Source organism: Plantactinospora sp. GCM10030261, from assembly GCF_042666615.1.
In the GTDB taxonomy this organism is placed as follows: Bacteria; Actinomycetota; Actinomycetes; order Mycobacteriales; family Micromonosporaceae; genus KBS50.
This window is the reverse complement of record NZ_JBHTDD010000010.1, coordinates 1-113,995: the sequence shown is the minus strand read 5'-3', so window position 1 is coordinate 113,995 and position 113,995 is coordinate 1. Positions and strand designations below refer to the sequence as shown.

The window sequence follows — 113,995 nt, the reverse complement described above, 5'->3', positions numbered from 1 at the left end:
TCCATGATCTGGCGGCAGGTCAGGTCGGGACCGGCCAGACTCGTCGAGATGATCGCCCGCCTCCCCTCCCGCGACGCATCCGAACTCGACTGGCTGGCGTTCGAACAGCACGGTGTGCTCGCCACCCGTCAGGCATATCGCCTGCTGAACGAGGGCATCGTCCGCAGTCGTGTCCGCACCGGGCGCTGGCGCTCGATCTGCCGGGGCGTCCTCCTGACGGGAAACGGCCAACTCACCCGCGACCAGCAACTGTGGGTTGCGGTCCTGGTCGCCGGACCGGGAGCGGTGCTCGCGGGGGCGACGGCAGCCGCCGAAGGCGGCGTACGCGGCCTGCGCCGGGAGCCACTGCACGTCCTCGTGCCGTCCAGTCGACGCCCGGGACGGAGCCTCCTGCGCCGGCTCCCCCTCGATATGCCCGGTGTCGTGATTCATCGCACCCGGGTGCTGCCCGAGCAGCATCTCCAGGCCGCTCGGCCAACCCGCACGACCATGGCGCGTGCACTGATCGACGGCGCGGGTTGGGCGGGGACGCCGCGCGAGGCGCAGGCTCTGCTGGCTTCGGCGTGCCAGCAGGGCAAGGTTCGGCCCGGCGAGATCCGCGAGATGCTCGGCGTCCTTCCCCGCGCTCCCCGCCGCCCACTCATCCGGCGAACCGTGGACGACATCGCCGGCGGCGCCCAGGCGCTATCGGAGATCGACTTTATCCGGCTGTGTCGCCGACACCACCTGCCCCGGCCGAACCTCCAGAAACACCGGACCGACGCGGGCGGACGGACCCGCTGGCTGGACGCCTACTGGCACGAATGGCGACTGCAGGTGGAGATCGACGGAGCGCACCACATGGACGTACGCCAGTGGGCGGCCGACATGCTGCGGCAGAACGACGTGTGGACGGCGGGTGATCGGATCCTGCGCTTCCCGGCCTGGTTTGTCCGGGCGCACCCGGACCGGGTCGTCACGGCGGTGCGGAACGCCCTCCGCGCCGCGGGTTGGCGGCCAGAGTAAGCGGATCGTGGACAGTTTCCGTCGTATCTCGACGGAAACTGTCCACGATCCGCGAGAACCAACGCGCGCCTCAGCCGCCCTTGGCGATGATGCCGTCCGCCACCTGCTGCGCCTGGTCGATCGGGATGGCGAACCCGATCCCGATCGACCCGTTGCCGTCGATCGTGGCGATCGCGGTGTTCACGCCGACCACCTCGCCCCGGGCGTTGACCAGCGGTCCGCCGGAATTGCCGGGGTTGATCGACGCGTCGGTCTGCACCGCGTTGTGCCGGTTGGCGCCCAGCCGCACCGGCCGGTCGAGGGCGCTCACGATCCCGGCGGTGACCGTTCCGGCGAGACCGAGCGGGGAACCCACCGCGATCACCGGCTCACCGACCCGCGTGGCGCCCGGCTTGGCGAGCGCGAGCGGGTTGAGCTGCGCGTCCGGCGGCACCCTGAGCACGGCGATGTCGCTGCCCGGGTCTCGGCCGACCACCTTGGCCATCATCTGGCGGCCGTCCGGCGTCTCCACCGTCACCTCGGAGCCGCGGCCGCCGCCCCGGGCCACGATGTGATCATTGGTGACAATGTGTTGCAGGTTGTCGATGGCGAAACCCGAACCGGTCGCCGTCGCGCCACCGGGCCCGTCGACCATGACCGACACCACGCCGGGCACCACCTTGTCGGCTGCCGCGATGAGGTCCGGTGGCACCGCCGCGGCAGCCGACGCCGCCGGGGCGGGCGGCTGGTTGGTCTGCGTGGCCACGTACCCGCCGGCCAGTGCGCCGGACACCGTCGACAGCGCGATCACCGCGAGGGCGAAGACCAGGATCCGCCGCCACCGCCGACCCCGTCCGGGTCCGTCGCCGTGGACGCCGTGCCACTCGTCGCCGTACGGGTCAAGACTCGGCGATACGAACCGAGGGCCGCGGGGTTCGCCGAGGCCGGTCTGCACTGCCATCGCTCACTCCTTGCGGTCGGGCGCCGGCCGGTCCCGGGCGGCGCGAGAACCACCGTCACGGCAGGCGGGAGAACCACACCATCGAGCCCATCGCCGCCCCCAGCGCCAGCAACAGCCCCAATCCGATGAAGCGGGCCGAGATGTCCATCCGCTTCGTCTGGTAGCCGACGGACGTACCGATGTCCTCGTAGACCGCGCGGAGTTCCGCGCTCGACGCGGCCTCGTGATAACCGCCGCTGGTCTGCTCCGCGACGGCGTGCAGGGTTTCGCCGTCCACCGGTACCCGGATCGCCCGGCCACCCCGGTCGACCGAGCCGGTCGGCGTACCGAACGCGATGGTGTGCACCGGCACCTTGGCCGCCACCGCCTCCTCACCGGCCGCCTCGGGATCACGCCCCGAGGTGTTGGCGCCGTCCGAGAGCAGCACGATCCGGGCTGGCGGCGGATCCGCGTTGGCCTGCGGGTCGAGCTGCTTGATGGCGCCCAGCGACGTGTCGATCGCCTCGCCGATCGCCGTACCCTGCACGCCGGTGCTGCCTTCGGCCAGCCGTCGGATGCCGGCCCGCAGGGCCGCCCGATCGGTACCCGGTGGAACGATCACCGCCGCGCTACCGGCGAAGGCGACCAGGCCGACGTTGAACTCGTCGGGCAGCTTTCCCGCGAACTTGACCGCCGCGTCCTTCGCCGCGGTGAGCCGGTCCGGATCGACGTCGTCGGCAAGCATCGACGTGGAGACGTCCACCGCGATCATGACCGTCGCCCGCTCCCGGGGCACCTCGACGTCCGCGGCCGGCCGGGAGAAGCCGACCACCAGCAACGCCAGCATCGCCAGGAACAGCCCGGCAGGTACGTGCCGGCGCCACGCCGGTCGGTGCGGCGCCACCCGGTCGAGCAGGCGCAGATTGGTGAACCGCACGGCGTACCGGCTGCGCCGCCGCTGCATCCGCAGGTAGGCGAGCAGCAGCGCGGCCACCCCGAGCAGCAGCCAGAGCCGATGCGGCGACTCGATGGTCATCGGCCACCGCCCGGTGCCCGACACGCGCCGGCCAGCCGCCGCTGGACATGGACGTGCCGGACGATGTCGGCCACCCAGTCCCGGTCGGTACGCAGTTCCAGGCGATGGGCGCCGGCCCGACGGAGTGCGGCGCCGACCTGCTCGCGCTGTTCTGCGGCGGCCGCGGCGAAGCGTTCCCGCAGCAGCGGGTCACCGGTGGCGACCTCCCGCCGCCAGCCCGTCTCCGGGTCGGTGAACGTGATCAGGCCGACGTCCGGAAGTTCCAGTTCCCGCGGGTCGGTGATGTCGACGGCGAGCACCTGGTGCCGGGCAGCGAGCCGGCGCAGCGGTCGCTCCCAGGCCGGCGCGGTCCACGGGGTCTCCGGCAGCCCGTCGAGGAAGTCCGAGACGACCACGACCAGGCCGCGCCGGTGCGCGGCCCGGTGCAGCCCGTCGAGCGCCGTGGCCAGCGACGGCACCCCACCGGAGGTACGCCCCGAGGCCGGTGACGCCGCACCGACGATGCGCTCCGAGGCCGGCGGCACCCTGCCAGCGGTACGCGGCGTGGCCGGCGGACACCCGCCGGACGGTCTGGAGCCGAGCGGCCGGGTCGGCGTACCCGGTGGGCCGAAGCGCGGTGCGGCCAGCAGCGTCCGGAGCAGGCTGAGTAGGTGGGCCCGGCCGGCACCGGTCGGGAACCGCCGGACCTGGTCGGCGCCGAGCAGATGCGCGCCGAGCCGGTTGCCGACACCGACGGTGAGGAAGCCGACCGCCGCCACCGCGGCCACCGCCAGCTCTCGTTTCTCCAGGTCGGCGGTGCCGAAGTCCATGCTCGGGGAGGCGTCGACGAGAAGCCAGGTGGACAGTTCCCGATCAGCGTCCACCTCGCGGACGTGCGGCACCGCGGTCCGCGCCGTGACCGCCCAGTCCATCCGGCGGACCTCGTCCTCCCCGGGGCGGTACTCCCGGCTGCCGGCGACTTCACTGCCGGGTCCGGGCAGCAGGCCCAGGTGCTGGCCGTGCAGCAGGCCGTCGAGCCGCCGGGTGATGGTCAGCTCAAGCCGGCGCAGCCGATCCTCCGGCGTCAGGTCCCGCAGGGTCGGATCGGCGGTCGCGGTCATGCCGGCCACCCGCCGGCCCGGGTGCGGCCCATGACGGACCGCCTGCCTCCGTCCGCAACCGTGGGTACTGCCACGCCGGGCCCCCGCCGGGTCGCGGTGGTCACGCCGGTCCCGCGCCGGGTCGCGGTGGTCACGCCACCGCCAGATCGACGTGGTAGTCGTGGGCCGGCGCGACCCGAGGCGGGGGTACGGCGTCCACCAGTCGGTGGATCACCCATTCCGCGGCCACGCCGTCGGCGACCGCGTCGAAGGAGAGCACCAGCCGATGTGCCAGCACGTCCGGGGCGAGTTCCCGGATGTCCTCCGGCAGCACGTAGTCGCGTCCGCGCAACAGCGCCTGCGCCCGGGCGGCGGCGACCAGGCCCAGGGTGGCGCGCGGGCTCGCGCCGTACGCGAGCAACGGTGCCACGTCGGGCAGGCCGAACCGGGCCGGGTCCCGGGTGGCCAGCACCAATCGGACCACGTACTCGGCGAGGGCGTGGTGCACGAAGACCCGCCCGGCGCGCGCCTGCAAGGCCTGTAGCCGCGCCGGGTCGAGCACCGTCCGCGAGGTGGGTCGGTCGCTGCTCATCCGGTAGAGGATGGCCAGTTCGTCGGCGTCCGAGGGGTAGCCCACGGTGACCTTCATGAGGAACCGGTCCCGCTGCGCTTCCGGCAGTTGGTAGACGCCCTCGGATTCGATCGGGTTCTGGGTGGCCAACACCAGGAAGGGCGCCGGTACGGGGAAGCTGCGCCCGCCGATGGAAACCTGGCGTTCGGCCATCGCCTCCAGCAACGCGGACTGCACCTTCGCCGGTGCCCGGTTGATCTCGTCCGCCAACACCAGGTTGGCCATCACGGGGCCCAGTTCGATGTCGAAGGTTTCCTGGCTGGCCCGGTAGATCCGGGTGCCGACGATGTCCGAGGGCACCAGGTCGGGGGTGAACTGGATGCGGGAGAAGCTGCCCCCCACGGCCGTCGCCAGGCTCTGCGCGGCGAGTGTCTTGGCAACTCCCGGTACGCCTTCGAGCAGGCAGTGCCCGTCGGCAAGCAACGCGGTGAGCAGCCGCTCGACGAGCCGGTCCTGGCCCACGATGACCCGTTTGACCTCGAACAATGTCTGCTCGAGATCGGTGGCGACCGACACGTCGACCGAGGTGTCGACCGTACTGGGCGCCTGAGCCATGGTGTCCGACATGTCCGTCACGACGCAAGCTTCCCGCGTCCGACCCGACTAAACCCGAGAATCACTCATTCTGCCCGCTCCCCACCTTCACATGATCTTCGCCAATCTGTCGGTACCGCTTGCTAGCGTTCTCGCGCGCGACCGTCGAGCGGACGGTCGCGGGGACAGCCGGGCCGGGAGACGGATCGGGGGCCGGCCCGGCTCCCGCAGCACGCGACCACCACGGACCATCGGACCGGCAGCACGCAGCCAACACGGACCACCGGACCGGCAGCACGCGACCACCACGGACCACCGCCAGCACGACGCCACCTGGGCGGACAACAAAAGCGGTCCCTTCCCCGACCGGGAAGGGACCGCCGATGTGTGGTTCGGCCGAGCGTCAGGAGAGGACGGCCAGGTGGAAGGCGCGGTCGGCGGGCTGACCCGCGGAGTTGTACGTCGCGACGTACACACCGTTGGGCGTGTCGAGACGCGGTGCCACTGCGATCTCGCCGGGCGGCGGGATGTACTCGTCGTCGTTGAGCGCCACGGTACCGACGAACGCCGAGCCGGTCACGTCGTGGCTGAAGATGACCTCGTACTCGCCGGGCCCGAACCGCTGGGCCGAGACGGCCTCGAAGCCCCGGACCAGGCTGCCGTCCGGGTCCACCACCGCGAAGAACGACTGCGCGGTCGGCGGCATCCCCGCGGTGGTCTCGGGCACCAGGGCGTTCCTCGCCTTCGCCGCGGCCGCCTTGCTGACCGGCGGCTGGGCGCCACCCTTCACCTCGCTGACGGGGCCGCCACCGGCCCGACTGCCGGCGCCTGGCTGGGCTCTCGGACTGTCGTCTGGCGCCGCGACGGCGATGCCGCCACCGAGCACGGCGAACGCGACCGCGCCGAGCGCCAACGCGGTCGCCTTACGGCGGAAGATGTTGACCATGAGGATCTCTCTTTTCTTTGCCCTGAAAGGGACGGGAATTGCCCTGCTCAACGATCCTTCGGTCACGACGACGCGGTTTCCTCGAACCCCCTCTCCTGATCACTCGGTCACAATTCCGGCCCCGGAAGGATCGCCGTCGAAGGCACGGAAACCCTGATCAGACAAGGGGATCCGGCGCACGTCGCGGCACACGCCGATCCAGCCCGAGACCGGAATCCTGGCGGGCTTCAACTGTCCACACCGGCCATGTCGTAACCAGGACGGAACGTAACACCGGCGTAATGCGACGGTCAATGAATGACGCGCCGACGCCAAAAGCCGACCATTCGCATTCGCATTCGCGGTTTGCGAATGAGAGACGCATTCCCCTCAGGCCCGCACGGCCGTCGGCGACAGCCCATACACCAGCGCGTCGACAAGCGCGCGCCAGCTCGCCTCCACCACGTTGGGATGGACGCCGACCGTGGTCCAGTCCCGCCCGCCCGTGCCGGCCGTCTCCACGAGCACCCGGGTGACGGCGTCGGTTCCGTGGCTGCCCTCCAGAATGCGTACCTTGTAGTCGGCCAACTCGAAGTCACGCAGTCTCGGGTGGTGCCGGACCAGGGCGGCCCGCAACGCCTCGTCGAGGGCGTTCACCGGCCCGTTGCCCTCCGCGGTGGCGATCACGCGTTCGCCACGCACCCGTACCTTGACCGTCGCCTCGGACACCACCGCGCCGTCCTCCCGATGCTCAACCAGCACCTTGTACGACTCCAGGGTGAACGGCCGGGCCACGCTGTCGTCGGCCAGTTCGGTGCGGACCAGCAGCTCGAACGAGGCGTCCGCCGCCTCGAACGACCAGCCGCCCGCCTCCAGTTCCTTGACCCGGTTTGTCACCTGAGTCACGGTCTCCGGACGGCCGGCCAGGTCCAGCCCGAGTTCACGACTCTTGAGCTCGATGCTGGCCCGGCCGGCCATCTCGGTTACCAGGATCCGCATGTCATTCCCGACCACAGCCGGGTCCACATGGTTGTAGAGCACGGGATCCACTTTGATCGCGCTCGCGTGCAGCCCCGCCTTGTGGGCGAAGGCCGCGGCCCCGACGTACGCCTGGTGGGTGTCGGGGGCGATGTTGGCGATCTCGGCGATGGCGTGCGAGACGCGCACCATCTGTTCCAGACACCCCGCGGGTAACACGGGCATGCCCAGCTTGAGTTGCAGGTTGCCGACCACGGCGAAGATGTCGGCGTTGCCGGGGCGTTCGCCGTACCCGTTGGCCGTTCCCTGCACGTGTCGCACGCCGGCCTCCACCGCCGCCACGGTGTTGGCCACCGCACAACCAGTGTCGTCCTGGCAGTGGATGCCGAGCCGGTCGGGTCGCACGCCGAGCCGGTCGGTCAGATCTCCGATCGCGGCGGTGATCCGGGACGGCAGCATCCCGCCGTTGGTGTCGCAGAGCACCACGACCTCGGCGCCGGCCGCCAGCGCGGTCTCCACCACCGCCGCCGTGTACGCCGGATCGTGCTGGTAGCCGTCGAAGAAGTGTTCGCAGTCGAGGAAGACGCGCCGGCCCTGGCCGACGAGGTGGGCCACGGTGTCCCGGACCATCGCCAGGTTCTCCGCGCCGTGGGTACGCAACGCCCGCTCGACATGCCGGATGTCGGACTTGGCGACCAGGCAGACGGCCGGCGTATCGGCGTCGAGCAACGCGCGTACCTGCGCGTCGTCGGTGACCGGCCGGTCCGGCTTGCGGGTGGCGCCGAACGCGACGAGCAGCGCGTGCCGCAGGTTCAGGTCGGTGTGGGCGCGCCGGAAGAACTCGGTGTCCTTGGGCACCGCGCCCGGCCAGCCGCCCTCGATGAAGCCCACGCCGAAGTCGTCGAGCAGCCGGGCCACCGCCAGCTTGTCCACCACCGAGTAGCTGATCCCCTCGCGCTGCGCCCCGTCGCGCAACGTGGTGTCGTAGACCTGGAATTCCATCGACGTACCTTCCTCAGAGACGTGGCCCGGGAGATTGCCCAAACAAAAAGACCCCCCGCGGGTCGCGGGAGGTCTGCGCGCTCGGCGAGGGTGGCCGGCGCGCTAGCTGCTAATGACGGGTACGAACAGCGGCACGTTCCGGACTCTGCCATGCCGACCGCCTGCCGGGAAGCAGAATCCAGATAGCGGGATGACCTGGCGGGGGCGCTCCGCGGTCCAGCCGGCGCCATCCCCGGTCTGGGTGTAGGAATCCGGACCACGGGGTAGTTGTTTGCTAGATGACAACCGAACGGCTAGGGAGTGGTACAGCGATGGACAGGTACGACACGCAGCCGCAGACCACCGAGAGCGTGACCGACCCGGCCCTGAGCGGCTCGCCGGACACGTTCGACGCGTGGCGCTACCGGGACGAGTCCACGGTGGCCGGCGCCGATCTGGTCGGCTACCACGTCGAGGCCACCGACGGCGGCATCGGCAAGGTCGACAGCGCCAGCCAGGAGGTCGACGCCAGCTACCTGGTGGTCGACACCGGTCCGTGGATCTTCGGGAAGAAGGTCATGGTGCCGGCCGGCATGGTGGATCGGGTGAACCACGACGACCAGAAGGTCTACGTCGACCGGACCAAGGACCAGATCAAGGCCGCCCCGGAACTCGACGAGGGCGCCCACTCCGACCCGGCCTACCGGGACCGGCTGGGCGGCTACTACAGCGGCACCTACCACGAGCCGGGCGCCGGGCTGCCGCCGCGCTCCTGACCCTGCCGTTTCCGGCCCGGCCATGGCTCTTGGCCGGGCCGGCCGTCGCCCTGGAGCCGGGCCGGCCGTCGCTCTGAGCCGGGCCAGGCGTCGCAGGGCATCGGTACGGTGATCGGGTGACTATCGAGTCTGCTCCCACCACCGGGTCCTTCACCGAATGCTTCAACTTCCGCGATGTCGGCGGGCGCACCGGTCTGGACGGCCGCCTCGTGCGCACCGGTCGGCTCTACCGGTCCGATTCGCTGCACCGGTTGTCGGCGGACTGGGACGCGTTCCGCGCGCTCGGTATCCGCACGGTGATCGACCTGCGCCGGCCGACCGAGGTGACGCGGGACGGTCGCGTGCCGCACCATGACGGCCTGACCTACCGGCACATCCACCCCGAGCACCGGGAGTGGTCGGAAACGCCGTACGACGACCGGCACGACCTGGCCCGCTATCTGGCCGACCGGTATCTCGACCTGGCCGAGACCGGCACCGCCGGCATCGGCGCCGCCCTCGGCGTCATCGCCGACGCCGACAGCGCACCGGCGGTCGTGCACTGCTTCGCCGGCAAGGACCGGACCGGGGTGGTCTGTGCGCTCACCCTGTCGCTGCTCGGCGTCGACGAGGCCGAGATCGCCGCCGACTACGCCCTCAGCACCGTCGCGTCGCAGCGGTACACGGACTGGGCCCGCGCGGCCCAACCGGACGCCGTCGAACTGCCGCCGCCGTTCCTGGCGTCGCCGGCCGAGACGATGGCCATGTTCCTCGACGGCCTTCGACATCGGCACGGCAGCGTCGAAGGGTACGTCCGCGCGACGGGTCTGTCGGCGGGCCAGATCGACGACCTTCGCGGACACCTGCTCGACTGACGCCGTCGGCCGCCCCGCCCGCACACCTCGCGCCAGCGGTCGCGCGCCACGACCGGCACGCCAGCGCTCCTCGCGCCCGCGCCCGCGCCAGCGCACCTCGCGCCTCCGTCCGCGCGCCACGACCCGGCGCGCGGACGAGGACGCGTGCTCAGCGGACCCGGTGCACCCAGCCGTGCCGGTCGTCGATCCGACCCCGCTGGATGTCCTCCAGGGTCTGCCGCAACGACATGGTCACCGTCCCCGGCTCTCCGCCGTTCGTCGCGAACTCACCCTCCGGTGACCGGACCGTCCCGATCGGGGTGATCACGGCGGCGGTGCCGCAGGCGAAGGCCTCGGTGAGCCGCCCGCTGGCCGCGTCGCTGCGCCACTCGTCGAGGCTGACCAGCCGCTCGTGGACCGGGTGCCCCGCCTCCCGGGCCAGCGTGATGATCGATTCCCTGGTGATCCCGGGCAGGATCGTCCCGGTCAGCGGCGGGGTGACAAGCGTGCCGTCGTCGTAGACGAAGAAGACGTTCATGCCGCCCAACTCGTCGATGTACCGCCGTTCGACCGCGTCGAGGAAGATCACTTGGTCGCAGCCGTGCTCGATCGCCTCGGCCTGCGGGGCGAGCGAGGTCGCGTAGTTCCCGCCGCACTTGGCGGCACCGGTGCCGCCGGGAGCGGCCCGGGTGTAGTCCGGAGACACCCACAGCGACAGCGGTTTCACCCCACCCGTGAAGTACGCCCCGGCCGGCGAGGCGATGAGCAGGTAGAGGTACTCGCTTGCCGGCCGCACGCCGAGGAACGCCTCGCTGGCGAACATGAACGGACGCAGGTAGAGGCTGCCCTCGTCACCCTCGGGCACCCAGTCCCGATCGATTTCGATGATTCTGTGCAGCGAGTCCATGAACACCTCCGGCGGCAGCGGCGGCATCGCCATCCGCCTGGCCGAGGTGACGAACCGGGCCGCGTTGGCCTCCGGCCGGAACATCGTGATCGTGCCGTCGGCCGTCCGGAACGCCTTGAGCCCTTCGAAGATCTCCTGGGCGTAGTGGAACACGGCGCTCGCCGGATCCATCGGAATGGGCGCGTAGGGCTCGACCCGGGCGTCGTACCAGCCCTTGCCGTCGGCGTACCGGATCGTCACCATGTGATCCGTCATGACTCGGCCGAATCCGGGCGCGGCCAGCACGGCGGCGCGCTCGGCGGCGGATACCGGAGCCGAATTCGGACGGATCTCGAAGTCGAGCTTGTCACCACCGCTCATCGCGTTGACCTCCATGCAGAACTGGTTGGGGAGACACCCTGCCAGATTGACCGGCAACTGAAAACTACCCCGAACGTTCGTTCAGGGGGAGCCCGTGGTTCGACCGACGGCGACGGCGAGCCCGGCGCGTGGCGCGCCGGACCGGTCGACGACCGGGACACGCGGGCGTGTGCTGGAGCCGCGCGGCGCGCGGCGCGCTGGGATCGTCAGGCGACAGCGGCCGCGAGCCGCTCGCCTACCTCGGCGGTACGCACCGGCGCACCCGCCACCCGGTCGACGAGTTCCGCCGCGACCGCCGCCGATACGCGCGCCGCCGCCTCGGGGTGCCCGAGGTGATCGAGCAGCAGCCCCACCGACAGGATCGCCGCGACCGGATCGGCCACTCCCTGCCCGGCGATGTCCGGTGCGGACCCGTGCACGGGCTCGAACATCGACGGGTATCGCCGGTCCGGGTTGATGGAGCCACTCGCGGCCAGCCCGATCCCGCCGGTCACCGCGGCGGCGATGTCGGTGAGGATGTCGCCGAACAGGTTGTCCGTCACCATGACGTCGTACTGCTGCGGCCTGGTCACCAGATACATGGCCGCGGCGTCCACGTGCTGGTAGTCCGTGCGTACCGTCGGATGGTCGGCCGCCACCGCCGCGAAGGTCCGGGTCCAGAGCGAGCCCGCGTGGGTGAGCACGTTGGACTTGTGCACCAGGGTCACGGTGCGCCGCTCACGACGCTCGGCCCTGGCGAAGGCATCGCGGATCACCCGTTCGACGCCGTGCCGGGTGTTCAGGCTCTCCTCGGTGGCGATCTCGGCCGCGGTGTCCCGGTGCAACACTCCGCCAGCTCCGGCGTACAGACCCTCGGTGCCCTCCCGCACCACGAGCAGGTCGATGTCGCCGGCCTTGACGTCCGCCAGCGGGCCGGTGGTGCCGGGCCAGAGCCGGGACGGCCGCAGATTGACGTACTGGTCGAAGGCGAACCGCAGACGCAGCAGAAGACCACGTTCCAGCACGCCGGGCGGCACCGACGGGTCGCCGACGGCACCGAGCAGTATCGCGTCGTGCCCGGCCAACTCGGTCAGGACGCTGTCGGGCAACACCTCACCGGTCCGGGCGTACCGCGCGGCGCCGAGGTCGTACTCGGTGGCCTGCACGCCGGGTAGCACGGCGTCGAGAACGAGGCGAGCCTGCTCGACAACCTCGGGGCCGATGCCGTCCCCGGCCACCACCGCGATCCGCGCCACCGCCACGTCGAACTCCTCGCCTCCGCCGTCCAGGGAACCCTAGGCCAACGTCCCGATGAGCGGTACGCGCGTCCCACTGGATGAACAGTGACCCAACGTACAGGACTTTCACAGCGCCGATCCACCGAACGGTCACCTCCATCACCTAGCGTGATGCACCGGAGGGGGGCAACATGATGCTGCACCGAGCGGGCCGGATGGCGGGGCTGGAGCCGCCGGTCGTCCACGACCGGACGCCCGACCTGCACATCGGGACGGGCATCGTCAGCGGTCGGGCGGTTGACCTGGTCGGCACCGCCCCGCCCGACCGGATCGTCGCCCGGCACATCATCCACACCTCGACCGCCGAGTTCCTGCTGATCCTCAACGCCCCCGGCGGCCTGGGTCGGCGCGACATCAGCGAGGCGCTCGCCGACGCGGTCGCCGAGCTACGCGCTATCGACGTCACGTACAGCCCACTCCGCCCCGAGAGCCTGGTGTCCCGCCTCCGCCGGGGCGAGATCTCCGCCGAGGCATACCCGCCGTTGGCCGACATCGTCGCCCGATGCGCGGCGATGCGCGCGGCCACCGACGGCTGGTTCGACGCCTGGGCGATGCCGGGCGGGTTCGATCCCGGTGGCCTGCTGGTCGGCTGGGCCGTCGAGCGGGCCGCCACCCGGCTGCGCGCCGCCGGCATCGCCGACTACGCCGTGGTCAGCGGGGCCGACCTGGTGGTACGCGGCCAGGCTCCGCACGGCGGCCCGTGGCGGATCGCGATGCACCACCCGACCCGACCCCGACGGTCACCGCTGATGCTGGAGATGACGGCGGGCGCGGTCGGCACGTCCGGGGTGGCGGGCCGGCGCAACCACGTCTTCGACCCACACACCGGCGAGCCGGTCCACCACCTCGCCAGCGCCACCGTCGTGGGACCCGAACTCGCCGTCGCCGACGGATACGCCACCGCCCTGTTCGCGGCCGGGCCGGTGGGCTACGACTGGTTCCCGAGTTCCGACGGCTACCAGGCGCTGTTCGCCGGTCCGGGCTGAGCGACCGCGCGATAGGCCGTTCCGCTCCGCCGTGCCCGCCTCGGCGTGCCGACCTGCGATTCCACTGGGACCGAGGATCGACACCCGGTCGGCCCCCACGCCTCGGCAACGGTCGTGAGGGCCGACCATCGACGACTACGCGTGGCTCGCGCACGTCGGGGTGCCGGCCACCCGGCTGAGACGCCGTGCCTCGTCACCCGAAGACGAGCCCTGCGTCGGGAAGCTCACCGGGTAACCTCGTCGATACGCTATCGAATCGACGCAACTCGCCGCAAGCGCTCGCCCTCGGGCATCCCGTAGATATCCACAGTAGATGGCACGTGAACTCGCGCTCAGCGGTCCGCGGTCGGTGGCGGATGGCCGCTGTAGGTGCCGACGAAGCGGAACCGCAGCCCCGGCTCCCGATACTCCTCCATGGCGTGGGCGAGCCAGCCCGCCGTACGCGCGATGGCGAAGATGGCCTCACCGGCGTCGGCGGACATCCGGCAGGTGTGGGCGAGCGCGGCGAGTGCGAAGTCGACGGTGGGTAACTGCGGCGACCGGCGCCGGGCCGCTTCGAGCAGGCCGTCGATGGCCGCCCGAGCCCCGTCCACGGCCGGCACGGGGGTGATCAGATCCAGCAGGGCCGCCGCCCGGGGATCTCCGTCGGGATAGAACCGATGTGGTCGCCCCGCGAAGCCCGTCACGTGTCCCTGCCTTCGCAACGCCTCCGAGTAGACCCCGATCGGGTCGCCGGTGGTCATCGCGTCCGCCAGCAGCCGGTACGCGTACCCGGCCGCCAGCCCGTGCAACGGGCCCTCGGATGCGCTGAGACCCGCGGCCACCACGGCGTACGGGTGGGCCCGGGTCGACGCTGCCACCCGGGCGGCCAGTGTGGACGCCGCCAGGTCGTGGTCGGCGAGCAGCACCAGCGCGCCGTTGAGGGCGGCCAGCCCGGCCGGATGCGCCGGCTCGGCGGTGAGCCGGGGCCACAACCGGTCGGCCAGCCGCAGACCGGCGGGATCGTCGCGCGGCTCGATGCCGACCAGCGGCAGCGCGTCGACGAGGACGCCCAGCAGGTTGGCGCCGGTCGCGGCGACGGCGTCCGCCTCGGTGGTGAACCGCAGGGGGTCGACCGACGCCGCCACGCCGGCGATCAACCGCAGCCGGTCGACCGACAGCACCCCGGGAGGCAGTGCGGCGATCGCCGTGCGAGCCAACCCGACCACGTCGGCGGCGCCCGCGAACCGGACCTCCGGATCGAACCGTTCCGTCCACAGCCAGTGCGCCACGGTCTCGAAGGTGTGCGTCCGGGCCAAATCGGTGGCGTCCCGACCTCGGTAACTGAGCCGGCCGCCACTGATCAGCGTCAGCGCGGTGCGGATCACCGGACCCTGCCCGCCGGTCCGCCGACCCCGCTTGCCGCCGGCGACGAGCCGGTCCACCTCCGCCGCGTCGAAGAGGCTTCCCCGCCCGTCCGATCCTCGAACGCTGTGCAGTACGCCACGGCTCACATACGCGTACACGGTCTCCGGTTTGACGCCCAACCGCCACGCGACCTGCTCGGTGGTGAGCCGTTCCGGCTCGTCGGGATGGTCCATCCGCCAATCGTCACATTGATTGGTCAACGTTGACAACTCATGCAACGTGAACGAAAGTCGCGCCGGACGACGAGGAGGGAATCCATGCCGCACCCGGTGAACACCTCCGCTCCCGACCGGAGCGCCGAGCCCGCCCCCACCGACCCTGGCAGCGCCGAGCGGAACCGGGGCGTCCCGGCTCCCCGCCGGGACGACCGGCCCATCGACGTGCCGCGCGGCCTCAGCGGGGTGGTGGTCACCGAGACCGAGATCGGCGACGTCCGCGGTCGGGAGGGCTTCTACCACTACCGGCAGTACTCGGCGATCGATCTCGCCGAGCGCCGGAGCATCGAGGACGTCTGGCACCTGATGATCGACGGGGAGCTGCCGGACGCCGCCCGTGGCCGCGCGTTCGCCGCCGAGATCGCGCCACTACGCCGGATCCCGGACGCCCTGCGGCCGATGCTCACCTCGATCGCCCGGGACGCCCGGTCACGACCGTTGGACGGGCTGCGTACCGCGCTTTCGCTTGCCGGTTCGGCGCGCGGCGTACGGCCGCTGATGGACCTCGATCCGGCCGCCCGCCGGGCCGACGCGCTGTACGCCTGTGCGCTCACGCCGACGTTGCTCACCGCCCTGCACCGGGTGCGGGCCGGCCTGGCGCCGGTCGAACCGCGGGACGACCTCGGCTACGCGGCGAACTACCTCTACATGTTGACCGGCAGCGAGCCGGATCCAGCGCACGCCCGGGCCATCGAGCAGTACCTGATCTCGACAATCGACCATGGTTTCAACGCTTCGACGTTCACCGCCCGGGTGATCGCCTCCACGGGAGCCGACCTGATCGCCTGCCTGTGCGGTGCCGTCGGCGCACTGTCCGGACCGCTGCACGGCGGCGCACCGAGTCGCGCGCTGGACAGCCTCGACGCGATCGGCGCCCCGGACCGCGTCGACGGGTGGATCCGCGACCGGGTGCTCGCCGGCGAGCGGATCATGGGCTTCGGCCATCCCGTCTACCGCACCGAGGACCCGCGCTCCCGGATGCTGCGCGGCCTCGCCGAATCCCTCGGCGGCGACCTGGTCGACCTCGCCACCCGGGTCGAGCGCCGCGTCCTCGAACTGCTCGCCGAGTTGAAGCCGGGTCGCGAGTTGCACACCAACGTGGAGTTCTACGCCGGCGTGGTGATGGAGCTGTGCGGCCTGCCCCGGGACATGTTCACCCCGACGTTCGCCAGCAGCCGGGTCATCGGCTGGTGCGCGAACATCCTGGAACAGGCCGCCGACAGCAAGATCATCCGTCCGAGTGCCCGGTACGTCGGACCGCCACCGCCGCAGCCGGTCCCCGACGTCGGCTGAGCCACCGGACCGACTGTCGCGGCGGCGGGTGCCGGAGGGGTTCGGCACGCGGCGGACCCCTCCGGCCGGGCCTCGACCGTGCTCAGTCCTCCCGCAGGTCGACGGCGCTCGCCGAGGTGGCGCCGACCGAGGCGGCGGCCGAGTCGAGCAGGTCCACCCCCACCGCCGAATCGACGGTGAGCGTCATCAGCGCCTCACCACCGGCCTCCCGGCGGGCCACCTGCATAGCGGCGATGTTCACGCCCGCCTCGCCGAGGATCGAGCCGACCGCGCCGACGACACCGGGCCGGTCCGCGTACCGGAAGAAGAGCAGGATGCCCTCGGCCGCCAGTTCGAGGTCGAAGCCGTCGACCTCGGTGAGCTTGCCGACGTCCCTGGTTCCGGCGCTGACCAGAGCACCGGAGACGGTGACCATGCGCCCGTCCGGCAGGGCTCCCCGGACGGTGACCAGGTTGGGCAGCTCGCCGGCCTCGCCGAACGTCGCCAGCGCGACCTCGACCCCGCGGTCGGCGGCCAGGTGCGGCGCGTTCACGTACGTCACCTGCTCCTCGACCACGGAGGCGAACAGGCCCTTCGTGGCGGCCAGCCGGAGCACCGTCACGTCGTTTGTCACGATCTCGCCGCGTACCTCGACCGTGACGCTCGCCGCGACCTGACCGGCGACGGCGGTGAACACCTTGCCGAGCTTCTCCGCGAGCGGCAGCAGTGGCCGGACGTCCTCGGCGACCACGCCGCCGGCCTGCACGTTCACCGCGTCCGGGACGAACTCGCCCTGCAGGGCCAGCTTGACGCTGCGGGCCACCGCGAGCCCGGCCTTGTCCTGCGCCTCCGCCGTGGACGCGCCCAGGTGCGGGGTCGCCACCACGTTGTCGAACGCGAACAGCGGCGAGGAGGTGCACGGCTCCTTGGCGTACACGTCGATGCCGGCGCCACCGACCCGACCTTCCGCGATCGCGTCGGCGAGCGCCTGCTCGTCGACCAGACCACCGCGGGCGGCGTTGACGATCCGGACGCCCGGCTTCACGATCGCGAGTTCCTTCTCGCCGATGAGGCCCACCGTCTCCGGGGTCTTGGGCAGATGGATCGAGATGAAGTCGCTCTCCCGCAGCAGTTCCTCGAGACCGACGAGGCGCACCCCGAGCTGGGCCGCCCGGGCGGGCTGGATGTACGGGTCGTACGCGATGAGCCGGGTGCCGAAGGCGGCGATGCGCTGGGCGAAGAGGACGCCGATGCGGCCCAGACCGACCACGCCCACGGTCTTGCCCTGGAGTTCGACGCCGGTGTACTTGGACCGCTTCCACTCCCCCGCCTTCAGCGCCGCGCTGGCGCTCGCCGTGTTGCGAGCCACCGCCAGCAACAGGGCGACCGCCTGCTCGGCCGCCGAGACGATGTTGGAGGTGGGGGCGTTGACCACCATCACGCCGCGGGCGGTGGCCGCCGGCACGTCGACGTTGTCCAGCCCGACCCCGGCCCGGGCGACGACTGTGAGCTGCGGCGCCGCGGCGACGGCCTCGGCGTCGATCTGGGTGGCGCTGCGCACGATGACCGCGTCCGCGGTGGCGAGCGCCGCCAGCAGCGCCGGGCGGTCGGTGCCGTCGACATGGCGGACGTCGAAGTCGTGGGCGAGCACGTCGATGGCGGCGGGGGCGAGTTCTTCGGCGATCAGTACGACAGGAGTCATCGGTCCTCGTAAGCGTCGTCAGGAGGTTCTCGGGGCCGCGGGGCGCCGCTCTGCGCCCCACGCTGATCCGTGCCATGCGGCGGTCGACTCCTGGCCGGCACGCCTACCCGCGATCGTAGGCCGCCACCGATACCAGCAGGCACGGCATCCACCGTGAGTGGCCTCACAAACGTCACCTAACCGCCCGCCATGGGGACGCAACGCCCATCCTGTTTCCCCTGTCCTCAGCGCGGGTACCACCCATGTCTGCCACACAAATGCCGGTCACGGGTGTCCAGCCCGTTCCAGCACGCGCAGGAGCAGCCGGATGTCGGGATGTCACAGCACGCTTCGATGAGCGGACGGTGGCGCAAACTCCTGGCGTTCGTCCAGCGGTATCCGCTCGCCCACTTGATCATCGGGCTGATCGGCCATGTCATGTTCTTCAGCGGCAGCGTGCTGTATGTGCTGGACGTCACCCAGGTCGGCCGCTACCTGTTCCTGGTCGGCAGCTCCGCCATGCTCGTCGGGGCGCTCGGCGAGGTGGCGAAGAACATCGGCCGGCGCAGCCTCCGCCGGCACGACATCGACCCCGTCACCGGAGGGACGCCCATCCCTGCCCCCGCCCCGGCGCTCCCGCGATCTTTGGCCCGGGTATAAGGGATCTACAACCCATAGTCGAGCCCGAAGTGCAAGATCGCGAGGGAGGGGTGGGAACGCCGGGGCAGGGGGGTGGGGAGGGAACGGTGTCAGGCGGTTTCGGTGATCGGCCGGTCCACCCAGCTCATCATGCCGCGCAGTTGCTGGCCGGTCTCCTCGATCGGATGCGCCGCCCCTTCGGCCCGCCACTTCGTGAAGTTGGGCCGACCGGCGTCGTCCTCGGCGATCCACTCCCGGGCGAACTCGCCCGATCGGATCTCGGCGAGGATGCGCTTCATCTCCTCCTTGACCCGGGCGTCCACCACCCGGGGGCCGCGCGAGTAGTCGCCGTACTCGGCGGTGTCCGAGACGCTGTACCGCATCCGCGCGATGCCGCCCTCGTACATCAGGTCGACGATCAGCTTCAGCTCGTGCAGGCACTCGAAGTAGGCGATCTCCGGGGCGTAGCCGGCCTCGGTGAGCACCTCGAACCCGGTCTGTACCAGCGCGGCCGCGCCGCCGCAGAGCACCGCCTGCTCGCCGAACAGGTCGGTCTCGGTCTCCTCGGAGAAGCTGGTCCGGATCACGCCGGCCCGGGTGCCGCCGATCGCCTTCGCGTACGCCAAAGCCAGCGCCAGCGCACCGCCGGTGGCGTCCTGCTCGACGGCGACCAGGCAGGGCACGCCCTTGCCGTCGACGTACTGGCGGCGCACCAGGTGCCCCGGCCCCTTGGGAGCCACCATCGCCACGTCCACGTCGGACGGTGCGGTGATGAAGCCGTACCGGATGTTGAAGCCGTGCCCGAAGAACAGCGCCTTGCCGGCGGTCAGGTTCGGCGCGATGGCCTCGGCGTACAGCGAACGCTGCACGGTGTCCGGCGCCAGCACCATGATGACGTCCGCGGCCGCGGCGGCCTCCGCCGGCGTACGCACCGCCAGCCCCTGCTCCTCCGCCTTTGCCCGGCTTTTCGAGCCCTCGGGCAGGCCGACCACCACGTCGACGCCGGAGTCCCGCAGCGACAAGGCGTGCGCGTGCCCCTGGCTGCCGTAGCCGAGCACCGCGACCCGCTTGCCCTGGATGAGAGCCAGATCGGCGTCGTCGTCGTAGTACACCTCAGCGGTCATGTGACTCTTCCCTTTCGTACGGTGGCGTCCGCCACCGGATCAGGCCGCCCGCGACGCGGGACCGGCGGGTCAGGCCGCCCGCAGTGCGGGGCCGGCGGTGATGGACCGGGATCCACGCCCGATGGCGACAAGCCCGGACTGCACCATCTCCTTGATGCCGAACGGCTCCAGGTCGCGCAGCAGCGCGTCCAGCTTGTCCGGGGTGCCGGTCGCCTCGATGGTGAGGGTTTCCGGAGCGACGTCGATCACCCGGGCCCGGAACAGGTTGACCGTCTCGAGGACCTGCGCCCGGGCGGCCCGGTCCGCCCGCACCTTCACCAGCAGCAGTTCGCGGGCGACCGAGACCGACTGGTCCAGCTCGACGATCTTCAGCACGTTCACCAGCTTGTTGAGCTGCTTCGTGACCTGCTCCAGCGGCGAGGAATCGGCGTTGACCACAATGGTCATCCGCGACACGTCCGGGTTCTCCGTCTCCCCCACCGCCAGCGAGTCGATGTTGAAGCCGCGACGGGAGAAGAGCCCGGAGACCCTGGCCAGGACGCCCGGCTTGTTCTCCACCAGCACGGACAGGGTGTGCATGCTCATTACAGTTCGTCCTCGTCGAAGTCCGGGCGCACGTCCCGAGCAAACATGATCTCGTCATTGCTGGTGCCGGCGGCCACCATCGGCCACACCATCGCGTCCTTGCCCACCACGAAGTCGATAACGACGGGAACGTCGTTGATCGCCATGGCGGCCTTGATCGTCTTGTCCACGTCGGCGGCGGTCTCGCACCGCAGCCCGACGCAGCCGAGAGCCTCGGCCAACTTCACGAAGTCGGGGATGCGGTGCTTGTGGGTGCCCAGTTCGGTGTTGGAGTAGCGCTCGCCGTAGAACAGCGTCTGCCACTGACGCACCATCCCCAGATTACCGTTGTTGATCACAGCCACCTTGATCGGGATGCCCTCCAGGGCACAGGTGGCCAACTCCTGGTTGGTCATCTGGAAGCACCCGTCGCCGTCGATCGCCCAGACGGTCGTGTCCGGCTGGCCCACCTTGGCACCCATCGCCGCCGGGACGGCGTACCCCATGGTGCCGAGCCCACCGGAGTTCAACCAGGTCTGCGGCTTCTCGTAACGGATGAACTGGGAAGCCCACATCTGGTGCTGGCCGACGCCGGCCACATACACGGCGTCCGAACCGACCAGCTCGCCCAGTCGCTCGATCACGTACTGCGGGGCAAGCGTGCCGTCGGCCGGCTCGTCGTAGCCGAGCGGGTAGCGGCCGCGCAGGTCGTCGAGCTGCGCCCACCACTCGGTGCGATCCGCGCCGCGGGGCCCGTCGCCGCCGCCGATGGCGGCCACCAGGTCGTCGATGACGTGCCTGACATCGCCGACGATCGGCACGTCCGCGTGCCGGTTCTTGCCGATCTCGGCCGGGTCGATGTCGGCGTGCACGACCGCCGCGCCCGGCGCGAAGGAGTCCAGCCGACCGGTGACCCGGTCGTCGAACCGCGCCCCCAGCGCCACGATCAGGTCCGCCTTCTGAAGCGCGTACACCGCCGCGACCGTGCCGTGCATGCCCGGCATGCCGAGGTGTTGCGGATGCGAGTCGGGGAAGGCGCCGCGAGCCATCAGGGTGGTCACCACGGGGATACCGGTCAGTTCGGCCAGCCGGCGCAGACCCTCGGTGGCCCGCCCCTTGAGCACCCCGCCGCCGACGTAGAGCACCGGCCGGCGGGCGGCCGCCATCAGCCGGGCCGCCTCCCGGATCTGCTTGCCGTGCGGGTGCAGGGTCGGCCGGTATCCCGGCAGGTCCAGCGTGGGCGGCCAGCGGAAGGTGGTCTGTGCCTGGAGCACGTCCTTGGGCAGGTCGACCAGGACCGGCCCGGGACGCCCGGTCGCGGCCAGGTGGAACGCCTCGGCCAGGGTCTGCGGGATCTCCTCGGCGGACTGGACCAGGAAGTTGTGCTTCGTGATCGGTAGCGTGATGCCCTGGATGTCAGCCTCCTGGAAGGCATCCGATCCGATCGAGGGCCGCGCCACCTGCCCGGTGATCGCCACGATCGGCACCGAATCCATGTACGCGTCGGCGATCGGCGTGACCAGGTTGGTGGCGCCCGGACCGGACGTGGCGATGCAGACGCCAACCCGGCCGGTGGCCTGGGCGTAGCCGGTCGCCGCGTGCCCGGCGCCCTGCTCGTGCCGGACCAGGATGTGCCGCACGGCCGAGTCGTAGAGCGGATCGTACGCCGGCAGGATCGCCCCACCCGGAATGCCGAACACCACCTCGACGTCGAGCGCCTCCAGCGACTTCACGAGCGACCCGGCCCCGCTGACCTGGATAGGGGCGGAGGCCCGTACCGCGGCGGCGGAGGCGAGAGTGGCAGGTGTCGGCGCGGCGGTCGCCGGGCGGCCGGGAGTCGGCCGGTGGGCGAGGGCCTCTGGCGTGGGGGGTCTCGTCATGGCAGTTCAGCCTTCGGGTCGGGACCTGTGTCAGCGCTACGGATGGACGTCAGCGCCATGGGTGGATCGGTGAGCGGCGCCCGGGCGAGCGTTCGGTCCGGACGACCACCTCGCCCGGGCCTCCGGCCCGGACAGTCGTACGGTGATCAGTGCCAACAAAAATGGCCCACGTGCAGATGCACGGGGCCAGCGCACTCTCGGCGGGAGAGTGCGCTCAGGGAAGTACTCGCGAGATAATGCTCGACATGCGCCTAAGCCTGACGCATCTCACGCGCTGAGTCAACAGATCTCACATCTTGGGCAGAAGATGTCGCGGTAGCGGGCTCCGCCGGTCCGCCGGCCGGCGTGGCGCCGGAGGCGGTGGCCGCCGCGCCCGGAACCGTGGCCGCCCCGCCGGAGACCGCGGCCGGGGCGCCGGGGAGGGCGGCCGTGGCGCCGGCCTGATCCACCGGCCCGGGCCGTTGGTGTGGCACCGGAGACCGCCCGCCCGCCCACGCGCTCGCCGACTCCAGCTGCGCCGTCAGGTGGTCCGCCGGCACTCCCCAGCCGAACAGGCGCCCCTGGCCGAAGCGGCATCCGGCCGCCACGACCGCCGCCAGCTCGGCCGGGGTGGTGACCCCCTCCGCGATCACCTCCAGCCCCAGCCGGTGGCCCAACCGCATCACCACGTCCACCATCGGAGCGGGCAGTGTCCCGGTCGCCACTATCGGACCCTCCCCCGGCTCCGGTTCGGCGACCAGGCTGTGGTCGATCTTGAGGATGTCCAACGGCAGCCGGCGCAGCTGGCCCAGCGAGGAATAGCCGGCACCGAAATCGTCCAGGGCGATGCGTACGCCGGTCATCCGCAACGCGGCAAGTCGCTTGATCAGCTCGTCGAGGTCGGTGGCCACCGCGTGCTCGGTGACCTCCAGCACGAGCCGTTGCGGCGGCACCTGGTGCGACCGTAGCGCCTCGGCCACCTGGACGACGTACTCCGGCGCGTGCAGTTCGCGTGGCGACACGTTCACCGACACCCACACGTCGTGCCCTGCGGCCAGCCACAGGGAGAGCTGGTGACATGCCTGGTGCAACACCCAGGCACCCAACTCCACGATCATGCCGCACTCCTCGGCGAGCGGGATGAACTCGTCCGGGCCGACCGCCCCCAGCTCCGGATGGTCCCACCGCAGTAGTGCCTCGGCCCCGACCGGCCGGACCGAGGGCACCGCCACCACCGGCTGGAAATGCAGCCGCAACTCGTCCCGCTCGACCGCCCCGCGCAGCTCGTGCTCCAGGATGGTCCGCCGGCGCAGCAGGTGGTCATAGGCGACGTCGTACCGCTCGATCCGGTTCTTGCCGCGCTGCTTGGCGTACCGCAGCGCGAGATCGGCGTGCCGGAGCAGATCCTCCACCGCGGCGGTGGCCGGCAACGCGGCCAGGCCGATGCTTACCGAGAGGTAGACCCGCCCCTCCACCGCCTCGTACGGCCGGTTGAGCACGCCCAGCAGCCGTTCCGCCACCCGCTCCGCCGCGGCGGCGTTGGCCCTGGTCAACACGGCGAACTCGTCCCCGCCGAGCCGGGCCGCGACGTCACCGGGCCGCAGATTCGCCCGCAGCCGGCGACCCACCTCGACCAGCACCGCGTCGCCCACATCGTGTCCGCGCATGTCGTTGACGATCTTGAAACCGTCCAGGTCCAGACCGAGCAGGACCCGGGGCCGGTCGGGGTCCTCGGCGTGCAGGGCGCGCAGCAGGCCACGCCGGTTGGCCAGCCCGGTCAGCGGATCGGTGTGTGCCAGCTCGCGGAAGTGCGCCTCCCGCTCGATCAGCCGGTGGGCGTAGCCCCGCACCTCCCGCAGCGCCAGCGACTGCCGGGCGACCAGCGCGAACCCCTCCACCAGATAGGCGATCATGCCGTTCGGGGTGACGGTCCCGCCGCGGGCCAGGTGGTAGATCGACGCCGTCGCCAGCAGCAGCATCGGCACGAACGCGTACCCCGAGCCCCGCCGGATGACGTCCGGGCCGTCCTCGCCGCCCGGGCTGGAGCCCCGGCTCGCCAGCGCCACGACGACCAGCCCCGCGCAGAGCAGCACCGCGGCGACCAGGGTGACCGCCGGGCCCGACTGGCAGACGCCGGCCGCGAGCAGCAGCCCGCCGATGGCGATCGGACCCACGCCAGCGGCCGCCAGCACCGTCCGGTGCCGGGGTCGCGGCGCCCGGAGCAGCACGATGCCGGACAGCCCGACCGTGCCGGCGGCCGTCACGCTGGACAGCAGGATGGCGGGGCAACCCGTCGGCGTGGCGCCCCCGAGCAGCCGGGTCGGTTCGACCATCAGCACCCAGCCGGCGAACCACAGCCCGGCCGCGGTGACCACGCCGTCCAGGGCCAACCGACCGGCCGCGGCGGCGCCACGCACCACGCTGGGCAGCCGGAGCAGCGCCAGGCAGAACGCCACGCTGGCCAGCGTCATCCCGAGGGCGACCACGGTCGCCAACATCATCCGGGCGTGCCGCTGGCCGGACCAGTCGGCGTGCAGTACGACCATGCCGACCAGGCCGACGACGAGGACACCGGTCGCCGCGACGGCGCCGATCGCCAACCACCGGTACGCCGCCCGGTCGGCGGATGCGGTGGAATCACCCCCGGCGGGGGACGCGGACGGGCTCCCGGTGGCTCGGGTGGCACCGGCGGCCCGCCGCGCGGCGCCGATCAGCGAGACGGTGGCGGCCGCTGCGATCAGACCGCCACCGACCGCGACGGCGACCACGACCGGCAGCAGGTGCACGCCCTCACTCTGCCGGATCAATGCCATCGGCGGGGGTCGAGATAGACCCGTTGTTCCCGTGTCGGTATCTGCCCCGCTGGGCGCGCCGACGATATCGGCGCGCCGCGCCGTCCCGCGTCGTGGACGGGTGGGGCCGGGCGGTCGCCCGTACCCGACCGTCGGTGCCAGACTGGGGCCATGCCTGACCTGCGGTCGAAGACCTCCACGCACGGACGGACCATGGCCGGTGCCCGGGCGCTGTGGCGGGCCACCGGGATGACCGAGGACGACTTCGGGAAGCCGATCGTCGCCATCGCCAACAGTTTCACCCAGTTCGTACCCGGACATGTCCACCTCAAGGACCTCGGCGGCCTGGTGGCCGACGCGGTGGCCGAGGCGGGTGGCGTCGGGCGGGAGTTCAACACGATCGCGGTCGACGACGGCATCGCCATGGGGCACGGCGGCATGCTCTACTCCCTGCCCAGCCGGGAGTTGATCGCCGACGCGGTCGAATACATGGTCAACGCGCACTGCGCGGACGCCCTGGTCTGCATCTCGAACTGCGACAAGATCACACCGGGAATGCTGCTCGCTGCGCTCCGGCTGAACATCCCGACCGTCTTCGTCTCTGGCGGGCCGATGGAGGCCGGCAAGATCGACGCGGCGGTGCTGGACGGCATCGTCCGACCCGCCGGCGAGTCGACGGTACGCTCGATCGACCTGATCGACGCCATGATCGCGTCATCCGACGACGCGGTCACCGACGACCGGCTCGGCGCCGTCGAGCGCTCCGCCTGCCCCACCTGTGGCTCCTGCTCCGGCATGTTCACCGCGAACTCGATGAACTGCCTCACCGAGGCGATCGGGCTGGCCCTGCCGGGCAACGGGTCCACCCTGGCCACCCACGCGGCGCGCCGGTCGCTCTTCGTCGAGGCCGGCCGCACCGTCGTGGAGATCGCCAAGCGGTGGTACGACGCCGACGACGCCTCGGTGCTGCCCCGGTCCATCGCCAACCGGGCGGCGTTCGAGAACGCCGTGGCGCTGGACGTGGCGATGGGCGGCTCCACCAACACGGTGCTGCACCTGCTCGCCGCCGCCCGGGAGGCGGAACTCGACTTCGGCGTGTCCGACATCGACGTCATCTCCCGGCGGGTGCCATGCCTCGCCAAGGTGGCGCCGAACTCGCCCGTCTATCACATGGAGGACGTGCACCGGGCCGGCGGCATCCCGGCCATCCTCGGCGAACTGGATCGCGCCGGGCTGCTGCGTCGGGACGTCCGCGCGGTGCACACCGACAACCTGGACGACTGGCTGCGGGACTGGGACATCCGGGGCGGGAACGCGATCCCGGCCGCCATCGAGCTGTTCGGCGCGGCGCCGGGCGGGGTGCGCACCACCGAGCCGTTCTCCACCGCCAACCGCTGGTCCAGTCTGGACACCGACGCGGCCGGTGGCTGTATCCGGGACCGGGCGCACGCGTACTCCGCCGACGGTGGGCTGGCGATCCTGCGCGGCAACCTGGCCCCGGACGGCTGCGTGGTCAAGACGGCCGGGGTGCCCGAGGAGTGCCTCACCTTCCGCGGGCCGGCCCGGGTGTTCGAGTCGCAGGACGCGGCGGTCGAGGCCATCCTCGGCCGGCGGGTGGTCGCCGGGGACGTGGTGGTGATCCGGTACGAGGGCCCGAAGGGTGGTCCTGGCATGCAGGAGATGCTCTATCCCACGTCGTTCCTCAAGGGACGCGGACTGGGTCGGTCCTGCGCGCTGCTCACCGACGGCCGGTTCTCCGGCGGGACCTCCGGACTGTCCATCGGGCACGTCTCTCCCGAGGCGGCGTCCGGCGGCCTGATCGCGCTGGTCGAGGAGGGCGACGAGATCGTCATCGACATCCCGGCCCGGAGCATCGAGCTGACCGTGCCGGCCGACGTGCTGGACGCCCGGCGCGTCGCCCAGGAGAAGCGGGACCGTCCGTACACGCCGGTGGACCGGGACCGGCCGGTCTCCGCGGCGCTCCGCGCCTACGCCTCGATGGCGACCTCGGCCAGCGACGGCGCCTACCGCCGCGTCCCGGAGTGAGGAAAGGCGGTGTGGCCACGGGTCTCGCTCCGCAATGGCGCAGTGCCGTGGTCAAGCCGCCCTCGGGAGCCGTGGGACGGCCTGCGTCGGTCTGGTGGCGGCCAGGTCGTGGGTGGTCTGAAGACTGGCCCAGAAGTCAGGGGTCGTCCCGAAGGCGCCCGCCAGGAGCCAGGCGGTCTCCGGCGTAATGCCTCGCTTGCCACGGACAAGCTCATTGATTCGCTGAACCGGTACGCCCAGGTGGTCGGCCAACGCCACCTGGGTCAGGCCGAGCGGCTTAAGGAACTCCTCGCTCAGGATCTCGCCGGGGTGGGTCGGGATCCGATTCTCTGGCAGCATCTGTCCTCCTCAGTGGTAATCGACGATCGAGACCTCGTGCGCATCTCCGCCTTCCCAACGGAAGACGATGCGCCACTTGTCGTTCACGCGGATGCTGTGCTCTCCCTCGCGGTCCCCCTTCAACGCCTCCAATCGGTTTCCCGGCGGCACCCTCAGGTCGCGAAGCTCGCGGGCCGCGTTGACCATGTCCAGCTTCCGAAGCGACGTAGCGCGTATGTCGGCTGGGATGCGTCGGGCACGGCCCGATCGTCCGTGGAACAGGGCCTCGGTCGCCCGGTCGCCGAACGAGGCGATCAAGATCCATCTCCTCACCAGGCAGTAGCCTGCTTTCACGGTATCCGTGCAACCGTGCTAAGTAAGCTACCATCCCCATGACTCCCGAGTTCCCGACAGTGGCGTACTCCAAGCGTTGACGAGGGCCCTTCTTCGACCTTGAGCACCGCCGGCCGATGACCCGGGAGGTAATCGACACCGGCGGCGGCGCGGACCAAGCTGATCACCTCACCGACGACAACGAGGAGGATCGGCGTGGACACCCGCGAGGTGGTACAGGACCTGTTGGGGCGGATCGGCGAGGGCGACCCGGATCGGATCGCCGAGGCGTACGCCGAACGGGTGGACTGGCGGCTCGACTGGCCGGCGGAGGAGCACGGCGGCGAGGTGCCGTGGATCCGGCCACGGTCCACCCGCGCCGAGGTGGCCGACCACTTCCGGAGCATCGCGAGCCACCACGAGCAGGAACGGGCGGCGGCGGAGATCGAGCGGATCCTCGTCGACGGGCCCGACGCCGTCGTCCTCGGCACGATCGTCAACCGGGTCCGGCGGACCGGCCGCGACTACCGGGCCCACTTCGCGCTACACCTGACGGTCGACGGCGAGGGCCTGGTCAACCGCCACCACATCTACGAGGACAGCCTCTCGGTCGCCCGAGCCTGGGCCGGCTGAGGTCGACAACAGGCCCCTTCCGACGCGTGAAGCGATAAGAAGGGGCCCTTCCTTCAGACGGGAGGTGGGCGACGTAGGGTGCAGGAAGCCGAGGTGAAGGAGCGCCGGTGAAGCGGCCGACGATGGCGGACGTGGCCCGCCGGGCGGGCGTCTCCAAGGGCGCCGTCTCGTACGCGTTGAACGGCCTGCCCGGCGTCTCCGAAGCCACCCGGCGCCGCATCCTCGACGTGGCCGCCGAACTCGGCTTCAGCCCCAACAGCGCGGCTCGGGCGCTGTCCGGCGCGAGCGCCCACGCGGTCGGCCTGGCGCTCTGCCGGCCGGCCAGGATCCTCGGGGTCGAGCCGTTCTTCATGGAACTGATAAGCGGCGTGGAAGGGGAGTTGTCCGCCCGGGGCTACGCCCTCACCCTCCAGGTGGTCGCCGATCCGGACGCCGAGATCGCGGTGTACCGCCGGTGGTGGGGGGAACGCCGGGTGGACGGCGTTTTCCTGTGCGATCTGCGGGTCGACGACCGCCGGGTGCCGACCCTGGAGGAGCTGGGACTTCCCGCCGTGGTGATCGGCGGCCCCGGCCACACCGGCCGGTTGGCCAACATCTGGTCGGACGACGCGGCGGCGGTCGACGAGGCCGTGCGCTACCTGGTCGCCCTGGGCCACCGGCGGATCGCCCGGGTCGGCGGTCTGCCCGGGTTGCTGCACACCGAGATCCGGTCGACGGCTTTCGAGGCGGTGTGCCGGCGCGCCGGCATCGACCGGGCGGTCACCGTGTCGTCGGACTACACCGGGGAGGACGGGGCACGGGCGACCCGGCGGCTACTCAGCTCGACCGACCGGCCGACCGCCATCGTCTACGACAACGACGTGATGGCCATCGCCGGCCTCGCGGTCGCCCAGGAGATGGGGCTCTCGGTGCCGACCGACCTCTCCCTGGTGGCCTGGGACGACTCGCCACTGTGCCGGCTCACGCACCCGCCGCTCACCGCACTCGGTCGCGACATCCCAGCGAACGGGGCGAACGCCGCCCGGCAGTTGCTGGCCGTGATCGCGGGTGAGCAGGTCGGTGCGTACCAGGACGAGCCCGCCCACCTCACTCCCCGGGGTAGCACCGCGCCGCCACGCCGCACCGGATGACGGTGACCCGGCAACGGCTGCCGGCCGGCGCGTGGTGGTTCGGGTGACCGGTTGCCGGACCCGATAGCATCCGGAGGGACTCGCGACTGGCGCAGCAGGGCCCGCCGTTCCGGATGGGCCCTTGGTGGAATCGACCACCGGGGAGCGACCGGCACGTGCACCGCGCGCCTGGGTGCCACGACAACCGCCAGGAGGCGCTCGTGCACGTACCATCGATCACCAGCCTGACCGCCGCGGACCCGCAGTTGGCCGCCCTCGTCGAGGGCGAGGCCAAACGACAGCACGACAAGCTCCGGATGATCGCGTCGGAGAACTACGTGTCGACCGCGGTCCTGGAGGCCTCCGGCACGGTGCTGACGAACAAGTACTCGGAGGGTTACGCCGGCCGTCGCTACTACGAGGGCCAGCAGTTCGTCGACCCGATCGAGACGTTGGCCATCGAGCGGGCCAAGGAGGTCTTCGGCGTCGAGCATGCCAACGTCCAGCCGTACTCGGGATCGCCGGCCAACCTGGCCGCCTACCTGGCGTTCCTGTCCCCCGGTGACACGGTGCTCGGGATGTCGCTGCCGATGGGCGGCCACCTCACCCACGGCTGGTCGGTCTCCGCCACCGGCAAGTGGTTCAACCCGGTCCGCTACGGCGTCTCCCGGGAGACCGGGCGGATCGACCTCGACGAGGTTCGCGACCTGGCCCGCCGGGAACGGCCGAAGGTGATCTTCTGCGGTGGCACGGCCGTTCCGCGCGTCATCGACTTCCCCGGCTTCGCCGAGATCGCCCGCGAGGTCGACGCCGTCCTGGTGGCCGACATCGCACACATCGCCGGACTGGTGGCGGGGGGCGCGCACCCGTCCCCCGTCGGGCACGCGGACGTCATCACGACCACCACGCACAAGACCCTGCGTGGCCCGCGAGGCGCGATGATCATGACGACGGCACAGCACGCCGCCGCGATCGACAAGGCGGTCTTCCCCGGCCTCCAGGGCGGCCCACACAATCACACCACCGCGGGCATCGCCACAGCGTTGCGCGAGGCCGCCACCCCGGACTTCCGGTCGTACGCGGCGCAGATCGTCGCCAACTCGAAGGCGCTGGCCGCGGCCCTGCTGGAGCGCGGCTTCGAGCTGATCTCCGGTGGCACCGACAACCACCTGATCCTCGCCGATCTAACTGGCAAGGGAATCGGCGGCAAGCCGGCGGCGCAGGCACTGGACCGGGCCGGCATCGAGCTGAACTACAACACCGTGCCGTTCGACCCCCGCAAGCCGTTCGACCCGTCCGGCATCCGGCTGGGAACGGCGGCACTCACCACCCGTGGCCTCGGCGAGGAGCAGATGCCCCAGGTGGCGTCCTGGATGGACGAGGCCGTCGCGGCCGCCGCGAAGGACGACGAGTCGACAATCGAGCGGATCGCCGGTGAGGTCAGCGACCTGCTGGCCGGCTACCCGATGCCCGGGTACGCCGTGAACTGACGTACCGCCGACCGGCCGGTCCGTCGCTCCGGCGGCCCCGGCCGGTCGGTGCTCGCTCCGGCGGCGCCGGCCGGTCGGTGCTCGCTCACCCCGTCCGTCGCTCCGGCGGAGCCGGTCGATCGGCGCTGGCCACGCTGGTCCGTCCCTCCAGCGGCCGGTCGGGTCGGTGACACCGGCGGCATGGTCAACCCGTTCCCTCCAGCGGCCGGTTTCATCCGGCTCGCGATCGCGGCGGTTGCGCTGTCGATCTCCACTCGTTCGCTCCCGGCGGCGGTTGGTCGCCGCCGGGATGCGAAAATCAGCGGGTGAGCAGCCCCGACACGGTCCGGTTCCGGCACAGCCAGGTGATCTGGGTGGCCGGCGTGATTGCCCTGTTCGGCGCCCTCCCGCTGGCCGGCTCCCGGTGGTTTCTGGCGCCCCTGCTCCTGATCCCGCTGACCGTGGTGATCTGGGGATGGCGGGCCGGTACCGACGCCGACCGGACCGGCCTGCGTCTGCGCGGGCTCGTGGGCAACCGGCGCATCCCCTGGTCGGAGGTCGTCGAGCTGAGCGGCGACGAGCGGGGGCGGGCACAGGCCCGCCTCGCGGACGGCCGCGTCGCTCCGCTGCCTGGCGTACGGGTCGCCGACCTGCCGCGGCTGGTGGCCGCCAGCGGACGAGGGCTCGACGCTCCCGCTCAGTAGCCGTCGACCACCTCGTTGACCAGGGGCCGCCCGTCGGCCAGACGCCGCACCTGCTCCCCGGCCAGCCGGTAGGCGCGCGGCAGCAGTCCGCGTACCGAGCCCGCCACATGTGGGGTGAGCAGCACGTTCGGCATGTCCCACAGCGGATGCCCGGCGGGCAGCGGCTCCGGCTCGGTGACGTCGAGCGCGGCCCGCAGCCGACCGGTGCCCAGGGCGGCGACCAACGCGTCTGTGTCGGCGACCGGGCCTCGGGCGGCATTGACCAGCAACGCGTCGTCCGGCAGCGCGGCCAGGAAGTCGGCGTCGACCAGGCCGCGGGTCTGGTCGGTGAGCGGCACCACCACCACGACGACGTCCGCCGAAGGCAGCAGGGCGGGCAGTTCCGACACGCCGTGTACGCCCTCGGCGGGGCGACCGGTGCGGGCCACCCGGGTGATCTCGACCTCGAACGGTTCGAGCCGCGCGGCGATCGCCGCCCCGATCGATCCGGCGCCCACGATGAGCACCCGCTTGCCGGCCAGCTCGTCGGTGGGCGTCGCCGCGGCGTAGCTCCACTCGTGCCGGGCCTGAGCCCTGGCGAACTGCGGAAAGGCGCGAACGTGCGCCAGGATCGCGGCGAGCACCCACTCCGCGGTGCTGGAGTCGTGAACCCCTCGGGCGTCGCACAAGGTAACCCCGTCCGGGGTTCGACCCACCCAGGCATCCGCCCCGGCGGAGAGCAGTTGGATGACCCGCAGGTCGGGCAACCGAGCCGCCATCTTCACGGCCTCGTCCTGGGCGAGGAACGGGGGCACCCAGAACTCCACACCGCCCGGGTCGTCCGGGGCGGCGGCGAGGTCGGTCGCCACCTCGACCATCACCGTCGCCGGCAGCTCGCCCATGAGGGGCCGGCCCTGCTCGTGCGGGATCCACACCTTCACGCTGGCCGACGATACCCCGCCCGCACCCCTCCCTCTCCTCGATCTCCCCCCGTCGATCCCCCCGTCGATCTAGGGCAGATGGTTGTGAGTCGATCTCCAATCACGACCATCTGCCCTAGATCGACGAGGAAAGGGGGTGGGGGTCAGGTCAGGTCAGGTCGGGGCCGCGGCGGCGGAGTTCGTCGACCGACCCCATCGCGGTACGCAGCTCACCGAGCCATTGCTCGGCGTGTTCACCGACCAGCCGGACGCACCAGGCCAGCGCCTCCGAGCGGGACCGGGCCACTCCGGCGTCCACCAGGGTGTCGAGGACCTGGCGCTCCGGCTGCCGCAGCCGGGTCATCACCGGCGCGGACAGGTTCGTGAACAACTCCTCGGTGCCACCGCAGACGGCTCCCCAGGCGACCTTCCGGCGGTACCGGTGCTCCACCTGCTGGGCGATCTTTATGCGCCGTTCCCTGGTCTCCTCCCGGTGCTGGTTTATGCGGCCGGCCTCGGCCGCCGCCCGGTCGGCCGGGCTGGCGTCCGCGGGCAGCTCCGGTTCGGGCAGCCGACCGATGATCGCGATCTCCTCGCGGTCGATCGCGATGCGCGGCGGCTCGGAGAACAAACCGTCCGGAATCGCCCCGATGATCCAGGCCGAAGCGTCGTCGGCAGCCGGCGGCTCGCCACGGGAGCCACCGAACCGCCCGCCCCCGTCCCATCTCCTGTCTCGCATGATTACCTCCGCTGACCAGAATGATTACATGATTACACCGTTGCACGCATTGCGTCTACCACAATCCACCGGTCAAATGGCACCGGCGTCCGCGCCGACACCCGCGCCAGCACCGCACCGCTGCCGGCACCGGCACCGCTGCCAGCGCCGGCACCCGCACCGCTGCCGGCCCCCAGGCCCGCACCGCACCCGCATCCGCAGCCGCAGCCGCAGCCGCAGCCGCCACACCATGATCGACTCGATGTGCGGCATACCGGGGTCACGGGAGTCGCTCAACCCCACGACATGCCGCGTCTCGGGTGGATCATCAGCCCGCTCCGCCGAGGTCACCCCTGACGTCATGACCACCCAGATCCTGAGCGCGGGAAGGGGCCGGGAGGGCACCGCTACGCTGGATCGGTGACCGCGTACCAGTGGAAAGCCCGGACCCGCGCGCTGGCCGCCGCCTTCGCGGTGGCCGTCCTGACGGTCAGTGGGTGTTCGTTCGGCGAGCCGGAACCCGACCCGGCCGGCGAGCCGCCCCGCTTTCCGACGCCGTCGGCGTCCGCCTCCAGCCCCACCGGGGGCGGTGGACTCGACCAGCAGGTCGCGGCGACCGTGCTGGCGAAGGGCCTCCGGGTCCCGTGGGGCATCGGTTTCCTGCCCGACGGCTCGGCGCTGGTGGCCGAGCGGGACAGCGCCAAGATCCTCCAGGTCGGTCCGGAGTCGGGGCCGAAGGGCCTCACGGTGCGTACGGTGCAGACGGTCGACGAGGTCGACGGCGGCGGCGAGGGCGGTCTGTTGGGCCTCGCGGTCTCCCCCGACTACGAGCGGGACAAGTCGATCTTCATCTACTACTCCACCCGCGAGGACAACCGGATCGCCCGGCTCACCCTCGGTGCCCCACCCACCCCGATCCTGACCGGCATCCCGTTGTCCGGCATCCACAACGGCGGCCGGCTGGCGTTCGGCCCGGACGGCTTCCTGTACGCGACCACCGGCGATGCCTCGCAACGCGGTCTGTCCCAGGATCCGAAGAGCCTGGGCGGCAAGATCCTCCGGATCACGCCGGACGGCAAGCCGGCCCCGGGCAACCCCACCGCCGGTTCGCCGGTATGGAGCCTGGGACACCGCAACGTGCAGGGCATCGCCTGGGACGACAACAAGCGCCTGTACGCCACCGAGTTCGGCCAGAACACCTGGGACGAGATCAACCTCATCGAACCTGGGAAGAACTACGGCTGGCCGGAAGTGGAAGGCAAGGAGAGCGCCCGGAGCGAATTCACCCAGCCGCTGGTGCAGTGGCGGACCTCGGAGGCATCCTGCTCCGGCGCGGCGGTGGTGGGCCGGCTGCTCGCCGCCGCCTGCCTGCGCGGCCAACGGCTGTGGCTCGTCGAGTTGACCGCCTCGGGCGCGGTTCTGGGCCAGCCCCGGGCCATCCTGACCAACGCCTACGGCCGGCTCCGCACGGCCGTTACCGCGCCGGACGGGTCGCTGTGGATCGCGACGTCCAACCACGACGCGCGCGGCAAGCCCGGGGCCGACGACGACCGGATCATCCGCCTGGTCTTCTCCGATGGCTCCGCCGGAAAGAGTTGACCACTCCCTCCTCCCGGGTTTCCCCAGATCTTGGGCGGGGCAGGTCATGATTCTGTGATGGACGGGCAGGCGAGAGACAACGACGGCGCCGGAACCGAGCGGACCCCGGAGCGCCGTACCCGTAATGCGGCTGGACGCGCCCGCGGGGCCGCCGGCCGGGTGTTGGGGTCAACCGGACGGGCGTTCGGCGAGACCGGCCGGCGCACCCGCGCGGCACTGAACTCGCTGTGGGGTCGCCGGGTCGCGCTGGGTACCGCGCTCGTCCTGGTGAGCCTCATCGGCACGCTGCTCGGCACGCTGCTCGGCGCGCGGGTGGAGACCGACATCGGCCCGTTCCGCGCTCAACTCGCGGTCACCCCCGCGGTGACCGGCGAGACGGACGTTCGCATCCCGCCGCTGGGCGCGCTGGCCTTCGACACCCACGATGGACCCGCCCGATTCAGCGTGCAGCTCGGCGCGCTCGACCAGGAGCGGACCGAGGCCCTCATCCGCGACCCGCGCAACCTGGACCGGATCAGCCAGCTCGCCGTCGAGGACGTGACCGAGGGCGTGATCCGGCTCGGCCTGCGTACCGTCGCGGTGGCCGTGCTCGGCGCGATGCTGCTCGCGGCGCTGGTCTTCCGCGACGTGCGCAGGGTCGCCTGGTCCGGCCTGCTCTCCCTGGGGCTGACCGTCGGCACGCTCGGACTGGCCGGGTTGACCGTGCATCCCCGCGCCATCGAGGAGCCCCGCTACGAGGGTCTGCTTGTCAACGCTCCGGCCATCATCGGTGACGCCCGGTCGATCGCCACGAACTACGGCAAGTACGCCGACCAGCTCCAGCGCCTGGTGGGCAACGTCAGCAAGCTGTACACCACGGTGTCCGCACTGCCGGTGTACGAGCCGAGCCCCGGCACCACCAGGGTGCTGCACATCTCGGACATGCACCTCAACCCGTCCTCGTGGCAGCTGATCCGAACCGTCGTCGAGCAGTTCAACATCGACGTCGTGATCGACACGGGCGACATCAACGACTGGGGCAGCGAGCCGGAGACCTCGTTCGTGGGCTCGATCGCCCAGTTGAAGAAGCCGTACGTCTACATTCGGGGAAACCACGACTCCGCCGCCACGGCGGCGGCCGTCGCCGCGCAGCCGAACGCGATCGTGCTGGACCAGTCGCTGACCCAGGTGGCCGGTCTGACAATCGCCGGCGCACGCGATCCTCGATTCACCCCGGACAAGGACACCTCGGCGGCCGGAGCCGGACTCACCACCTCCGACGCCGACCAGTTGATCACTACTGGGGAACGGCTGGCCGCGACAATCCGGTCGGCGCTGCCGCAGCGGGTGGATATCGCCCTGGTCCATGACCCCGCGTCGGCCGGACCGCTGTCCGGGACGGTGCCCCTGGTGCTCGCCGGTCACACCCACAAGCGGGAGGTGCTCAAGCTGCCGCAGGTGCCCGGCGAGCAGCCGACGCAGCTCTTCGTCGAAGGGTCCACCGGCGGCGCCGGACTGCGCGGACTGGAGTACGACGACCCCACGCCGTTGAACATGACGGTGCTCTACTTCGATCCGGCGAAGAAGCTCCAGGCGTACGACAACATCACCGTCGGCGGTACCGGGCAGTCCCAGGTCAGCCTGGAGCGGCACATCATCCCGGACCCGGGCGCCGTGGCCCCGGACGCCTCGCCGACGCCGACCCCGACCCGGGGCCCGACTCCGACGGCCACGCCGAGCGGGACGGCCCCGGCCGGCACGCCCACCTCCCCCACCGCTCCACCGAGCTGACCGGTCCCCAGCCATTCGTTTGATCGGGGACCGGTGCCCCGTCGACGTCGAAAGGCGCCTCCGCCGGTCAGATCCGAGTCCGTCGGCTTCGCGTCCACATGGCAAGCCCGACAAGGGCAGCGATCGGCACCAGCCACGGCAGGTACAGGATCACCCGCGACGTCGCCCCGGTGAGTACCTCGAAGTTGCGCAGCACCAGGTAGATCGCGACGAGGAGACCAGCAAGCGCGAGTGTCGGGGCGATAAGCGTCGGCCAGGGTCGCGTGTCGCTACGGGTGCGCCGGAAGAAAGCGAGCACGGCGACCGATGCGGCGGCCTGCAGCACCAGCACGCCAAGCGTGCCCACTCCGACCAGCCACGCGAACAGGTGCAGGAACGGATCCGCGCCGAACACCGAGAACGTCGCGATGATGACGGCCGTGATGGCGACCTGGGTGATGCTCGCGACGTGCGGGGCCTGGTCACCGCGGCGGGTCCGGCTCAGCGCCGCTGGCAGCGCCCCCGCCCGACCCAGCGAGTAGAGGTAGCGGGCGAGCGTGTGGTGGAACGCCAGCACCACTGCGAGCAGGCTGGTGAGCACGAGCAGGTTCACCACCTCGGTGGACGTCGAGCCGAGGTAGCGGGTGTTGAGGTCCAGCACGAACCCGACCGGGTTCGCCCTCGCCTGCTCCGCCACGTCATTGGCGCCGTAACCGAGACCGATCGCCCACATGGTCATCGTGTAGAACAGCCCGATCACCAGGATCGCGATGTAGGTCGCGCGGGGCACGGTGCGTTTCGGATCACGGGCCTCTTCGCCGTAGATGGTAGTGGCCTCGAAGCCGATGAAACACGAGAAGGCGAACATGATCGCGATTCCGCTCGCACCGCCGAACACGTTGGCCGGGTTGAACGAGGCGGCGGACACTCCGTCGGCGCCACCGCTGCCGATCACGGCGATGTCGAGCACCAGCAGCACGAGCACCTCCGCGACGAGCAGCACGCCGAGCACCCGCGCGCTGATCAGCACGTCCCGGTAGCCGAGCACAGCCACCACGGCGAGGCCGACCGCCACCCATGCCTGCCACGGCAGGTCCAACCCGTACCCCGCGAAGATGGACTGGGCGAACGCGCCGAGCTGACCGAAGATGCCGGCCAGCATGCAGTTGTACGCCAGCAGCGCGACGAACGCGGCGGCATGGCCGGCGGGGCCGCCGAGCCCGTCGGAGATGTACGTGGCGAAGCCACCCGCGCCGGTGACGTGGCGGCTCATCGCGGCGTAGCCGACTGCGAACAGCAACAGCACCACGGTCGCCGCCAGGTAGGCGCCGGGTGCGCCGATCCCGTTCGCGCCGAAGACCAGGGGGGACGCCCCGAGGGTCGCGGCCAGCGGTGCGGCGGCCGCGACGACGAAGAACACGATGCCGGCCGTACCGACGGTGTTCGGTTTCAGGGTGGTGGACCGCGTCGCTGTTCGGGGTTGGGTGGAGGTACCGGTCTGAACCATGGGATCCGCCTCTCGGGGCTGACCCGTCCTAGAACGGGAAGATCGGTGGCTGGCTGGCGACCGTCAGCCATTGCCATTGGGTGAACGCCTCCCAGTTCGCCTCGCCGCCGAACCGGCTTCCGTTACCGGACGCGCCGCGACCGCCGAACGGCGCGTACGGGTTGTCGTTGACCGTCTGGTCGTTGACGTGCACCATTCCGGCCGGAATCCGGGCGGCGAGCCGCAGCGCGCGGTCCTGAGACGTGGAGTGGATGGCGGCGGCGAGGCCGTACTCGGTCATCGAGGCGAGGTGAAGCGCTTCCTCGTCGTCGCAGAACACGGTGACCGGCGCGACCGGCCCGAAGATCTCCTCGGTGTACGCGGGCATTGCCGGTGTGACGCCCGCGAGCACCGTGGGTCGGTAGAACAGCCCGTCGTGTCTGCCGCCGGTAAGGGCGGTGGCCCCGGCGGTGACACTGGCGGAAACGATACGGTCCACCCGGTCGAGCTGCCGCTGGTTGATCAGCGGACCGAGGTGGACGTCGGGATCGCTGGCGGGGTCGCCGATCCGCAACCGCTCGGCACGGCGGGACAGCCGGTCGAGGTACTCGTCGGCCACCTTCTCGTGAACCAGGTGCCGGGAGGTGGCCATGCAGACCTGACCCTGGTGCTGGAAGGAACCCCAGGCGCCGGCGGAACTGGCGCGGTCGAGGTCCGCATCGTCGAGCACGATGAGCGGGCTGTTCCCACCAAGTTCCAGGGCGACCTTCTTCAGTCGCTCCCCGGCGAGTCGGGCGATCAGACGACCGGCCGTGGTGGAGCCAGTGAAGGAGATCATTCGTACCCGTGGGTCGGTCACCACGGCCTCGCCGGTCTCCGCGCCCCCGAGGACGAGCGTGAGCACGCCCTCGGGCAGCCCGGCCGCGCGGAGGGCCTCGACGAGCAGCACGCCGCCGCAGGCCGGCGTGTGGGGGTCGGGCTTCAGCACGACGGCGTTGCCGAGCGCCAGCGCCGGCGCGACGCTACGGGCGGCGAGCAGTAGGGGCACGTTCCAGGGGGTGATGACGCCGATGACGCCGATCGGGACGCGGGACGCGACGCTGACCTGGCCGGGGCGTTCGGCAGGCAGCACGCGGCCCGCCGGCTGCGTGCTCAACGCCGCGGCGGAGCGGAGTTCCGCCACGGTCGCGGCCAGCTCGCCCACGGCCTTCGGGACCGCGGAACCCGACTCGCGGACGATCCGCTCCACCACCTCGTCCGAGTGGCGTTCGAGGATGTCACCGGCCTGGTTCAGGATCCGGGCGCGATCCGCCGGATGGGTGTCCTGCCAGTGCGGTTGCCCGGCGGCGGCGACGGTGGCGGCCTGGGCCACGACGTCGGCGGTCGCGGCGGCGAAGCTGCCGAGCGTGGCGCCGGTCGCAGGCTCCGTCACATCGATCTTGGCGCCGCCGGCCGGAGTCCAGTCCTTCAGGTATGCGCCGAGCTCCCAGCGGACGCCCGCGAGCAACCGGTCCCGGCTGGTCACCGCCGGACCGTTCCGTCGGGTCCCACCCGGGTCAGCGCGTCTCGGAGGGCGGCGACGAGACGGTCGGCCTCCGCGTCGGTGAGCACCAGCGGTGGCGAGATCGACACCACCGTCTCGTGCGGGCGGACGATGATGCCATGCTCCTCCCGGACGTATCGGGCGATGTTCGCGCCGACAGCCGTCCCGGCGGCGGTGTCGCGGACAAGTTCGAGGGCGATCATCAGCCCCGCACCGCGTACCTCGCCCACAACCGGCAGGTCCGCCAGCGGGGCCAGCGCGGCCAGCAGCGACCGGCCCAGCTCCGCCGCCCGCCGCACCAGGTTCTCCCGCTCGATCACGTCAAGGTTCGCCAGTGCGACCGCGCAGCCCGTGGGGTGACCCGTGTACGTGTAGCCGATCGGGAAGCCGTCCGGTCCGAGGTCCAACTGCTCGGCCACGGCACCGGACACCAGGACCGCGCCGAGCGGGAAGTATCCGCTGGTGAGCCCCTTGGCGGTGACCATGATGTCGGGGGTGATGTCGTACCGTTCGCTGGCGAACCAGTGACCGGTGCGCCCGTATCCGCAGATCACCTCGTCCGCGACGAGGAGAATGCCGTGGGCCCTGAGCAGGGCCTCGGCCCGTGACCAGTAGTCATCGGGCGGTGTGACCATGCCAGCCACCCCCATGACAGGCTCACCGACGAATGCGGCGATTCGTCCCGGTCCGATCTCCTCGATCGTTCGCTCCAGTTCCCGGAGGCAGAAGTCGGTCGGGTCATGGCCGTCGAACAACTCCCGCCGGTACGCCCACGGCGGCGTCAGATGCTGGACGTCCGGAAGCATCGGCGAGAACCCGACGTGGTAGTCCGCGAAGCCGGTGAGGGAGCCGGAGCCGTAGCCGACGCCGTGGTAGGCGCCGCGTCGAGAGAGGATCACGGTCCGGCCGGTCGCGCCTCGCTGGTAGTGGTAGAGCCGCGCCATCCGGATGGCCGCCTCGACACCGTCGGACCCGCCGCTGGTGAAGAAGACCTTGGTGAGGTCCCCGGGAGCGAGCTCGATCAGCCGGGTGGCCAGCTCGATCGCTCTCGGGTTCGAGTACTCCCAAAAGGACGGATAATAGTCTAATTGCCGCATCTGGCGCTCAGCGGCGGCCGCGAGTTCTGGCCGACCGTGGCCAACCTGGGTGAGTGCGAGCCCTGCGGTGCCATCAAGGTACTCCCGGCCCTCGGTGTCCCAGACCCGCGAGCCCTCGCCGCGCACCATGACGATCGTCTCGGAGTGACGGGCGAGGCGGTGCGGGTGGATGACATGTGCCGAGTCGAGTGCCGTCATGGCAGCGGTGTCGACCGCTGATCCCACGGTGTGTGTCACGTGGACCCCCTATCGGCGCTGCCGGTCGATGTCCTGTTTATTGGGAGAGTAGAACTGTTTTGCAGGACGCTACGCGGCGGCGCTAGTCGCGTCAATGAGTTTGTGCTGGAAGATGGCGTGATCCGGAGCCGCGGCGACGGACACCGGCGTCAGGACGAAGCCGTGACACAGCGGTTCCGCTGTGCGCCGAGCCCTTCGACGGAGGTGCCCAGGATCTGATCGGGTCGGAGGAAGACCGGCGGTTTCCGACCGGCACCGACCCCACCCGGGGTTCCCGTCGCGATGAGGTCACCGGGCAGCAGAGTGATGATCTCGCTGACGTAGGCCACGATCTGGGCGACGTCGAAGACCATGTCGCCGGTACGCGCCCGCTGCGTCACCTCGCCGTCAACGGTGCATTCCAGCGCCAGGTCCGGCAGCCCGTCCGGAAACTCGTCCCGGGTCACCAGGACGGGACCGACCGGCGTAGTGGCCTCGAACGTCTTGCCGGACAGGAACTCCCGGGTCCGGTGCTGCCAGTCCCGGACCGTCACATCGTTGACGATGGTGTAGCCGGCGACGTACGAAAGCGCCTCCGCCTCGCCGACCCGACGGGCGGGCCGACCGATCACCACGCCGAGCTCGGCCTCCCAGTCCACCTGGTCGCTGACCGCCGGCAGTTCGATGGGGTCGTACGCCCCGATCAACGCGCCATCGAACTTGGCGAACAGCGTCGGGTACCGGGGCACGTCACGGCCCATCTCCAGGATGTGCGAGCGGTAGTTCAGACCCAGACACACGATCTTGTTCGGGCGTGGCACCACGGGCGCGAAGCGGCAATCGGTCAGCGGTAGCCGCGGGCCGTTCCCACCCGCTGACGTCGTCCAGTCCGGCTCGCCGAGCAGTTCGTTGAGGTCGGCGTGTGGTAACAGGACGGCGGTGTCATTTTCGACTCGCGCGGCACGGGTTCCGGTGTGGGTGCGCAGGGTCGCCAATCTCATCGTCGGCTCCCGGCGGGGGATGGCGGGACCGCCTGCTCCCGGTTCGCCCAGCGGCGGCCCAGTGCGGCGAAGACCGCCGCCGCCTCGTGTGGTGCCGTGACCGCGGCGACAACCCGATCCGGCCTGAGGAGGAGGAAATGGCCGCGCAATGGCTGGCAGAAGGTTTGCAGCGAGCCGTCGATATCGGCCACCGCCAACCGACCGTCATCTGCCCGCGGCTGTCTGTCATCCAGCATGAAATCCACTTTTCTCAGCTCCGTCCAGGAGATTTCACGGCCCACGCCGGCGGATGTCTGGGCGTTGTCGACGGCTATCGGGACGGCACCGACGGCCGCCCAGGCGTCGGCGGGCACGCCCACCCCGACCAGGGCCACGCCGGTACCGAGCACGTCGTCGAGGCGGACGCGCCGATGGCTTCCGGCCATCATCACGTCGGGCTGCGGTATCGCCGTTCCGACGACGTTCCGCCCCGGTCCGTCACGGCAAGCGACGAGGTAGCCCTTCCGATATCTCGTCGTCGGCCGGTACCGCATCTCTTCCAGGTAGCGACGTCCCGCCGGTACCCGCAACGCGGCCTTCACCAGGAGGTCCCGCAGTCGGGCCCGGGATCGGCTGGTGGTCATGACGATCTCGCCCAGCCGGACCGACAGGGCGACGACCGCCTCGGCGTGTGGCCGACGCTCGATCTCGTACGTGTCGAGCAGATGGTCACCGGCCCGCCCCGAGACCACGGCGGCCACCTTCCAGCACAGGTTGGCGGCGTCCCGGAAGCCGGAATTCAGTCCCTGACCGGCGAAGGGCGGCATCATGTGCGCCGCGTCGCCGAGTAGCAGGCATCGGTTCTGCCGCCAGGTCGCCGCGACCAGGGCATGGAACCGGTAGGTCACGGCCCGCTCCACCTGCTCGGGTCGGATGTCCCGGTACGGGGCGACCAGACGCTGGATCAGCTCGAACGACGGCGCCTCCCCGGCCCGTCCCTCGCCCGGACGCAACAGGAACTCGTACCGACATCGCCCGTTTCTTCCCGGCACGATCACGTGGGGCCGGCGGGGGTCGCCGTGGTGCATCCCGAAACGCTGGTCGTGTCGATCCTCCAGAGCGTCCACCACCAGCCACACCTGGTCGAAGGAGCGGCCGAGCATCGGAATGGCGAGCAACTCGCGCAGCGTGCTCTGCCCGCCGTCGCAGCCGAGGACGTACCGCGTGCGGACCTGGCGTTCACCGTCGGTCCCGGACAGGGTCACCGCCATTCCGTCGTGGTCCGGGTCGACGGCGATCAGCTCAGTGTCGAACCGGGCGTCCACGTGGTCGAACCTGGCCAGCCCTTCGTGAAGCACCCGCTCCAGGTCCGGCTGGGCGAACGGGTTCTTGAACGGGTGACCGAGCCGGTACGGTGCCGCCCCCCGGGCATGCGTCAGCATCCGGCCGTTCGCCCCGAAGTACCGGGTGCCGGTTCCAGGGAGCAGGATGTCGTACGCCGGCTCGTCCCAGCCGGCCATCTGCAGGGTACGCAGCGACTCGTCGTCGATGCTGATCGCCTTCGCCTGGTCGCTGGTCGTCGCGTTGCGCTCCACCAGCATGGTGCGTACGCCGTAGGCGCCGAGCAGATTGGCCGCCGTCAGTCCCGTCGGCCCGGCGCCTACGATCACCACGTCGGTGTCCGTCGACACGTCACTGAACCGGCTGGTAGGCGGGCCCGGAATCGCCGAGCAGCCGCTCCGCCTCCGCGTAGATCTGCTCCGGTGACTGGTCCAGGTTCAGCGTCCGGCGGAACGGCTGCCGCACGTCGCGATCGAGACGCAGGTAGACCTCGTTGCGGTTGTCCTCGGGATCGAAGAAGTAGATGCCGAACGCGTTGCCGTGGGTGACCTCCTGCTGCACCGGCACCCCCGCGTCGCGGAAGCGTCGGTGAAACTCCAACAGTCCGTCCAGCGAGTCCACCCGCCACGACACCTGATGGGTCAGCTTCGAGCCGGGTGGTGCGGTGCGGCCCCGCTGCAGGACCAGTTCGTGGTGCTCCTGCGCCGGACGGGAGCTGAGGAAGACGATGCCGAGGTCCTCGTCCCGGTCCGTGACGGTCAGCCCCACCATCCGGGTGTAGAAGTCGGTCATTCGCTCCAGGTCCTCCACCCAGAATCCGGTGTGCCCCAGCTCGACGACCCCCACGACAACCACCCCTGTTCCTGTTTTTCGCGACACCAGTCCTGTATTTCGGCAGACGCTAGTCGCGCGGAAGCCCGCCCGTCAACTGGTCCGATCAGCCGATTCCGGCTCGCCGATCGGGACGGGTGATGGTTTCAGAACGGGTGGTAGTTACGCCCGTGCCAACCCGAGGAGACCGCTGAGCTCGTCGGCGGCCTCGCGCACCGACGCGATGACGTCCGGCAGCCGGGAGTCGTCAACCCGGCGGGACAACGCCGCCACGCTGATCGCGGCGACCACCCGGTCGCGGTCGTCCCTGACCGGAGCCGCCACGCCGAGCACGTCCGGGTCCACCTCGCCCCGGGATATCGCGTACCCGGCCTGGCGGATCTCGGCGAGGCGCGCCGTCAGGTCCCGCCTTGTGGTGATCGTCCGATCGGTGAACCGGGTCAGCTCGCTGGCATCCAGCACCGCCGCCACCTCATCCGGCGCCGCCCAGGCAAGCAGTACGTGGGCCGCCGCCCCCGCGTTGCTCGGCAGGATGTGCCCGCGCTCGTACGACAACCGCACCGGACCGGACCGGGATTCCTCCCGCTCCACGCAGACCACGGCGGTACCTGAGCGGCGGGTGAGCAGGACGGTCTCGCCCACCTCGCCGGCCAACCGAGCCATGATCGGTCGGGCGAGTTCCGACAGGCCGAAACCCCTACGCGCCAGCCGTGCCAGGTCCAGCACCCGCGGCCCGAGACGGTACGTGGCCGATTCAGTTTCCTCGATGAATCCCATCGACACGAGGCTCTGCAGATATCGGTACGTCGACGACCGCGCAACCCCGATATGCTCGCTCACCTGGGCCGCGGAGAGCGCGAGATGAGCGTCGTCGAACATCAACAGGATGTCCAAGGCCCGGTCCGCCGTCGAGTTCCTCGGCCGGTACGTGCTCGCGTTTTGGACCTTCGCTCCTGCCATACAGGACAAGATACCGGACCGGACGGCCGTCCGGTCCGGCGGCAGGGACGGCTCGGTTCAGCCCTCGACGCCGAGGCGGGCCAGCACCAGCTCGCGTACCGACTTGGCGTCGGCCTGCCCCCGGGTGGCCTTCATGACCGCGCCCACCAGGGCGCCGGCGGCGGCCACCTTGCCGCTGCGGACCTTGTCGGCGATGGCCGGGTTCGCGGCGATCGCCTCGTCCACGGCGGCGGTCAGCGCGCCGGTGTCGGAGACCACCTCAAGACCCCGGTTGCGCATGATGTCGGTCGGCGTCCCCTCGCCGGCCACCACGCCCTCCAGCACCGTCCGGGCCAGCTTGTCGTTGAGCTTCCCCTCGTCGACCAGCCGTTGCAGCTCCGCCACCTGGGCCGGGGTGGCGCCCGCGTCGGCCAGCTCGACACCGGCCTCGTTGGCCCGCCGGGACAGCTCGCCGAGCCACCACTTGCGGGCCCCGGCCGGCGTGGCGCCGGCGGCCACCGTCTGCTCAATCAGCTCCACGGCGCCGGCGTTCAGCACCGACTGCATGTCGAGGTCGGAGAGCCCCCAGTCGCGCTGGATGCGCTGGCGGCGCAGCCGCGGCAGCTCGGGCAGGGCGGCCTTCAGCTCGGCCACCCAGGCCGGGTCCGGGGCCAGGGGCACCAGGTCGGGCTCCGGGAAGTACCGGTAGTCGGTCGCCGTCTCCTTGGACCGGCCCGGGGTGGTGTCGCCGGTGTCCTCGTGGAAGTGCCGGGTCTCCTGGGTGATCCGACCACCGTTGTCCAGCACCGACGCCTGACGCAACATCTCGGAACGGACCGCCCGCTCCACCGAACGCAGCGAGTTGACGTTCTTGGTCTCGGTCCGGGTGCCCCAGTCGGCGCCCGGCAGGTTCAGCGACGTGTTCACGTCGCAGCGCAGCGAGCCCTCCTCCATCCGGACGTCGGAGACGCCGAGCGACCGGAGAACGTCCCGCAGCTCCGTGACGTAGGCCCTGGCCACGTGTGGCGCGAGCGCGCCGGTGCCGGGAATCGGCTTGGTGACGATCTCCACCAGCGGGATACCGGCCCGGTTGTAGTCGACGAGCGACTCGGTGGCGCCGTGGATCCGGCCGGTGGCCCCGCCGACGTGCAGCGTCTTGCCGGTGTCCTCCTCCAGGTGCACCCGCTCGATGCCGATCCGCACGGTCTCCCCGTCGACATCGACGTCCAGGTACCCGTCCACGCAGAGCGGCTCGTCGTACTGGCTGATCTGGAAGTTCTTCGGCATGTCCGGGTAGAAGTAGTTCTTCCGGGCGAACCGACACCATTCGGCGATGGTGCAGTTCAGCGCGAGTCCGATCCGGATCGTCGCCTCGATGGCCGCCTTGTTGGCCACCGGCAGCGAGCCGGGCAGGCCGAGGCAGACCGGGCAGACCCGGGTGTTCGGCTCGCCACCGAAGTCGGTCGGGCAGCCGCAGAACATCTTGGTGTTCGTGCCCAGCTCGACGTGCGTCTCCAGGCCGATCACCGGCTCGTACCGCGCGACAACCTCGTCGTACGCGGGCAGTGTCGTGGTCATCGGTGCTCCTGCCTCACAGTGCCGGTGGGGTGAGGGTGCCGACCGCGGATTCCAGCGCCGCGGCGACCCGGTACATCCGGTCGTCGGCCATGGTCGGCGCCATGACCTGGAGACCGACCGGCAACCCCTCGGACAGGCCGCACGGCACCGAGATTCCCGGCCCGCCGTACAGGTTGGTCGGGATGGTGAACAGGTCGGCCAGATACATCTGGTACGGGTCGGCGGTACGGGAGCCGAACGGGAACGCCACGAACGGCGTGGTCGGCGAGATCAGCACGTCCACCTGCTCGAACGCGGCGGTGAAGTCCCGCGTGATAAGCGTCCGCACCTTCTGCGCCTGGCCGTAGTAGGCGTCGTAGTAGCCGGACGAGAGGGCGTACGTGCCGAGCATGATCCGCCGCTTCACCTCGGGGCCGAAGCCGGCCTCCCGGGTCAGCGACATGACCTCCTCCAGCGACCGGTTGCCGTCGTCGCCGACCCGCAGACCGAAACGCACCCCGTCGAACCGGGCCAGGTTGGACGAGCACTCGCTCGGGTTGATCAGGTAGTACGCCGGCAGCGCGTACTCGAAGTGTGGGCAGGACACCTCGACCACCTCGGCGCCCAGCTTGGTGAGCGCGGCCACGGCGTCCCGGAAGGCGGCCAGCACACCCGGCTCCGCGCCCTCGCCGGAAAACTCCCGGACCAGGCCCAGCCGGACACCGGTCAGGTCCCCGCCGGCGCCGGCCCGGACGGCGGCCACCACGTCTGGCACCGGCCGCGGGATGGAGGTGGAGTCGCGCGGGTCGTGCCCGCCGATCGCCGCGTGCAGCAGCGCCGCGTCCAGCACCGTCCGGGCGCACGGGCCCGGAGTGTCCAGCGACGAGGAGAACGCCACCAGGCCGTACCGGGAGGTGCCGCCGTACGTGGGCTTGACCCCCACGGTGCCGGTGACCGCGCCCGGCTGGCGGATGGATCCGCCGGTGTCCGAACCGATGGCCAGCGGAGCCTCGTACGCGGCCAGCGCGGCCGAACTGCCGCCGCCGGAGCCGCCCGGGATCCGGGTCAGGTCCCACGGGTTGCGGGTCGGGCCGTAGGCGGAGTACTCGGTCGACGAGCCCATTGCGAACTCGTCCATGTTGGTCTTGCCGAGCATCACCGTGCCGGCGGCGCGCAGCCGCCGCACGATCGTCGAGTCGTAGGGCGGGCGCCAACCCTCCAGGATCTTCGAGCCGACCGTGGTGGGCACGCCTCTGGTGGCGAGCACGTCCTTGACCGCGACCGGCACGCCGGCCAGTGGGCCGAGTGGCTCACCGGCGGTCCGGCGCTCGTCCACGGAACGGGCGGCGGCCAGCGCGCCGTCGACGTCGACGTGCAGGAAGGCATGCACCTGGTCGTCGACGGCGGCGATCCGGTCCAGGTGGGCCCGGGTCACCTCGGTCGCCGACACCTCGCCGGCGGCGACCCGCTCGGCGATCTCGGTCGCCGTCATGCGAATCAGCTCACTCATGAGGCTGCCTCCTCGTCGAGGATCCGGGGGACCCGGAACCGCTGCTCCTCGGCGTCCGGCGCACCGGACAGGGCCTCCTCGGGGCTCAGTCCGGGCACCACCACGTCCTCGCGCAGCACGTTCGTCAGCGGCACCGAGTGCGACGTGGGCGGGATGTCCGCGGCGGCGACCTCCCCCACCCGGGCGACCGACTGCAGGATCACGTCGAGTTGGCCGGCGAAGGTCGCCAGTTCCTCTTCCGTGACGGCGAGCCGCGACAGGCGCGCCAGGTGCGCGACCTCCTCGCGGGAGATGGCGGCCATCCGTATCCTCCGTACCTGCGTCCGAACGTCCGGCCGAGTCTATTTCCCGCCGAGCGGTGGCCGGCTACCGGCTCCCCCGAAACCGCCACCGGAGGACGCGGCCCGACTCAATCCACGCCGTCGCTCCCCGCCGGTTCGGCGGCCGGACCACTCCCCGCCGGTTCGGCGGCCGGACCACTCCCCGCCGGTTCGGCGGCCGGACCACTCCCCGCCGGTTCCGCGGCCGGCCCACTCCCGACCGTTCCGTTCCCGGCCGGTTCGGCAGCCGGACCGTCGCCAGCCGGACCGCCTTCTCCCATACCGCTTCCGGCGGGTGGGATGACGATCGGCGCGGCCTCGATCGGCCCGGTTCCGTCCAACCCGTCCTCGGTCGACCCAAGGGTTGGCCGGACGCGGGCCGACCGGATGGTGGCGGTCGGCCAGCGGTGCCGGCCCCCGCCCTGCTGCGCCGGCCCCGGCTTGAGCGGGCGGTACCGGGACAACCAGGCCGCCAGGTCCTCGGCCGGCATCGGCCGCGCGTAGAACCAGCCCTGGGCGATGTCGCAGCCGGCGGCGTGCAGCAACCGCCAGGTCCGCTCGTCCTCGACGCCCTCGGCCACCACCCGCAGGCCCAGGGCGCCAGCCAACTCGATCATCGATCGGACGATGGCGGCGTCGTCGGCGTCGACCGCCATGCCGAGTACGAACGACCGGTCGACCTTGACCTCGGCCAGCGGTAGCCGGCGCAGGTGCTGCATGGATGAGTAGCCGGTGCCGAAGTCGTCAAGCGCGATCGCCACGCCGATCTTGTCCAGCCGGGAGATGGTGGCCAGCACGCGACGCGGGTCCGCCATCAGTGCGCCTTCGGTGATCTCCAGCTGGAGTTGCTCCGGCGGTACGTTGAAACGGGCCAGCCGATCGGCGATCTGGTCGGCGATCTCACCGGTGTGCAGGTCCCGAACGCTGACGTTCACGGCGGCGCGCAGCACCATCCCGGCCGCCGACCACTTGGCCACCTGTTCCACCACGTCGTCGACGACCCGGCGGGTCAACAGGCGCATCACGGCGCTCTGTTCGGCGACCCGGATCAGCTCCTCCGGATCCACCATTCCGCGTCGCGGATGCCGCCAGCGCAGCAGCGCCTCGACACCGACCACCTGGCCCGTGGCGATCGCTATCTGCGGCTGGTAGTACATGGCGATCTCGCCGGCATCGCCGGAACCGGTGGCCCCCGGCGCCTCCAACACCTGACGCAGATCGGCGAGCAGGCTCAGCCGCTCCGGCGAGTTGTGGTCCGACTCGGGCGCGTACACCGCCACCGTGTCACCCCGGTGCTTGGCGTCGTACATCGCCACATCGGCGTGCCGCATCAGGGTCTCGATGTCCCGGCCGTGTGCCGGATAGAGCGCGATGCCGATCGAACCGCCGACGTCCAGCGGCAGCCCGTCCAGCGACACCGGCTCGGTCAGGGCCGCCACCACCCGATCCGCGATCTCTCGGGCGGCGTCGACATCCGGCAGCCCGCCCGCGACGATGGCGAACTCGTCGCCGCCCAACCGGACGACGGTGTCTCCAGGGCGTACGGTGCCGACCAGCCGGTGGCCGACCTCCACCAGGAGCCGGTCGCCGACCGCGTGGCCGAGCGCGTCGTTGACGTGCTTGAACCGGTCAAGGTCGAGCAGCAGCAGCGCGAGGTGGACCGGCGCGCCCTTCGCCGCCCGCTCCGCGTGCAGCGCGAGCTGCTCGGTCACGTCGGTGAGCAACGCCTTCCGGTTGGCCAGGCCGGTGAGCGGGTCCAGGCGGGTCAGCCGTTCCTGCTCGCCGGAGAGCCGGACCATCCGCGACACCGCGTAGAGGGGCACCAGCACGAGCGGGACCAGCGCGGCAGTGGTCCGGGCGGCGGCCACCAGCACGGGCGCCAACAACAGCAACGCGCCGTTGGAGACCGCCTCGAAGGCGAACCCCTGACGGAAGGCGGGCCACCATCTGGTCCCGAACCGCATCCGCAGAGCCAGGGTGACCAGGCCGTAGCTGACCAGGAACCACGAGGCCGCCGCCGCGGCCGCCACCGCCACGTCGGTCCACGGCGCCGGCCAACCGGACAGCAGGTCGCGCGGGGCGAGGCGGGTGACGGCGTACGCGGCGCCGAGCGCCCAGGCGTACTGGGCGGCGTTGAAGGCGGCTCGCCAGACGGTGTGCCGCATCCGCCAACTCGACACGGCGACCGCGGCGGTCTGGGTGGCGATGGCCGGCCCCAGCCCCCAACCGAGCAGGATCGCGAAGGTCAGGCAGACGGATGGGAAGACGGCGGGGCTCGACCGGCGCCCGGGTGGTGTGAACGGGTGCGCGTCGGCGGCCACGGCCAGGGCAGCCATCAGCCAGAAGGCCACCGGCAGGGTGGACAGCAGGCCGGGCAGCGCGGTGAGCGGGGCGGCGCTTATCGCCACGGCCACGGCCACCACCGTCCAGACGAAGCCGAAGAACGCGGCGGCCCGCCCGGGGGGAACGGAGTTCCGCAGCGACGCGGCCTCCATGGCACCTCCCGACGCCTGTGTGTCTCGGCGCGACCGGCCAGGTCACGCCGCTTGTTCCATCAAACGCCCCAAGCCAGTGCTCCGGGGTACGACAGACACGAAACGGACGTAGTCGTGACTAACTTGGAATACAGCACATCTCGCCGAGGGTCTCATCACCATCCGGGAGGCGCCCGATTGCGCGGCGACCGATCCGCCAGCGTACGCCGACCGCTCGCGCCACGCGGCCCCTCGGTTCCGCATCACCCGAACCGCTGCCGGTCCGGCGGCCGATGCCGGACGGCGACCCGGCGGCGCACCGCCGGTCCGACCGCCGCCAACGGCCGGGCCCCTCGGCCGGCGGCGTCCTCGGTCGGGCCGATCAGCCGGCGGTGTCGCCGGTCCGGGCCACCGCGCGGGCCGCCTCGGGACCCTGTTCGAGGAGGACGACGAAGCCCTCCTCGTCCAGGACAGGCCGCTTCAGCGAGTACGCCTTGTCCGCCTTGCTCCCCGGGTTGTCGCCGACCACCACGAAGTCGGTCTTCTTGGACACCGAACCGCTGACCTTGCCTCCGCGTTCCTGGACGGCCTCGGCCGCCTGGTCCCGGGAGAAGCCGGAGAGGGTCCCGGTAACCACGACGGTCACCCCGTCGAGCGGCCGAGGACCCTCGTCCGCGCGGTCCTCCGCGATCCGGACGCCCGCCTCACTCCACTTGCGTACCACGTCCCGGTGCCAGCCGACGCCGAACCATTCCCCGATGCTTGCTGCGATCGTCGGTCCCACTCCCTCGACCGAGGACAGTTCCTCCTCCGCGGCGCTCTCGATCGCCGGGATCGAGCCGAAGTGCCGGGCCAGGGCCCGCGCGGCCGTCGGACCAACGTGCCGGATGGACAGCGCCACCAGCACCCGCCACAGCGGACGGACCTTCGCCTCGCCGAGGTTGTCCAGCAGCTTGACGGCATTGCTGCCCAGCGTGCCGTCCTTGTTGACGAAGAACGGCACGCCGGCCAGCCGGTCGGCGTCGAGGAAGAACAGGTCACCCTCGTCGGCGATCACACCCGACTCCAGCAGCGCGCCGGCCGACTTGTAGCCGAGCACCTCGATGTCCAACGCGTCCCGACCGGCCAGATAGAACAGGCGTTCCCGGAGCTGGGCCGGGCAGGTGCGGGAGTTGGGACAGCGGATGTCGATGTCGCTCTCCTTGGCCGGCGCGAGCCGGGTGCCGCAGGACGGGCACTTCGTCGGCATCTCGAACGGACGTGCGTCCTCCGGCCGCAGGTCGACGACCGGGCCGAGCACCTCCGGAATCACGTCCCCCGCCTTGCGGACCACCACCGTGTCGCCGATCAGCACCCCCTTGCGCTCGACCTCGCGGGCGTTGTGCAGGGTGGCGTACGCGACGGTGGAGCCGGCCACCTTGACCGGCTGGAGCAGGGCCCGTGGCGTGACTCGTCCGGTGCGACCCACCTCGACCTCGATGTCGAGCAGCTTGGTGGTGACCTCCTCGGGCGGGTATTTGAAGGCCATCGCCCAACGTGGGGCCCGGCTCGTGGAGCCGAGCCGGCCCTGGATCGCCACCGGGTCCACCTTGACCACCACGCCGTCGATCTCGTGCTCGACCTTGTGCCGGTTCTTGGCGTAGTAGTCGATGTAGTCCCGCACGCCGTCGAGGTCGGGCACGACCCGCCACCGGTCGCTGGTCGGCAGGCCCCAGTCCCGCAGCTTCTCGTACGCCGCGGACTGGGCGGTGAGCCGCAGGCCGCGCCGGGCGCCGATGCCGTGCACCACCATTCGCAGGCCACGACCGGCCGTGATCCGCGGATCCTTCTGCCGGAGGCTGCCGGCGGCCGCGTTGCGGGGGTTGGCGAACGGCGCCTTGCCCTGCTCGACCAGGGACGCGTTCAACTGGGCGAAGGCGGCCACCGGGAAGTAGATCTCCCCGCGCACCTCGATGAACTCCGGCGGCTTGCCGCCGGTGAGCCGCTCGGGCACCTCGCGGATCGTCCGGACGTTGGGCGTCACGTCCTCACCGGTGCGGCCGTCGCCTCGGGTCGCCGCCCGCACCAGCCGACCACGTTCGTAGGTCAGGTTGATCGCCAGCCCGTCGACCTTGGGCTCGCACAGGTAGGCCACCGGGCCGCCGGCGTCCCGCTCCACCCGCTCCGCCCAGGCCGCCAGCTTGTCCAGGTCGAACGCGTTGTCCAGGGACATCATCCGCTCGGCGTGCTCGACCGGGGTGAACAGGGTGGAGAACGTGCCGCCCACCCGCTGAGTCGGTGACTCGGGCGTCACCAGCGACGGGTAGCTCTCCTCCAGCGCCTCCAGCTCGTGCAGCAGGGTGTCGAACTCGGCGTCCGCGACGGTGGGCGAGTCGAGCACGTAGTAGCGGTACTGATGGTCGGTGATCTCCTGGCTCAGCGTGGCGTGCCGGTCCCGCGCCTCGGCCGGCGGCTCGGCACCGGCGGCCGCCTCCTGCGCGGCGCTGACCTGCTGGCCGATGGCCTCCTCGGACACCGTTGACCTCCTGTTCCGCCCGTTGGACCGCTCCTGCGAACGCTATCCCGGACCCCCGACATCCGTCCGACCCGTGGCGAAGTGGGCCCGCCAGCGTGTCCGCACCGCACCGGACCGGGTGGTCGGACCCGCGGTGGATGCCGCTCAGTCCCAGGCGGCGCCCAGGGCGGCGAGCTGGTCGGCGTACTCGATCTGGTCGGCCCACCCCGCCGGCCAGCCCGCCATCCCGTGCGCGGCGCCCAGGAAGGCACCGGCCAGCGCGGCGATCGAGTCGGAGTCGCCGGATGTGGTGGCCGCCCGGGCCAGCGCCGCGACCGGGTCGTCGGCGTGCCGCAACGTGCAGAGCAACGCGGTGGCCAGCGCCTCCTCGGCGATCCAGCCCTCACCGGTGGCGCGGCACGGGTCGCCGCGGTCGTCCGGCTCGGCCAGCGCCGCGTCCAGCCGGTCGAGCGCGCCGAGGCACTCCGCCCACCCTCGGCTGATGAACTCGACGGGATCCGACACGCCGGGCCGCTGCCACAGATCGCCCAACCACTCGGCCCGGTAGGTGCGCCGCTGGTCCAGCGCCCGGGCCCGGAGCAGCGCCGGCAGCTCGGCCGGCGCGGCGCCGTCGCGCAACACCCGGACCGCGTACGCGGTCAGTTCGCTGGCGGCCAGGGCCGTCGGGTGACCGTGGGTCAACCCGGCCTGCAACTGAGCGACGCCGGCGAGCGTGTCGAGGTCCCACCCGGGCACCAGGCCGACCGGCGTGACCCGCATGTTGGCCCCGCAGCCCTTGGACCCGGCCACCGTGGCCTGTTGCCAGGGCAGCCCCTCGGACAGCGCGGCGCAGGCCCGCAGGCAGGTCATGCCGGGCGCTCGGTTGTTTTCCGGACTGACCGACCAGGCGACGAAACGGTCCCGCAGCAGCGGTTCCAGGACCGGCGAGGTGGCCGCCGGCGCCTCCCGCAGCGCCCAGCCGACCGCCAGTGCCATCTGGGTGTCGTCGGTGACCAACGCCGGGTCCCCGTCGAGCCGTCGGGGACCGGTCGGCCCGTACCGGCGGACGATCTCGTCGATCTGGAGGAACTCGGTCGGCTTACCGAGGGCGTCTCCGTAGGCGAGGCCGAACAGGGAGCCGGAGGCGCGGGTGGAGGTCATGGTCGCTCATGATTCACCATTCCCCGGACTGTCGGCGTCCCAGCAGCGGCAGAACGGGTGCCCGACCAAGGTGGCGTGGCGGCGAGAGCACAAGAGGTAGGATGAGTAGCATGACTGATCCTACCGGCAAGTACTCGATCACCATGCCGCGTGACATCGCGGACGCCGCCAAGGCCCGCAGCGGTCCCTCGGGACTGTCCGCCTACGTCACCGCCGCCGTCGCCCGTCAGATCGAACGGGACAACCTCAACGAACTTGTCGCCGTGGCCGAGGCCGAACACGGTCCGATCACGGACGACGAGATCCAGGCCCTGCGGGACCAGCTTCACCAGGCTCGCCGCCAGCAGGCACGGAACAGGGCGGACGCCGCGTGATCCGTTCCCCCGCCATCCCCGGCGGCACCCTCGTCCTGGACAGCGAAGGACTTGCCCAAGCCGTCCTGCGCAACCGTGCGGTCACCGGCTGGCTCGCCCTCGCGCGCGCCGACGACCTACGCGTGATCACGTCAGCGGCCACCCTCGTCGAGGTGGTCCACCCGCGGATCAACCGAGCGGCGCTGGACTGGACCCTGTCCCGCCTCGTTGTCGAGCCGGTCACCGAACCCATCGCGCGCCACGCGGCCGCTCTGCTCGCCGACGCCGGTCTGCACGGCCACAGGTACGCCATCGACGCCATGCTCGGCGCCACTGCTCTCGCCGCCCCCGGCCCGATCACGATCGTGACGTCAGACCCTGATGACCTCCGCGCGCTGTGCGGCGACCGCGTCACCGTCGTGAAGATCTGACCCGACGCCGGCCCCGATCATGATTCACCGTTCCCGGGACTGTCGGCGTCCCAGCAGAGGCAGAACGGGTGCCCGGCCGGGTCGGCGTACACCCGGAAACCGTCACCCTCGCCGGGCAGCCGGGTCGCACCCAGCTTGAGCGCCGCGGCCTCGGCCGTCTCGATGTCGCTGACCGTGACGTCGAGGTGGAACTGCTGCGGACGCTCCGGGTCCGGCCAGCGCGGCGCGCGCAGGTTGACCGCCCGCTGGAACGCCAGCCGCGGCTGGTGGCCGGGCGGGCCGCCGAGCACCACCCAGGAGTTCGGGTCCTCGTCGTCGTCGCCGAAGACCGGCAGGCCGAGCAGTTCGGAATAGAAGCCGGCAAGGGCGCGCGGGTCCGGCGTGTCGATGACCACCGTGCGGAGCTGTCCAATCATGCCCGCCATCGTGCCCGGCACCCCCGACAGGAAAACGTCACTGCTCGACGAGCCGGCGCCCCGCGTCGCGGCAGGCGGTCAGCGCGGCCCGCACGTATCCGGCGCTGGCCCCGGCCATCCCGCAGGTCGGCGTGACGACAACCTGCTCGGGCAGCCGGGACCGGGGAAAGCCGAGCCCGTCCCACAGCCGGAAGACCAGGTCCGCGGCGCGTGCCGAGGTCGGCCCGGCGGAGTCGTCACCGGCCGCCGGGACCGCGGGTACCACGCCGGCCAGCAGCCCGAGGCCGGCATCGATCGCCTCACCGAGCGGGTCGAGCCGGTCGACCAGGCCCAGGTCCAGCGCGACCGCGACGGCACCGGCCGATCGGATCAGATCCAGCGGTACGTCCCGGGCGCAGCAGTGCACCACGGTCGGCGCGTCGGCGGCCTCGATGACGGTACGCAGGGCGTCGGCGGCCGGCACCGGTTCCACCGAACGGTAGGTGCCCAGGCCGCTCTCGGTGGGTATCCGCCCGGCGAGCACCGCCGGCAGCGACGGCTCGTCGAGTTGCAGCAGCACGGTCGCGCCCGGCAGCCGGCGCCGGAGTTCGGTCACGTGTCCGCGTACCCCCTCGGCCAGGGAGCCGGTGAGGTCGCGGACCGCGCCCGGATCGCGCACCAGGCGGCCGCCGCCGGCCAGGTCGATCCCGGCGGCGAGGGTGAACGGACCGGCGGCCTGGACCTTGACCGTGCCGGTGAAACGCTCGGCCTGCTCGGCGAGCTGGTCCAGGTCGCGCTCCATCAGATCGCGGGCGCGGCGCAGGTCCCGTCCGGCGCGGGCGGCGACCCGCCAACGGGCCGCGTACAGCTCGACCGGCAGTTCGACGAGCAGCCCGGCGGTGCGGCCGATCAGGTCCGCGCCGGGGCCCCGGTCGGGCAGCTCCGGCAGATACGGCAGGTCCGGCAGCTCACCGAGGACGATCCGCTGCGCCTCGGCGATGTCGACGCCGGGCTGCGAGCCGATCCCGGTCGCCGCGCCGGCCGGCCACGGCCAGGTTCCGTTGGTCACGCCGGCCAACTCTAGGGCCTGGGTCAGGCGATGGTGGCGGAGCCCAGCACCACGTCGCCATCAGGGTCCGGGCGGTACGCCACGATGGCCTGCCCGGCCGCCACCCCGCGCACCGGCTCGCGCAGCTCGGCGTGCAGCGCGGCACCGTCGAGCCGGACCACGGCGGGCGCCACCGAGCCGTGCGCGCGCAGCTGGACCAGGCACTCCACCGGACCGGTCGGCGCCGGGCCGCCGGTCCACACCGGCCGCTCGGCGCGCACGCTCGACACCTCCAGCGCCTCCGCCGGGCCGACCGTGACGGTGTTGCTGACCGGGGTCACCGACAGCACGTACCGGGGCCTACCGTCCGCCGCCGGCCGGTCCAGGGCCAGGCCGCGCCGCTGGCCCACCGTGTACGCGTACGCGCCGCGGTGCGCCCCGACCACCGCCCCGGTCTGCGCGTCGACGATGTCGCCGGGCGTCTCGCCGAGGCGCTCGGCGAGGAAGCCCCGGGTGTCACCGTCGGCGATGAAGCAGATGTCGTGCGAGTCCGGCTTGTCGGCGACGGCCAGCCCACGCTCGGCGGCCTCGGCCCGGACCTGGGCCTTCGTCGAGTCGCCGAGCGGGAACACCGACCGGTCGAGCTGCTCGCGGGTCAGCACCGCCAGCACGTACGACTGGTCCTTGGCCACGTCGACGCTGCGCCGCAACAGACCGTCCGGGCCGAGCCGGGCGTGGTGGCCGGTGACCACCGCGTCGAAGCCCAGGGCGACCGCCCGGTCCAGCACCGCGGCGAACTTGATCTTCTCGTTGCAGCGCAGGCAGGGATTCGGGGTACGGCCGGCCGCGTACTCGGCGACGAAGTCGTCCACCACGTCGGAGTGGAAGCGGTCGGCCATATCCCACACGTAGAACGGGATGCCGATCACGTCGGCGGCACGCCGCGCGTCCCGGGAGTCCTCGATCGTGCAGCAACCGCGCGCCCCGGAACGGTAGGTCTGCGGGTTGCGTGCGAGCGCGAGGTGGACGCCGGTCACGTCGTGCCCGGCATCGACCGCCCGCGCGGCCGCCACGGCCGAGTCCACGCCACCGGACATCGCCGCCAGGACCCTCATCCGACACCTCCTTCGCCCATCGAGGGTAGCCGCCGGGCTCGCGGGTCGGCGCCGCCGGGCTCGGCGGTCCGGGCGCCGTCGCCGGTGGCCTGCTGGCCGCCGGCGTGGACCCCTGGGGTGATCGCGCGGGTCGTCAGGGCCGGGTGGAGCGGATCGCGCCGGCCCGTCGGGCCCGTTCCACGGCACCCGGCAGGGCGGCGACCAACGCCTCGACGTCCGCCCGCGTCGACGTGTGGCCCAGTGAGAACCGCAGCGACGAGCGGGCCCGTGCGTCGTCCGCGCCCATCGCGAGCAGCACGTGCGACGGCTGGGCCACCCCGGCCGAGCAGGCCGACCCGGTGGAGCAGGCGATCTGCTGGGCGTCCAGCAGCATCAGCAGGGCATCCCCCTCGCAGCCGGGGAAGCTCAGGTGCGCGTTGCCCGGCAGCCGGTGGTCCGGATCACCGTTGAAGATCACATCGGGAACGGCGGCCCGGACCCGGCCCACCAGCTCGTCCCGCAGACCGCGCAGCCGGGCCGCGTACTCCTCCTGGCGCTTGACCGCCGTCTCCAGAGCCACCGCGAAGGCGACCACCCCTGGCGTGTCGAGGGTGCCCGACCGGACGTCGCGTTCCTGCCCGCCCCCGTGCAGCAGCGGCATGCAGGGCACGTCTCGACCGAGCAGCAGCGCACCCACACCCACCGGACCACCGATCTTGTGCCCGGTCAGGGTGAGGGCCGCGACGCCGCTGGTGGTGAAGTCCACCGGGACCTGACCGACCGCCTGCACCGCGTCGGTGTGCAGCGGGACACCGGCCCGCGCCGCCACCGCGGCCAGCTCGGCCACCGGTTGCACGGTGCCCACCTCGTTGTTGGCCCACATGGTGCTGACCACGGCCACATCGTCCGGGTAGGTGTCGAGCACCGCCGCGAGGGCGGCCACCTCGATCCGGCCGGCGCTGTCCACCGGCAGCCAGCTCACCGCCGCGCCCTCGTGGCCACCCAGCCAGTGCACCGCGTCGAGGACGGCGTGATGCTCGACCGCGCTGACCACCACCCGGGTCCGGGTCGGTCGGGCGGACCGCCGGGCCCAGAAGATCCCCTTGACGGCCAGGTTGTCGCTCTCCGTGCCGCCGCCGGTGAAGATCACCTCGGACGGGCGGGCGCCAAGCGCGGCGGCCACCCGCTCGCGGGACTCCTCCACCCGCCGGCGTGCGCACCGGCCCGCGGCATGCAGCGAGGACGCGTTGCCGACCTCGCGGGCGGTCGCGACGTACGCCTCCAACGCCTCGTCGAGCATCGGCGTGGTCGCCGCGTGATCCAGGTATGCCATCACGCTCCAGTGTAGGGAAGGGCCCGTCGTCGCCGCCTTTCGCGTAGTGCCCTGTTGACGCCGCCGGACCGCGCCAGGCCGACGGCCCTGGCGCGATCCGGCCCGGCCTGGCTGTCAGGCGGGCACGGCGGTCACCACGATGTTGTCGCGGTAGTGCCGGGTCTTCGAATCGAACGGACCACCACAGGTGATCAAGGTCAGCCGCGGCGAACCGTCCCGCGCGAAGTAGCGGTCCAGCGGGATCTTCGTCTTGGCGTACTCCTCCCGGGCAACCACCTGGTAGGCACGCTCCCTGCCGTCCGCCCCGGTGACCGTCATGCGATCGCCCCGATCGAGTTCGCGCAGCCGGAAGAACGCGCCCTTGCCCTGCTCGGCGCTGTCCACATGACCGGCGACGACCACGGAGCCAGCGGTCGTTTCCAGGCCCGGCCCGTACCGGTACCAGCCGATCTGGTCCACGCTGGGCGGCACCGCGAAGTCACCGCTCCGCTCGTCGATGCCGACCGGGTTGACGGTTGCGGTGACCCCGATTCTCGGGATCACCAGGCGGGTCGGCGGAACGCGCGAATCGGTCGGCAGGTCACCGGACGCCACCGGGATCGTCGGTTCGGTCCCGGCAGATGACGCGGACGCCGACCCGCTCGGCGTGGCGAGCCGGCGGGCCTCGTCACCACCGACGTCCGGCGCCGGTCGGGAGGCGCAGGCGACCAGGCCGGCCAGGGTGAGCGCGGCGACGCCGGCGGCAACCGCCGCCAGCGCGCCACGATCGCGTACGGTCATCGGCGAACCGGAGCCGGCCGGCCGGCGACCAGCCGGGCACCGCCACCGACCAGCAGCAGGACGCCGGCCGCGGCCAGCGCGTACCACCAGGTGGTGAGGCCGGTGCCAGCCTGGCCACCGGTGCCGCTCGGCACCCCGCCCGGCGCCGAGTGCAGACCCTCGATGGTCTGCGCCACCAAGGTCAGCGACTGGGCCTCGGCCGAGCCGATCGCGTACACGATCGTCGCCGTGCCCTCGGCGAGGGTGAGGCTCTCGGGGCCGATCGCGACCGTGTCGGTGCCGGCGAGCACCACGTCCGCCTCGACGTTGCCGGCCTTGATGTCGGCCTTGGCCTCGTTCGGGTTGGTCAGGTCCTCGAATACCGGTTCGCCGCCGGCGCGCACGTCCACCGCCGGTGCGGCCGCGGTGTGCCGGACGATGAGCCGGGCCTCACCGGCACCGAGCCGGCTCACGTCGTTGGCGAACGGCGTGATCTTGGGCTGGCCGCTGGCGTCGAGGTGGGCGGCGATGCTGATGTTGGCGCCGCCGGGCACCTGGGCGTCGTCCGCCTTGAGGATCGCCTGGGCGATCGGCTCACCCGGCTTGGTCAGCGCGATGTCGTAGCTGCCCTCTTCGAGATCCAGCGGTCCGGCCACCGCACCCGGCTTGAAGTCGCTTATCGTCTTCTCCCCGTTGACGTACACGTCGACCGGCTGGTCGGGGATCCCGTGCACGACGGAGACCTTCGACGACGCCGCGTACGCGGGGGTGGCGGTGAAGGCGCCGACGCCCGCGAAGGCGACCGCGGCCGCCGCGCCGCCCACGGCGACCCGGCGCAGGTACGAAACTGCCATCTCATCCTCCTGGTGATCCGCTGATCTCGGTGATCGGCTTGTCGGGAGTTACGCCATCGGCCGGACGGCTGGATGCAACGGTGAAATTGCTCTCCGGCCGCATCCGGGGGGCGGTTCCAGGTCGAAGGGGTGGTCAGCAGCAGGCCCGCCGGAGCTGACCGGGGAATGTGGGTGATGAGGGTGGCGGCTACAGTCGGGCATGCACCACGAAAGGTGGCCCGCCTGGTGACCAAGGCCGATCCGCATGACACCGTGTCGCCCGACGACCTGCCGAAACGGTTCGTCGACGGCGACGAGACGGCGCTGCGCGAGGTCTACGACCGGTATGCGCGGGCGGTGTTCCACCTCGCCACCAGCACGCTCGCCAATCGGGCCGACGCCGAGGACGTCACCCAGGCCACCTTCGTCGCCGCCTGGCTCGGCCGGGAGGGCTTCGACCCGGCGCGCGGGACGTTGCTCGGTTGGTTGCTCGGCATCGGCCGGCGGAAGGTGATCGACCGCCTGCGGGCGACGTCCCGGGAGGACCGGGTCGTCGCGGCGGTCAGGCAACGTCCCGACCCCGGCGCGACCCCCGCCGACCCGGACCGGGTGGTCGACCGGCTGGTGATCGCGGACGAGCTGGCGACGCTCCCGGACGATCAGCGGCGCATGCTGGAGCTGGCGTTCTACGACGACCTGACGCACCAGCAGATCGCGACAATGACGGGTGTACCGCTGGGGACCGTGAAGAGCCACATCCGACGAGGCATGGCAAGTCTGCGACGACGTTGGGAGGTGGACGGTGCGGCACCTGGATCACGATCGGCTGGTCTTTCTGGCGCTCGGTGAGCCGACGGCCGAGGCCACGGACGCCGACCACGTCGCCGCCTGCGCCGAGTGCCGGTCGGAGATCGACAGCCTGCGGCACGTGGCCGGGCTGGGCGCGCAGACGCGGGAGCTGCGTGACCTTCCGGCGCCGCCGGTCCACCTCTGGGACGGCGTCCTCGCCGGCATCGCCGCCGAGGACGGGCGATCAACCGCCGACCGGGTGTCCGGGCCAACCGACGGCCGGGTGTCAACCGCCGACCGGGTGTCCGGGCCAACCGCCGACGCGGCGCCCGGACCCGCGACCGACCTGCGGCCCGGGGACGCCATGGACGGGCTTGCCGGGTCCGCGCCGTCGTCGCGGCCGGTATCGGGCCGTGCCGCCCGACCGGCCCCCGCCTCCCGCCCCACCGGCGGATCGGGCGGCACCACCAGACCCGCCGGCACCTCCCGGCCGCCGACCCGGCGCCGGCGCTGGCCGACCTGGGCGACCACCGCGCTGACGGCCGTCGCCGCGCTCGCCGTCGGGGTAGCCGGCACCCTGATCGCGGTACGCGGAGCGGACCTGCCCGAGCAACCGGCGCCGACCGTGGTGGCGAGCGCGCCGCTGGCCGCGTACGGGCAGACGCCCCCGGAGGCGACCGGCGATGCCCGGGTGTTCGAGGACGGCAGACTGCACCTGCACGTGGCGAACCTTCCCGCGGTTCCCGGCTACTACGAGGTGTGGCTGATCGACCCGGATACTATGAACATGTTCTCGGTGGGGACGATCCGGGACGTCGACGCCCTGTTGCCCCTACCATCCAATGTGGACCTGTCTACCTACCGGTTGGTCGACGTTTCCGCCGAGTCGTACGACAACAAGCCCGCGCACTCCGGTGACAGCCTGCTGCGCGGCACCCTGTCGAGCTGACCGACGGGCCGGCTTCAGCTCCCCGGCCCGTCGGTCAGCTCCTGTCTGTGGTCAACTCCTGCCGCCACGGATGGTCCGGGAGCGTGCGGGCCAGCGCGGCATCCAGCCAGCGGCGGCTCTGCCCGGACAGCGCCGGCAGGGCGCGATCGAAGTCGTCCCGGTCCTTGTCTCGCAGCAGCCGGGCCTTGTGCAGCAGGACAACCTCCGGCCGCAGGTACGGGATCCCGTCGTCGGTGCGACCGTGCAGGTCGACTCGGCGCCCGCGGATCTCCGGATCCCTGCGGAACGCCCAGGTGTCGGCGTCACCCGCGTCGAGGAACACGTCCATCCGCCAGGCCGGCACGGTGGGGTCGCAGACCCAGACCTGGTGCCGGTCCAGCGGCGGCTGGTCGGCTGGGCCGACGGGGCGTACCTGGCCATTGCCGGCCGTGTAGAGCCGGTAGCCGTCCAGCGCGGCGCGGACGAGGTCGAACCGTTCCCGCGGTACGGCGATCTCCAGGTCCTCGTGCGGGCGGGTCTGCTCGCCGTGCCAGAGGTCGAGCGCCCAACCGCCGGCCACCCACCACGTCGCGTCAACGCCGGCCAGCAGCCCGGCAACGTTCCGTGGATCCCAGGCGTCCCAGCGGTCGAAGCCGGGCAACTCCGGGTCGATGATCTTTACAAGCAGGCGGTACGGCGTGCCGGCCCGCTCCCGGATGCCGTTCCCCCAGTCCTCGTAACCGAGCCGGTCGGCCAGCCCGGTGACGGCCTCGTCCGTCGAGACGGGGGCAAGCACCCAGAGCATCTGTCCGTTCCAGGAACGGGCCAGTTCCTCGGCGGCGCGGACCAGCGCCGCGCCGATGCCCAGTCGGCGGTACGCGGGTGCGACGGCCAGCGCCTGTATCGCCGGTGAGTGGGGCAGGTCGGGATCGGCGGGCTCGATCCGGGACAGGTCAGGGTGTACGAGGACAGCGCCGGACACCTCGCCGTCGGTGTACGCGACCAGCAGAGTGCTGGCGTCGGCCTTGCGCCATGGTGTTTCTGGCCCGCCGAACGCGGCGTCGACCGCCGCCAGGTCGTCGGGATTCGCTGGCCTGATAGTCGTTTCCGCCGCCACGTCCGGCGACCCTAGCGACCACCCGCCCGAGGCGCGACTTGTTAATCCGCCGTTCCGGCGCTCGCCCAGTTTCCTCCGACCCCGACTCGGCGGCTGGCACGAGGTTCGGGAAAGGTGTCTTCTCCTTCAAGGGCTCACGCGGTAGGTCAACTAGCCAGTCACGGCTAGCCACGTCGCCGTCACGATCCTAAGGTCCTCGAACTGGACATACACCCGCCCCGATGCTCGCGTGGGCGACCAGGGACGCGACCACCTCGTCGGCACGGTCAAAGTGCCAGCAACCTTCCACACCCCGTACGCGGGCGAACCCCTCCAACGGGTCTTCATACGAGTCGAGCACGAGCACCTGGGCGAGCCCGACCTCGGCGGGATTCATGTTGGCCAACTGTCCGAGCGGTTCCAGGTCCACCTCGTCACGCTACGCCCGGTGCGTGCCACCGTGGCCTACCGCGCGTTGACGTAGGCAACGGTGCCGGGGTACGAGCCGTGGAACGTCCGCCCGAGGTTCGCCGCCCGTCTGATTATCCGCCAGCGCTCGTCGTCCTCGGCGAAACGCGAGCCCAGCGACGGGACGGAAGCCATCAGGTTTTGTCTGCCTTGTGCGCTTGCTCATGGAACGCCCTAATCGTTCCGCACAACCACGTCCCGTGACTTAGCACGTGCGCGTCAACCGCTTCTGGGCGAGTCCTTGGAAGCGGCCATCACTCTGAGCGCCCTGTGACGAATTTTTTGCGGCAGATCGGTTGCTTGTTTGATTTGCGAAAGCAAACTTCTCGCAGAGCGGACGTCGTAGTCGGGGGATACAGCCATTAGTTCCAACCAATCGATTGCGCGGTCTACCCAATAAGGTCGGCTTTGCCGAACTGCAGACTCGACGATCGACTCCAAGAGCTTCTCCGGCGAGGATGTTTCCCCTAGTGAAAGCGCCTCCCAACTCCGACGGAGATCATTCCGAATCTGATTGATCGGCCTTTCAAGGAAAGGCCACAGGAAGATCGGGTCTTCGAGACTCACCAGCGCTTGAGGAGTGTCCTGGCTGCCGACCCATAGTCCGGGTTCGTCAGTGACTCCGATCCAGGTCCCATCTCCCCGATCGACTATGGGATGCCACACGGCCCTATCTCCACTCATCATGGGTCGAGCTTATGCCAAATCTATTGAGGAACTCCGCAAATTGTTGACGGGTTTTAGCCGTCCAGCGCTCACCGTAGTGACCACTGTGTTCGTTGAAGGTCGCTCGCCCTGCCTCGTCACGACTGAAAATTCCACCCAAAACCGACTGCGCATCCAGCCCACCGGCGTGAACTAGCTGCTGGTGAGGACTCCCCCAAATGTTGAGATAATCCTTCGGAGCTCCCACCAGCATCCGATTACTGCTCGGATCAAAAACGTATTCGATACCGCCGCGACCACTCGGCGAATAGTTCTCGAAGGCTTTGGTCGATTTCGCTCTCTCGCTCACCTCCAGCACCCCCGGCGCAGGCCCGCTGCCGTGCATGAGCGGACGATACGGAGTGAGGCCGAGAGGGTCGATTTGGCGGGTGGGGTTGGGGACGTAGGTGTGTGGGTTGGGGCCGGCGGCCAGTCCCAGCGGATCCGTCGAGGAGTACCGGCCGGTGTCCGGGTCGTAGTAGCGGAAGTAGTTGTACGACGCGCCTGTCTCGGGATCGTATATCTGTCCGGGGAAGCGCAACGGACAGTCCACGCCGGTGCCGCTGACGTGGGTTGGCGTCCCCCAGGTCGTGGTGCGGCGTTGCCAGGCGAGGTCGCCGTCCGGGGTGACCAGTTCGGTCGGGGTGCCGGTGAGGTCGGCGACGATGGCGTGGAAACGCCTGTCGATGTCGGGTTGGCTGTCCACCTGGGCGATCGGGGTGAACGTGCCGGGGGTGTGTTCCCAGGTGGTGGTGTGCTCACCGGCTGGTCCGCGTCGGGTCCGCTCGACGATCGTCGGCCCGTCCCAGGCATGGTCGACCTGCTCCGCGACCACGCCGCCGGCGTCGAGTCGCTGCTTGCTGATCCGGCGGCCGAGGCCGTCGTAGGTGTAGCGCCAGCGACTGCCGTCCGGAGTGACGACGCCGGCGAGCCGGTCGTCGCTGTTCCAGTAGTAGCGCCAGGTCAGCGGCTTGGAAGACCGTTGTTTTCGCTGGCGCAGGGTCATCCGGCCGGCGGGGTCGTATTCGTAGCGGGTGTCGCCGGCACGGCGGACGAGGGTGCCGGCGTACTCACGCTCGCCGGTGACCGCCGACGTTTCGCCCGCGTCGGGCAGGTCGGCGGTGGTGAGGTTGCCGGCGCTGTCGTACGCGTAGCGTTCGGTCCAGCCGGCGGCCTGCACGGCCGTGATCCGGCCGGCGCGGTCGAGGTCGATGCGCCGGGTGCCGGTGGCGCTGTCGGTGGCCGCCACGAGGTATCCGTCGGACCGGTAGGTGTAGCCACGGGCGGTCAGCACGCCAGGGCCGGCGCCAGTGAGGGTTTGGCTGAGCAGCCGGTGCCCGGGGTCGAACGTTTGGGCCAGGACGACAGAGCCGACCGTGCGGCCGGTCTCCCGGCCCGCCGGGTCGTGGGTGAAGGCGACGGTGTGCCCGGCGACGCTCAACGAGGTCGGCCGGTGCGCCGGGTCGTACTCCCATCGGCTTTCCACCCCGCTCGGGGTACGACGCCGCACGCGCCGACCGGCGGCGTCGTAGGCCGACGTGACGGCGCGGCCGTTGTGGGTTTCGCCAGTGGTCCGGCCGAGCGGGTCGCGGTCGATGCGCAGGTCGACGTCGGGTCCGGTGGCCCGGATCAGCCGTCCGGTCGGGTCGTAGCCGAAGGTGGTGACGCCCTCCGCGCTGCGCGTCTCAACCACATTGCCGAGCGGGTCGCGGTGCAGTTCGACGGTCTGGCCGGCGCCGTTGGTCCGGGCGACAGGTTGGCCGGCGGCGTCATGGACATAGGTCTGGGCGCTGCCGTTGAAGTCGGTCTCGGCGACCAGCCGTCCGGCGTCGTCGTGGGTGTAGGTCCAGACGAGGCCCTGCGGATTGGTGACGTCGGTCAGCCGTAGCTCGGTGTCGTAGCCGAAGGTGAACCGGGCGCCGTCCGGGCCGGTCCGCGAAACAGGCAGGTCGAACGGTCCGTACGCGAACTCGGTGCTCGCGCCGCCCGGGCCGACATGCGTAAGCAGATTACCTTCGGCGTCGTAGGTCCATTCCTCGTTCGCGCCGTCAGGGGTGCGGCGCCAGGCGAGGCGGCCCTCCGGGGTCCAACCCAGGTGGGTGGTGCCACCCACCGGGTCCGTCATCTCCACCACCCGACCTGCCGGATCGCGGGCATACCGCGTCACCGCCCCGGTCGGGTCAGTGATCTCCCGCACCAGGCCCGCGGCATCCATGGCGACCCGGGTTACGCCGCCGAGCGGGTCGGTCACCTCGGCCAGGTGGCCGGCGTCGTCGTAGTCGAACGTGGTGGTGGCGCCGGTCGGGTCGACCACCGACCGCAGGTTCCCGCGATCGTCGTAGGCCCGATGCCAGGTCGCGCCGTCGGCGTCGACGATGACGGTCGGCAGATGCTGGTCGTCGTAGGTCGCCGTGATCCGGCTGCCGCCCGGACGGACGACCGACACCAGGTCACCGGCCTCGTCGTACCCGAAGGTCGTGGTCCGCCCCAGCGGGTCGGTCTCGGACAACTTCCGGTCATACCGATCCCACGTGTACGCCGTAACCCCGCCCAACGGGTCGATCACCCGTTGCACCTGACGCCGCTCGTTGATCCCGTACCGCGTCACGTTGCCCAACGAATCAGCGACCGTCGTGACCCGCGACACCGGGTCGAACTGCAACCGGGCGTCCAAACACCCATCGGTCCCCCGGCCACGGATACACCGGCCCTGACCGTCATAGCTATAGGCGTACTCGCAGCCGTTACGGTCGACCCACCGCTCGATCCGCCCGTCCGCGTCATAGTCGAACCGCAACGGCAAACCCGACGAGTTCACCACCTCGTTCAGGTCACCGGCCTCGTCGTAGCCGAACCGGACCAAATCCCCCACACCGTCCACGGCGAAGCCCATGATGCGGTCGCCCTCGGTGGAAACCAGCACCCGGTAACCCCCCGAGTGGACCAGCTCCGTCGGGCAACCGGAGTCGTCGTACCGCACCTCGATCCAGTGCCCGCTGCGGTCACTCATCGCCACCAACGGCACCTGCGTCCCCGGCCGGTAACCGGGGACCGGCGCGAACCGCCACACCCGCCCGCGCCACGGATCCGTCACCGTCCACGACCCGTCCGGCTGCGCGGCCAGCGGCCACCGCGGACCCTCCACCGGCAGCCGCGCCGGCCCATCTCCGTCATCCGGATAGACCAGGGTCAGACCGTCGTCGGTGGTGACGAACACGCCGTCCGTGGTCGGCTCCAGCCGCTGGTCCAGCGTCGAGGCCCAGGACCGGCCAAACCACGACCCCATCCGGTACGACGACAGGTGCGTCCGGGACAACACCAGCGGCAACGCGCCCGGCAGCTCCACATCGGTCTGGGTCAACACCATGTCGCCGAAGACGACGTCGATGGGATCACCACACTGCGGGCGGCTGGCCGGTGGAACGGCGTTCGCCCGCGGATCCGCAAACGCGCGTGGAGCCGTCGACTCCGTGTTACGGCCCCGACCCCCCGTCGGCACCACCCCCGGCGCCCCCTGCCCACCCCGCGTCAAGCCGAACGTGCCGGCGTCACCCATCCGACCGCCGTCCAGCGCCGATCGAACCGCCGCCTCCCCACCGCTCACCGTCGACGGATGCCCACCGGGAACCCGCCGACCCGGCGCCCCGCTGCCCCCGCCACCATCGGTACGGGTGCCCGACGGTGCACCACCACCGCGGGAACCCCCACTACGCCGAGCCATCGGCACCATCCGCATCACTCATGGTCAGTCGCCCATCAGCGTCTTCAGGTTGGTGAGGCTGGTGATCAGCGCCATGGTGTAGCCGAAGATCCGGCCGGACCATTTCAGCACCGCCGACGCGATCTGCGCCGCGACCAAGGGGATCGTGACGACAAGCAACGCTTCCGCCGCCCAGACGATCACCCGGGCCACCAGGTCGGCGATCAGGTCTCGCACGATGTCCCGGGTGAACTGCACCAGGTTGCCCGCCGCCTCGGTGGCCGAGGCCATGGTCGCCGCCAGCACCGACAGGCCACCGATCCCGTCGACGTTGTTCGCCATCGTGTACTGGTACGCGTCGGCCGCGCCGCCCACCCAGTCGGGCAGGTCCGAGGCGAGGCTCGCGGCCAGGTCCTCGGCCATGGTCTGCAGCGCACCAGCCATGTTCCGCCACGTCTCGGCGTGTGCGGTGACCATGTCGGGGATGCCCGCCAGCTTGTCGAGCACCTCACGCAGCGGTTCGAAGTGCTCCATCGCCCAGCCGAGCCCGTTGGCCAGCAGCGCACTGAACGGATCGATCACCGTGGCCGCGGCTTCCAACGCGAATGACCCGCCGGCCAGCATTCCGTCGACCCAGGAGCCGCCGCTCACCGACTGATGGAGACCTTGGAACCCCTCGGCCAGCGATGACCCGCGCCACGCCGGATCCGTCGACGTCGTCGTGGCGATCAGCGTGTTGGGGGAAACCATGGCGGTGCCTCACCGCACCCGGCCGGCCTGGCGAATGTCGACCGAGGACGAGTCGTCGGTCGACTCGAACTGCTGGGCAGCGGCCTTCAACGCCTCCGCCGCCCGGGACAGGTTCTCCTCCACCTGCGCGTACAGGGCGTCCTGGCGTTGGTGTCGGGCCTCCAGAATCCCGGCGATCCACCCGCACAGCAGCCCGTAGGCCGCGTCGTTCTGCGCGATCGCGCGGCTGGCGACCTTGACCGCCTCGATCTGATCCCGCACGGCCAGCACCTTCGCCGCATGCCGGTGCACCTGGGCAACGTCGACGTTGAACGCCTCGGCCACGGCTACCGCCTCGACCGACGGGGTGCGGGCGCCGGAGGACCGTCGGTGGAATCCTGCTGATCGAGCATCCGCCGCATCCGGTCACCCACCTCGCGCGCCGTCGTCGAGTCGGGCCCCATGGTCTCGACCGCGATCTCCCGCGACCGGGCAACCGCCGCGAGCTGTGCCGCACGCAGGGTGGACATCACGGTCCGCGCGACCACAGCGGGATCGAACCGCTGGATTCGCTGGGTGAGTTTCAGGTCGACAAGCACGCCCGTGGCGTCGACGGTCACCTCGACCAGCCCGTTGTCGTCCTGCACGGTGATCCGTAGCTGCGCGAGCTGATCGCTCATGGCCTGCGTCTTCGCCGCCATCGCGTCGACGCGCTGCTGCCAGGACCGCAGATAGTCACGCGCACTGTCCGGATCCAGGAAGGCAGCACCGTCCGGAAACCCCGTCATCGTCGCCATCCCCCCGCTCCCGCCAAGCCGACGATCGACAGGAGTCTAACAACGCCGTGACGGTTCGGATGACCGCGGCGACGGTGGGTAGCCGGGCCGGCCGGGAACTCACCGGCGTACCGGCGCCCGGATGTCAAGAAGGGCCCCTTCCTATGCGAAAAGCGATAAGAAGGGGCCCGTCCTTAACCAGCTACTTGCGCTTGCGGATCTCCTCGGCGGCCTGCGGCACGACCTTGAACAGATCACCGACCACGCCGAAGTCGGCCAGCTCGAAGATCGGGGACTCGCCGTCCTTGTTGACGGCGACGATCGTCTTGGAGGTCTGCATGCCGGCCCGGTGCTGGATCGCCCCGGAGATGCCCAGCGCCACGTAGAGCTGCGGGGACACGGTCTTTCCGGTCTGACCGACCTGGAACTGGTGCGGGTAGAAGCCGGAGTCGACAGCGGCCCGGGACGCGCCGACCGCGCCGCCGAGCAGGTCGGCCAGCTCCTCGACAAGCTTGAAGTTGTCCGCGTTGCCGACGCCCCGGCCACCGGAGACGACCACCGAAGCCTCGGTCAGCTCCGGCCGGGAGCCCTTCTGCTCGGCCACCCGCTCGGCCACCCGGGTCAGCTTGTCCACGTCCGTGACCTGCACGCTGATCTGCTCGACCTCGGGCGTGGCGGCCGCCGGGGTCGGGGTCAGCGAGTTGGGCCGCACGGTCACCAGCGGCACGCCCCGGGTCACCCGCGACTTGACGATTGTGGAACCCGCGAACGCGACCTGGGTGGCGACTCCCTCGGCGGTCAGCCCGACCACGTCGGTGAGGATGCCGTTGTCCAGCTTCACCGCCAGCCGGGCGGCGATCTCCTTGCCCTCCTGGCTGGAGGCCAGCAGCACGGCGGCCGGCTGCACCCGGGTGACGAGTTCGGCGAGCACGGTCGCCTTGGGCGCCACCAGGTAGCCGTCGATTTCGTCGCTCTCCGCGGCGTAGATCTTCTGCGCGCCGTACTCACCCAGCTTGTCGGCGAGCGACGCGGCGGCCCCCGGTCCGCCCAGCACCACGGCGGACGGGGTGCCCAGCTCCCGGGCCAGCGTGAGCTGCTCGAGCGTGACCTTCTTGACGCCGAATTCCTTGGTCGCCTCGACGACGACGAGAACCTCAGACATGTTTCCGCCCTCTCAGACGAACTTCTCGGCGGCGAGGAACTCGACAAGCGCGACACCGCCGGAGCCCTCGTCGGTCACCTTCTGACCGCCGGAACGCGGCGGGCGCTTGCTGTGCTCGACCACCTCGCTGGTGGCCCCGGCCAGCCCGACCTCGGTGGCCGGGATATCCAACTCGGCCAGGGACAGGGTGTCCACCGGCTTCTTCTTGGCGGCCATGATCCCCTTGAACGAGGGGTAGCGCGGCTCGTTGATCGTGTCCCAGACCGAGACGATCGCCGGGGTGCTGGCCGAGAGGATCTCGTAGCCCTCCTCGGTCTGCCGCTCGGCGGTAAGCGTGCCGCCCTCGACGGTGAGCTTTCGCGCCCCGGTCAACGCCGCGATGCCCAGCCGCTCGGCGAGCATGTGTGGCAGGACCTGCACCCGTCCGTCGGTGGATTCGGCGCCGCAGAGGACCAGGTCCGCGTTCAACCGGCCGAGCGCCGCCGCGAGCACCTTCGAGGTGGCCACGGCGCAGGAACCGCGCAGTGCGTCGTCGACGACGTGGACGGCCTTGTCGGGCCCCATGGACAGCGCCTTGCGGATGGACTCGGTGGCCCGGTCCGGGCCCATGGTGAGGATGGTGACCTCGCCGCCGTGGGCCTCCTTGACGCGCAGGGCCTCTTCGATGGCGTACTCGTCCATCTCGTTGATGACGTTGTTTGCCGATCCGCGGTCGACGGTGTTGTCGTCACTTCGCAGGTTGCGGTCCGCGCCCGAGTCGGGCACCTGCTTGACGAGTACGACGATGTTCATCGCGCTTCGACGACCCTCCTGTCGGTGTTGCCCGCCGCGCCGACGGGCGCCGGGCGTCGTCCCAGTGTGCGGCGCTGCCGCACAGTTGCTCCGTGCGACGCTGCCGCGGGTTGCCCCGGGCGGCTGGCGGGCGGCCCGGTCCTGGGCCGCAGCCTCTCCCGTCCGGGAACGCCGGTCAACCGCAGGCTGCTGTGCAGTTGACCACCAGCCATGTTACCCGCTAGTAGCCTGCGGCGTCGGCACGCCCCCTCCTCTCGCCGCGATCTTGCGATTTCGGCTGCGACATAAGCGGTCAAGCCGACCATAACCACAACCCGAACTCCAAGATCACGGGAACGAGGGGTGGGCGGGATGGCGGGAGAAGGGGTGGGGGGTGTCAGGGCGTTACGCCCAGGGCGGCCATCACCTTCGCGACCATCGCCGCCTCACCCCCGCTTTTCCCCTCGGTCGCGTCGGCGACCCGGTGGGCGGCAGCGACGATTGTCGCCCGGAAGCGGTCCACCTGGTCCGGGGCCCGCTCGGAGAGGATCTCCACCGACCGGCGCAGCGCCGGGAAGACGACCTCCTCGGCGGCCGCCGGGTCGTCCGGCAGCCGCGGCAGCGGTCCGCCGGTCAGGACCTCCCGCACCAGACCCGACGAGGCGGCAATCGTGTCCGAGGCGGCGAAGCTTTCCTTGATCATGGAGAGCAGCCCCGGATCGGCATTGGAGACCAGCAGGACCGCGCCGAACCCGGCGGTCTTCAGGGTCATCCGCTCGTCATCACTCAACCGGTCATCCACGATCACGGAGTGTAGACGTACGGAGTGGTGGTGGTGATCGCAACGAGGCCGAGCCGCTGCAGGATCGGCCGGCTGTCGTCAGAGGCATCCACCTGGAGGAACGCGTAACCGCGGGCGTCCGCCAGCCGAGCCCGGTGGACGACCAGGGCCCGGTAGATCCCCCGGCCCCGCCACTGGGCCAGCGTCGCGCCACCCCACAGCGAGGCGAAGCTGCTGCCGCGTTCGTACCGGATCCACCCGGCGCTCACCACCCGGCCGCCATCCGTCTCCTCGGCCACCACCACGGTCAGCCCGTCCGGCGCCGCCGCCAACTCACTTTCCAACATGCCCGCATGATGGCTCCGGTCGGCCTGCCAGACCTCCTCCTCCATGGCCGCGATCCGGTCCAGGTCCGCGCGGGCGGTGACCTCCCGCAGCCGTACGCCGTCCGGCACCACCGGCATCGTGGCGGCCAGCGACGCGACCGGCCCGACCACGACGGTCTCCTCGTCCTCCGGGGCAAAGCCCGCCGCGCGCAGCCGGTCCGGCAGGTCGGCGGGCTCGTCGTGCGCGTAGTGCTTCCACTCCACCGGCTCGCCGAGCTGCCGGAAGTGGTCCCGCTGCCGCTCGATCAGCGCGGTAAGTTCGTCGCCGCGTAACCCGTCGAGGTCCCGGTAGGTGAGGAATCCGCGGCCGAACATTCCCCGGACCCGGACCAGCGGCCCGTCCCGCTCCACCGTGACCCCGGCCGGAACCGGATCCGGGGCCTCCGGGCGGAGCTGGCTGTCGAAGGCGTTCCGCAGGGCGACCACATCAAGATCCGTCATCCGCCCACACTATCCGGGGGTACCACCGGATTATCCCGGTCCTTACCTGGATAATCGGCGCTCGTGTGGCGGACGATCAGGTCGTGGTTCCACCCGCGGGAGCTGCGCGAGGTCGGCACCACCCCGGACTACCGGTTCTCGCTGGCCAACGAGCGGACGTTCCTGGCCTGGCTGCGGACCGGGCTGGCACTGATCGCGGGCGGGCTGGCGGTCGCCCAGTTCCTCCCCCGGCTGTCCACGCCGCAGGTACGCGAGGCGCTGGCCGTGGGGCTGCTCGCGCTGGGCGCACTTGTCGCGGTGCGGGCGGTGGACCACTGGGCTCGGACCGAACGTGCCATCCGGCTCGGTGAGGAGCTGCCGGCGTCCCGCTTTCCCGCCGTGCTGGCCCTGATGGTCGGGGTCGGCGCGATCCTGCTGATCGTCGCCGTGCTGACCGGCGCGATCCGCGGCCGATGACCGCCGGCACCGGGGATCCGGCGGCCCGTGATCCGGGCCTGCAACCGGAACGTACCCGGTTGGCCTGGCGACGCAACGCGCTCGCCAATGCGGTCGTCGCGCTGCTGGTCATCCGGCTGGCGTTGGGCCACGGTGTCGCTGGCGCGGTCGGCGCCGCGGCGGCGCTGGCCGGCTGGACCCTCGTGGTGGCGGTGACCTACCGCCGGATGGCGGGACCCCGTCGCGCCGGATCGCCTCCCCGACCCGGAGGGTCCGGTCGTGACCGGCCGGATCCGGTGCCCGGCGGGCCGGCGTTGCCGTTGTCCGCCGCGATCGCGGTCGGTTATGCCCTCCTTGGCGGGGCACTCCTGCTCACCCGCTAGGCGACCCGGATATCTTGGGCCATTATTGGCCCATGGTCCGCGTATTTCTGCTGCTTCTGCTCGCCGAGATCGTGCTGACCAGCCTCGCCCTGATCAGCTGCCTGTCGGCCGACCGTCAAAGGGTCCGGGGACTTCCCCGGTACGGCTGGGTGCTGGTCATTCTGCTGCTGCCGATCGTCGGTTCGGTCGCCTGGTTCCTGGCGGGACGGCCGGTCAGCCGGCCAGCCGAGGGCGCGGCCGGTCCACGGAGAGGACCGGCCAGGCCCGCCGCTCCGGACGACGACCCGGATTTCCTGCGCTCGCTCGGTGGCCGGGACACCAGGCAACGGGAGATGTTCGACCGCTGGGAGTCGGACCTCGGCACTCCGCCGGAGCGTGACCGAGGCGGCGACGGGTCCGAACGGGGCCACCGTCCCGGAGATCGCGGTGGGGCGCTGGACCGGGGCGAGACCGGGGCGGCCGGCCCGTCCGGCGCCGCGCCGAGGCCCGACGACGGTGATCCACCGCCCCGTGACGGTCGTCACCCCGACGTCTGATCTCCTCGCCGGATCGAGTGATTCCATCTCGACCGGAGCGGCGGGCTCACGCCGCGGCCGATACGTGGAGGCGACCATGGGCGTCCGCCAGGCAGAATCGACGATGTGCGGATCGCGATGCTCGGACCGTTGGCGGTCGCTGACGGCTCCGGTGCCCCGATACGGCTTGCCGGGACCCGGCTGCGCCGGCTGCTGATCCTGCTCGCCCTCGAAGCCGGTGAGGTCGTCGGCACCCGCCGGCTGGCGGACGGGGTGTGGGACGGCGTGCCGCCGGCGGGCACCCAGAACGCCCTCCAGGCCCTGGTCTCCCGACTTCGCCGGGCGCTGCCGGAGGCGACGATCGAGTCGCACCCGGCGGGCTACCGGTTGACGCTGCCGGTCGAGGCGGTGGATGTGGTGCGGTTCGAACGGCTCGCCGCGCGGGGACGCCACCTGCTGCTCACCGATCCAGCACAGGCCGACCAGGTGCTCGCCGCGGCGCTGGAGCTGTGGCGCGGCCCGGCGCTGGCGGACCTGACGGACACCGGCGTCGTCCACGCGTCGGCCGCCCGCCTGGAGGAACTGCGGCTGGCCGCGGTCGAGGACCGGGCGGAGGCCCGGCTGACCCTCGGGGCGTTCGACGCGCTGGTGCCCGAACTGCGGGCCGTGGTGACCGCGCACCCGCTCCGGGAACGCGCCGCTGGCCAACTGATCCGGGCGCTGCGGGCGGCCGGCCGGCCGGCCGAGGCGCTGGACGTCTTCGACCGGGTCCGCACCACGCTCGCCGACACGTTGGGCACCGACCCGTCCGCCGAACTCGCCGCCCTGCATCGCGACCTGCTCGGCGCGGCGACTCCTGTCCCGGCCGACGTCCGCCGGCTGCCGGCCGGACTGACCAGCTTCGTCGGTCGGGAGGACGACTGCCGGCGGGTCGCCGACCTGATGAGCACCTCCCGGCTCATCACGCTTATCGGTCCCGGCGGTGCCGGGAAGACCCGGCTGGCCGTCGAATCCGCCCGGGCCCTCGTCGGCCGGACGCCCGACGGCGTACGCATGGCCGAACTCGCTCCGGTCACCGACCCCGCCGAGGTGCCGTACACCGTGCTCGACGCGCTCGGGCTGCGGGAACCGGCCCTGTTGGGTGGCGGCCGATCCCGGCCGCTGCCGACGGATCCGGTGGACGCGACCACCCGGCTGGCCACCGCCATCGGCGGACGCTCGCTGCTTCTGGTGGTGGACAACTGCGAGCATCTGCTCGACGCGGTGGCCACCCTCGTCCACCGGCTGCTCGCCACCTGCCCGGCGTTGCGTGTGCTGGCCACCAGCCGGGAGCCGCTGGGTATCACGGGCGAGGCCACCTGGCCGGTGGAATCCCTCACCCTGCCGCCGGACGGCACCGACCACGCGTCGGCCCAGCGCTATCCGGCGGTACGACTGTTCGCCGACCGGGCCACCGCGGTCCGGCCCGACTTCGCGGTCAATCCGGAGACCACGGCCGACGTGATCCGGATATGCCGGGCACTCGACGGGATGCCGCTGGCCATCGAGCTGGCCGCCGCCCGGTTGCGCGCGATGACCCCGGCGCAGGTCGCGGCCCGGCTCGACGACCGGTTCCGGCTGCTCACCGGCGGCAGCCGGACCGCGCTCCCCCGGCATCAGACGCTCCGGGCGGTCGTCGACTGGAGCTGGGACCTGCTGGACCCGGCGGAACGGGCGCTGCTGTGCCGGCTGTCTGTCTTCGTCGGCGGAGCCACCCTGGACGCCATCGAGCGGGTCTGCGCCGGCCCCGAGGTGCCGGCCGAGGACGTCGTCGACCGGTTGTCCGCGCTTGTCGACAAGTCCCTGGTGGTGACGGTCGGCGAGGTCGAGCCACGCTACCGGTTGCTGGAGACGATCCGGGAGTACGGTCGCCAGCGGCTCGCCGAGGCGGGCGAGGCCGACCGGATGCACCGGGCGCACGCCGAGGAGTTCCTGGCACTCGCCGAGACGACCGAGTCCCGCATCCGCGGTCCGGAGCAGGTGCGCTGGCTCCGGCGGCTGTCGGCCGAGCACGACAACGCGAACGCGGGCCTGCGCTGGGCCAGCGCCGGTGGCGACCTCGAGATCGCGGTGCGGTTCGTCGCGGCGCTCGGCTGGTACTGGTGGTTGCGCGGACACCGGCTGGAGGGCGCCCAGATCGCCGAGCAGACGCTCACCCTGCCCGGAGCCGACCGGGTGTCGGCCCGGGCGTATGCCCTCGCGTACGCCAACTGCGCGCTCGTCATGCTGACCGCTGGGCTGGACAAGGGCCGGTCCTGGCTGCGCCGGGCCGCCGCCCTTGCCGAGGCGCACCGGTCCAGCCACCCGATGCTGCGGTTGGTCCGTCCGTTGGCGACGGCGTTCGACACCCACTTCGGGCAACCCGCCATCGACCAGTTGCGGGACCTGTTCGACGACGAGGACCCCTGGTTGGCGGCGACCGTCCGGATGTTCCACGCCATGGCGGAACTCAACATCGGACGGCCCGACCGCCCCGCCGAGGCCGCCCTGGAGAGCGCGTTGGCGCGGTACCGGACGCTCGGCGACCGGTGGGGTCTCGCCTACACCCAGCTCGCCCTCGCCGATCTGCTGTCGCGACGGGGTGACCATGCGCATGCCGCCGAGCACTGCGAGCGGGCCCTCGTGGAGAGCCGGGCGTTGGGCACGACCGAGGACGCCGTGGAGGTGCAGTTCTTCCTGGCCCGGGAGCAGTGGCACCTCGGTGAGACCGAGCGTGCCCTGGAGCAACTGGCGGAGGCACAGCTGATGGCGGACCGGCTCGGTTCCGTTGAGTGTCGCGCGTCCGTGGCGTACCAGCATGCCGAGATCCTGCGGGCGCAGGGCCGCTGGACGGCGGCACGTCGCCGGCTGGAGGAGGCCGAGCGGCTGATGGCCGACCGGCCCACCTCGCCGCACTGGCAGGCGATGCTCAGCTCATCACTCGGCGCGGTGGAGGCGGCCGAGGGTGATCCGGAGGCTGCCCGTGCCACGCACGAGCGGGCACTCGCCTTCGCCGTCGAATCGCACGACGTGCCGGTGCTCGGAACGGTCCTGATGGGCTGGGCGGATCTGGCGCTGCGGACCGACCGGGCGCGGGAGGCCGCGGTCCTGCTCGGGGCGGCGGCCGGCGTACGCGGCGCCCCCGACCGGTCGCTGCTGGAGGGGGGCCGGATCGAGGCGGCCACCCGCGCCGCGCTCGGCGCGGAGTTCGCCGAGTGCTTCGACCGCGGTCGCGGCACCACCGCCACGACCGCGATCGACCTGGTGCGAAGCCTCCTGGACGGGGTCAGATCCGGCGGCTGAAGGCCCGCAGCGACAGCGGAACGAACACCAGCACGATCGCCGCCGACCAGAGCAGGGTCTGTGCCACCGGCCACGCCACCGGGCCGCTGACCAGCAGGCCACGCAGGGCGTCGGCGACGATGGTCACCGGGTTGACGGTCACCCAGTTCTGCAACCACCCGGGCATCTTGTCGGTCGGGACGAACACGTTGCTGGTGAAGGTCAACGGAAAGATGACCATGAAGCCGAAGATCTGCACCTTCTCCGGCTCGGTGACCAGCAACCCGACCAGCACCGAGATCCACGACGCCGCCAGCGAGAACACCAGCAGCAACGCGAACGCGCCGAGCAGGCCGAACACCCCGGTGCCGATCCGGAACCCGAGAACCATCCCCACCCCGAGCAGCAGGGCGATGGACCATGCCTGCTTCACGGTGTCAGCGAGAATCCGGCCGGCCAGCGGCGACCACCTGGCGATCGGCAACGACCGCAGCCGGTCGAACACGCCCTTGGTCAGGTCGTTGTTCAGCCCGAAGCCGGTGGTCATGGTGGCGAACAGGGCGTTCTGCACCACGATGCCGGGCAGCATGAAACGCAGGTAGTCACCGGAGGAGCCAGCGATCGCGGTGCCGAAGACGTACGTGAAGAGCAGCACGAACATGATCGGCTGAACGCTGAGGTCCAGCAGCTCCATGGGGTTGTGCCGGATCTGCACGAGGCTGCGCCAGGCCAGGCTCATGGTGTGCCGCAGCCCGGCGGTCGGGCCGACCCGGCGGTTCGGCGCGAGGGCCGGCCCCAGGGTGGCGGTGGTCGCGGTCATGCGGTGGTCCTCTCCGGCCGCGCCGAGGGCAGGCCCGTTCCGTCGCGGCGGCCGGCCCCGGCCGCGCTGTCCTGATCGTCGGTCCCGTCCTCGGCGCGATGCCCGGTCAGCGACAGGAACACCTCGTCCAGGGTGGAGCCGCGCAGCGCCAACTCGGCCACCCGCACCCGGGCCTCGTCGAGCCTGCGCACGGCGGCCGGCAGCACCGCCTCGTCGTTCACCGGCGCCGTCACCGCGCTCTGACTGACCTCCGGCTCCGCGCCGGTCACCTCTGCCATGATCGAGACGACCCGCGGCAGGTCGGTGGGATCGGCCGGACGGACGGTAAGCGCCTGCCCACCGGTCTTGGTCTTCAGCTCCTCGGGGGTGCCCTGCGCGATCACCCGCCCGTGATCGACGACCGCGATCTCGTCGGCCAGTTGGTCGGCCTCCTCCAGGTACTGCGTGGTCAGCAGCACGGTGACGCCGCCCCCGACCAGCTCCCGGACGATCCCCCACAACTCGTTGCGGCTGCGCGGGTCGAGGCCGGTGGTCGGTTCGTCGAGGAACAGCACCTTCGGCCGGCCGACCAGGCTGGCCGCCAGGTCGAGCCGCCGGCGCATGCCGCCGGAGTAGGTCTTGGCCGGTCGGTCGGCCGCGTCCGAGAGGTGGAAGTCGGCAAGCAGCTCCCGGGCCCGCGCCTTGGCGTCCGCCCGGGACATATCGAGCAGCCGGCCGATCAGCAGCAGGTTCTCCGCGCCGGTCAAGGTTTCGTCGACCGAGGCGTACTGGCCGGTCAGGCCGATCAACTGGCGCACCCGGTGGGCGTCGCGGACCACGTCGAAACCGCCGACCCGGGCCGTTCCCTCGTCCGGCCGGAGCAGGGTGGCGAGCACCCGGACCGCGGTGGTCTTACCCGCGCCGTTCGGCCCGAGCAGGCCGAAGACCGTGCCGGTCCGGACGGCGAGGTCCACGCCGGCCAGGGCGGTGGTGGCGCCGAACCGGCGGACCAACCCCTCGGCCATGATGGTGTGGCTCATGAAGGTCTCCTTCTTTGTCACCTCCACCATGCCGGCCACCCCTGACCTTTTGCTGACGTTTGCCAACCTCCGCTGACAGCCCGCTGACACGCTCGCCGTGGGGCCCGCCGTACCATGACGCGGCCGGCGGCGGTCCCCTCTCCGCCCTGTTGATTTTTGGCCCTGTCAAGGAGTCACGACGGTCATGGGTGACACAGACACCGACGAAACGCGGCCGGAACGGGCCATCACCCCGGGCGAACCGCTCGACTCGCCCGACGATCCGCACACCGCGGGCGGCCTCCAGGCAGCCATGGGCGACCAGCCAACTCCCGTGCCGCGTCGATGGCCGGTGCTCGGCGTGGTCACCGCCGGGGCCACAATGGCCGTGCTGCTGTTCTGGTGGGTGGCCTACCATCCCGGACTGTTCAGCCCCGACTCACTGGACTACCTGAAGCAGGCCAGCACCGGCGACTGGAACACCCACCATCCGATCGCGTACACCGCCCTCGTCTGGCTGGCCCTGCAACTCACCGGCGGGGTGGCGGCCCTGACGCTTGCCCAGATCGCGGCCACCGCGGCCGGCCTCGGTTACACGGTGACCGGGCTGCGCCGGCTCGGGGGCCCCGGTTGGCTCTGGTTCACCAGCGCCGTCGTGCTGACGGCCCTTCCCCCGATCGGCACGCTCCTGGTTGTGGTCTGGAAGGACGTCGCGTTCGTCATCGCGTACGTATTCCTGCTCGGCACCCTTGCCCGGATTGTCGCCAGGCACCGGGACGGCGTCGGGCCCGCCACCTCTCGGTCGCTGCAACTGGCATTGCTCGCGGAGTTGACCCTGTGCTGCCTCTTCCGGCAGAACGGCTTCCTGGCGGTGGCGATCACCATCGCGCTCTGCGCCCTCCTGCTGCGCGGTGAGCGGAAGCGGCTGCTGGTGGCCGGCGCCACGGCCGTGACCGTGGCGCTGTCGGTCAACTGGCTCCTGCTGCCGGGGCTGGGTGTGCGCGAGGCCGAGTCGGTGGTGGCCTACGAGTCGTTCTTCTCCGACATCGCCGTCGGCTACGCGGCGGATCCTGGATCGTTCTCCGCCGCCGACCTCGGCGTCATGGCGTCGGTGGCTCCGCTGACCCTGTGGCGGGACTCGGCAAACTGCTCGTTCGTGGACCCCACAGTGCACTCGCCGGCCTTCGACCGCCGAGCCGCCGCCAGGAAGAAGTCGGAGCTCATGGCGGTGTGGTGGTCGCTGGCCCGGCGTGCACCCGGGACGGTGTTCGGGGCCCGCGTCTGCCGGGGAGCGATCGCCTGGCAGCCGACCCCGACCCCCGACGTCCGGCGGAACCCGCACCCCTGGTCGGTGCGGAGCTACGTGGCCCGGGACGCCGCCTTCCAGGCCAGTCCGGCCCGCGACGCCGCGTACTCCCGGCCGTTGAGCCAGCGGGCGCAGTCGTACGCGGACCGGCTCAACGCCGCGACGGTGGAGCCACAGTGGCTGCTGTGGCGGGGCGCCACCTGGGCCTACCTCAGCTACCTGCTGCTGGCGATCGCTGCCCTACGGCGCCGGGACCGCAGCCTGCTCGCGCTCGGCACCCTGTCGCTCGGGGTCCAACTCTCCCTGCTGCCGGTGAACGCGGTGCAGGCCGCGCGGTACGTGGTCGTGCCGATGGTCATCGGGATCCTGCTGCTGCCGGTGGTGCTGGCCCGGCCGCGCCTGGCCACGCCCCGCCCCGCGGGGCAGCCGCCAGCGACCCCGCGTACGGGCGACAGCGCACCCCAGGAACCGCCCGGGGACCAGCGTCAGGCCAGGTTGGACGAGCGCGGGTAAGCGTCGGCCGGATCGGTCAGCACGTTTACCAGGTACGGCACGCCGGCGTCGAACGCGCGGCGCAGCGCCGGACCGAGATCCGCCGCCTTCGACACCGTCTCGCCCGCGCCGCCGAGCGCCCGCACCACGTCGTCGTAGCGGAGCCCAGGTTGCAGGTCGGCGGCCACGTCGTAGCCGTACATCCCCCGCATCGGGTGCTTCTCCAGGCCCCAGATGCCGTTGTTGCCAACGACGATCACCACGGGCAACTTCTGGCGGACCAGGGATTCGACGTCCATCAGCGAGAAGCCGGCGGCGCCATCGCCCATCAGCACGCAGATCTGCCGGTCCGGATGGCTGACCCGGGCCCCCATGGCGTAGCCCATGCCGGTGCCCAGGCAGCCGTACGGGCCGGGATCCAGCCAAGTGCCGGGCTGTGCCGGCTCCAGGAAGCGTCCCGCGTACGACACGAAGTCACCACCGTCGCCGATGGTGATGGCGTCCCGGTCGAGCACCTTGCGCAGCTCGCCGTACACCCGGGCCGGCCGGATCGGGTCGGTGTCGGCGGCCATCGCCTCGGCGTCGCGTTCCTTGGCGGCGTCCTCGGCGGTCCGCAGCTGCGCGATCCAGTCGGTGTGGTCGGCCCGGGTGCCCGGGTGGTCGGCCAGCGCGGACAGGATCAGCCGCAGGTCCCCGGCGGGCGAGACGGCCGGCTGCACGTGCGTGGCCCGCTGCGTCGGCGCGTCAACGATGTGGACGACCTGGGCGTCGCCGAAGTCGCCGAAGCCGAGCCGGAAGTCCAGCGGGGTGCCGACCACGGCCACCACGTCCGCCGTCTTCAGCGCCACCCGGCGGGCCTTCGCGAAGGCGAGCGGATGCTCGGGTGGCAGCGCGCCACGGCCCATGCCGTTTGTGAACACCGGCACGCCGAGCGCCTCGGCGGCCTCCCGGAGGGCGGCCACCGCGCCGCCCGCGTACACGTCGGAGCCGGCGATGATGACCGGTCGCTCCGCGGCGGCGAGCAGCCCGGCCGCCCGGGTGACGTCGTCCGGATCTGGCCGGGCCGGGTCGACCGGAGTGGCCGCCGGCCGAGCCACCTCACCGGTGGAGAAGACCACCTCAAGCGGCAGGTCGAGAAATACCGGGCCGCGGTGCGGGGTCAGCGCCGCGGTGAGTGCTTCGCTCACGGCACCGGTGATCTCGTCGGTCGAGCCGACGGTCGCCGCGTGTTTGGTGACCGGCCGGACCAGCGGCACATGGTCGATCTCCTGGAGGCTGCCCGCCCCCCACCGGAAGGCCGGTGCCCGACCACCGAGCACCAGCACCGGGGACGCGTTGAAGAAGGCACTGGTCAGGCCCGAGATGCCGTTGGTCACGCCGGGACCGGCGGTGAGCACCGCGAGACCGGGCCGGCGCTGCAGCTTGGCCACCGCCTCGGCGGCGAACACCGCCGACTGCTCGTGGCGTACGTCGTAGATCGGGAACCCGGTCTTGTGCGCCGCGTCGTAGAGCGGGAAGACGTGCCCGCCCGACAGGGTGAACATCTCGGTCACCCCGTACGCGCGCAACGCGGCGAGTGCCAGCTCGCCGCCGTGTCCCTCGATCTGGTCGGCCATGCCCCTGCTCCCATCGTCGACTCGCTCCCGTGCAGGTTACCGGTCGGTCAACTCAACACCTGCCACCTGCCCGGTCCGGCGTCGGGCCACCCTGAGCGCCACGCCGCGAGGCGGTGGGAGAGAAACAACGCCAAAACTCGGATGACGAGCCCTCATTCCACCGGCAAGCTTTACTGGTGAGCGCGGCGACCACGCTGTTGAGGAACAACCGTCCCTTCGGCGCCTTGTGGACCGCGAGGTCCGTGTCGTATCTGGGCGACTCGATGGGCCTGGTCGCACTCCTCATCTATACGCAACGCTCGGCCGGCGCGGCGATCGCGGTCGGCCTACTGCTGCTCGCCGGCGACTGCGTGCCCGGCTTACTGGGCCCGTTCACCGGCGTGATCGGTGACCGCTTCGACCTGCGTAAGGTGATGCTGAGCTGCGAGCTGGCGCAGGCCGCGATCGTGCTCGTCATCGCGTTCACCCTGCCCGGTCTGCCGTGGCTCCTCCTGCTCGTCGTGCTGCGCGGCCTGGCGGGGCAGGTGTTCCAGGCAGCGTCGCGCAGCGCGGTGCCCGCGCTTGTCGCCGATGCCGATCTGCCCCGTGCCAATGCCGCGTTGGGAGCCGGGACGTACGGCCTCGAGGCGCTCGGGCCGCTCGTCGCCGCCGTCCTGCTTCCGGTGGTCGGCGTGCGCGGGGTGCTGCTGCTTGACGCGGCGACGTTCGCTGGGTCCGCGGCGCTGCTCGCGGCCCTGCCGAGACTGAGGTCGCACGAGACCCACGACAGCGCGGCCGGCTTCTTCGCCGCGTCGAAGGCGGGTGTGTCATACATCGCCCGAACGCCGATCGTGCGTGCCATCACGCTCGGCTTCGTCGCGGTTGTCGCGTTCAACGGGGTGGACGACGTCGCGCTCGTGTTCCTGACCAAGGACACCCTCGGAGGCTCCGACTCGGCCGCCGCACTCGCGTACGCCGGCGTGGGCATCGGTCTGGCCGTCGGCTATCCCCTGCTGACCCGCTACGCCGGACGGGCGACGGCGGTCACTCTCATCCTGGCGGGATTCGCCGTCAACAGCGCCGGCAACCTGCTGACCGGGGTGGCGTGGGCCGTGTGGGCAGCGCTCGCGCTGCAGGTGATCCGCGGCCTCGGGATCAGCGCACTCGACGTCGGTGTGAACACGGAACTCCAACGAACCGTGCCGCCCGGACTACTCAGCCGCGTCTTCGGCAACGTCTACGGCGCCGTCGGGCTGGCGGCGGGCGCCTCATACGTGCTCGGCGGCGTGCTGCTCGACCTCACCGACGCCCGCGTCACATTCGTCGTGGCGGGCACCGGCGGGTTGATTGCCACCGCATGGGCCGCGTTCACGCTGCGCCGCCGGATCCTCAACTCGTCGAGCCCCACACCCTGATCTTCGAAGGCGCGACCACCGAGGCCGAGTACGCCGAGCGCCTCGGCCCGTTCAATCGATTGACTTTTATCGGAGTTAATGGGCTCATGACAGTCACCCGGACGATTGGAGCGGTGACCATGAAGCGAACTCTGACCCTGTCCATGACCGTCCTGCTGACGGTGGCCGCGGGGCTCGTCGCGACGGTCGGCTCCGCCGCCGCCGGACCGCCCGCGCCACGGATCATCACCGTCGCCGGCCCGGAGATGCCGACGCCGCGCGCGGCGGTGTCGTCGACGGTGACGGCGAAGATCCACCACTACAACATCTGCAACGCGAAGCGGGACGCGTGCACGATCGAACAGGCGGCCGTCGCCCAAGATGTCCTCGTCTGGCTGGTGAAAAGCGACGGGGCCTGGTTCGTCTCCATCAACGAGAGCTGCATAAGCTCGTTCCGGTCGCTGGCGAACCGGTTGGGGGCCGCCGGGACCTTCGTGGTCAGCAGGCAGAAGGTCACCAACTGCTGCCCCGGTGCGGATCCCCTGAAGTGTCGCCCCGGCAACCAGGAGTTCGGTAACGCGCTCTTCCACCCCGGCGGTGTCCAGCAGGACGGGAAGGCATGGTTCCTGCCCAACCCCGGCAAGGACTGCACCGACCCGGAGACCGAATGCCGCACCATGCTGTGCCTGAAGTTCAACACGTTCGCCGGCCCCATGGGGCAGTGCGCGGCGCACCTCGGCGGCCGGGACGAGGGCGAGACCATCGATCAGGCCATCCGCTACTTCTCGAACGCGGCGGACTACATGGAGGCCGGACGCCGGTACTCGATCGCCGGCGACTTCAACCTCACGCCGGACAAGCTGCCCAGCCTGTACGACAGCATGGAGAACCTGGTCCTCGGGAACACGTTCCCCACCCGGCCCGCGCCGAACCGGCAGATCGACTACATCTTCGTGCAGGATTTCGGTACCACCGGAAGCAAGGCCGGATACTGCCCCACGAACGCCAGCGACCATTGCTACACCTCAGGTGACTGGCGTCCGCTCGACTCCTGAGCCGCGTCCGGCGTGCCGCTCGGCACGCACGGTGCCGAGAAGGGCCCCTGTGCCGCGAAATGCGATAACAAGGGGCCCTTCCGTAAATCTCAGCGGCCGGTGAAGTCGGGCTTGCGCTTCTCGACGAAGGCGGTCATCCCCTCGCGCCGGTCGTCGGTGGCGAACAGCGCCGCGAAGAGCTGGCTCTCCCAGGCCAGCCCGGACGCCAGATCCATCTCCAGGCCGCCGTCGACGGCCTGCTTGGCGGCCCGCAGCGCCTGCACCGGGCCGGTGCGGAACGGCGTGACGAGTTCCACCGCCGCGTCGTACACCCCGCCCGCCGGGACCACCCGGTCGACCAGGCCGATCCGCGACGCCTCGGCAGCGTCCACCATCCGACCGGTCATGATCAGATCCTTTGCCTTCGCCGGACCGACCAGCCGGGCCAGCCGCTGGGTGCCGCCGGCCCCCGGGATGATGCCCAGCTTGATCTCGGGCTGACCGAGCTTGGCGTCCTCGGCGGCCACCCGCCAGTCACAGGCCAGCGCCAGCTCGCAGCCGCCGCCGAGGGCATACCCGGCGATCGCGGCCACCACCGGCTTGGGGATCCGGGCGATCGTGCCGAGGGCGCTTGACAGGTCCGCCGCCCGTTCCGCCATGTCAACGTACGACATGTCGGCCATCTCCTTGATGTCGGCACCCGCGGCGAAGACCTTCTCCCCGCCGTACACGATGACGGCGCGGACCCCGGCGTCGGCGGTGACCGCCGTGGCGGCGGCGCGCAACTCCTCCTGGACCTGGGTGTTCAGGGCGTTCATCGGCGGACGCTCCAGCCTGATCGTGCCGATGCCGTCCTTGATCTCCACCCGGACGAAGTCGTCCACGCTGCCCTCGCTCTCGTCGTGCCCGCGGCATCCGGTGCCGGGATCGCCGGTCGTTGTCGGTGCGTGCCCACACTACGACGGGACCCGTTGGGGTAAGTAGATTGGTAGCGGCACCTGGGCGGAGAAGGGCGATGACGACCTACTACGACGACCGGTCGGTACGGATCACCTCGGAGACGGTCCGCGTGCATGGACGGAGCTATCCGCTGCGCGGGCTGACCAGGGTGTGGACCGAGCGCGGCCCGCGATCCTGGCGAGCGGTCGCCGGACGGGGCGCGATCGTCGCCGCGCTGGCCGGTCCGATCATGGCTGCCGCCCTCGGTCTCTGGATCGCCATCGCGCTCAACGCCTCCCTGACCGTCACGATCGCGGTGGTCGGCGTCGCCTGCCTGACCGGGCTCGCCGCCGGCCCGCTGGCCGACCTGCTGCTGGACCGGATGGACCGCTCGTACGACCGGGGCATCACCGAGCTGCGGCTGTGGGCCGAGATCGGTGGTCGACCGGTGCTGTTGCTGCGCAGCCGGGACGCGCTGCGCTTCGGCCAGGCGCACCGGGCGCTCCGTCGGGCCGTCGAGCAGTGCGCGGAACGCCGCACCGCGCAACGAGGCGCGGAGCGCCGCGCCATCGGGCAACGGTTGTCGTCGGCACGCCCCCGCTGACCGCCGAGCGTTCCCTCGCCGGGATGTGAGTGCTGACGCGGCATCGGAAGGCGCGGGCGCATCGGTGTTGATCTCAGCAATTGACGGCCGGTAATACCGGCACATAGGGTTACCGGAGGATTACGCGCCAGGGTTGGCCGTTCCCGCATCCGGTCCGCGTGCCGCGTCCCACGAGGAGGCGACATCGTGCTCTCCCCTCCCAGTCCGGCCGCCAGGACGCCGGCACCGCCGTGACGACCTACTACCGGGACGACACGATCCAGGTCACCTCCGACGGCATCCGTACGCTCGGGGTGACGGTGTGGCTGCGCGACATCGAATACGTGTGGCGGGCCAAGGGGCGGGGCAACGCGCGGGTCCGGTCCCGCCTCGTCGGGCGCGGCATCCTGATCTTCCTGCTGTCCATCCCGCCGCTTGTCGCGCTGGTCTGCGTGGTGTCGCTGTTCTACGCGGCCGACGACCGGGACGCCTGGGGAATCGTCATCGCGATAATCGCCGTCGGGATCGCCGCCGCAGTGGCCCTCACCCCGTTCCTGGAACTGCCGCTCGGCTGGCTGGACCGCTCGTACGACCGCGGGGGCGGGGTGCACGAGCTGTGGATCCAGAGCCGGGGGCAGGAGATCATGCTGCTGCGGACCAGCGACGCGCTGCGGTTCGGCCAGATCTACCGGGCGGTGCGGCGGGCCGTCGAGCAACACACGGAGGGTCGCTGACGCATCGCCGAGCCTCAGCCGGTCAACGGCTCAGCCGGTCAACGGCAGGGTGGTGGCGATCGGCCAACCGAGCAGCACCGCTCCGGTGAGCGCCATCACCCAGCGCGGCGCGGCCAGCCGACGCAGCACCGCCGCCCACACCACCTGCCAGGTCAGCAGCAGGGCGAACAGCGGCACGACGAGAAGCACGAAACCCGGCGCGAAGCCCACCACCGTCGCGACGACAAGCCCGACGACCGTGAGCACGCAACTGAGGACGTACCCGAGGATGAACCGCCGGGGTCGCGGACCCGTCACCGTCTGGCGCTCGGCGCCTCCGACGACGGCCCGGTCGAGGCCGGCCGGGTCCGCGCGGACGGCCCGGTCGACACCGGCGAAGAACAGCAGGCAGCCGGCGATCACCGCGGGCAGCAGCCACCACCGGTCCCCGACCGGCGCGGTCGAGGTGAAGCCGAGATGCAGCGGTACGGCGACCGCCAGCGCCGCGTAGCCGACGATCGCGATTCCGGTGACCGCGCTGGCGACGATCGCGCTGCCGGTCGCGGGCGGCGCACCGCCGCCAAGACCGCGACCGGCGTCGGTTCGCTCGGGCGCCCCGTCGCTCGCTGGCCGAGCCGCTGGCGGGCCTGTCAACCGGATCGTCGGCGGATCCGTCAACCGGTCCGCCAGCCGGGCCGAACCGGCCAGGGTCAGCCCGGTGACGGCCAGGAACACCGCGACGTAGCCGCCCACGGCCAGGGGCAGCCGGTGGGTCGGCACCAGCCAGGCGGCCACGGCTGCCACGGGGAGTGCCACGATGGTCAACAGGACAGGTCGGGCGATCGGGACGGGGCTGGGGTCCACCCGCACCGACCGTCGGCGGAGCAGCAGCACCCCGAGCGGGTACAGGCCGACGGCGAAGCCCAGCAACAGCAGGCCCGCGCCGCTCAGTCGGGTCGCCGGGCCGACCAGAGCGGGCGCCGGCTCCGGCGCCACCGGGCCGAGCGCCCGGGCCAGCCAGGCAGCGGTCTCGTCGTGGGTACGGGCGGCGAACAGCACCGAGATGTGTTCGACGCCGGGTACCACCACCGCCCGGCGATCCCCGGCGGGACCGCCCCGGCTCATCGCCTCGTCCGTGGCCGCGCGGAAGCCGGCGAACTCCGCGCCACCCACGACCAGCAGCAACGAGCGTGGTCCGGCCGTCCCGCTCGCCCCCGCGGAGGCCGGGCCACGGCCGTCCGGCACGTCCTCCGCGTCCGGCAGGGAGATCGCGACCGTGGCGACGATGTCCGGGTGGGACACGGCGTACCGGGTCACCGCGCCGGCCCCCATCGAATGCCCGACCAGTCCGATCCTCGCCGGGTCGACCCCGGGCATCGCCCTCAGGTGGCGTACCGCGGAGTCCAGGTCGGCGGCGAGCAGCGCGGCCGTGTCCGTCGAATCGCCGCCGGCACCGGGCAGCCTGCCGCGATGTGCGCCGTGACCGGTGAAGTCGAGCGACACGACCGCGAAACCCGACCGGGCGAGCCGGTCCGCGATCGGGGTCATCAGCCGGGACGAACCGGCGAAACCATGCGCCACCACCACCCCTGGACGTCCACCGCCGTCCGGCGGCACCGCGCCGGATCCGCCGGAGGGTGACGCGGGGTCCGTGGGCACGACCTCGGTCATCGGTACGCCCGCGACGGTCACCTGCCGGTACGCCAGTCCGGTACCGGCCCGCGCCAGCAGCACCGCGCCGGCGGCGGCCAACAGCAGGCTCACCACGGCGACCAGCACCGACAGCCGCCGACCGCGCCGGACGGTGGGCTCACTCGATGCGGCGGGAGTCATGACCCTGCACGCTAACCATCCGCGTCGCGCCGGACCAGACCGTTGTTCGGGATGGGTACGCGTCGACGAGGAGCCTTTCCTGCCGAAGTGGCCGGGGGGCAGCACAATGGCGGGCATGGCAATCCCGCTCCCCCGCCCCGGCGCCGTCTTCGACCTCACCCGGTCCGCCGTCAACCAGGCGGCCGGCTCCGCCGCAGCCTTCGCCGCCGTACCGGCCCGCGCCTTCGCCGTGCTGGACGACGTGGAAGCGCTGGTACGGCGGATCCACGCGGCCGTCGACCGCGCGGAAGCCGCCCTGGACCGCACCGAGCGGCTGCTGGACGACGCGGCCGGGGCGATCCGCCAGGTCGACGTCATAAGCGCCTCCGTCGCCGGCGCCATCGACCAGGTGGCGGCGCTGACCGCCACCGCCGAGACGCTGGTGGCCGACGCCGACCGCGTCGCCACCCGGGCCGGGGGCGTGGTGGACGATGCAGAGCGGATCACCGCCGGGGCCGGCGCGCTTGTCGAGGACGCGGGAGCGATCACCACCGCGGCGGCAACTGTGGTCGCCGAGGCCGATCGGGTCTCCACCTCGGCGGCTTCCGTGGTGGTGGAGGCGGAACAGGTAACCGAACGAGCCGCCGGCACGGTCGTCCGGGCCGAGACCACCGCCGCCACCGCCGACGAGTTGCTCGCGGCCTACGCGCAGACGCTGCGCAAGGGTGCCCCGATGGCACGGCGGTTCGTCGAGGAACTGTCGCCCGACGAGGTCACCGCCGCGATCCGGCTGGTCGACGAGCTGCCCAGGCTGACCCACCACCTGACCGGCGACATCCTGCCGATCCTGGCCACTTTGGACCGGGTTGGGCCGGACATCCACGATCTGCTGGAGGTGACCCGCGACCTCAAACTCGCCGTCGCCGGCATCCCGGGGCTGCGGATGCTGCGCCGGCGTGGCGAGGACCGGCTCGCCGACGAGGAGGACGCGAGCCGGTCCGGCAACGGACGGTGACGGCACCGGCGCCGAGGCCGCGCCACGTCGAACGGTGCGGCCTCAGGCGGCCGACAGGCCCGGCCGGCGCAGGTCGTCGACCTCCACCACCTCGCGACCCAGCGGCCAGAACGCGGCCGGCACGAGTTTGAAGTTGGCGATCGCGAAGGGGATGCCGATCACCGTGAGACAGAGCGCCACGCCAGCGACCACGTGGGCCAGCGCCAGCCACCATCCGGCCAACACCACCCACAGCACGTTCGCCAGTCCGGACGCGAGGCCCGCCCCGGGCTTGCCGACCAGAGTGCGACCGAACGGCCACAGCGAGTAGTACGCCAGGCGCAGCGCGGCCACCCCGAACGGGATCGTGACCACCAGGACGAAACAGATAAGCGCGGCGATCCCGTACGCGATCGCCAGGGCGATCCCACTGCCGAAGACCAGCCACAACAGGTTGAGCAGGAAGCGGAACATGCGTCCATGGTGCGTCAGCGGATCAACCCTGGCGTCCGAACAGCTCGTCGATGTCGGCCCGGGCGGGCATGGCTACCGAGGCACCGAGCCTGCGCACACAGGCCGCACCGGCGGCGCTCGCCCAGCGGGCCGCATCGACGACATCCCGACCCTCGGCCCAGGCCACGGCCAGCGCGCTGGTGAACGCGTCACCGGCACCGGTGGAGTCCACGGTTCCCACCGTGACCGGGGGGATGTGCACCGGTTCGCAGTCCCTAGCCACGTACCACGCGCCCGCCGCGCCGAGGGTCAGCACCGCGCGCGGTACGACGGAGAGCAGCGCCGCCGGGTCGTCCCGCCCCCGACCGGTGATCGCCCGCGCCTCACCCTCGTTGGCGACCAGCAGGTCGACGGCCTCAAGCAGCTCCGGCGGCAACCGCTGGGCCGGGGCGGCGTTGAGCACCACCCGGGTACCGGCCTCGCGGGCGGCCCGGGCGGCCTGCGTGACCGTACCTACCGGGATCTCCAACTGGGCCACCAGCACGTCGGCGTCCCGGATGACGCCCAGCTCGTCCCCGGTCAGGTCGGCGAACGCCGCGTTGGCTCCGGGAGTGACCAGGATGGCGTTCTCCCCCTCCGTGTTCACCATGACGAGGGCGACGCCGGAGGATCCGTACACCACGCGGAGCCGGGCGGTGTCGACGCCGGACCGGGCGATCCGGGCGGACAGCGTGACTCCGAACGAGTCGGAGCCGACGGCACCGAGGAACACGCACGACCCGCCCGCCCGGGCCGCCGCGATGGCCTGGTTGGCGCCCTTACCGCCGGGCACCATCATGAAGTCGGTTCCGAGCACCGTCTCGCCGGGTTGCGGCAGCGCTGGGGCGGTCGCGACCAGGTCCATGTTCGCGCTGCCGATGACGACGACCCGTGGCTGCGGCATGGCGTACCTCCGGGGGTTGGTGGTCCGGACGGGAGTCTACGGCCGCTGCCGGATCGGCCGATAAGTGGCAAGCTGGCCGTCCATGGGAGAACTGCCGATCGGAGTGATGTACCGCAGGGAGAACCCACCGGAGAACCTGACGGCCTACGCGCGGCTGGCGGAACGCCTCGGCTATGACGAGTTGTGGCTGGTGGAGGACTGCTTCTTCGCCAGCGGCATCGCCTCCGCCGCGGCGGCCGCCGCCGCCACCGAGCGACTGACGATCGGCCTCGGCATCCTGCCGGCGGCCTTCCGCAACCCCGCGGTCACCGCCATGGAGCTGGCCACCCTCGGCCGGATGTTCCCGGGCCGGATCCGGGCCGGACTGGGACACGGCGTGACCGACTGGGTACGCCAGGTCGGCGCGGCACATCCGTCGCCGCTTGCGGTTCTCGGCGAGACGGTCGAGGCCGTACGGGCGTTGCTCGCCGGCGGGACGGTAAGCGTCTCCGGCCGGCACGCCAACCTCGCCGGGGTCGCGCTGGAGTATCCGCCGGAGCCAGCACCACCTGTCGCGATGGGCGTCCGGAACGTCAGGTCGCTGCGCCTGTCGGGCCGGTCCGCCGACGGCACCGTCCTCGCCGAGGGCGCCAGCTCCCGATACGTCTCGTGGGCCCGGGAGCGGATCGACGAGGGCCGTCGGGACGCCGGCCGGACCGACCCGCACCGGCTCACCGTGTACGCGCAGTTCGATCTCGACGAGTCCGCCACGGACGCCCGGCGGGAGCTGGCCGGTTGGGTGCTCCGGTCGCTTCCCGCGGCCGACGACGACGTGGCGTCGACCGTCGCCGACCTGCTCCGGGCCCATCCGGATCCGGCCGACCTGGCCGAGGCGCTGCCCGAGGAGCTGGTCGACCGGTTCGCGGTGGCGGGCACCGGTGACCGGTGCGCGGCCGCGGTACGCCGGCTCGCGGCCGCCGGCGCGGACGCCGTGGTGCTGGCTCCGCCGAAGGATCCGCAGCTGGCGGTGGCCCAGATCACGATGGCCGCCGACGAGCTGCTCCCGCTGCTGCGGTGAAGCAGGGGCGGTCAGGCCGCGCGGGCGGTGAAGCGGTCGCCGGTGCGCTCGACGATCAGCGGGAGCCCGAACGTCTCGGTGAGGTTCTCGCTTGTCACAGTCGTGCCGAGCAGACCCTGAGCGACCACGCCGCCGGTGCGCAGCAGCAGTGCGTGGGTGAAGCCCGGCGGGATCTCCTCGACATGGTGGGTGACCAGCACCATCGCCGGAGCGTCCGGGTCGAGGGCCAGCTCGGCGAGGCGGGCCACCAGTTCCTCCCGGCCGCCCAGGTCCAGCCCGGCGGCCGGCTCGTCGAGCAGCAGCAGTTCGGGATCGGTCATCAACGCCCGAGCGATCTGCACCCGCTTGCGCTCACCCTCGGAGAGGGTCCCGTACGGCCGCTCACCCAGCTCGCCGACGCCGAGTTGGCGCAGCAGTTCGCCAGCCCGGGTCTCGTCCATCGGGTCGTAGCTCTCCCGCCACCGACCCACCACCGACCAGGCGGCGGTGACCACCACGTCACGGACCCGCTCCTGGGCCGGGATCCGATCGGCGAGCACCGCCGTGGAGAGCCCGATGCGGGTACGCAGCTCGTTGACGTCGGTCCGCCCGATCCGCTCACCCAGTACGCGCGCGGCGCCGGACGTGGGGTGCAGCCGGCCACCGGCCACCGCCAGCAGGGTGGTCTTCCCGGCGCCGTTGGGGCCGAGCACCACCCACCGCTCGTCCACCTCGACCCGCCACCCGATCTCCCGCAGCAGGTGGTTGCCGGACCGTAGCACGGAGACGCTGTCGAGGTCGATCACCAGGTCGTCGTTCGCGGGATCGGTCGGGGTCGCGCCGGGGCCGGCGAGCAGGTCACTACGCACCCGCCCATCCAATCACGGGCCCGCGAGCTGCCCCCCGCCGGCGCTGTGCGGGCCGTAGGGTGGTGACCAGTATCGGTGGAGCCCGACGTGTCGCGGGCTCCCAGTCAGCCCATCGGTCGCCGGACCGGCGGGTCTGGGGGGTCCCATGAGCGCGGTCATCGAGATCGCCGGTCTGCGTAAGACGTTTCGTCACCTGCGCCGCACCTCCCGGGTCGCCCTGGACGGCTTCGACCTGAGCGTGGCGGCCGGTGAGGTGCACGGATTCCTCGGGCCGAACGGGTCCGGCAAGACCACCACCCTGCGCGCGCTGCTCGGCCTGGTGCGGCCGGACGCGGGCCGAATGTGGGTGCTCGGCGAGCCCACCCCGGACCGGCTGCGGGTCGTGAGTCACCGACTCGGGGCCATCGTGGAGAGTCCCCAGTTCTTCGCCAACTTCACCGGGCGGCGCACGTTGCAGCTGCTCGCCACCGCCGGCGGGTTACCGGCGTCACGGGTCGACGAGGTGCTGGAACTGGTCGGTCTGCGCGGCCGGGGCGAGGAGCGGGTGCGGGCGTACTCGTTGGGCATGAAGCAGCGGCTGGCGGTGGCGTCCGCGCTGCTCAAGCGGCCGGAGCTGCTGATCCTGGACGAGCCGGCGAACGGCCTGGACCCGGCCGGTATCCGGGAGATGCGGGATATGGTTCGCGGCCTCGCCGCGGACGGCGTGACCGTGCTGGTGTCGAGCCACCTGCTGACCGAGATCCAACAGATCTGCGACCACGTCACGATCATCTCGCGCGGCCGGCGGGTCACCACCGGCCGCGTGGACGAGGTGTTGGCCGGGCACGACCGGGCCGAGTACCGGGTACGGGTGGCCGACCCGGACCGCGCCGTCGCGCTGCTGACGGAGGGCGGAATGTCCGTCGCCGCCACCGCCGACCACCTGGTGGTCGGGAACGTGGCGGACCCGGCCGGGCTCACCCGACTGCTGGGCGAGCACGATGTCTGGCTGACCGAGCTGACCCCACTCACGCCCGACCTGGAGAGCGTCTTCCTGGAGCTGACGGGGGCGGCCGCGGTGCCGGACCTCCCACGCCAGGTCGACGTGGCGGGCCACGACGGCCCCCAGGTGATCGAACTGGGCGCGCTGACCACCGAGGATTCGGGAGTACAGCCGTGAATCTGGTCCGCGCGGAGGCACACCGGCTGGCCTCACGTGGTTTCGTCCGGCTCATGGTGGCGCTGCTGCTGGCCGCGTTCGGGGTGACCATCGCCACCACCTTGGCCGGCTCGCACCAGCCCACCCAGGAGGAGGTGTTGACCGCCCAGCGGGAGGCCGACGACGCGTTCTACACCATGCAGCGGTACTACAGCGACTGCCTGGAGCGGCAGCGGTTCGACGCGCCACCGGAGGACCCGGCCGTCGCGCCGCCGGACTGTGAGCGGGTGCGGCCGGTCCGGCCGAGCCTGGCGACCTACCTGGCGGGTGTGTTCGTCTTCGAGCGGGAGATCAAGCCGCTGAGCTACTTCCTCATCGCCTTTCTGGTGTTGTTCGGCTTTCTGGTCGGCGCCTCCGCCGTCGGGGCCGAGCTGACCTCCGGCGGCATGACCAACATGCTGCTCTGGCGACCGGAGCGGATGACGGTGCTGGGCGTGAAGCTGGGGACGGTCCTCGGCGCGACGTTGGCGGTGTCGGTCGCCGCGACGGTCGGCTACGTCGGCATCTTCCGGCTGATCGCCGAGGTGGCCGGACTCCCTGGCCGGTTGGGCGGTGAGTTCTGGGGAGGTCTGCTGCTGATGCTGGCACGCGGTCTGGTGCTGGTGCTGCTGGCCACCGCGACCGGCTTCGCGATCGCCACGCTGGGCCGGCACACGGCGGCGGCGCTCGGTGTCGTCGCGGCGTACGGGGTGATCTGGGAGGCCGGCGCGCGGATCGTGATGGAGATCAGCCAGACCACCCGCAGTGACCTGTGGATGTTGTCCACCCACATCGCGGCCTGGCTGCGCGGGCGGTTGGAGCTGTGGGACCTCAGCGGGTGCTCCGGCTTCGCGTGCTCGCCGATGTACACTCTCACCGCCACCCAGTCCTTCATCGTGCTGCTGGCCGTCACCGGCGGCTGCGTCGGTGCCGCGTTCGCCGCGTTCCGCCGCCGGGATCTCGCCTGAGCGGGCCAGGTGGCGTGTCCGGCTGCGATGGTTCGCCGCGATGGGCGTCGTCGAGATCCTGGTCCACATGCACGACGTGGCCGCCGGGTTGAATCTGACCTGGTCCCCGCCGGCCGATCTGTGCGGTGCGGCGCTGCGCCGGCTGTTTCCGTCCGCGCCGGCCGGCCGCGAGCCGTGGCCGACCCTTCAGTGGGCCACGGGCCGGCTGGCCCTGCCCGGCCTGCCGGCGCTCACCTCGTGGCGATGGGACGGCACCCCGCGCGGCTAGATGTGCACGAACGTTACGGGTTGCCGGTATGCACCGGGCCTGACGGCCAGACGCATTCTCGGTCACCGAGGACGGGCCGCACGGCGATCCGGCGGTCGCCTTTGCGCTGCCGTAGTCCACGCAACGGCAACTCACGGTAACCGTCGCAACCGACCACCATATATCGATAATTGACAATAATATTAGTTTGATCCGGGTGTTGCGTGGGCTACAGCAGCGCAAAGGGCGCCGGGACCCCGCGGCAACCCAAACGAGACGTGACACACGGTACGCAGTAAGTGGCGTCCGGGTGATCTCACCCCAGGGCCGAACAGCGTGGGCTCGGACAGGTCGAGGCCGGGGCACCGTCGACGAAGGCCTCGCGAGGGTGTATCGCCGACGTCAGCCGGGTACCGGACGCCCGTGACGAACCATCCGGACATAACGACCGCCAGACTGTCGCTGCGCCAGTTCCGGCCGGAGGACTTCGCCGTCCATCGCGCCGTGGTCGACGTCGATCCCACGGTCACCTGGGCCGGACGACGCCGGCCGGTCACGGCGAGCCTGCGGAGTTGGGCGGACCGGCTCGACGGCTGGCAGCGCGACGGCTTCGGCATGTGGGTGACCGAGGTCACCGCCTCCCGGGAGGTGATCGGCCATTGTGGTCTACAACGGATGGCCGACGAGGACGAGGTCGAGCTGGGTTACTACCTCGGCCGTGCCGCGTGGGGTCAGGGTTACGCTACCGAGGCGGCGCGCGCCTGCCTGGCGTACGGGTTCGACCACTGTGGTCTGCCGTCGGTCGTCGCGGTCGTTCGCCACGACAACACAGCGTCCCGCGGGGTGCTGCGGAAGGTTGGCATGCGCCCCGAACGGGACGGGGTCTTCTACGACGCCGATGCCACGCTCTTCCGGCTCACCGCCGCCGAGTTCCGCCGGTAGGTTTGCCCGGGTTCCGGTACTGGCCCTCGTCGGTGGACCGTAGGCTACCGACGTGATCTACAAGCTGCTGACCGTCGACGAGTGGGACCGCGCCAAGGTGACCGGCCGGTACGAGGGCTCGGCCGACGACCTGCGCGACGGGTACCTGCACTTCTCCACCGCCGAGCAGGTGGTGGAGACGGCGGAACGGGTGTTCGCCGGCCAGACCGGGTTGACCATGCTCGCCGTCGACCCGGACCGGGTCCATGCCGAGCTGCGCTGGGAGCCGTCGCGCGGTGGCGCGCTCTTCCCCCATCTGTACGGTCCGCTGCCGGTGGCCGCGGTACGTGCCGAGTATCCGCTGCCGGCCGACCAGCCGGTCGGCGCGGCGGTCGCCAAGGCGTTGCGGCAGGCCGAGGCCCACGACCGCTGACGAGGCATGCGCGTTCCTCAACCGACGGTGGAGCCGAACACCTCGTCTCGGGCGGCGTCCAGCGCGACGGCCAACGCCCCCCGCAACACCGGCTCCTCCGGCACCTCGGTCACCACCACCTTCGGCGCGACCGGGGTGATCGCCGCGACCTCCTGCCCCACCCGCTGGGCGAGCGCCTCCCCGCCGGCCCGGCCCACCTCCCCGGCGAGCACCACAAGCGGCGGATCCAGGACCACGCAGGTGGCGGCGACGCCGAGGGCGAGCCGCCGGGCCACCTCGTCCAGCACGGGTCCCCCGGCCGCGCCGGCGGCGCTGGCGGCGCGTACGGCGTCGGCGGCCGTGGCGGCCGGGAAGCCGCCCTCCCCCGCGACCGTCCGGATCGCCTCGGCACCGGCGAGCTGGCCGAACGGCGGCATGGTCCGGCGGGTCGCGTCCCGATAGACCGGGGCGCCGGATACCGGCAGGTAGCCGATCTCGCCCGCGGCGCCGGTGCTGCCGTGGTGCAGCCGACCGCCGAGCATGATGGCGAGCCCCACCCCGATGTCCGCCCAGAGCATGACGAAGTCCCGGACCCCGTGCGCGGCTCCGGACTGGGCCTCGGCCACCGCCGCCAGGTTGACGTCGTTCTCGAATACGACAGGGGTGTGCAGATCCTCACGCAGGGCCGCCAGCAGTCCACGGTGCCAGCGCGGCAGGTTGAACGCGAAGGTGATGTCGCCGGTGGCCGGGTCGACCAGGCCCGGTGTGCCGAGCACCACCCGACGTACCGAGGTGAGCTGGGCGTCGGCGCTGCCGGCGGCCTGAACCACCGCGTTGTGCACGACGCCGACCGGATCGTCGGTGTCCCGGGTGGACTGCTCGACCCGAGCGGTGACCCCGCCGGTGATATCCGCGCAGGCCGCCACGACCCGGTCGGGGCCCACGTCCACCCCGACCACGTGCGCGCTGGCCGGACGTACGGCGTACAGCTGGGCGTTCGGGCCGCGTCCGCCGGCCTGCTCGCCGACCCGGGTGACGAGTCCGCGCTCCTCCAGCCGTTCCACCAGTTGTGACGCGGTGACCTTGGACAGGCCGGTCAGGACACCGAGCTGAGAGCGGGTGAGCGGCCCGCGGGCGAGCAGCAGCTCGAGTGCCGCGCGATCATTGAGCGCGCGCAGCAGGCGTGGCGTGCCGGGAAGGCGGGGGGCGCTCATCTGGGTCCCTCTATTGTCAGCAAACTTAACTGTTCATAATCAGCCCACCAGGGTAGCCGTAGCGTAATGGTCAACCGGCCGTCCGGCGCTCGGCCTACCTGGCAGGTGACGGGTCGAGAGGGCCTGTCCGGGCACGCCGTCCGGCCGACGCCGGGCCGCGGAGGGGAGACACCGTGGGGACCGATCCAGGGCTGCGCCGGCTGGCGTTGCGGACACTTCTGGCCGCCTTTCCCGGGACCGAACCACCGGAATGGGCGCTCGACCTGACCGCCGAGGGACTTGCCGGCTTCACCCTGTTCGGCCGCAACATCGACGCTCCCGGGCAGGTCGCCACCTGCACCGCGGCGCTGCGCGCGAGCCGTCCCGACGTGCTCGTCGCCATCGACGAGGAGGGTGGCGACGTGACCCGGTTGGCGCACGCCGTGGGCAGCCCGTACCCGGGCAACGCGGCCCTCGGCGCAGTGGACGACGTGCCGCTGACCCGCCGGGTCTACCAGGCCATCGGCGCCGAACTGGCCGCGACGGGAATCACGCTCAACCTGGCGCCGACCGTCGACGTCAACTCCGCCGACGACAACCCGGTGATCGGCACCCGGTCGTTCGGCGCGGATCCGGCGCGGGTCGCGGCGCACGCCTCCGCCGCGGTGGCCGGCCTCCAGGACGCCGGCGTCGCCGCCTGCGCCAAGCACTTCCCGGGCCACGGAGCCACGGTCGCCGACTCGCACCACGAACTGCCGACCGTCGACGTACCGCTGGAGGTGCTTGTCGAACGCGACCTTCCGCCGTTCGCGGCCGTCATCGCGGCGGACGTCCGAGCGATCATGACCGCGCACATCCGGGTCCCGACACTGACCGGCGCGCTGCCCGCCACCTTCAGCCGGGCCGTCCTGGTCGACCTGCTGCGCGATCGGTACGGCTTCACCGGCGCGGTCGTCACCGACGCACTGGAGATGAAGGGCGCATCGGTCGCCGCCGGCGGCACTGGACCGGCCGCGGTGCGCGCCCTGGCCGCCGGCGCCGACCTGCTCTGCATCGGCGCCGACGTGGACGCGCCGCTTGTCGACACGGTCGTCGGCGAGATCGCGACGGCGCTGCGGGACGGCCGGCTCCCCGTCGAGCGGGTCGAGGAGGCGGCGTCGCGAGCGGACGACCTGGCCCGCTGGACGCGGACCCGGACGCCGGCCGAGGTGACCTCGGCCGACCTCGGATACGTCGCGGCGCGCCGGGCCGTCCGGGTGGAGGGCGAACTGCCCGACCATGGGACCGCGCTGGTGGTCCAGCTCGTCGCCGCCTCGACGATCGCCGAGGGACGGGTGCCATGGGGTCTCGGGCCGCACCTGAACGGGACGCCGGTGCACCGGGTGGTCGCCGCCGACACCGATCCCGCGGCGCTGCGCGAGGTGATCGGCGATCGGCCGATCGTGCTTGTGGGTCGGCACCTGCACCGGCTGGCGGGGGCGCGGGAACTGGTCGAGGCGCTGGCCGCCACGCACCCGGTGACAGTGGTGGAGATGGGCTGGCCGTCCACCTGGCGGCCCACCGGTGCCCGGGCTTTCATGACGACGTACGGCGCGAGCCACGCGAACGGCCGCGCGGCGGCCGAGGTGTTGGGCCTTCGGCCGGCCTGAGGCGCCCGCGAGCGACGTGGATGGCCCACCGGCGAGCGATCGCCCCAGCCGGACCCTCCGGCCGTCGTACGGGCGGAGGACGTCGGCCGGACCACTCGGGATACCGTGGCGACGATGAGCGAACAGAGCGGAGCGGTCGGCCCGGCCGACGGGACCGGCCGCCCCCACATCGCGGGTCCGCGGTCGTCGGGGGCCGGACGGTCCACCGCCCGCGGTGACCAGACCCGGCAGCTCATCCTCGACACCGCCATGCGGCTATTCCGTGAACGCGGCTACGCCCAGACCACGATGCGCGCGATCGCCCAGGAGGCCGGGGTCGCGGTCGGCAACGCGTACTACTATTTCGCCTCGAAGGAGCACCTGATCCAGGGCTTCTACCGGGACACCGAGGTGGAGATCCAGGCCGCCGCCAGGCCGGTGCTGGACACCGAACGGGCGTTCGTCGCCCGGCTGCGTGGGGTGCTGCACGGCGGCATCGATGTGCTGTCTCCGTCGCACGAGTTCGCCACCTCGTTCTTCAAGACAGCGGCCGAGCCGACGTCGCCGCTGAGCCCGTTCTCGGCCGAGTCGACGGAGACCAGGGTCCGCACGATCGGGATCTTCGCGGAGGTGCTCGACGGTTCGTCGGTCCGGGTGGATCGGGAGCTGCGCCCGATGCTGCCGGAGCTGCTCTGGCTGGCCTGGCTGGGTGTCGTGCTGTTCTGGGTGCACGACCGCTCGCCGGATCAGGTGAAGACCCGTCGCCTCATCGACGGTGCGGCTCCCCTGATCGACCGGCTGGTGCGGTCGTCCCACCTGCCATTGCTCCGGCCGGTCACCCGGGAACTGCTGGACCTGCTCCGGGTCATCCGCCCCTGATCACGCACGGTTGCCGATCCATCGGGACCACAGCATCCAGCACCCTCCTCGCGTACGAGAAATAGCAGCTCAGGCACCCGAAGGAGGAATTCGGGCGAGCCACCTTGAAAGCCAAACGGTGAATCCGTAGCGTTACCGATGCGCCGCGAGCCACTGCGGCCTCTGGCACCACTTCCGCCGGCACACCCGCCTGTTCCGTGCTGCCTCGCATCCGGCACGCCGCCGCCTCGGCCCGTTCCGGCTGCCCGAAGTCCCGGCCTGGGGATGGACGCGGACCGTGGACCCGTGCGGGTCCACGGTCCGCGAGACGCGACCTCGGTCGCGCGGGAGGTTGCCGCGTTCGCCCGTCAAGACTCACCCACAGGTCGGGTTCACCTAGGGGAGGGATCAGGCGAGCCACCCATGGGAAATGTGGCGGATCGTTCCTAGGCTCGTCACCATGCCGACGTCCGTGTGCCCCTCCCACGGCCGGCCGAACGGGCGGCTGTCGCGGGCCGCCCTCGGCGTCGCCCCCCTGGTCTGGTTCGCGGGCTGGCTGGTCACCCGCCTCGGCGGGCATCGCGGGCCGGGAGCCGCCTGGACGGTGGCCCACCTCGTGTGGGTGGTCGGCTTCGCGCTCCTCGCCGCCGGCTCGGTCGCCCTCTACCGCATGGTGGACGGCCGCCGCCGCCAGTTCGCCAGACTTGCCGTCCCGCTGGCGGTGGTCGGTGCGGCGGTGCTCGCCGCGCAGGCGATCGTTTCGCTGGTCGCGGGCTGGCGGGCTGGCGACCGGGCTGACCTGGCCGATCTCGTCCACCGGCTCAGCGAACCGCCGGGCCTCCGGTACGTTCTGCACGACCTGGGGCCGGCCCTGCTGCTTGTCGGCCTGGTCATCCTGATCGTCCTGGCCGCCGGCCAGCGGGAGGGCGGCACCGGCGGCAGTCTGCTGGCGGCGATCGGCGTGGTGCTGATGGTGGTCGGCCGCGCCTCGACCGGCGGGTGGCGCGTCTTCGAAGGGCTGGGCGCCCTGTTCATCTGGCTGGCCGTGTTACCGCTGCTGTTCGAGACCAGAGCAGCGGAACCGGCCGAGCCGGCGGACCGGACCCGGACGCCTGCCACGTCCGGCGCGTCCGGCGCGTCCGGATCAGGGTGACCGAGGCAGCGGGGACGTGACGTCACCCGGCCTGCGGTGGATCGACCATGCCGTATGCCGACCAGCCCCGATCGGGGAAGCCGGCGGCCCGGGCCACCCGCGCCGACGCCACGTTGTCCACCGCGTGCAGGTAGGTGGGGATGGCACCCTCATCCAGCACCCGGCGGGCAGCCTGGGCGACCAGCCGGCGAGCCAGGCCCCGGCCACGCGCCGCCGGCTCGGTGCCGACGGCCAACTCGTGCCCGTGCCGGTCGTGCCGCTTGATGCCGACACCGGCCAGGTAGCCGCCGTCGACGTCGCGGGCCAGCAGCACCTCCCCACCGAACGGCCGCAGCCAGTCCGGGACCACCGGATCTCCGGCCGGCACCCACTCGCCGGCCGGCGGCAGCCGGGCCGGGGACCGGGTGGTCCGGAACACCGCCCGGTAGGTACGGGAGTCGGGCCGGTGCAGCACCGCGGGAAGCCGGGCCAGCAGGCGTCCCAGTGAGCCGGCGGCGGCCATTCGGGCGGCGACCGCCCGGTCCGGGGGGATCGAGATCACCGTCGACCCCCCGCCGCCGACACCGACCATCGCGTACACCTGACCATCCCAGCCGGGCGTGGTCCGGCGGACCGACCCGACGACGTGCAGGCCCGGACCGGCCGGCCACTGCCCCAGCCAGGTGGCCAGATGCAGATAGAGACGCCGGTCGTACATCGGGCTCCCTCCGCACCGCCCAAGGGCGGCCGGGGCGGCCACCGATCGACCGGCTGATCCTATTGCCGCCGCCGCTCGGCTTGGTGGTCCTCCGCGCGCGCCGCACGCACGCGGGGCCGCGACGCCGACCAGCGGGCGGCGACGGACACGACCGCCCACAGCACCGCCAGCCACCATGCCAGCCGGGTCAGCGCCAGGTGCGACAGGCCGGGCTCCGGTGCCACCGTCGCACCCGGCCGCAGCACCAGCGGCACGGCGAGCAGCAGCAACGTCGCCGTCATCACCAGCCCGGCCCGGACCCACCACCGAGCCGGCGCCGGCAGCGACCTGGCCACCAGCAACCCCGCCGCCGCGACCACCGGGGCCAGCACGGCGTCGTGCAGCACCGGACCCGCCACCAGCCAGGGAACCATGCGAGCCGCCTCGGGCCAGGCCAACAGGCAGCCGTACGCGACGGCCGCCGCGCCGAGCACCACCAGCGCCATCCGGGCCATTCTCACGTCAGCACCTCGATCCGGGTGACCCACTTCGTCTGCAGAACGCCCGGCCGGCTGGGCGCGATGATCCGGCAGGGGTAGCCGTGGTCCGGGGACAACGGCTCGTCCCCGAGCCGCAGCGCGAGCAGGGTGAGCGGATCCCGTACGTGACCCGCCGGAAGGATGCTTGTGGCGTACAGACCGGCGGGCTCCAGGGACCGGATCCGCACCGGCCGGTCGGTGGGCGCGCCGGCGGAGGCGAGCAACCCGGCCACCGGAACGCCTGTCCAGGTGGCCGTCGCGCTCCAGCCTTCCACGCAGGCGATCGGCAGCCGGGCCGAGCGTTGTGGCAGCGCCGCGAGGTCGGCGAGGTCGAACGTCCGCCGACCGCCCGGATGGATCACCTCCAACCGCCAGTCCGCCGGTACCACGATGCCCGCGGCGGCCGCCGTCCGGTTCACCGGTACGCCCTGTGGCCCCTCGCCGCCGCGCCAGACCAGCGGCGACAACCGGCGCAACCAGGGCACGGTGACCCCGGCGGTGGCCAGCACCGCCACCCCGGCTGTCCCGACCGCCGTACGCAGCAGCGCCCGCCGGTCAGTGTCGACATCGGGTGGAGCGGGGCCGGACCCGAGGGCCGACCGGATGACCGGCAGCTTCACCCCGACGTGCACGGTCAGGGCCCCGATCGCCAGCCATCCCGCGGCGTAGTGGGCGGCCGGGAAGAAGAAGTGCCACGGATAGGTCTGCGCGACGTTGAGCGTGCCGGTGATCAGCTCGAAGCTCACGGCCGCCAGCAGGACCAGGATCGACAGCCGTTCCAGGGCGTGTCCGAGCAGCCGGCGGGTCGGCCGCAGCGGCGGTCGGGCGAACAGCCGGGGATAGACGCTCCACAGCTTGACAAGCAACAGCGGGACCGCCGCGATCCCGGACAGCACGTGCGTGCCCTGGGTGACCTGGTAGAGCCACACCGGTCGGCTGGGCCAGGCGAACCAGCCCGGCGGGTGCTGGATGAGGTGACTGAGCAGCCCGGTGCCGAAGCACAGTGCCACGGCCAACCCCAGCCACAGACCCAGCCGGGCGGCCACCTCCGGGGCGTGGGCCGGCGCGCGGAAGTCGGTGGGCCGCGGCAGCCGAAGCCGGCCGGTGGGCCCCGGTCGTCGGGTCGTCACCGGCGGACCAGTTCGGCGAACCACCGCCCGTGGGTGGTGTACATGGCGCGCACCGGCAGGCCCTGGCCGCTCGCGTACCCGTCGAGCAGTTCGATGCCCAGTCGGGCCCACCGGAACACCGGGCCCCGGTGCCGGGGACCGTGCCGATCGCCAGACGCGACGTACGCCTGGCCGCGCCACAGGCCCGTGCCGGGTCGGGCGAGTTCCACAAGCGCGCTGCCGCCGGGTCGGAGCAGTTCGGCGCACCGGCGGAGCAGCGCCGCCGGGTCCCCGCCGATCCCGACGTTCCCGTCCACCAGCAGGACGTGCGCCCACCGTCCCTCATCCGGCAGCCGCTCGAAGACGTCCCGGAGGAGCGCGTCGGCGCCGCGGTTCCGGGTGAGCCGCACCGCCACCGGCGAGGTGTCGATTCCCAGGGCGACCACCCCACGCCGGGCTACCGCCACGGTGAGCCGGCCCGGTCCGCACCCGACGTCGACCGTCGGGCCGGTGCAGCGCCGCGCCAACTGGCACAGCTCCGGTTCGGCCGGTCCGTGCCAGCGGCGCGCCGGAAGCGGTAGGCACCGGCCGTCATCCTGGACCAGCCAGTGCCGCTCGCCGGGCCGGGGAGCCAGCGGCACCGCGAAGGCACCCGCCGCGCCCTCGGCGACCCCCATGGTGTCCGCGGCCAGCACGGTCGACCGCCCACTCATCGGCGCACCTCCCCGACCAGCCTCGTCCCGCTGGCGGGCACGGCCAGTGTCGCGGCCACCCCGGCCACGGTGGCGGCGAAGCGGCCACCGGGTGCCATCGAGGCCACCTCCCGGGCGGTCGCCCAGGTGTCCACGTCGGTCAGGGTGTCCGCGTCGACCACCCGCGACCCACACCCGGCCAGCGCCGCCCGGGTGAGCGAGCCGGTGTTCGGGGTGGACATCGGCACCGTCCGGAGCACGTCTGCCAGGGCGGCGTCGCGCAGGCCCAGTGCCCACCAGCCGCCGTCGGTGGCCGGCCCGAGGACGGCGTCCGCCGCCTTGAGTCGTGCCACGGCGGCGGTCAGGTCGGCGGGGCGTACCTGCGGCGTGTCCATGCCGATCTGGAGCACCGGCCGCGCCGGGGCCATCATGGCCGCGTCGGCGTGCGCGTTGGCCAGCCGATCGGCGAAGCCCGCGCCACGCTGCGGCACGATCCGCCAGCCGGTGAGAGCGGCGGCCAGGTCGGCCGCCCGCACCGCGTCGCCCAACCGCCCGGCGCACGCGAGGACCGGCACGACGCCTGGGGTGGCGCGCACCGCGTCGATCGTGTCCAGCAGCGCCGCCGCCGCCACGGCCGCCGCCTGCCGAGGACTGGCCGGCGGGCACAGCCGGGTCTTCACCGCGCCGGGCACCGGGGCCTTGGCCATCACCAGCAGGATGGTCACCGCAGCACCAACGCCATGTCGCGAACGGCGCGCAGGGTGCCGCGGACCGACCCGGAGACCTTCGACCGGGTGCCGGCAGCGCGCCGGCCGTAGGGAACGCTCTCCTCGTGAATCCGCCAGCCCGCGGCCCCGGCACGGAGCAGCAACTCCAGCGGGTAGCCGAAGCCACGGTCGGCCACCCGCAACTCCAGCAGGTCCGTCCGGCGGCCTACCCGCACCGGTCCGATGTCGTGCACCGGGACGCCGCGACGGCGCAGCATCGCGGCGATGGCGACGTTGCCCGCGCGGGCGTGCCACGGCCACGCGCCCGGCGTGACCGGCACCCGGCGCCCCACGGCCAGGTCGGCCCACCCGGCCAGGACCGGTCCGGCCAGCGTCGTCAACGCCGCCGGGTCGAGCGACCCGTCCGCGTCGAGGAACCCGACGACAGGCGTCCGGGCCGCCAGTAGCCCCCGGTGCACGGCAGCGCCGTATCCGCGTACCGGTTCGCGCAGCACCACGGCCCCGTGCCGGGCGGCGACCTCCGGCGAACCGTCGGACGATCCGTTGTCCACCACGATGGCCCGACATCCCGGGGGCAGCGCGGCCAGCACCCCCGGCAGGGCGGCCGCCTCGTCGAGGCAGGGCAGCACCACATCCATCTCCATGCCTGGCGACGCTAGGGCCGATCGGCTGGCGTGGACCGGCCCCCGGCGTTACGGAATCCTTACCGGACCAGCCATTTCTTACGGCCCGATGACGGGTTCTTACGGCCCGCTGACGGATCGTCGGGAACCCGCCCGGCGGGGCGTCCTGGACGTACCGTCGGCGATCGTCATGTCTGGATGCCACGCCACCGCCACCGCCCCGTCCGTCCGACCGAGACTCCGCGACCCGGACGGGCGGCGGGCCGACCGCGCGCTGCTCGCCGTCGGACTCGCGCTGGTCGCCGTGGCTGCCGGCGTCGGGGCGGTGCTGAACCACCACGGGGTACGGCTGTACGCGGACGCCGCGCCGCTGTACGCCAGTTGGCAGCCGCATGTCGGGTGGGGCAGCGCCCCGGCGGTGGCGCTTGCCGTCGCGGTCGTCGCCTGGGGACCCGGCTGGGCCGCCGGGGCGGGCTGGCGCCGGCTGCTTCTCGCCGGGTACGCGGCGGCGGTGGCCTGGACCCTGTCGCTGGCCCTGGTGGACGGCTGGTCCGCCGGGTTGACCCGCCGGCTCACCCCGCAGGCCGAGTACCTGTACGAGGTGCCCCGGGTCGGCTCGGTCTCCGACCTGCTGGCCGGATTCGCCGGCCGCATCCTGGATCACCAGCCCGGCTCGTTCGCCACCCACACCGCCGGCCATCCGCCGGGTGCGCTGCTCGTCTTCGTCGGCCTGGACCGAGTCGGCCTGGGCGGCGGGACGTGGGCGGCGTTGGCCTGCGTGCTGGTCGGCGCGAGCGTGGCCGTTTCGGTCCCGGTGGCGCTCCGGGCGCTTGGCGACGAACCGGCGGCACGGGCCGTGCTGCCCTTCCTGGTGCTCCTGCCGGGCGCGGTCTGGATCGGCGCCTCAGCAGACGGGATCTTCGCCGGCGTGGTGGCCGCGGGGCTGGCGCTGCTGGCGTCCCGGAGTCGCTGGGCCGCGGTGCCGGCCGGACTGACGCTCGGCGCCGCGCTCTACCTGTCGTACGGATTCGTGCTTGTCGGTCTGCTGGCGTTGACGGTCCTGGCACTGCGGCCGGACCGGCGGCTGGTCACCATGACGCTGGCGGGTGGCGGAGTGCTCGCGGTGGTGACGGTGTTCACCGTCGCCGGGTTCGACTGGCTGGACGGATACCACCTCGTGGTGCGGCGGTACTACCAGGGTTGGGCGGCGGACCGGCCGTACGGCTACTGGGTCTGGGCCAATCTGGCCGCGCTGGTGCTGTCGGCCGGACCCGTGGCGGCGCCCGCGCTGCGCCGCGCCGGGGTGGCGGCGTACCGGGCGCTGGCGGGGACGGTCCGGCGGGTACGCCGGGCACCGGCCGGGCCGGCCCCGATCGCCGCCGCGCCGGAACCGGTGACCGTCTGGTTGCCGGTGGCGGCCGCCGGGGCGGTGCTGCTCGCCGACCTGTCCGGCCTGTCGAAGGCCGAGGTGGAACGGATCTGGCTACCGTTCACCGTCTGGCTGCTGATCGCGGTGGCCCGGTTGCCGTCCGGTGACCGGCGTCGCTGGCTGGCCGGCCAGGCGGTCACCGCGCTCGCCGTCAACCATCTGTTGTGGACGGTTTCCTGACGGCGCGCGCCTCCCGCGTCTCGTCCGCCACCGCCGCCGCGGCGCGCAGTGGATCGGTGGCGAACGCCCGCACTCCGGCGGCGAAAGTCACCTCGGCCCGGAAACCGAGCAGCGCGGCGGCCCGCTCGGGCGAGGCCACCACGTGACGCACGTCGGCCGGCCGGGCGCCACCCACCACCTCCGGTGGTGGGCCGCCCACCGCGTCGGCCAGCGCCACCGCCAGTTCCCCCACGGTGTGCGGCTCGCCCGAGCAGACGTTCACCGGCACGCACTCGCCGGGTGGCGGATCGGTGGTCAACGCCAGCAGGTTGGCGCGTGCGACGTCATGGACGTGGACGAAGTCGCGGCGTTGCCGACCGTCCTCAAGCACCCGGGGCGGTCGCCCGGCCGCCAGCGCCGAACGGAAGATGGCGGCGACCCCGGCGTACGGCGTGTCCCGGGGCATCCGCGGGCCGTACACGTTGTGGTAGCGCAGCGCCCACACGGCGCCGCCGGTCTGCCGTGCCCACGCGCCGGCCAGGTGTTCCTGGGCCAGCTTCGTCGCCGCGTAGGTGCTGCGGGGACGCGTCGGGGCGTCCTCCGGCACCCGTTCGGCGGTGAGCGTGGCGCCGCAGGCGGCACAGCCGGGGTCGTACCGCCCGGCGGTAAGGTCGGCCGGGCGGCGCGGCGCCGGCGTCACGACTCCGTGCGCCGGGCAGCGGTACCGACCCTCCCCGTAGACCACCATCGAGCTGGCCAGCACCAGCCGGCGTACCCCGGCGGAGTGCATCGCGGCCAGCAGCACGGCGGTGCCGAGGTCGTTGTGGCTGGCGTAGTCGGGAGCGTCGCCGGGGTCGACGCCGTGCCCGACCATCGCCGCCTGGTGGCACACCGCGTCCACGCCGCGGAGCAGCCCGGCCAGCCGATCCGGGTCCCGCACGTCGCCACGGACCAGCCGGTGCGCGGCCGACCATTCCGGCGGCGCGGCACCGTGCGCCTGGGGTAGCAGCGCGTCCAGCAGCACCACCTCGTGTCCGGCCGCGACCGCCAGGTCGGCAACGTGAGATCCGATGAACCCGGCTCCGCCGGTGACCAGAACGCGCACGCCGCCACGCTAGGTCGGTGAGCCGGGGTTCGGTGGTGACGTGGGCCAGCCGTAAGGCATCCACAAGAACTGGGCCGCCGATCGTCGCGCCGGGGTGGCTACGCTGACCCGATGGCGGGCGACGACTCCCGGGGTACGGGCACGGGCCGGCGGATCCTGGTGGTGGACGACGATCGCACGGTAAGCGATGTGGTGTGCCGGTATCTGGTGCACGCGGGCTACACGGTGACCCACGTCGGGGACGGCGCCGAGGCGCTGCGGGTCGCCGAGCGGGAGCGGCCCGACCTTGTCGTCCTCGACCTGATGTTGCCGGTCGTCGACGGACTGGAGGTGTGCCGGCGGCTGCGCGACCGGTCGGCGGCCCTGCCGATCGTCATGCTGACCGCGCTGGGCGAGGAGGCGGACCGGGTGCTCGGTCTGCGGCTGGGTGCCGACGACTACGTCACGAAGCCGTTCTCCCCGCGTGAACTGGTGCTGCGCGTGACGTCGGTGCTGCGCCGGACGGCCGTCGCGCCGGAGTCGCCGCGTCCCGCCGTGCTGACCGACGGCGCACTCGTCGTCGACCCGGCGCGCCGGCTGGCCCGGCTGGGTGCCACCGAGCTGACCCTCACGGTTCGCGAGTTCGACCTGCTCGCCTTCCTGATGCGGCACCCGTCCCGGGCGTTCCGCCGGGCCGATCTGCTGGACCGGGTGTGGGGCTGGAGCTTCGGCGACCAGTCCACGGTCACCGTGCACGTGCGGCGGCTCCGCGAGAAGGTGGAGGACGACCCGGCGGTCCCGCGCCGGATCGTCACGGTGTGGGGGGTCGGTTACCGGTACGAGTACGCCGATGCGTGACCTCGCCCTGATCTTCGCGATGTCGTTGGTCGCGGCCGGCCTGGTCGGGCTCGCCGGCGCGGTGACGTTGCGGCTGCTGCGGGGCAGGTCCATCACCCTGCACATCGGCGTCCTGCTCGCGGTGACGGTGACCGCCGTGGTGGCCGGGGTGGTGGTGGTCGCCGAGGCGATGTTCCTCTCCGCCCATGATCTGGAGGTCGTGCTGATCACGGTGACGGCAGCGGCCGCGGTGAGTCTCGTGGTGGGCACGCTGTCCGGTCGCCGGTTGGCCGCCGCGGCCGTCTGGGCCGAGCAGGCCCGGCAGCGGGAGCGGCAGCTCGACGCCAGCCGGCGGGACCTGGTCGCCTGGGTGTCCCACGACCTGCGTACGCCGTTGGCCGGGTTGCGGGCGATGGCGGAGGCGCTGGAGGACCGGGTGGTGGCCGATCCGGCGACGGTCGCCGAGTACCACCGGCGGATCCGGACGGAGACGGACCGGATGGCGCGGCTCGTGGATGACCTGTTCGAGCTGTCCCGGATCAACGCCGGCGCGCTGCGGTTGACGCTGTCCGCCGTACCGCTGCGGGACCTGGTGTCCGACGCGCTGGCCAGTGCCGAGCCGGTGGCCGCGGCCCGGCGGGTCCGCCTGGTGGCGTCGGAGTACGGCGGACCGGCGGCGGACGGTGGCGGCTGGCCGGTGGTCTCCGCGAGCGAGCCGGAACTGGCGCGGGTGGTGGCCAACCTGCTGCTGAACGCGGTGCGGTACACGCCGGAGGACGGCACGGTGCGGGTGGATGCCGGACGGGACACCGACGGCGTGTGGCTGTCGGTGGCGGACACCTGCGGCGGCATCCCGGAGGCGGACCTGCCCCGGCTGTTCGACGTGGCGTTCCGGGGCGAGCGGGCCCGCACCCCCCGGACGGCGAGCGGCGGCGGTGCCGGGGGGTTGGGCCTGGCCGTGGTGCGTGGCCTCGTGGAGGCGCACGGCGGCCGGGTGGACGTGCAGAACATCGTGGGCGGCTGCCGGTTCGTGGTCCGTCTCCCCAGGTAGGAATTGCCGTTACGCCCCGCGATCGGTCCCGGAGCCGCAGGATGGACGGCAGCGGGTCCGAGGAGGCGGAGATGGAGCAGGGGACCGAGATACCTCGTCGCGGCACCCGGATCGACCCGGTGGTGGTCGGCCTGGGAATTGCCGGGGTGCTCGCCGTCGTCCTGTGGGGGGTCTTCGCCCGGCCGTCCCTCGCCGACTTCGGCACGAACGGGCTCGCCTGGGTTCTCGGCACGTTCGGCTGGTTGTTCGTGGTGGCCGCGGACGCGCTGCTGGTGCTTACCGTGATCATCGCGGCGAGCCGGTTCGGCCGGGTCCGCCTCGGCGCCGACGACGAGGAGCCGGAGTTCAGCACCCTCGCCTGGATCGCCATGATGTTCAGCGCCGGCATGGGTATCGGCCTGGTCTTCTATGCCGTCGCCGAACCGATCGGGCACTACGCCGATCCGCCGCCGCCCACCGGCATCCCGCCGCAGTCCGACGCGGCGGCGTCGGCGGCCATGCAGTACACCTTCTTCCACTGGACCCTGCACCCGTGGGCGATCTACGCGGTGACCGGCCTCGCCCTGGCGTACGCGACCTTCCGCAAGGGCCGGGGCAACCGGATCTCCGCCGCCTTCGTGCCGTTGCTGGGGGCCCGGGCCGACGGCGCCGCCGGCCGAGTGATCGACCTGCTCGCCGTGTTCGCCACCGTCTTCGGCACGGCCACCAGCCTGGGGTTGGGCGCCCTACAGGTGGCGGCGGGCCTGGACATCGTCGGGGGAATACGGGAGACGACGAGCCTGGACGTCATCGTGATCGGCGCGCTGACCGCGGCGTTCGTGGTGTCGGCCTTCACCGGCCTGCACCGGGGGGTGAAGTGGCTGTCCACGCTCAACGTCCTGCTGGCCGTGCTCCTCATGTTCTTCGTCTTCGTGGTCGGTCCGACCATCTACACACTCGAGGTGCTGCCCGCGTCGGTCGGCAACTACCTGCAGAACCTGCTGACCATGTCGACCCGTACCGGCGCCTTCTCGGACAATGCCTGGCTCGGAACCTGGACGATCTTCTACTGGGCGTGGTGGATCTCCTGGGCCCCGTTCGTGGGCACCTTCATCGCCCGGATCTCCCGGGGACGTACGGTCCGGCAGTTCCTCGTCGGGGTGCTGCTGGTGCCGAGCGGGGCGAGCGTGGTGTGGTTCTCCGTCCTGGGCGGCAGTGCGCTGCGCCTGCAGGCCACCGGCGCCCGGGACCTGGTGGCGGACGTGGACGCCGGGGTCGAGCAGGCCCTCTTCGGCCTGCTGGCAGCCCTGCCGCTGGCCTCGGTCACCTCGGTGCTCGCCATGGTGCTGATCGCCATCTACTTCGTGACGAGCGCCGACTCCGCCTCGCTGGTCCTGGGCTCGCTCACCTCGCGCGGAGCGCTGCACCCGAACCGGCTCCTCGTGGTGGCCTGGGGGGTGCTGATCGGCGCCGTGGCCGCCGTCCTGCTGCTGGCCGGCGGCCTGTCCGCGCTCCAGCAGGCGACCATCATGGTCGCGCTGCCGTTCCTGGTGGTGCTGCTCGGCCTGTCGGTCTCGTTGCTGCGTGAACTGGCCGCCGATCCGATGGCCGGCGGACGCGGCCGACACACCCGCCCGTACGGGTTGGGCGCCGCCGTCCGGGCCGCCCGCTCCTACCAGGAGGAGGACACCGACCCGCACCCGGTGCGCTGGTTCCTCGGCCGCCGGCCGCGGTGACCGGCCGGCCCGTCCGGCGGTGCCGCCCGCGCCGGCTCCGCGCCGCTCAATGCCCTGCCGGCCGTCCCGGCTTGGTGTCCATCACCGGCAGACCTGACGAGGTGTACGCCGTGAGGTCGTCGGTGATGACGCCTCCCGCGTATCCGGGCAGGTCGGCCAGCCAGCGGAGCCCCGCGTGCCCCATGGCCAACGCGGCCGTGGCGTAGGCGTCGGCCGCACCGAGGTCGGGTCCGACCACGGTCACCGAGCTGAGTCCGGTAGCCGGCTGGCCGGTACGCGGGTCGATCACGTGCCGCCCCCGTTCGTACGTCCCCGAGGTGGCGATCGCCAGATCGGTGACGGCCAGCACCCACGTCACCCGGTCCGGCTCGACCGGGTGCCGGATACCGATCCGCCACGGCTCGCCGGGACGCGGCCCGCCCCGCGCCCGGATGTCCCCGCCCGCGTTGATCCAGTGGGCGGCGCAACCGGCCGCCAGCAGCCGGTCGGAGGCCACCTGCACCGACCAGCCCTTGACGTATCCGGACGGGTCGAACCGCCCGGTGGCGTACGCGTCGAAGTAGCCGTCGGTCCGGCCCCACAGGTCCGCGCAGGTGTCGACCACCGCCCGCAGGTCGGCGGAGCACTCGGCGATGCTCAACTCCCCGCGGTGGAAGCGGTTGACCTCACTGTCCTCCCGGTAGGTGCTGAACCGCCGGTCCACCTCCCGCAGCCAGTCGAAGGTCTGCTCGGCCAGGTCGGCCAGCCGGTCGGCCGGCAACGGGTCACTGAGCTGGACGCTGACGGCCGTACCCATGATGTGTTCGACGCGGCGCAGACCCATCCCGACAGATTTACCGCCTGCCGCCCGCACGCACCACCCCTCCCCGTTCCCCTCCCCGTTCCCCTCCCCCTCCCC

Annotated in this window: 103 protein-coding genes, 3 pseudogenes and 1 riboswitch; of the genes and pseudogenes, 41 read left to right on the top strand and 65 right to left on the bottom strand. The window is 71.9% G+C overall.

What is annotated here, in order from left to right; genetic code table 11:
• Positions 1–48 precede the first annotated feature (48 nt).
• Complete coding sequence (locus tag ACFQUZ_RS14535) at positions 49–1,005, top strand: endonuclease domain-containing protein (RefSeq protein WP_377442222.1); 957 nt, start codon at positions 49–51, stop codon at positions 1,003–1,005.
• Between the two features lie 70 nt (positions 1,006–1,075).
• On the opposite strand, the gene ACFQUZ_RS14530 is transcribed toward ACFQUZ_RS14535, so the two are convergent.
• The 7 genes and pseudogenes from ACFQUZ_RS14530 to cimA form a co-directional block, all read right to left on the bottom strand.
• A complete protein-coding gene (locus ACFQUZ_RS14530) occupies positions 1,076–1,945 on the bottom strand; it encodes a S1C family serine protease (protein ID WP_377442220.1) in 870 nt (289 codons plus the stop codon).
• A 55-nt stretch (positions 1,946–2,000) separates the two neighbouring features.
• The gene (locus ACFQUZ_RS14525) at positions 2,001–2,960 is read right to left on the bottom strand and encodes a VWA domain-containing protein (protein ID WP_377442218.1); all 960 of its coding nucleotides are present in this window, start codon (positions 2,958–2,960) and stop codon (positions 2,001–2,003) included.
• Positions 2,957–3,415: pseudogene (locus tag ACFQUZ_RS14520) on the bottom strand (DUF58 domain-containing protein); the annotation flags it as partial. The pseudogene ACFQUZ_RS14520 and the gene ACFQUZ_RS14525, both read right to left, overlap by 4 nt.
• A gap of 117 nt (positions 3,416–3,532) precedes the next feature.
• A pseudogene (locus tag ACFQUZ_RS14515) lies at positions 3,533–4,060 on the bottom strand (DUF58 domain-containing protein); the annotation flags it as partial.
• Between the two features lie 130 nt (positions 4,061–4,190).
• On the bottom strand, positions 4,191–5,246 hold the full coding sequence (locus ACFQUZ_RS14510; protein ID WP_377442216.1) for an AAA family ATPase: 1,056 nt from the start codon (positions 5,244–5,246) through the stop codon (positions 4,191–4,193).
• Between the two features lie 361 nt (positions 5,247–5,607).
• Positions 5,608–6,150, bottom strand: a complete 543-nt coding sequence (locus ACFQUZ_RS14505; protein ID WP_377442214.1) for a hypothetical protein — start codon at positions 6,148–6,150, stop codon at positions 5,608–5,610.
• A gap of 369 nt (positions 6,151–6,519) precedes the next feature.
• The gene (gene cimA / locus ACFQUZ_RS14500; protein WP_377442212.1) at positions 6,520–8,109 is read right to left on the bottom strand and encodes a citramalate synthase; all 1,590 of its coding nucleotides are present in this window, start codon (positions 8,107–8,109) and stop codon (positions 6,520–6,522) included.
• Between the two features lie 311 nt (positions 8,110–8,420).
• Here cimA and ACFQUZ_RS14495 point away from each other — a divergent pair, with 311 nt between their 5' ends.
• Both ACFQUZ_RS14495 and ACFQUZ_RS14490 read left to right on the top strand, forming a co-directional pair.
• Entirely contained in the window at positions 8,421–8,864 is a 444-nt protein-coding gene (locus ACFQUZ_RS14495) for a PRC-barrel domain-containing protein (RefSeq protein ID WP_377442210.1), read from the top strand.
• 116 nt (positions 8,865–8,980) lie between these two features.
• Complete coding sequence (locus tag ACFQUZ_RS14490; protein WP_377442208.1) at positions 8,981–9,718, top strand: tyrosine-protein phosphatase; 738 nt, start codon at positions 8,981–8,983, stop codon at positions 9,716–9,718.
• A gap of 148 nt (positions 9,719–9,866) precedes the next feature.
• On the opposite strand, the gene ACFQUZ_RS14485 is transcribed toward ACFQUZ_RS14490, so the two are convergent.
• Both ACFQUZ_RS14485 and ACFQUZ_RS14480 read right to left on the bottom strand, forming a co-directional pair.
• Positions 9,867–10,964, bottom strand: coding sequence for a branched-chain amino acid aminotransferase (locus ACFQUZ_RS14485; RefSeq protein WP_377442206.1), 1,098 nt, complete (start codon positions 10,962–10,964; stop codon positions 9,867–9,869).
• A 206-nt stretch (positions 10,965–11,170) separates the two neighbouring features.
• Entirely contained in the window at positions 11,171–12,199 is a 1,029-nt protein-coding gene (locus ACFQUZ_RS14480; RefSeq protein WP_377442424.1) for a 3-isopropylmalate dehydrogenase, read from the bottom strand.
• A 176-nt stretch (positions 12,200–12,375) separates the two neighbouring features.
• On the opposite strand from ACFQUZ_RS14480, the gene ACFQUZ_RS14475 reads away from it, so the two are divergent.
• A complete protein-coding gene (locus ACFQUZ_RS14475; protein ID WP_377442422.1) occupies positions 12,376–13,227 on the top strand; it encodes an FAD:protein FMN transferase in 852 nt (283 codons plus the stop codon).
• A 332-nt stretch (positions 13,228–13,559) separates the two neighbouring features.
• Here the strand turns inward: ACFQUZ_RS14475 and ACFQUZ_RS14470 are convergent, their stop codons facing one another.
• Positions 13,560–14,807 carry a citrate synthase gene (locus tag ACFQUZ_RS14470; protein ID WP_377442204.1) on the bottom strand — a complete coding sequence of 416 codons (1,248 nt, stop codon included), beginning with the start codon at positions 14,805–14,807 and terminating at the stop codon, positions 13,560–13,562.
• Between the two features lie 84 nt (positions 14,808–14,891).
• Between ACFQUZ_RS14470 and ACFQUZ_RS14465 the strand changes: the two genes are divergently transcribed.
• Positions 14,892–16,142 carry a citrate synthase gene (locus ACFQUZ_RS14465; RefSeq protein ID WP_377442202.1) on the top strand — a complete coding sequence of 417 codons (1,251 nt, stop codon included), beginning with the start codon at positions 14,892–14,894 and terminating at the stop codon, positions 16,140–16,142.
• Positions 16,143–16,224: 82 nt separating this feature from the next.
• Here the strand turns inward: ACFQUZ_RS14465 and serA are convergent, their stop codons facing one another.
• Positions 16,225–17,823, bottom strand: coding sequence for a phosphoglycerate dehydrogenase (serA, locus tag ACFQUZ_RS14460; RefSeq protein ID WP_377442200.1), 1,599 nt, complete (start codon positions 17,821–17,823; stop codon positions 16,225–16,227).
• Positions 17,824–18,156: 333 nt separating this feature from the next.
• Between serA and ACFQUZ_RS14455 the strand changes: the two genes are divergently transcribed.
• Positions 18,157–18,462 (top strand): YrhK family protein, encoded by a 306-nt coding sequence (locus ACFQUZ_RS14455; protein WP_377442198.1) that lies wholly within the window; start codon positions 18,157–18,159, stop codon positions 18,460–18,462.
• Between the two features lie 89 nt (positions 18,463–18,551).
• Here ACFQUZ_RS14455 and ilvC read toward each other — a convergent pair whose 3' ends face one another.
• The 4 genes from ilvC to ACFQUZ_RS14435 form a co-directional block, all read right to left on the bottom strand.
• Positions 18,552–19,565 (bottom strand): ketol-acid reductoisomerase, encoded by a 1,014-nt coding sequence (gene ilvC / locus ACFQUZ_RS14450; RefSeq protein ID WP_377442196.1) that lies wholly within the window; start codon positions 19,563–19,565, stop codon positions 18,552–18,554.
• Positions 19,566–19,634: 69 nt separating this feature from the next.
• Positions 19,635–20,150 (bottom strand): acetolactate synthase small subunit, encoded by a 516-nt coding sequence (gene ilvN / locus ACFQUZ_RS14445; RefSeq protein WP_377442194.1) that lies wholly within the window; start codon positions 20,148–20,150, stop codon positions 19,635–19,637.
• Positions 20,150–22,009 (bottom strand): acetolactate synthase large subunit, encoded by a 1,860-nt coding sequence (locus ACFQUZ_RS14440; RefSeq protein ID WP_377442192.1) that lies wholly within the window; start codon positions 22,007–22,009, stop codon positions 20,150–20,152. Before ACFQUZ_RS14440 ends, ilvN begins: the two co-directional genes overlap by 1 nt.
• Positions 22,010–22,260: 251 nt before the next feature.
• On the bottom strand, positions 22,261–24,774 hold the full coding sequence (locus ACFQUZ_RS14435) for a putative bifunctional diguanylate cyclase/phosphodiesterase (protein WP_377442190.1): 2,514 nt from the start codon (positions 24,772–24,774) through the stop codon (positions 22,261–22,263).
• A 177-nt stretch (positions 24,775–24,951) separates the two neighbouring features.
• On the opposite strand from ACFQUZ_RS14435, the gene ilvD reads away from it, so the two are divergent.
• Positions 24,952–26,826 (top strand): dihydroxy-acid dehydratase, encoded by a 1,875-nt coding sequence (ilvD, locus tag ACFQUZ_RS14430; protein WP_377442188.1) that lies wholly within the window; start codon positions 24,952–24,954, stop codon positions 26,824–26,826.
• A gap of 51 nt (positions 26,827–26,877) precedes the next feature.
• On the opposite strand, the gene ACFQUZ_RS14425 is transcribed toward ilvD, so the two are convergent.
• A complete protein-coding gene (locus tag ACFQUZ_RS14425) occupies positions 26,878–27,165 on the bottom strand; it encodes a HigA family addiction module antitoxin (protein WP_377442186.1) in 288 nt (95 codons plus the stop codon).
• A gap of 9 nt (positions 27,166–27,174) precedes the next feature.
• Positions 27,175–27,462, bottom strand: coding sequence for a type II toxin-antitoxin system RelE/ParE family toxin (locus ACFQUZ_RS14420; protein ID WP_377442184.1), 288 nt, complete (start codon positions 27,460–27,462; stop codon positions 27,175–27,177).
• 231 nt (positions 27,463–27,693) lie between these two features.
• Between ACFQUZ_RS14420 and ACFQUZ_RS14415 the strand changes: the two genes are divergently transcribed.
• From ACFQUZ_RS14415 to ACFQUZ_RS14400, 4 genes are all read left to right on the top strand, one after another.
• Positions 27,694–28,110: a nuclear transport factor 2 family protein gene (locus ACFQUZ_RS14415; protein ID WP_377442182.1), complete on the top strand. Its 417-nt coding sequence runs from the start codon at positions 27,694–27,696 to the stop codon at positions 28,108–28,110.
• Positions 28,111–28,232: 122 nt separating this feature from the next.
• Positions 28,233–29,240 (top strand): LacI family DNA-binding transcriptional regulator, encoded by a 1,008-nt coding sequence (locus ACFQUZ_RS14410; RefSeq protein ID WP_377442420.1) that lies wholly within the window; start codon positions 28,233–28,235, stop codon positions 29,238–29,240.
• A gap of 74 nt (positions 29,241–29,314) precedes the next feature.
• A riboswitch (ZMP/ZTP riboswitch) is annotated at positions 29,315–29,421 on the top strand.
• A gap of 19 nt (positions 29,422–29,440) precedes the next feature.
• Positions 29,441–30,709: a serine hydroxymethyltransferase gene (glyA, locus tag ACFQUZ_RS14405; protein WP_377442180.1), complete on the top strand. Its 1,269-nt coding sequence runs from the start codon at positions 29,441–29,443 to the stop codon at positions 30,707–30,709.
• Positions 30,710–31,014: 305 nt separating this feature from the next.
• The gene (locus ACFQUZ_RS14400) at positions 31,015–31,392 is read left to right on the top strand and encodes a PH domain-containing protein (protein ID WP_377442178.1); all 378 of its coding nucleotides are present in this window, start codon (positions 31,015–31,017) and stop codon (positions 31,390–31,392) included.
• On the opposite strand, the gene ACFQUZ_RS14395 is transcribed toward ACFQUZ_RS14400, so the two are convergent.
• The 3 genes from ACFQUZ_RS14395 to ACFQUZ_RS14385 all read right to left on the bottom strand — a co-directional run bounded on the left by ACFQUZ_RS14395 (position 31,386) and on the right by ACFQUZ_RS14385 (position 33,372).
• Positions 31,386–32,312, bottom strand: coding sequence for a 2-hydroxyacid dehydrogenase (locus tag ACFQUZ_RS14395; RefSeq protein ID WP_377442176.1), 927 nt, complete (start codon positions 32,310–32,312; stop codon positions 31,386–31,388). The two genes, ACFQUZ_RS14400 and ACFQUZ_RS14395, sit on opposite strands and share 7 nt — an antisense overlap.
• A gap of 148 nt (positions 32,313–32,460) precedes the next feature.
• On the bottom strand, positions 32,461–33,030 hold the full coding sequence (locus ACFQUZ_RS14390) for a hypothetical protein (protein WP_377442174.1): 570 nt from the start codon (positions 33,028–33,030) through the stop codon (positions 32,461–32,463).
• 72 nt (positions 33,031–33,102) lie between these two features.
• Positions 33,103–33,372: a hypothetical protein gene (locus ACFQUZ_RS14385; protein WP_377442172.1), complete on the bottom strand. Its 270-nt coding sequence runs from the start codon at positions 33,370–33,372 to the stop codon at positions 33,103–33,105.
• 57 nt (positions 33,373–33,429) lie between these two features.
• On the opposite strand from ACFQUZ_RS14385, the gene ACFQUZ_RS14380 reads away from it, so the two are divergent.
• Entirely contained in the window at positions 33,430–34,608 is a 1,179-nt protein-coding gene (locus tag ACFQUZ_RS14380) for a PQQ-dependent sugar dehydrogenase (protein WP_377442170.1), read from the top strand.
• Positions 34,609–34,665: 57 nt separating this feature from the next.
• Positions 34,666–36,378, top strand: coding sequence for a metallophosphoesterase (locus ACFQUZ_RS14375; protein WP_377442167.1), 1,713 nt, complete (start codon positions 34,666–34,668; stop codon positions 36,376–36,378).
• 67 nt (positions 36,379–36,445) lie between these two features.
• Here ACFQUZ_RS14375 and ACFQUZ_RS14370 read toward each other — a convergent pair whose 3' ends face one another.
• The 13 genes from ACFQUZ_RS14370 to ACFQUZ_RS14310 all read right to left on the bottom strand — a co-directional run bounded on the left by ACFQUZ_RS14370 (position 36,446) and on the right by ACFQUZ_RS14310 (position 54,306).
• Positions 36,446–37,864: an APC family permease gene (locus ACFQUZ_RS14370; protein ID WP_377442165.1), complete on the bottom strand. Its 1,419-nt coding sequence runs from the start codon at positions 37,862–37,864 to the stop codon at positions 36,446–36,448.
• 28 nt (positions 37,865–37,892) lie between these two features.
• The gene (locus ACFQUZ_RS14365; RefSeq protein WP_377442162.1) at positions 37,893–39,368 is read right to left on the bottom strand and encodes an aldehyde dehydrogenase family protein; all 1,476 of its coding nucleotides are present in this window, start codon (positions 39,366–39,368) and stop codon (positions 37,893–37,895) included.
• Positions 39,365–40,720, bottom strand: a complete 1,356-nt coding sequence (locus tag ACFQUZ_RS14360; RefSeq protein WP_377442160.1) for an aspartate aminotransferase family protein — start codon at positions 40,718–40,720, stop codon at positions 39,365–39,367. Before ACFQUZ_RS14360 ends, ACFQUZ_RS14365 begins: the two co-directional genes overlap by 4 nt.
• Before the next feature lie 149 nt (positions 40,721–40,869).
• On the bottom strand, positions 40,870–41,700 hold the full coding sequence (locus ACFQUZ_RS14355; protein ID WP_377442158.1) for a fumarylacetoacetate hydrolase family protein: 831 nt from the start codon (positions 41,698–41,700) through the stop codon (positions 40,870–40,872).
• The gene (locus ACFQUZ_RS14350) at positions 41,697–43,370 is read right to left on the bottom strand and encodes a bifunctional 3-(3-hydroxy-phenyl)propionate/3-hydroxycinnamic acid hydroxylase (RefSeq protein WP_377442156.1); all 1,674 of its coding nucleotides are present in this window, start codon (positions 43,368–43,370) and stop codon (positions 41,697–41,699) included. The genes ACFQUZ_RS14355 and ACFQUZ_RS14350 overlap by 4 nt, the downstream gene beginning before the upstream one ends.
• Before the next feature lies 1 nt (position 43,371).
• Complete coding sequence (locus tag ACFQUZ_RS14345) at positions 43,372–43,866, bottom strand: VOC family protein (protein WP_377442154.1); 495 nt, start codon at positions 43,864–43,866, stop codon at positions 43,372–43,374.
• A 147-nt stretch (positions 43,867–44,013) separates the two neighbouring features.
• Positions 44,014–44,811: an IclR family transcriptional regulator gene (locus tag ACFQUZ_RS14340; RefSeq protein ID WP_377442152.1), complete on the bottom strand. Its 798-nt coding sequence runs from the start codon at positions 44,809–44,811 to the stop codon at positions 44,014–44,016.
• Between the two features lie 57 nt (positions 44,812–44,868).
• Positions 44,869–46,368: an Asp-tRNA(Asn)/Glu-tRNA(Gln) amidotransferase subunit GatB gene (gatB, locus tag ACFQUZ_RS14335; protein ID WP_377442150.1), complete on the bottom strand. Its 1,500-nt coding sequence runs from the start codon at positions 46,366–46,368 to the stop codon at positions 44,869–44,871.
• Between the two features lie 13 nt (positions 46,369–46,381).
• Positions 46,382–47,857, bottom strand: coding sequence for an Asp-tRNA(Asn)/Glu-tRNA(Gln) amidotransferase subunit GatA (gene gatA / locus ACFQUZ_RS14330; protein WP_377442147.1), 1,476 nt, complete (start codon positions 47,855–47,857; stop codon positions 46,382–46,384).
• Positions 47,854–48,159, bottom strand: coding sequence for an Asp-tRNA(Asn)/Glu-tRNA(Gln) amidotransferase subunit GatC (gene gatC / locus ACFQUZ_RS14325; RefSeq protein ID WP_377442145.1), 306 nt, complete (start codon positions 48,157–48,159; stop codon positions 47,854–47,856). Before gatC ends, gatA begins: the two co-directional genes overlap by 4 nt.
• A 107-nt stretch (positions 48,160–48,266) precedes the next feature.
• Positions 48,267–50,672, bottom strand: a complete 2,406-nt coding sequence (locus ACFQUZ_RS14320) for an EAL domain-containing protein (protein ID WP_377442143.1) — start codon at positions 50,670–50,672, stop codon at positions 48,267–48,269.
• Between the two features lie 361 nt (positions 50,673–51,033).
• Entirely contained in the window at positions 51,034–53,166 is a 2,133-nt protein-coding gene (gene ligA / locus ACFQUZ_RS14315; protein WP_377442141.1) for an NAD-dependent DNA ligase LigA, read from the bottom strand.
• Between the two features lie 144 nt (positions 53,167–53,310).
• Complete coding sequence (locus tag ACFQUZ_RS14310) at positions 53,311–54,306, bottom strand: ADP-ribosylglycohydrolase family protein (protein ID WP_377442139.1); 996 nt, start codon at positions 54,304–54,306, stop codon at positions 53,311–53,313.
• 110 nt (positions 54,307–54,416) lie between these two features.
• Between ACFQUZ_RS14310 and ACFQUZ_RS14305 the strand changes: the two genes are divergently transcribed.
• Both ACFQUZ_RS14305 and ACFQUZ_RS14300 read left to right on the top strand, forming a co-directional pair.
• Positions 54,417–54,680, top strand: a complete 264-nt coding sequence (locus tag ACFQUZ_RS14305) for a hypothetical protein (RefSeq protein WP_377442137.1) — start codon at positions 54,417–54,419, stop codon at positions 54,678–54,680.
• On the top strand, positions 54,677–55,090 hold the full coding sequence (locus ACFQUZ_RS14300; RefSeq protein WP_377442135.1) for a PIN domain-containing protein: 414 nt from the start codon (positions 54,677–54,679) through the stop codon (positions 55,088–55,090). Before ACFQUZ_RS14305 ends, ACFQUZ_RS14300 begins: the two co-directional genes overlap by 4 nt.
• Before the next feature lie 17 nt (positions 55,091–55,107).
• Here ACFQUZ_RS14300 and ACFQUZ_RS14295 read toward each other — a convergent pair whose 3' ends face one another.
• The 6 genes from ACFQUZ_RS14295 to ACFQUZ_RS14270 all read right to left on the bottom strand — a co-directional run bounded on the left by ACFQUZ_RS14295 (position 55,108) and on the right by ACFQUZ_RS14270 (position 60,573).
• Positions 55,108–55,506, bottom strand: a complete 399-nt coding sequence (locus ACFQUZ_RS14295) for a VOC family protein (RefSeq protein ID WP_377442133.1) — start codon at positions 55,504–55,506, stop codon at positions 55,108–55,110.
• Positions 55,507–55,543: 37 nt separating this feature from the next.
• A complete protein-coding gene (locus ACFQUZ_RS14290) occupies positions 55,544–56,554 on the bottom strand; it encodes a methionine synthase (RefSeq protein ID WP_377442131.1) in 1,011 nt (336 codons plus the stop codon).
• Positions 56,555–56,577: 23 nt separating this feature from the next.
• Complete coding sequence (gene mnmA, locus ACFQUZ_RS14285; RefSeq protein WP_377442129.1) at positions 56,578–57,648, bottom strand: tRNA 2-thiouridine(34) synthase MnmA; 1,071 nt, start codon at positions 57,646–57,648, stop codon at positions 56,578–56,580.
• A 133-nt stretch (positions 57,649–57,781) separates the two neighbouring features.
• Positions 57,782–58,960, bottom strand: coding sequence for a cysteine desulfurase family protein (locus ACFQUZ_RS14280; protein ID WP_377442126.1), 1,179 nt, complete (start codon positions 58,958–58,960; stop codon positions 57,782–57,784).
• 114 nt (positions 58,961–59,074) lie between these two features.
• Entirely contained in the window at positions 59,075–59,740 is a 666-nt protein-coding gene (locus ACFQUZ_RS14275; protein WP_377442124.1) for a class F sortase, read from the bottom strand.
• A complete protein-coding gene (locus ACFQUZ_RS14270) occupies positions 59,737–60,573 on the bottom strand; it encodes a DUF4397 domain-containing protein (RefSeq protein WP_377442121.1) in 837 nt (278 codons plus the stop codon). Before ACFQUZ_RS14270 ends, ACFQUZ_RS14275 begins: the two co-directional genes overlap by 4 nt.
• A gap of 225 nt (positions 60,574–60,798) precedes the next feature.
• Here ACFQUZ_RS14270 and ACFQUZ_RS14265 point away from each other — a divergent pair, with 225 nt between their 5' ends.
• Entirely contained in the window at positions 60,799–61,401 is a 603-nt protein-coding gene (locus ACFQUZ_RS14265; protein WP_377442119.1) for an RNA polymerase sigma factor, read from the top strand.
• Entirely contained in the window at positions 61,355–62,290 is a 936-nt protein-coding gene (locus ACFQUZ_RS14260; RefSeq protein ID WP_377442116.1) for an anti-sigma factor, read from the top strand. Before ACFQUZ_RS14265 ends, ACFQUZ_RS14260 begins: the two co-directional genes overlap by 47 nt.
• Before the next feature lie 34 nt (positions 62,291–62,324).
• On the opposite strand, the gene ACFQUZ_RS14255 is transcribed toward ACFQUZ_RS14260, so the two are convergent.
• Entirely contained in the window at positions 62,325–63,386 is a 1,062-nt protein-coding gene (locus ACFQUZ_RS14255; protein WP_377442114.1) for a GNAT family N-acetyltransferase, read from the bottom strand.
• 229 nt (positions 63,387–63,615) lie between these two features.
• On the opposite strand from ACFQUZ_RS14255, the gene ACFQUZ_RS14250 reads away from it, so the two are divergent.
• On the top strand, positions 63,616–63,849 hold the full coding sequence (locus ACFQUZ_RS14250) for a hypothetical protein (protein ID WP_377442112.1): 234 nt from the start codon (positions 63,616–63,618) through the stop codon (positions 63,847–63,849).
• 654 nt (positions 63,850–64,503) lie between these two features.
• Here the strand turns inward: ACFQUZ_RS14250 and ACFQUZ_RS14245 are convergent.
• From ACFQUZ_RS14245 to ACFQUZ_RS14210, 8 genes are all read right to left on the bottom strand, one after another.
• The gene (locus ACFQUZ_RS14245; protein WP_377442418.1) at positions 64,504–68,094 is read right to left on the bottom strand and encodes a DUF6531 domain-containing protein; all 3,591 of its coding nucleotides are present in this window, start codon (positions 68,092–68,094) and stop codon (positions 64,504–64,506) included.
• A gap of 189 nt (positions 68,095–68,283) precedes the next feature.
• Positions 68,284–68,988: a WXG100 family type VII secretion target gene (locus ACFQUZ_RS14240; RefSeq protein ID WP_377442109.1), complete on the bottom strand. Its 705-nt coding sequence runs from the start codon at positions 68,986–68,988 to the stop codon at positions 68,284–68,286.
• A 9-nt stretch (positions 68,989–68,997) separates the two neighbouring features.
• Positions 68,998–69,312 carry a type VII secretion target gene (locus tag ACFQUZ_RS14235; protein WP_377442106.1) on the bottom strand — a complete coding sequence of 105 codons (315 nt, stop codon included), beginning with the start codon at positions 69,310–69,312 and terminating at the stop codon, positions 68,998–69,000.
• A 2-nt stretch (positions 69,313–69,314) separates the two neighbouring features.
• Entirely contained in the window at positions 69,315–69,755 is a 441-nt protein-coding gene (locus ACFQUZ_RS14230; RefSeq protein ID WP_377442104.1) for a YbaB/EbfC family nucleoid-associated protein, read from the bottom strand.
• 190 nt (positions 69,756–69,945) lie between these two features.
• A complete protein-coding gene (locus ACFQUZ_RS14225) occupies positions 69,946–70,905 on the bottom strand; it encodes an electron transfer flavoprotein subunit alpha/FixB family protein (RefSeq protein WP_377442102.1) in 960 nt (319 codons plus the stop codon).
• A gap of 12 nt (positions 70,906–70,917) precedes the next feature.
• On the bottom strand, positions 70,918–71,697 hold the full coding sequence (locus ACFQUZ_RS14220) for an electron transfer flavoprotein subunit beta/FixA family protein (RefSeq protein ID WP_377442099.1): 780 nt from the start codon (positions 71,695–71,697) through the stop codon (positions 70,918–70,920).
• A 376-nt stretch (positions 71,698–72,073) separates the two neighbouring features.
• Positions 72,074–72,484, bottom strand: coding sequence for a hypothetical protein (locus ACFQUZ_RS14215; RefSeq protein WP_377442097.1), 411 nt, complete (start codon positions 72,482–72,484; stop codon positions 72,074–72,076).
• A complete protein-coding gene (locus tag ACFQUZ_RS14210) occupies positions 72,481–73,284 on the bottom strand; it encodes a GNAT family N-acetyltransferase (RefSeq protein ID WP_377442095.1) in 804 nt (267 codons plus the stop codon). Before ACFQUZ_RS14210 ends, ACFQUZ_RS14215 begins: the two co-directional genes overlap by 4 nt.
• Before the next feature lie 63 nt (positions 73,285–73,347).
• Here ACFQUZ_RS14210 and ACFQUZ_RS14205 point away from each other — a divergent pair, with 63 nt between their 5' ends.
• From ACFQUZ_RS14205 to ACFQUZ_RS14190, 4 genes and pseudogenes are all read left to right on the top strand, one after another.
• A complete protein-coding gene (locus ACFQUZ_RS14205; RefSeq protein WP_377442093.1) occupies positions 73,348–73,740 on the top strand; it encodes a YidH family protein in 393 nt (130 codons plus the stop codon).
• Entirely contained in the window at positions 73,737–74,102 is a 366-nt protein-coding gene (locus ACFQUZ_RS14200) for a DUF202 domain-containing protein (RefSeq protein WP_377442091.1), read from the top strand. The genes ACFQUZ_RS14205 and ACFQUZ_RS14200 overlap by 4 nt, the downstream gene beginning before the upstream one ends.
• A gap of 32 nt (positions 74,103–74,134) precedes the next feature.
• Positions 74,135–74,506, top strand: a pseudogene (locus ACFQUZ_RS14195) (PLD nuclease N-terminal domain-containing protein); the annotation flags it as partial.
• 237 nt (positions 74,507–74,743) lie between these two features.
• On the top strand, positions 74,744–77,938 hold the full coding sequence (locus tag ACFQUZ_RS14190) for a BTAD domain-containing putative transcriptional regulator (protein WP_377442089.1): 3,195 nt from the start codon (positions 74,744–74,746) through the stop codon (positions 77,936–77,938).
• Here ACFQUZ_RS14190 and ACFQUZ_RS14185 read toward each other — a convergent pair.
• Positions 77,922–78,737 (bottom strand): ABC transporter permease, encoded by an 816-nt coding sequence (locus ACFQUZ_RS14185; protein WP_377442087.1) that lies wholly within the window; start codon positions 78,735–78,737, stop codon positions 77,922–77,924. The genes ACFQUZ_RS14190 and ACFQUZ_RS14185 overlap by 17 nt on opposite strands.
• Complete coding sequence (locus tag ACFQUZ_RS14180) at positions 78,734–79,756, bottom strand: ATP-binding cassette domain-containing protein (protein ID WP_377442416.1); 1,023 nt, start codon at positions 79,754–79,756, stop codon at positions 78,734–78,736. The genes ACFQUZ_RS14185 and ACFQUZ_RS14180 overlap by 4 nt, the downstream gene beginning before the upstream one ends.
• Before the next feature lie 184 nt (positions 79,757–79,940).
• Here ACFQUZ_RS14180 and ACFQUZ_RS14175 point away from each other — a divergent pair, with 184 nt between their 5' ends.
• A complete protein-coding gene (locus tag ACFQUZ_RS14175) occupies positions 79,941–81,554 on the top strand; it encodes a DUF6020 family protein (RefSeq protein ID WP_377442085.1) in 1,614 nt (537 codons plus the stop codon).
• Here the strand turns inward: ACFQUZ_RS14175 and ACFQUZ_RS14170 are convergent.
• A complete protein-coding gene (locus ACFQUZ_RS14170) occupies positions 81,527–83,149 on the bottom strand; it encodes an acetolactate synthase (protein ID WP_377442083.1) in 1,623 nt (540 codons plus the stop codon). The genes ACFQUZ_RS14175 and ACFQUZ_RS14170 overlap by 28 nt on opposite strands.
• A gap of 176 nt (positions 83,150–83,325) precedes the next feature.
• On the opposite strand from ACFQUZ_RS14170, the gene ACFQUZ_RS14165 reads away from it, so the two are divergent.
• Both ACFQUZ_RS14165 and ACFQUZ_RS14160 read left to right on the top strand, forming a co-directional pair.
• Positions 83,326–84,543 (top strand): MFS transporter, encoded by a 1,218-nt coding sequence (locus tag ACFQUZ_RS14165; RefSeq protein ID WP_377442081.1) that lies wholly within the window; start codon positions 83,326–83,328, stop codon positions 84,541–84,543.
• A 119-nt stretch (positions 84,544–84,662) separates the two neighbouring features.
• Positions 84,663–85,577: a hypothetical protein gene (locus tag ACFQUZ_RS14160; protein ID WP_377442079.1), complete on the top strand. Its 915-nt coding sequence runs from the start codon at positions 84,663–84,665 to the stop codon at positions 85,575–85,577.
• Between the two features lie 89 nt (positions 85,578–85,666).
• Here the strand turns inward: ACFQUZ_RS14160 and ACFQUZ_RS14155 are convergent, their stop codons facing one another.
• Positions 85,667–86,440 carry an enoyl-CoA hydratase-related protein gene (locus ACFQUZ_RS14155; protein WP_377442077.1) on the bottom strand — a complete coding sequence of 258 codons (774 nt, stop codon included), beginning with the start codon at positions 86,438–86,440 and terminating at the stop codon, positions 85,667–85,669.
• Between the two features lie 131 nt (positions 86,441–86,571).
• Here ACFQUZ_RS14155 and ACFQUZ_RS14150 point away from each other — a divergent pair, with 131 nt between their 5' ends.
• Complete coding sequence (locus tag ACFQUZ_RS14150; RefSeq protein ID WP_377442075.1) at positions 86,572–87,099, top strand: DUF6232 family protein; 528 nt, start codon at positions 86,572–86,574, stop codon at positions 87,097–87,099.
• Positions 87,100–87,329: 230 nt separating this feature from the next.
• Complete coding sequence (locus ACFQUZ_RS14145) at positions 87,330–87,812, top strand: DUF6232 family protein (protein WP_377442073.1); 483 nt, start codon at positions 87,330–87,332, stop codon at positions 87,810–87,812.
• 30 nt (positions 87,813–87,842) lie between these two features.
• On the opposite strand, the gene ACFQUZ_RS14140 is transcribed toward ACFQUZ_RS14145, so the two are convergent.
• Positions 87,843–89,624 carry a dienelactone hydrolase family protein gene (locus ACFQUZ_RS14140; RefSeq protein ID WP_377442071.1) on the bottom strand — a complete coding sequence of 594 codons (1,782 nt, stop codon included), beginning with the start codon at positions 89,622–89,624 and terminating at the stop codon, positions 87,843–87,845.
• 115 nt (positions 89,625–89,739) lie between these two features.
• Between ACFQUZ_RS14140 and ACFQUZ_RS14135 the strand changes: the two genes are divergently transcribed.
• Complete coding sequence (locus ACFQUZ_RS14135; RefSeq protein WP_377442069.1) at positions 89,740–90,618, top strand: hypothetical protein; 879 nt, start codon at positions 89,740–89,742, stop codon at positions 90,616–90,618.
• A gap of 42 nt (positions 90,619–90,660) precedes the next feature.
• Here the strand turns inward: ACFQUZ_RS14135 and ACFQUZ_RS14130 are convergent, their stop codons facing one another.
• Both ACFQUZ_RS14130 and ACFQUZ_RS14125 read right to left on the bottom strand, forming a co-directional pair.
• Positions 90,661–91,071 (bottom strand): YccF domain-containing protein, encoded by a 411-nt coding sequence (locus ACFQUZ_RS14130; protein WP_377442067.1) that lies wholly within the window; start codon positions 91,069–91,071, stop codon positions 90,661–90,663.
• A gap of 22 nt (positions 91,072–91,093) precedes the next feature.
• Positions 91,094–91,993 carry a ribokinase gene (locus ACFQUZ_RS14125; RefSeq protein WP_377442063.1) on the bottom strand — a complete coding sequence of 300 codons (900 nt, stop codon included), beginning with the start codon at positions 91,991–91,993 and terminating at the stop codon, positions 91,094–91,096.
• A gap of 82 nt (positions 91,994–92,075) precedes the next feature.
• On the opposite strand from ACFQUZ_RS14125, the gene ACFQUZ_RS14120 reads away from it, so the two are divergent.
• On the top strand, positions 92,076–93,050 hold the full coding sequence (locus ACFQUZ_RS14120; RefSeq protein ID WP_377442061.1) for an LLM class flavin-dependent oxidoreductase: 975 nt from the start codon (positions 92,076–92,078) through the stop codon (positions 93,048–93,050).
• Positions 93,051–93,061: 11 nt separating this feature from the next.
• Here the strand turns inward: ACFQUZ_RS14120 and ACFQUZ_RS14115 are convergent, their stop codons facing one another.
• Positions 93,062–93,910, bottom strand: a complete 849-nt coding sequence (locus ACFQUZ_RS14115; protein ID WP_377442059.1) for an ABC transporter ATP-binding protein — start codon at positions 93,908–93,910, stop codon at positions 93,062–93,064.
• Positions 93,911–94,043: 133 nt separating this feature from the next.
• Between ACFQUZ_RS14115 and ACFQUZ_RS14110 the strand changes: the two genes are divergently transcribed.
• The 5 genes from ACFQUZ_RS14110 (at position 94,044) to ACFQUZ_RS14090 (ending at position 97,644) form a co-directional block, all read left to right on the top strand.
• Positions 94,044–95,057, top strand: a complete 1,014-nt coding sequence (locus tag ACFQUZ_RS14110; RefSeq protein WP_377442057.1) for an ABC transporter ATP-binding protein — start codon at positions 94,044–94,046, stop codon at positions 95,055–95,057.
• Positions 95,054–96,043 (top strand): ABC transporter permease, encoded by a 990-nt coding sequence (locus ACFQUZ_RS14105; RefSeq protein ID WP_377442055.1) that lies wholly within the window; start codon positions 95,054–95,056, stop codon positions 96,041–96,043. Before ACFQUZ_RS14110 ends, ACFQUZ_RS14105 begins: the two co-directional genes overlap by 4 nt.
• Before the next feature lie 40 nt (positions 96,044–96,083).
• Complete coding sequence (locus ACFQUZ_RS14100) at positions 96,084–96,311, top strand: hypothetical protein (RefSeq protein ID WP_377442053.1); 228 nt, start codon at positions 96,084–96,086, stop codon at positions 96,309–96,311.
• Positions 96,312–96,713: 402 nt separating this feature from the next.
• Complete coding sequence (locus ACFQUZ_RS14095; RefSeq protein WP_377442051.1) at positions 96,714–97,232, top strand: GNAT family N-acetyltransferase; 519 nt, start codon at positions 96,714–96,716, stop codon at positions 97,230–97,232.
• Between the two features lie 52 nt (positions 97,233–97,284).
• Complete coding sequence (locus ACFQUZ_RS14090) at positions 97,285–97,644, top strand: DUF952 domain-containing protein (protein WP_377442049.1); 360 nt, start codon at positions 97,285–97,287, stop codon at positions 97,642–97,644.
• A 17-nt stretch (positions 97,645–97,661) separates the two neighbouring features.
• Here the strand turns inward: ACFQUZ_RS14090 and ACFQUZ_RS14085 are convergent, their stop codons facing one another.
• On the bottom strand, positions 97,662–98,837 hold the full coding sequence (locus ACFQUZ_RS14085; RefSeq protein WP_377442047.1) for an ROK family protein: 1,176 nt from the start codon (positions 98,835–98,837) through the stop codon (positions 97,662–97,664).
• Between the two features lie 173 nt (positions 98,838–99,010).
• On the opposite strand from ACFQUZ_RS14085, the gene ACFQUZ_RS14080 reads away from it, so the two are divergent.
• The 3 genes from ACFQUZ_RS14080 (at position 99,011) to ACFQUZ_RS14070 (ending at position 102,455) form a co-directional block, all read left to right on the top strand.
• Positions 99,011–100,465, top strand: a complete 1,455-nt coding sequence (locus tag ACFQUZ_RS14080) for a glycoside hydrolase family 3 N-terminal domain-containing protein (RefSeq protein WP_377442045.1) — start codon at positions 99,011–99,013, stop codon at positions 100,463–100,465.
• Between the two features lie 114 nt (positions 100,466–100,579).
• On the top strand, positions 100,580–101,323 hold the full coding sequence (locus ACFQUZ_RS14075; RefSeq protein WP_377442043.1) for a TetR family transcriptional regulator: 744 nt from the start codon (positions 100,580–100,582) through the stop codon (positions 101,321–101,323).
• Positions 101,324–101,762: 439 nt separating this feature from the next.
• Positions 101,763–102,455, top strand: coding sequence for a hypothetical protein (locus tag ACFQUZ_RS14070; RefSeq protein WP_377442041.1), 693 nt, complete (start codon positions 101,763–101,765; stop codon positions 102,453–102,455).
• Between the two features lie 22 nt (positions 102,456–102,477).
• On the opposite strand, the gene ACFQUZ_RS14065 is transcribed toward ACFQUZ_RS14070, so the two are convergent.
• Genes ACFQUZ_RS14065 through ACFQUZ_RS14040 form a run of 6 tightly spaced genes read right to left on the bottom strand, consistent with a single transcriptional unit; the run spans position 102,478 to position 106,843 of the window.
• Positions 102,478–103,152, bottom strand: a complete 675-nt coding sequence (locus ACFQUZ_RS14065; protein WP_377442039.1) for a GNAT family N-acetyltransferase — start codon at positions 103,150–103,152, stop codon at positions 102,478–102,480.
• Between the two features lie 59 nt (positions 103,153–103,211).
• Positions 103,212–103,652, bottom strand: a complete 441-nt coding sequence (locus ACFQUZ_RS14060) for a hypothetical protein (RefSeq protein ID WP_377442037.1) — start codon at positions 103,650–103,652, stop codon at positions 103,212–103,214.
• The gene (locus ACFQUZ_RS14055; protein WP_377442035.1) at positions 103,649–104,800 is read right to left on the bottom strand and encodes a molybdopterin-dependent oxidoreductase; all 1,152 of its coding nucleotides are present in this window, start codon (positions 104,798–104,800) and stop codon (positions 103,649–103,651) included. Before ACFQUZ_RS14055 ends, ACFQUZ_RS14060 begins: the two co-directional genes overlap by 4 nt.
• On the bottom strand, positions 104,797–105,492 hold the full coding sequence (locus ACFQUZ_RS14050; protein ID WP_377442033.1) for a class I SAM-dependent methyltransferase: 696 nt from the start codon (positions 105,490–105,492) through the stop codon (positions 104,797–104,799). Before ACFQUZ_RS14050 ends, ACFQUZ_RS14055 begins: the two co-directional genes overlap by 4 nt.
• The gene (locus ACFQUZ_RS14045; RefSeq protein ID WP_377442032.1) at positions 105,489–106,196 is read right to left on the bottom strand and encodes a DUF2064 domain-containing protein; all 708 of its coding nucleotides are present in this window, start codon (positions 106,194–106,196) and stop codon (positions 105,489–105,491) included. The genes ACFQUZ_RS14050 and ACFQUZ_RS14045 overlap by 4 nt, the downstream gene beginning before the upstream one ends.
• Positions 106,193–106,843: a glycosyltransferase family 2 protein gene (locus tag ACFQUZ_RS14040; protein ID WP_377442030.1), complete on the bottom strand. Its 651-nt coding sequence runs from the start codon at positions 106,841–106,843 to the stop codon at positions 106,193–106,195. Before ACFQUZ_RS14040 ends, ACFQUZ_RS14045 begins: the two co-directional genes overlap by 4 nt.
• 169 nt (positions 106,844–107,012) lie before the next feature.
• On the opposite strand from ACFQUZ_RS14040, the gene ACFQUZ_RS14035 reads away from it, so the two are divergent.
• Positions 107,013–108,431, top strand: coding sequence for a hypothetical protein (locus ACFQUZ_RS14035; protein ID WP_377442028.1), 1,419 nt, complete (start codon positions 107,013–107,015; stop codon positions 108,429–108,431).
• Here the strand turns inward: ACFQUZ_RS14035 and ACFQUZ_RS14030 are convergent.
• Positions 108,403–109,515 (bottom strand): NAD-dependent epimerase/dehydratase family protein, encoded by a 1,113-nt coding sequence (locus tag ACFQUZ_RS14030; protein ID WP_377442026.1) that lies wholly within the window; start codon positions 109,513–109,515, stop codon positions 108,403–108,405. The genes ACFQUZ_RS14035 and ACFQUZ_RS14030 overlap by 29 nt on opposite strands.
• A gap of 111 nt (positions 109,516–109,626) precedes the next feature.
• Here ACFQUZ_RS14030 and ACFQUZ_RS14025 point away from each other — a divergent pair, with 111 nt between their 5' ends.
• From ACFQUZ_RS14025 to ACFQUZ_RS14015, 3 genes are all read left to right on the top strand, one after another.
• Positions 109,627–110,352 carry a response regulator transcription factor gene (locus tag ACFQUZ_RS14025; protein WP_377442024.1) on the top strand — a complete coding sequence of 242 codons (726 nt, stop codon included), beginning with the start codon at positions 109,627–109,629 and terminating at the stop codon, positions 110,350–110,352.
• Positions 110,345–111,382 (top strand): sensor histidine kinase, encoded by a 1,038-nt coding sequence (locus ACFQUZ_RS14020; RefSeq protein ID WP_377442022.1) that lies wholly within the window; start codon positions 110,345–110,347, stop codon positions 111,380–111,382. Before ACFQUZ_RS14025 ends, ACFQUZ_RS14020 begins: the two co-directional genes overlap by 8 nt.
• A 71-nt stretch (positions 111,383–111,453) precedes the next feature.
• Complete coding sequence (locus ACFQUZ_RS14015) at positions 111,454–113,097, top strand: BCCT family transporter (RefSeq protein ID WP_377442020.1); 1,644 nt, start codon at positions 111,454–111,456, stop codon at positions 113,095–113,097.
• 46 nt (positions 113,098–113,143) lie between these two features.
• Here ACFQUZ_RS14015 and ACFQUZ_RS14010 read toward each other — a convergent pair.
• A partial coding sequence (locus ACFQUZ_RS14010; RefSeq protein WP_377442018.1) for an FAD:protein FMN transferase occupies positions 113,144–113,995 on the bottom strand: 852 nt, incomplete at its 5' end.

Bases quoted from the DNA above. Each gene is read 5' to 3' on its own strand.
- ACFQUZ_RS14535 (WP_377442222.1), top strand. From the start codon at position 49: ATGATCGCCCGCCTCCCCTCCCGCGACGCATCCGAACTCGACTGGCTG.
- ACFQUZ_RS14530 (WP_377442220.1), bottom strand. From the start codon at position 1,945: ATGGCAGTGCAGACCGGCCTCGGCGAACCCCGCGGCCCTCGGTTCGTA.
- ACFQUZ_RS14525 (WP_377442218.1), bottom strand. From the start codon at position 2,960: ATGACCATCGAGTCGCCGCATCGGCTCTGGCTGCTGCTCGGGGTGGCC.
- ACFQUZ_RS14505 (WP_377442214.1), bottom strand. From the start codon at position 6,150: ATGGTCAACATCTTCCGCCGTAAGGCGACCGCGTTGGCGCTCGGCGCG.
- cimA (WP_377442212.1), bottom strand. From the start codon at position 8,109: ATGGAATTCCAGGTCTACGACACCACGTTGCGCGACGGGGCGCAGCGC.
- ACFQUZ_RS14495 (WP_377442210.1), top strand. From the start codon at position 8,421: ATGGACAGGTACGACACGCAGCCGCAGACCACCGAGAGCGTGACCGAC.
- ACFQUZ_RS14485 (WP_377442206.1), bottom strand. From the start codon at position 10,964: ATGAGCGGTGGTGACAAGCTCGACTTCGAGATCCGTCCGAATTCGGCT.
- ACFQUZ_RS14475 (WP_377442422.1), top strand. From the start codon at position 12,376: ATGCTGCACCGAGCGGGCCGGATGGCGGGGCTGGAGCCGCCGGTCGTC.
- ACFQUZ_RS14470 (WP_377442204.1), bottom strand. From the start codon at position 14,807: ATGGACCATCCCGACGAGCCGGAACGGCTCACCACCGAGCAGGTCGCG.
- ACFQUZ_RS14465 (WP_377442202.1), top strand. From the start codon at position 14,892: ATGCCGCACCCGGTGAACACCTCCGCTCCCGACCGGAGCGCCGAGCCC.
- serA (WP_377442200.1), bottom strand. From the start codon at position 17,823: ATGACTCCTGTCGTACTGATCGCCGAAGAACTCGCCCCCGCCGCCATC.
- ACFQUZ_RS14455 (WP_377442198.1), top strand. From the start codon at position 18,157: ATGAGCGGACGGTGGCGCAAACTCCTGGCGTTCGTCCAGCGGTATCCG.
- ilvC (WP_377442196.1), bottom strand. From the start codon at position 19,565: ATGACCGCTGAGGTGTACTACGACGACGACGCCGATCTGGCTCTCATC.
- ilvN (WP_377442194.1), bottom strand. From the start codon at position 20,150: ATGAGCATGCACACCCTGTCCGTGCTGGTGGAGAACAAGCCGGGCGTC.
- ACFQUZ_RS14440 (WP_377442192.1), bottom strand. From the start codon at position 22,009: ATGACGAGACCCCCCACGCCAGAGGCCCTCGCCCACCGGCCGACTCCC.
- ilvD (WP_377442188.1), top strand. From the start codon at position 24,952: ATGCCTGACCTGCGGTCGAAGACCTCCACGCACGGACGGACCATGGCC.
- ACFQUZ_RS14425 (WP_377442186.1), bottom strand. From the start codon at position 27,165: ATGCTGCCAGAGAATCGGATCCCGACCCACCCCGGCGAGATCCTGAGC.
- ACFQUZ_RS14410 (WP_377442420.1), top strand. From the start codon at position 28,233: ATGGCGGACGTGGCCCGCCGGGCGGGCGTCTCCAAGGGCGCCGTCTCG.
- ACFQUZ_RS14390 (WP_377442174.1), bottom strand. From the start codon at position 33,030: ATGCGAGACAGGAGATGGGACGGGGGCGGGCGGTTCGGTGGCTCCCGT.
- ACFQUZ_RS14385 (WP_377442172.1), bottom strand. From the start codon at position 33,372: ATGACGTCAGGGGTGACCTCGGCGGAGCGGGCTGATGATCCACCCGAG.
- ACFQUZ_RS14375 (WP_377442167.1), top strand. From the start codon at position 34,666: ATGGACGGGCAGGCGAGAGACAACGACGGCGCCGGAACCGAGCGGACC.
- ACFQUZ_RS14370 (WP_377442165.1), bottom strand. From the start codon at position 37,864: ATGGTTCAGACCGGTACCTCCACCCAACCCCGAACAGCGACGCGGTCC.
- ACFQUZ_RS14355 (WP_377442158.1), bottom strand. From the start codon at position 41,700: ATGAGATTGGCGACCCTGCGCACCCACACCGGAACCCGTGCCGCGCGA.
- ACFQUZ_RS14340 (WP_377442152.1), bottom strand. From the start codon at position 44,811: ATGGCAGGAGCGAAGGTCCAAAACGCGAGCACGTACCGGCCGAGGAAC.
- gatB (WP_377442150.1), bottom strand. From the start codon at position 46,368: ATGACCACGACACTGCCCGCGTACGACGAGGTTGTCGCGCGGTACGAG.
- gatA (WP_377442147.1), bottom strand. From the start codon at position 47,857: ATGAGTGAGCTGATTCGCATGACGGCGACCGAGATCGCCGAGCGGGTC.
- gatC (WP_377442145.1), bottom strand. From the start codon at position 48,159: ATGGCCGCCATCTCCCGCGAGGAGGTCGCGCACCTGGCGCGCCTGTCG.
- ACFQUZ_RS14320 (WP_377442143.1), bottom strand. From the start codon at position 50,672: ATGGAGGCCGCGTCGCTGCGGAACTCCGTTCCCCCCGGGCGGGCCGCC.
- ACFQUZ_RS14310 (WP_377442139.1), bottom strand. From the start codon at position 54,306: ATGACCTCCACCCGCGCCTCCGGCTCCCTGTTCGGCCTCGCCTACGGA.
- ACFQUZ_RS14305 (WP_377442137.1), top strand. From the start codon at position 54,417: ATGACTGATCCTACCGGCAAGTACTCGATCACCATGCCGCGTGACATC.
- ACFQUZ_RS14295 (WP_377442133.1), bottom strand. From the start codon at position 55,506: ATGATTGGACAGCTCCGCACGGTGGTCATCGACACGCCGGACCCGCGC.
- mnmA (WP_377442129.1), bottom strand. From the start codon at position 57,648: ATGAGGGTCCTGGCGGCGATGTCCGGTGGCGTGGACTCGGCCGTGGCG.
- ACFQUZ_RS14280 (WP_377442126.1), bottom strand. From the start codon at position 58,960: ATGGCATACCTGGATCACGCGGCGACCACGCCGATGCTCGACGAGGCG.
- ACFQUZ_RS14275 (WP_377442124.1), bottom strand. From the start codon at position 59,740: ATGACCGTACGCGATCGTGGCGCGCTGGCGGCGGTTGCCGCCGGCGTC.
- ACFQUZ_RS14270 (WP_377442121.1), bottom strand. From the start codon at position 60,573: ATGGCAGTTTCGTACCTGCGCCGGGTCGCCGTGGGCGGCGCGGCGGCC.
- ACFQUZ_RS14245 (WP_377442418.1), bottom strand. From the start codon at position 68,094: ATGGGTGACGCCGGCACGTTCGGCTTGACGCGGGGTGGGCAGGGGGCG.
- ACFQUZ_RS14240 (WP_377442109.1), bottom strand. From the start codon at position 68,988: ATGGTTTCCCCCAACACGCTGATCGCCACGACGACGTCGACGGATCCG.
- ACFQUZ_RS14230 (WP_377442104.1), bottom strand. From the start codon at position 69,755: ATGACGGGGTTTCCGGACGGTGCTGCCTTCCTGGATCCGGACAGTGCG.
- ACFQUZ_RS14225 (WP_377442102.1), bottom strand. From the start codon at position 70,905: ATGTCTGAGGTTCTCGTCGTCGTCGAGGCGACCAAGGAATTCGGCGTC.
- ACFQUZ_RS14220 (WP_377442099.1), bottom strand. From the start codon at position 71,697: ATGAACATCGTCGTACTCGTCAAGCAGGTGCCCGACTCGGGCGCGGAC.
- ACFQUZ_RS14210 (WP_377442095.1), bottom strand. From the start codon at position 73,284: ATGACGGATCTTGATGTGGTCGCCCTGCGGAACGCCTTCGACAGCCAG.
- ACFQUZ_RS14200 (WP_377442091.1), top strand. From the start codon at position 73,737: ATGACCGCCGGCACCGGGGATCCGGCGGCCCGTGATCCGGGCCTGCAA.
- ACFQUZ_RS14185 (WP_377442087.1), bottom strand. From the start codon at position 78,737: ATGACCGCGACCACCGCCACCCTGGGGCCGGCCCTCGCGCCGAACCGC.
- ACFQUZ_RS14180 (WP_377442416.1), bottom strand. From the start codon at position 79,756: ATGAGCCACACCATCATGGCCGAGGGGTTGGTCCGCCGGTTCGGCGCC.
- ACFQUZ_RS14175 (WP_377442085.1), top strand. From the start codon at position 79,941: ATGGGTGACACAGACACCGACGAAACGCGGCCGGAACGGGCCATCACC.
- ACFQUZ_RS14170 (WP_377442083.1), bottom strand. From the start codon at position 83,149: ATGGCCGACCAGATCGAGGGACACGGCGGCGAGCTGGCACTCGCCGCG.
- ACFQUZ_RS14160 (WP_377442079.1), top strand. From the start codon at position 84,663: ATGAAGCGAACTCTGACCCTGTCCATGACCGTCCTGCTGACGGTGGCC.
- ACFQUZ_RS14150 (WP_377442075.1), top strand. From the start codon at position 86,572: ATGACGACCTACTACGACGACCGGTCGGTACGGATCACCTCGGAGACG.
- ACFQUZ_RS14140 (WP_377442071.1), bottom strand. From the start codon at position 89,624: ATGACTCCCGCCGCATCGAGTGAGCCCACCGTCCGGCGCGGTCGGCGG.
- ACFQUZ_RS14135 (WP_377442069.1), top strand. From the start codon at position 89,740: ATGGCAATCCCGCTCCCCCGCCCCGGCGCCGTCTTCGACCTCACCCGG.
- ACFQUZ_RS14130 (WP_377442067.1), bottom strand. From the start codon at position 91,071: ATGTTCCGCTTCCTGCTCAACCTGTTGTGGCTGGTCTTCGGCAGTGGG.
- ACFQUZ_RS14125 (WP_377442063.1), bottom strand. From the start codon at position 91,993: ATGCCGCAGCCACGGGTCGTCGTCATCGGCAGCGCGAACATGGACCTG.
- ACFQUZ_RS14120 (WP_377442061.1), top strand. From the start codon at position 92,076: ATGGGAGAACTGCCGATCGGAGTGATGTACCGCAGGGAGAACCCACCG.
- ACFQUZ_RS14110 (WP_377442057.1), top strand. From the start codon at position 94,044: ATGAGCGCGGTCATCGAGATCGCCGGTCTGCGTAAGACGTTTCGTCAC.
- ACFQUZ_RS14100 (WP_377442053.1), top strand. From the start codon at position 96,084: ATGGGCGTCGTCGAGATCCTGGTCCACATGCACGACGTGGCCGCCGGG.
- ACFQUZ_RS14085 (WP_377442047.1), bottom strand. From the start codon at position 98,837: ATGAGCGCCCCCCGCCTTCCCGGCACGCCACGCCTGCTGCGCGCGCTC.
- ACFQUZ_RS14075 (WP_377442043.1), top strand. From the start codon at position 100,580: ATGAGCGAACAGAGCGGAGCGGTCGGCCCGGCCGACGGGACCGGCCGC.
- ACFQUZ_RS14070 (WP_377442041.1), top strand. From the start codon at position 101,763: ATGCCGACGTCCGTGTGCCCCTCCCACGGCCGGCCGAACGGGCGGCTG.
- ACFQUZ_RS14065 (WP_377442039.1), bottom strand. From the start codon at position 103,152: ATGTACGACCGGCGTCTCTATCTGCATCTGGCCACCTGGCTGGGGCAG.
- ACFQUZ_RS14050 (WP_377442033.1), bottom strand. From the start codon at position 105,492: ATGAGTGGGCGGTCGACCGTGCTGGCCGCGGACACCATGGGGGTCGCC.
- ACFQUZ_RS14040 (WP_377442030.1), bottom strand. From the start codon at position 106,843: ATGGAGATGGATGTGGTGCTGCCCTGCCTCGACGAGGCGGCCGCCCTG.
- ACFQUZ_RS14035 (WP_377442028.1), top strand. From the start codon at position 107,013: ATGTCTGGATGCCACGCCACCGCCACCGCCCCGTCCGTCCGACCGAGA.
- ACFQUZ_RS14025 (WP_377442024.1), top strand. From the start codon at position 109,627: ATGGCGGGCGACGACTCCCGGGGTACGGGCACGGGCCGGCGGATCCTG.
- ACFQUZ_RS14020 (WP_377442022.1), top strand. From the start codon at position 110,345: ATGCGTGACCTCGCCCTGATCTTCGCGATGTCGTTGGTCGCGGCCGGC.
- ACFQUZ_RS14015 (WP_377442020.1), top strand. From the start codon at position 111,454: ATGGAGCAGGGGACCGAGATACCTCGTCGCGGCACCCGGATCGACCCG.